Origin of the sequence: Veillonella sp. AS16, from assembly GCF_000517785.1 — a bacterium.
GTDB lineage: Bacteria > Bacillota > Negativicutes > Veillonellales > Veillonellaceae > Veillonella > Veillonella denticariosi.
On record NZ_AZYX01000019.1, the window covers coordinates 230,686 to 311,729 of the forward strand.

Annotated in this window: 73 protein-coding genes (1 of these 73 running past the window's edge); 29 read left to right on the top strand and 44 right to left on the bottom strand. The window is 43.0% G+C overall.

All coding sequences use genetic code 11. The features are described 5' to 3' along the window. The 8 genes from fucO to HMPREF1521_RS07120 form a co-directional block, all read right to left on the bottom strand. Positions 1–101 carry the start of a lactaldehyde reductase gene (fucO, locus tag HMPREF1521_RS07085; RefSeq protein ID WP_038117506.1) on the bottom strand. The gene continues 1,051 nt to the left of window position 1, outside the view, so 101 of the gene's 1,152 nt are visible here — the first part of the coding sequence; its start codon is at positions 99–101; its stop codon lies off the left edge, out of view. A gap of 123 nt (positions 102–224) precedes the next feature. After that, positions 225–1,376: a glycoside hydrolase family 3 N-terminal domain-containing protein gene (locus tag HMPREF1521_RS07090; protein WP_038117507.1), complete on the bottom strand. Its 1,152-nt coding sequence runs from the start codon at positions 1,374–1,376 to the stop codon at positions 225–227. Between the two features lie 239 nt (positions 1,377–1,615). Continuing rightward, on the bottom strand, positions 1,616–1,849 hold the full coding sequence (locus HMPREF1521_RS07095; RefSeq protein WP_038117509.1) for a (2Fe-2S)-binding protein: 234 nt from the start codon (positions 1,847–1,849) through the stop codon (positions 1,616–1,618). A gap of 198 nt (positions 1,850–2,047) precedes the next feature. Next, on the bottom strand, positions 2,048–2,680 hold the full coding sequence (locus HMPREF1521_RS07100) for a site-2 protease family protein (RefSeq protein WP_038117511.1): 633 nt from the start codon (positions 2,678–2,680) through the stop codon (positions 2,048–2,050). A 10-nt stretch (positions 2,681–2,690) separates the two neighbouring features. After that, a complete protein-coding gene (locus HMPREF1521_RS07105) occupies positions 2,691–3,461 on the bottom strand; it encodes a carboxymuconolactone decarboxylase family protein (protein WP_038117513.1) in 771 nt (256 codons plus the stop codon). Between the two features lie 214 nt (positions 3,462–3,675). Then, positions 3,676–4,074, bottom strand: a complete 399-nt coding sequence (locus HMPREF1521_RS07110; RefSeq protein ID WP_038117515.1) for a hypothetical protein — start codon at positions 4,072–4,074, stop codon at positions 3,676–3,678. A 110-nt stretch (positions 4,075–4,184) separates the two neighbouring features. After that, entirely contained in the window at positions 4,185–4,703 is a 519-nt protein-coding gene (locus HMPREF1521_RS07115) for a MarR family winged helix-turn-helix transcriptional regulator (protein ID WP_038117517.1), read from the bottom strand. 165 nt (positions 4,704–4,868) lie between these two features. Beyond that, the gene (locus HMPREF1521_RS07120) at positions 4,869–6,788 is read right to left on the bottom strand and encodes a cation-translocating P-type ATPase (protein WP_038117519.1); all 1,920 of its coding nucleotides are present in this window, start codon (positions 6,786–6,788) and stop codon (positions 4,869–4,871) included. Between the two features lie 463 nt (positions 6,789–7,251). Between HMPREF1521_RS07120 and glpT the strand changes: the two genes are divergently transcribed. After that, entirely contained in the window at positions 7,252–8,574 is a 1,323-nt protein-coding gene (gene glpT / locus HMPREF1521_RS07125) for a glycerol-3-phosphate transporter (RefSeq protein ID WP_038117521.1), read from the top strand. Positions 8,575–8,805: 231 nt separating this feature from the next. On the opposite strand, the gene HMPREF1521_RS07130 is transcribed toward glpT, so the two are convergent. The 11 genes from HMPREF1521_RS07130 to HMPREF1521_RS07180 all read right to left on the bottom strand — a co-directional run bounded on the left by HMPREF1521_RS07130 (position 8,806) and on the right by HMPREF1521_RS07180 (position 16,871). Then, entirely contained in the window at positions 8,806–9,579 is a 774-nt protein-coding gene (locus tag HMPREF1521_RS07130) for a membrane protein (RefSeq protein WP_038117522.1), read from the bottom strand. A gap of 684 nt (positions 9,580–10,263) precedes the next feature. Beyond that, positions 10,264–10,617, bottom strand: a complete 354-nt coding sequence (locus tag HMPREF1521_RS07135; protein ID WP_038117523.1) for a Spx/MgsR family RNA polymerase-binding regulatory protein — start codon at positions 10,615–10,617, stop codon at positions 10,264–10,266. A gap of 50 nt (positions 10,618–10,667) precedes the next feature. Then, positions 10,668–10,982 carry a HigA family addiction module antitoxin gene (locus tag HMPREF1521_RS07140; RefSeq protein ID WP_038117525.1) on the bottom strand — a complete coding sequence of 105 codons (315 nt, stop codon included), beginning with the start codon at positions 10,980–10,982 and terminating at the stop codon, positions 10,668–10,670. A gap of 11 nt (positions 10,983–10,993) precedes the next feature. Further along, the gene (locus HMPREF1521_RS07145; RefSeq protein WP_038117527.1) at positions 10,994–11,278 is read right to left on the bottom strand and encodes a type II toxin-antitoxin system RelE/ParE family toxin; all 285 of its coding nucleotides are present in this window, start codon (positions 11,276–11,278) and stop codon (positions 10,994–10,996) included. 511 nt (positions 11,279–11,789) lie between these two features. Beyond that, positions 11,790–12,506 (bottom strand): DUF554 domain-containing protein, encoded by a 717-nt coding sequence (locus HMPREF1521_RS07150; protein WP_038117529.1) that lies wholly within the window; start codon positions 12,504–12,506, stop codon positions 11,790–11,792. Positions 12,507–12,620: 114 nt separating this feature from the next. Continuing rightward, positions 12,621–13,223, bottom strand: coding sequence for a DNA-3-methyladenine glycosylase I (locus HMPREF1521_RS07155; protein WP_038117531.1), 603 nt, complete (start codon positions 13,221–13,223; stop codon positions 12,621–12,623). 122 nt (positions 13,224–13,345) lie between these two features. After that, entirely contained in the window at positions 13,346–13,783 is a 438-nt protein-coding gene (locus HMPREF1521_RS07160; RefSeq protein ID WP_038117532.1) for a hypothetical protein, read from the bottom strand. Between the two features lie 198 nt (positions 13,784–13,981). Beyond that, entirely contained in the window at positions 13,982–14,515 is a 534-nt protein-coding gene (locus tag HMPREF1521_RS07165) for a flavin reductase (RefSeq protein ID WP_038117533.1), read from the bottom strand. Positions 14,516–14,583: 68 nt separating this feature from the next. Further along, positions 14,584–14,970: a DUF805 domain-containing protein gene (locus HMPREF1521_RS07170; protein WP_051435773.1), complete on the bottom strand. Its 387-nt coding sequence runs from the start codon at positions 14,968–14,970 to the stop codon at positions 14,584–14,586. Positions 14,971–15,150: 180 nt separating this feature from the next. Then, a complete protein-coding gene (locus tag HMPREF1521_RS07175; protein WP_038117538.1) occupies positions 15,151–15,525 on the bottom strand; it encodes a hypothetical protein in 375 nt (124 codons plus the stop codon). 248 nt (positions 15,526–15,773) lie between these two features. Further along, the gene (locus tag HMPREF1521_RS07180) at positions 15,774–16,871 is read right to left on the bottom strand and encodes a metalloregulator ArsR/SmtB family transcription factor (RefSeq protein WP_038117540.1); all 1,098 of its coding nucleotides are present in this window, start codon (positions 16,869–16,871) and stop codon (positions 15,774–15,776) included. 103 nt (positions 16,872–16,974) lie between these two features. On the opposite strand from HMPREF1521_RS07180, the gene HMPREF1521_RS07185 reads away from it, so the two are divergent. Then, a complete protein-coding gene (locus HMPREF1521_RS07185) occupies positions 16,975–18,327 on the top strand; it encodes an MFS transporter (RefSeq protein WP_038117543.1) in 1,353 nt (450 codons plus the stop codon). Positions 18,328–18,841: 514 nt separating this feature from the next. Here HMPREF1521_RS07185 and HMPREF1521_RS07190 read toward each other — a convergent pair. The 4 genes from HMPREF1521_RS07190 to sfsA all read right to left on the bottom strand — a co-directional run bounded on the left by HMPREF1521_RS07190 (position 18,842) and on the right by sfsA (position 24,309). Next, the gene (locus HMPREF1521_RS07190) at positions 18,842–19,213 is read right to left on the bottom strand and encodes a hypothetical protein (protein ID WP_038117545.1); all 372 of its coding nucleotides are present in this window, start codon (positions 19,211–19,213) and stop codon (positions 18,842–18,844) included. 151 nt (positions 19,214–19,364) lie between these two features. Next, positions 19,365–21,836, bottom strand: coding sequence for a DNA gyrase subunit A (gene gyrA / locus HMPREF1521_RS07195; protein ID WP_038117547.1), 2,472 nt, complete (start codon positions 21,834–21,836; stop codon positions 19,365–19,367). A 106-nt stretch (positions 21,837–21,942) separates the two neighbouring features. Then, positions 21,943–22,758: a hypothetical protein gene (locus HMPREF1521_RS07200; protein ID WP_038117549.1), complete on the bottom strand. Its 816-nt coding sequence runs from the start codon at positions 22,756–22,758 to the stop codon at positions 21,943–21,945. 231 nt (positions 22,759–22,989) lie between these two features. After that, complete coding sequence (sfsA, locus tag HMPREF1521_RS07205; protein WP_038117551.1) at positions 22,990–24,309, bottom strand: DNA/RNA nuclease SfsA; 1,320 nt, start codon at positions 24,307–24,309, stop codon at positions 22,990–22,992. A 459-nt stretch (positions 24,310–24,768) separates the two neighbouring features. Here sfsA and HMPREF1521_RS07210 point away from each other — a divergent pair, with 459 nt between their 5' ends. From HMPREF1521_RS07210 to HMPREF1521_RS07220, 3 genes are all read left to right on the top strand, one after another. Then, entirely contained in the window at positions 24,769–25,725 is a 957-nt protein-coding gene (locus HMPREF1521_RS07210; protein WP_038117553.1) for a DUF1858 domain-containing protein, read from the top strand. A gap of 1 nt (position 25,726) precedes the next feature. Beyond that, on the top strand, positions 25,727–26,392 hold the full coding sequence (locus HMPREF1521_RS07215) for a hypothetical protein (RefSeq protein ID WP_038117554.1): 666 nt from the start codon (positions 25,727–25,729) through the stop codon (positions 26,390–26,392). Between the two features lie 289 nt (positions 26,393–26,681). Beyond that, positions 26,682–26,969: a cupin domain-containing protein gene (locus HMPREF1521_RS07220; RefSeq protein WP_038117557.1), complete on the top strand. Its 288-nt coding sequence runs from the start codon at positions 26,682–26,684 to the stop codon at positions 26,967–26,969. 210 nt (positions 26,970–27,179) lie between these two features. Here the strand turns inward: HMPREF1521_RS07220 and HMPREF1521_RS07225 are convergent, their stop codons facing one another. The 10 genes from HMPREF1521_RS07225 to HMPREF1521_RS07270 form a co-directional block, all read right to left on the bottom strand. Continuing rightward, on the bottom strand, positions 27,180–27,701 hold the full coding sequence (locus HMPREF1521_RS07225) for a nitroreductase family protein (protein WP_038117559.1): 522 nt from the start codon (positions 27,699–27,701) through the stop codon (positions 27,180–27,182). Between the two features lie 449 nt (positions 27,702–28,150). Next, positions 28,151–28,609, bottom strand: coding sequence for an OmpH family outer membrane protein (locus tag HMPREF1521_RS07230; RefSeq protein ID WP_038117561.1), 459 nt, complete (start codon positions 28,607–28,609; stop codon positions 28,151–28,153). Between the two features lie 147 nt (positions 28,610–28,756). Beyond that, positions 28,757–29,137 carry a GerW family sporulation protein gene (locus tag HMPREF1521_RS07235; protein WP_038117563.1) on the bottom strand — a complete coding sequence of 127 codons (381 nt, stop codon included), beginning with the start codon at positions 29,135–29,137 and terminating at the stop codon, positions 28,757–28,759. Between the two features lie 41 nt (positions 29,138–29,178). Beyond that, complete coding sequence (locus HMPREF1521_RS07240; protein WP_038117653.1) at positions 29,179–30,333, bottom strand: hypothetical protein; 1,155 nt, start codon at positions 30,331–30,333, stop codon at positions 29,179–29,181. A gap of 42 nt (positions 30,334–30,375) precedes the next feature. Further along, positions 30,376–30,954: a cob(I)yrinic acid a,c-diamide adenosyltransferase gene (locus tag HMPREF1521_RS07245; RefSeq protein ID WP_038117566.1), complete on the bottom strand. Its 579-nt coding sequence runs from the start codon at positions 30,952–30,954 to the stop codon at positions 30,376–30,378. Positions 30,955–31,182: 228 nt separating this feature from the next. Next, on the bottom strand, positions 31,183–32,139 hold the full coding sequence (locus tag HMPREF1521_RS07250; protein WP_038117568.1) for a M23 family metallopeptidase: 957 nt from the start codon (positions 32,137–32,139) through the stop codon (positions 31,183–31,185). Positions 32,140–32,148: 9 nt separating this feature from the next. Beyond that, positions 32,149–32,670, bottom strand: coding sequence for a DUF4446 family protein (locus tag HMPREF1521_RS07255; protein ID WP_038117570.1), 522 nt, complete (start codon positions 32,668–32,670; stop codon positions 32,149–32,151). Positions 32,671–32,763: 93 nt separating this feature from the next. Beyond that, entirely contained in the window at positions 32,764–33,984 is a 1,221-nt protein-coding gene (gene hydF, locus HMPREF1521_RS07260; RefSeq protein ID WP_038117572.1) for a [FeFe] hydrogenase H-cluster maturation GTPase HydF, read from the bottom strand. Positions 33,985–34,433: 449 nt separating this feature from the next. Further along, positions 34,434–35,366, bottom strand: coding sequence for a ParB/RepB/Spo0J family partition protein (locus HMPREF1521_RS07265; RefSeq protein WP_038117573.1), 933 nt, complete (start codon positions 35,364–35,366; stop codon positions 34,434–34,436). Next, positions 35,350–36,120, bottom strand: coding sequence for a ParA family protein (locus HMPREF1521_RS07270; RefSeq protein WP_038117574.1), 771 nt, complete (start codon positions 36,118–36,120; stop codon positions 35,350–35,352). Before HMPREF1521_RS07270 ends, HMPREF1521_RS07265 begins: the two co-directional genes overlap by 17 nt. A 796-nt stretch (positions 36,121–36,916) precedes the next feature. On the opposite strand from HMPREF1521_RS07270, the gene HMPREF1521_RS07275 reads away from it, so the two are divergent. The 3 genes from HMPREF1521_RS07275 to HMPREF1521_RS07285 all read left to right on the top strand — a co-directional run bounded on the left by HMPREF1521_RS07275 (position 36,917) and on the right by HMPREF1521_RS07285 (position 41,364). Then, positions 36,917–37,717 carry a vitamin B12 dependent-methionine synthase activation domain-containing protein gene (locus HMPREF1521_RS07275; protein WP_038117577.1) on the top strand — a complete coding sequence of 267 codons (801 nt, stop codon included), beginning with the start codon at positions 36,917–36,919 and terminating at the stop codon, positions 37,715–37,717. Positions 37,718–37,885: 168 nt separating this feature from the next. Next, the gene (locus HMPREF1521_RS07280; protein WP_038117579.1) at positions 37,886–40,318 is read left to right on the top strand and encodes a homocysteine S-methyltransferase family protein; all 2,433 of its coding nucleotides are present in this window, start codon (positions 37,886–37,888) and stop codon (positions 40,316–40,318) included. Between the two features lie 188 nt (positions 40,319–40,506). Next, positions 40,507–41,364 (top strand): methylenetetrahydrofolate reductase, encoded by an 858-nt coding sequence (locus HMPREF1521_RS07285; RefSeq protein WP_038117581.1) that lies wholly within the window; start codon positions 40,507–40,509, stop codon positions 41,362–41,364. Positions 41,365–41,499: 135 nt separating this feature from the next. On the opposite strand, the gene rsmG is transcribed toward HMPREF1521_RS07285, so the two are convergent. The 8 genes from rsmG to rpmH form a co-directional block, all read right to left on the bottom strand. Then, positions 41,500–42,249, bottom strand: coding sequence for a 16S rRNA (guanine(527)-N(7))-methyltransferase RsmG (gene rsmG / locus HMPREF1521_RS07290; protein ID WP_038117582.1), 750 nt, complete (start codon positions 42,247–42,249; stop codon positions 41,500–41,502). Between the two features lie 51 nt (positions 42,250–42,300). Continuing rightward, entirely contained in the window at positions 42,301–44,172 is a 1,872-nt protein-coding gene (gene mnmG / locus HMPREF1521_RS07295) for a tRNA uridine-5-carboxymethylaminomethyl(34) synthesis enzyme MnmG (RefSeq protein WP_038117584.1), read from the bottom strand. Positions 44,173–44,353: 181 nt separating this feature from the next. After that, a complete protein-coding gene (gene mnmE, locus HMPREF1521_RS07300) occupies positions 44,354–45,739 on the bottom strand; it encodes a tRNA uridine-5-carboxymethylaminomethyl(34) synthesis GTPase MnmE (protein WP_038117585.1) in 1,386 nt (461 codons plus the stop codon). Positions 45,740–46,044: 305 nt separating this feature from the next. Continuing rightward, a complete protein-coding gene (gene jag / locus HMPREF1521_RS07305; RefSeq protein ID WP_038117587.1) occupies positions 46,045–46,830 on the bottom strand; it encodes an RNA-binding cell elongation regulator Jag/EloR in 786 nt (261 codons plus the stop codon). A gap of 9 nt (positions 46,831–46,839) precedes the next feature. After that, positions 46,840–47,505: a YidC/Oxa1 family membrane protein insertase gene (locus HMPREF1521_RS07310; protein ID WP_038117589.1), complete on the bottom strand. Its 666-nt coding sequence runs from the start codon at positions 47,503–47,505 to the stop codon at positions 46,840–46,842. Positions 47,506–47,674: 169 nt separating this feature from the next. Further along, positions 47,675–47,896, bottom strand: coding sequence for a membrane protein insertion efficiency factor YidD (gene yidD, locus HMPREF1521_RS07315; RefSeq protein ID WP_038117590.1), 222 nt, complete (start codon positions 47,894–47,896; stop codon positions 47,675–47,677). Positions 47,897–47,945: 49 nt separating this feature from the next. Continuing rightward, positions 47,946–48,305, bottom strand: a complete 360-nt coding sequence (gene rnpA / locus HMPREF1521_RS07320; RefSeq protein WP_038117592.1) for a ribonuclease P protein component — start codon at positions 48,303–48,305, stop codon at positions 47,946–47,948. A gap of 80 nt (positions 48,306–48,385) precedes the next feature. After that, positions 48,386–48,520 carry a 50S ribosomal protein L34 gene (rpmH, locus tag HMPREF1521_RS08900; protein WP_004692946.1) on the bottom strand — a complete coding sequence of 45 codons (135 nt, stop codon included), beginning with the start codon at positions 48,518–48,520 and terminating at the stop codon, positions 48,386–48,388. Positions 48,521–49,954: 1,434 nt separating this feature from the next. On the opposite strand from rpmH, the gene dnaA reads away from it, so the two are divergent. From dnaA to HMPREF1521_RS07365, 9 genes are all read left to right on the top strand, one after another. Continuing rightward, entirely contained in the window at positions 49,955–51,517 is a 1,563-nt protein-coding gene (gene dnaA, locus HMPREF1521_RS07325) for a chromosomal replication initiator protein DnaA (RefSeq protein WP_038117594.1), read from the top strand. Positions 51,518–51,762: 245 nt separating this feature from the next. Then, positions 51,763–52,875 carry a DNA polymerase III subunit beta gene (dnaN, locus tag HMPREF1521_RS07330; protein WP_038117596.1) on the top strand — a complete coding sequence of 371 codons (1,113 nt, stop codon included), beginning with the start codon at positions 51,763–51,765 and terminating at the stop codon, positions 52,873–52,875. A 12-nt stretch (positions 52,876–52,887) separates the two neighbouring features. Further along, entirely contained in the window at positions 52,888–53,121 is a 234-nt protein-coding gene (locus HMPREF1521_RS07335) for an RNA-binding S4 domain-containing protein (RefSeq protein ID WP_038117597.1), read from the top strand. Between the two features lie 3 nt (positions 53,122–53,124). Then, positions 53,125–54,225, top strand: a complete 1,101-nt coding sequence (gene recF / locus HMPREF1521_RS07340) for a DNA replication/repair protein RecF (protein WP_038117598.1) — start codon at positions 53,125–53,127, stop codon at positions 54,223–54,225. Next, complete coding sequence (locus tag HMPREF1521_RS07345) at positions 54,212–55,114, top strand: DUF721 domain-containing protein (RefSeq protein ID WP_038117600.1); 903 nt, start codon at positions 54,212–54,214, stop codon at positions 55,112–55,114. Before recF ends, HMPREF1521_RS07345 begins: the two co-directional genes overlap by 14 nt. A 109-nt stretch (positions 55,115–55,223) precedes the next feature. Beyond that, entirely contained in the window at positions 55,224–55,472 is a 249-nt protein-coding gene (gene remB, locus HMPREF1521_RS07350) for an extracellular matrix regulator RemB (protein ID WP_038117601.1), read from the top strand. A gap of 54 nt (positions 55,473–55,526) precedes the next feature. Beyond that, entirely contained in the window at positions 55,527–57,428 is a 1,902-nt protein-coding gene (gene gyrB, locus HMPREF1521_RS07355; RefSeq protein ID WP_038117602.1) for a DNA topoisomerase (ATP-hydrolyzing) subunit B, read from the top strand. Between the two features lie 9 nt (positions 57,429–57,437). Next, positions 57,438–58,919, top strand: coding sequence for an amino acid permease (locus HMPREF1521_RS07360; protein WP_038117604.1), 1,482 nt, complete (start codon positions 57,438–57,440; stop codon positions 58,917–58,919). Between the two features lie 87 nt (positions 58,920–59,006). Beyond that, entirely contained in the window at positions 59,007–59,324 is a 318-nt protein-coding gene (locus HMPREF1521_RS07365; RefSeq protein WP_038117605.1) for a YbjQ family protein, read from the top strand. A 380-nt stretch (positions 59,325–59,704) separates the two neighbouring features. Here HMPREF1521_RS07365 and HMPREF1521_RS07370 read toward each other — a convergent pair whose 3' ends face one another. From HMPREF1521_RS07370 to HMPREF1521_RS07380, 3 genes are all read right to left on the bottom strand, one after another. After that, positions 59,705–62,767 (bottom strand): efflux RND transporter permease subunit, encoded by a 3,063-nt coding sequence (locus HMPREF1521_RS07370; RefSeq protein ID WP_038117607.1) that lies wholly within the window; start codon positions 62,765–62,767, stop codon positions 59,705–59,707. Next, entirely contained in the window at positions 62,764–63,828 is a 1,065-nt protein-coding gene (locus HMPREF1521_RS07375; protein WP_038117609.1) for an efflux RND transporter periplasmic adaptor subunit, read from the bottom strand. The genes HMPREF1521_RS07370 and HMPREF1521_RS07375 overlap by 4 nt, the downstream gene beginning before the upstream one ends. A 429-nt stretch (positions 63,829–64,257) precedes the next feature. Further along, complete coding sequence (locus tag HMPREF1521_RS07380) at positions 64,258–65,616, bottom strand: hemolysin family protein (protein WP_038117611.1); 1,359 nt, start codon at positions 65,614–65,616, stop codon at positions 64,258–64,260. Positions 65,617–65,810: 194 nt separating this feature from the next. On the opposite strand from HMPREF1521_RS07380, the gene HMPREF1521_RS07385 reads away from it, so the two are divergent. The 12 genes from HMPREF1521_RS07385 to HMPREF1521_RS08905 all read left to right on the top strand — a co-directional run. Further along, positions 65,811–66,413, top strand: coding sequence for a class I SAM-dependent methyltransferase (locus tag HMPREF1521_RS07385; RefSeq protein WP_038117612.1), 603 nt, complete (start codon positions 65,811–65,813; stop codon positions 66,411–66,413). A 330-nt stretch (positions 66,414–66,743) separates the two neighbouring features. After that, a complete protein-coding gene (locus HMPREF1521_RS07390) occupies positions 66,744–67,952 on the top strand; it encodes a hypothetical protein (RefSeq protein WP_038117613.1) in 1,209 nt (402 codons plus the stop codon). A 170-nt stretch (positions 67,953–68,122) separates the two neighbouring features. Continuing rightward, the gene (locus tag HMPREF1521_RS07395; RefSeq protein ID WP_038117614.1) at positions 68,123–70,060 is read left to right on the top strand and encodes an LTA synthase family protein; all 1,938 of its coding nucleotides are present in this window, start codon (positions 68,123–68,125) and stop codon (positions 70,058–70,060) included. A 54-nt stretch (positions 70,061–70,114) separates the two neighbouring features. Beyond that, positions 70,115–71,818 (top strand): PIG-L family deacetylase, encoded by a 1,704-nt coding sequence (locus tag HMPREF1521_RS07400; RefSeq protein ID WP_038117615.1) that lies wholly within the window; start codon positions 70,115–70,117, stop codon positions 71,816–71,818. Then, positions 71,818–72,801 (top strand): glycosyltransferase family 2 protein, encoded by a 984-nt coding sequence (locus HMPREF1521_RS08840; RefSeq protein WP_051435774.1) that lies wholly within the window; start codon positions 71,818–71,820, stop codon positions 72,799–72,801. The genes HMPREF1521_RS07400 and HMPREF1521_RS08840 overlap by 1 nt, the downstream gene beginning before the upstream one ends. A gap of 25 nt (positions 72,802–72,826) precedes the next feature. Beyond that, positions 72,827–73,582, top strand: coding sequence for a glycosyltransferase family 2 protein (locus tag HMPREF1521_RS07410; RefSeq protein ID WP_038117616.1), 756 nt, complete (start codon positions 72,827–72,829; stop codon positions 73,580–73,582). Between the two features lie 76 nt (positions 73,583–73,658). Beyond that, positions 73,659–75,680: an LTA synthase family protein gene (locus HMPREF1521_RS07415; RefSeq protein WP_038117617.1), complete on the top strand. Its 2,022-nt coding sequence runs from the start codon at positions 73,659–73,661 to the stop codon at positions 75,678–75,680. Between the two features lie 168 nt (positions 75,681–75,848). Beyond that, entirely contained in the window at positions 75,849–76,925 is a 1,077-nt protein-coding gene (locus tag HMPREF1521_RS07420) for a glycosyltransferase family 4 protein (RefSeq protein WP_038117619.1), read from the top strand. A 108-nt stretch (positions 76,926–77,033) separates the two neighbouring features. Next, a complete protein-coding gene (locus tag HMPREF1521_RS07425; protein WP_038117620.1) occupies positions 77,034–77,975 on the top strand; it encodes a DUF535 family protein in 942 nt (313 codons plus the stop codon). A 230-nt stretch (positions 77,976–78,205) separates the two neighbouring features. Next, complete coding sequence (locus HMPREF1521_RS07430) at positions 78,206–79,285, top strand: O-antigen ligase (RefSeq protein ID WP_232203202.1); 1,080 nt, start codon at positions 78,206–78,208, stop codon at positions 79,283–79,285. A gap of 164 nt (positions 79,286–79,449) precedes the next feature. Continuing rightward, entirely contained in the window at positions 79,450–80,877 is a 1,428-nt protein-coding gene (wbaP, locus tag HMPREF1521_RS07435) for an undecaprenyl-phosphate galactose phosphotransferase WbaP (protein WP_038117624.1), read from the top strand. Continuing rightward, positions 80,877–81,044, top strand: a 168-nt coding sequence (locus HMPREF1521_RS08905) for an NAD(P)-binding protein (RefSeq protein ID WP_156924917.1), incomplete at its 3' end; no start/stop codon positions are given. The genes wbaP and HMPREF1521_RS08905, both read left to right, overlap by 1 nt.

The following is an 81,044-nucleotide window of genomic DNA, read 5'->3' on the forward strand; positions in this document are numbered from 1 at the left end:
AGAGCCTTCTTAAAATGACGATTCCTAATTTCATTGACGATTTCCTGTATCGCGCCCTGACCGAAATAAGACGTACCGTTTAATATCATTCTCTGAGCCATATACATCACTCCTAACATATATAAAAACATAACCGACAGAGATTACTATACTTAGTAATTCTCCATCGGTTATGTAAACTCCTGTATATAATTATCATCACGTACTATAGATATGACACGAACTCATGCATCCCGACTCATTTTCATGAGCAGAATCCGTTTCACCGACGCATTGAGGCGTTCCTGCGAGATACGGCCGTCTTTGACGGCTTTCATCAGCCCATTATAGGCCTCCTGCATATGTTCGTATTCATGGCAGACCAGGAGTAAATCGCTGCCCGCCAAGATCGACTGTACCGCCATTTCCGAAAATGCATAATGTTTCGCCAATGCGCCCATATCCATATCGTCCGTAACGACGACGCCGTTATAACCAATGTCCTTGCGCAGCCAATTCGTAATAATCGTCTTCGATAAACTGGACGGATGATCGGGATCAATCTGCGGATACACTGCATGAGAAACCATAATCATGTATGTATTTGGTTTTGAATCTTTAATCAGCGATGCGAATACTCTTGTATCCTCTTGTGAAAGCACCTCTTTCGACACAGGCACTACACTGGTGTCCGCATGTAAATCCACATCCGTTTTGCCGATACCCGGAAAATGCTTATATGAATACCACAGCCCCGCCTCGTCATAAGCCTTTCCGATGGCGCCGGCATAGCGAATGACCTCGTCAGGATTCGTACTGAAAGAACGTCCATAGGTTAATCCCAAATCGGCATCCGGCGCAAAATTGATATTAAACCCTAAAGACTTAAGCTCTTCCCCTGACTGTTTCGCCAACGCCACCGTTTCAGAGATATCGCGCTGCCCCAGCTGTTCAGCAGGCGGTACCTTTACAAGCTTGTCCTCCATGCGCGCTACGGCGCCGCCCTCCTGGTCAATCCCGATAAACAGCGGTGTCAAACCACCATCCTTGGCGGTCTTCTTTATATCCGTAATAAGCGTTCGCACCTGCTCCTTGGACTCCATATTGCGGTCAAACAAAATAATACCGCCCACGCGATATTCGTTAATCATGAATTTCGCATCATCATTCAAGGTCGTGCCGTGAACGCCGATCATCAACAGCTGTCCCACCTTGTCCGCATCACTCATGGACGCCACCAGCTTGTCCACCTTTTCTTCCGGTGAAAGCTCGCTTTGAGCCACAGACTCATACGTCACGGATTCCGAAGTGTGACTAAACGGATTCAAACCGCAACCGCCTAATACAAGCGATATACAGACGGATAAACCAATCAATAAAGAACGAAATAAACTCATAAAGCCCCCCTTTTCTCAATATACTTATTGTCCTTTGAAACAGAAACCCTGTCAACTCCCTAAGGGACAAAGTTAGTAGCAAAAAAAATTGCTTGCTGAAAACGACTGCGCGCGAAGCAATACTCCTCCCCTAGGAAAAATGTTAATATGTAAAAATGGACTGTTCTAGGAAAACGACTTGGCGCTGCGAAGCAGGTGGCCTCCGGAGTCTTTCCTAAAACAGTCCATTTGCAAACCTATTAAATTTTTCCGCTTTCCCGCATTTCCGCCAGCAGTTTCACGATTCGCGGTCCGCACCCCTTGCCGCCGCATGCGCCGGTTCCTGCGCGCGTTACTTCTTTCACTTCCGGAAATGTATGAGCACCATTCAAAATGGCTTCTTTAATCGTTTTACGCGTAATACTACGACATGTGCACACCTTCGTGAGCTTGTCCAGAATTGCTTCCGGCACCGTATTTTCTTCAAAATTCATATGATTCCTCGTCTATTCACTTGAATACTTTCATTAACTATATCGAAATTTTACGATTTCTACAATCAGTATATCACAACTTTCAAACTATATCGATAGTTTTTAATATATCTAATGAAAAATACCTCTTGTGAAAGCTGATGTAACTGAGTTTTTCTGCTTTCACAAGAGGTATTTACAGATCAATAGCATATAAAGTTATAAAATAAAACCCACTATACGCACAAAGAGTTGAAAAATGGTTTGTTGTAAAGGGATAAAAATCGCCCTTGCAATAGGACTGTTCAAGAATAACACCAACAGAACCAGCCACACCATATTAAATTGGTAAATATTGAACTTCCATTCCCACGGCAATAAATTCGTGATGATATGACTGCCGTCGAGCGGCGGAATAGGCATCATGTTGAGTATAGCAAAGTTAATATTATACAGAACAATGAGCATTAATACGAGTTCTAACGACTGATTCTCAAGTAAACCATATTTATCGAGAATCCCCATAACAAGATAACCTATGAACGCCATGATAAGATTTGCCACCGGCCCTGCAATGGACACAAGGGTATCATCGGTACGCGGATCATTAAAGTTCATCGGATTAATCTGGACCGGCTTTGCCCAACCGAACCCGGCGATAAGTAATGCCAATGATCCTATCAAATCAAGATGGACTATAGGGTTTAGCGTCAATCGCCCCATGGCGCGTGGCGTAGGGTCCCCCAACATATCAGCTACCTTGGCGTGTGCATACTCATGCCCCGCAGCAGCAATAATCAGCGCCGGTATGGCCGCAAGAATCATTTCCAGACTAAAACCAGATAATAACATAAAATCTCCTTTATTGTTTCGCCTCCCATGCGGTAGCGCTTTCCTGGATGCAGCGCAACGCATTGAGCGTGCGAGGATAACCGATATACGGCACGCACTGGGATGCGATATTAATCAAATACTGTTTACTGTTGCCTACATTCAAATTACCTTGTATGTGGGCTTTGAGCTGCACTTCGCAGCCTCCCTGCGCGGAGAGGAAACAGAACGTAATCATCTCGCGATGGGCTACACTGAGGCCTTTACGAGTGTAATAATCGCCGAACATATTCGCCAACCACTTGTTGATATGTCGAATTTCTTCAGGGCCTTCCTGGTGGAGATTACGCACGCTTTCACCGAAAATTTCCACCTGTTTTTCAATGCCCTTTGCAAGACGAGAACCACGGGTAACGGTACTGCGTTCAGGATTCCGAATCGTTTCACCGCGGTAATCAAAAATCTTATTCGTCACCTTGAAAAACGGACGTACGCGACCGATACCGAGGTACGGCACCGCCTGATAAATGAGCTCCACCACTTCGTCCGGAATGAGTCCGAAGTTAAGTGCCGCAGGCAACATCAACGCATATTCATCTACGGCCTGGGCCCCTACCAATGTAGCGAGAATCGCCAAAAAGCGGTCCTTCGACGGTACATTGCGGTCCTCTTCGGTGATAACCTCATCGAAGGCAAAATTATCAAATAATACTTCAAATTCCGGATCAATATAACCGGCCGGGGCCGCAATATCAGGAAACATGCGCTCTGTATAGGCTTGAGCGAATTCAGATTTAGACATAGAATAACCTCCATTCACAATGGATACATATCACCACCGTAACGATAACCAATACAGTTCAATACCGAAAGAAAAGACGTTAATATTTCATATATTTTATCATTAAAATATACACATGAAAAGTAATAAAAGGTCTATAAATAAAAATGGTGAAAGCCCGATTAGGACTTTCACCAGCAATAGTTATGTAATTATTACGGCAAAATGCCCTTAATTATAAAGCAGGGAATTCAAAATTAGTGCCGTAAACTTGTTTCCAGGTAGCCAAGAACATATTGTATTCATTTGTACCCGGATTGATTTGGTAAACCTGTCCGTCCGGAGCATAGCGATATACGGTACGAAGGCTTGGATGAACGATGTATTTGAACAACGATGCTTCACCATATTGGTTATTATGCATATTTACAACATTAATACCGAATACATAGTTACGGCTGCCGTCGATACCTTTAAACTGCGATGCTTTATCAAAGTAATATGTTTCCGTACCATTAGCACTATTCGGAACTTCAGGATAATTATCCAACCCGTTCCAGTTTGCCGCATTTGCTACACCGCCGACCAATAATGTACCGGCTAAAACGAATGCACCTAATAAGTTTTTATTCATAATGCTCTCCTTCTGCCCACAGGCATATCAACTAATCGGCCTGTTTTCATAAGGCCTTAGCGCTGTACGCTATATACAGTATACCATATTTATGAAAGAAGAAATGAAATTCAGCCCTTCAAGCGATTGCCGGTTCCTTCATTCGCTTTATCGATGGCATCTAATAAACGATTTAATAAACCGCGTAATTGACGAGCTTCCTCTACATCAAAAATATGACCTGAAGCCTCCGCCAATCTCTGAGGTACATGGATGGCACTTTCACGTAATTTTTTACCGGAATCGGTAAGAATTACCATAACAACGCGTTCGTCCTGGCGGCTGCGCTTACGTTTCAAGAAATTCTTAGCTTCCAATTTTTTTAATAACGGTGTCAGTGTACCGGAATCAAGGCGTAATACTTTACCTAATTCCTTAACGGATAACTCCCCATACTGCCATAAAGCCATCATTACGATGTACTGAGTATATGTCAAATTCAACGGATCCAAATGTAAGCGATATGCGTTAACAATTTCCTTCGCCACTACATAAAGAGGGAAACTGATCTGATTTTCTAGTCGTAAGAAGTCATCCGCAGGGATATCTTCAACGTGTTCGTATCCTTCAAGTGTTCCAATTTCTGCCATCTTCTACCTCCATGTGCACACAATCTCTACAAACTAATTGTACACAATATGACGGCAAGCAGTCAACTTGAAAAGCAGTAATTTGAGCACTTTTTTTAGATTTGTCAATTAATTTATATATTTTTTCTGATTAATTAATAATCCACATGTCGATAAAGCTAGTACTTAATTAGATTCCAACACCTTATTACGCGCAGCTTTCACAAAGACGGAATCGTCGTCCGGAACGCTCGATTTATAAGCCCAGCTAAGCAATAGCGCAGAATTCGCCACTACGAGCAAACTGCCGCCGTTATGAATGAGCGCGCCCCACACGGGAGACAATGTGCCCATCATCGCCAGGATAATCGCTACAAAGTTCAGAATCAAGGAGAAGGACAGATTGATTTTAATTGTAGACATCATGCGTTTAGATAATGCCACGAGATGAGGCAATTCCCTGATGTTATCGTTAACAAGAACGATGTCCGCCGCCTCAACAGCGATATCACTGCCGATGCCGCCCATGGCGATGCCTACATCGGATTTTTTAAGGGCCGGCGCATCATTGACACCGTCCCCCACCATGGCCACGATGTTCCCCTCCCGTTGTAATTGAGCCACCGTATCCATTTTATCCTCCGGCAAGCAGTCGGCGATTACACGGGATACATTGAGTCGTTTAGCGATCGTTTTTGCCGTCGCCACATGATCACCGGTCAACAGAACCGGCATCACATCGAGTTCATGCAGGGACTCAACCACGGAGCGGCTTTCACGGCGGACGCGATCAGCTAACGCCACATAACCTGCCAAAGCACCGTCGATAGCTACATACACGATGGATGCGCCGTGATGTAAATACTCACGAACGGCATTTTTCACGGAATCCGCAATCGAAATATCGGCCAATGTCATCATCGCCTCGTTTCCGGCTAAAACGGATTGAGCTTGTACACTGGCTTCTAAACCTTTGCCTGGAATCACGCGGAAAGAATCTACCGCATCAAAGCGTTCACCATAGCGGGACGTGAAGCCGGACACGATGGCCTCGGATTTCCGCTCGACAGACGCCACCAGGCGGTACAGTTCGGTATCAGATATATCGCTGACGGTTTCAACGGCAATGACCTCCGGCGTACCGTTCGTCAAAGTCCCCGTCTTATCAAAGGTCATCGTATTTACCTTCGCCAGCTGCTCCATAATGCTGCCGCGACGCACGAGAAAACCGCGTTGACTGGCATTCGAAATGGCCGCCATAATCGCCGCCGGTGTCGCCAACACGAGGGCACAAGGGCAGAACACGACGAGAATCGTTACGGCGCGGATGATTTCGCCGGTCACAGCATACGTGCCGGCCGCCGCCAAGAGAGCAATCACCACAATCCATGTCGCCCAGCGGTCCGCAATGCTCACGATTTTCGCATTTCCCGGATCCGTAGACTTCACGAGCTTAATCATCCGTTGAATCGAACTGTCCTCGCCCTCTTTCGTAGCCGTCATATCAAAGGCGCCGAACTGATTCACCGTACCGGAGAAGACTTCGTCACCAACGGTCTTGTCCACCGGCATGGATTCGCCGGTCATAACGGATTGGTCGATAGCCGTATCACCGGTCACAATGGTGCCGTCTACAGGAATGACCTCGCCGGGCAACACGCGCACCACATCGCCTACGCTCACGATATCCGCAGGCATCACCTCTTCCTTACCGTTGCGGACAATACGCGCCGTCGTCGGCGTCAATTTTACGAGCCGTTCAATGCCCGCCTGCGCCTTGGAGACGGTAAACTCTTCTAGCATCGCCCCCAATTGCATGATGAAAGCGATCTCTGCCGCCGCAAATACTTCTCCGACCGCTACAGCCGCGATGAGCGCCAAGGATACGAGTAAATCCGCTTTCACATCGAAATCCTCATACATAGCCACCGCAGCGCCCCATACGATAGGTGCCCCGCAAAGGACGATGGTAAACCATGCCCAGTCGAACGGCACGCCCAACCGGATGCCCAATAAACTAAATACAACGCCGATTCCGCCGGCCACTAATGTGATCTTTTCGCGATTCAAATCGAACCACTCCGCTAATTTGCTCCACCGATTCATAATTACCTCCTGTGAAAGCTGACTATCATTGATATGTACACATTTACCGTGGTATACGTACATGCGTCCATGTATATAACCCTGTTTGTAAACAGATTCACTGATCCGTAAATCTATTTACATATGTCTCTATATACCCCCATGGGTATATCTTATGATTATGTTATACCCCTATGGGTATATTTGTGTCAATAACAAAATATGTACAGATATTCATATATGTTCACAAGACCATATAATTACTGCTTTGTTACAATGCATGCCATTTTTATAACTGTGTATTACACAAATGCATGAACGGTTATTCATATAACAAACATATGAATATCGCTGTATCTATGCAAAAATACCAACTGATACAACCTTTAATAACTATTTATCATAATTAAAAATTAAATATAGTCGACGTAATACCCTACATGGTATTATTACAAAAGACATGTTGTAGAAAGGATGTGTGACGATGTCGATTTTTTCTCCCGCTCCTCATATCGAACGTTTACCTGAGGCGCAAATTGATTCCACCTACAAACGACTTCGCAAAGAGGTCTTTGCCGGTACATTTATCGGGTATGCTACATTCTACCTGATTCGACAAAACTTCAGCCTTGCTGTGCCGTACATGATTGCCGAGTACGGTTACGCCAAAGCGGATCTCGGTGTTGTTATGACCGTCTTATCCGTAGCTTACGGTGTCAGTAAGTTTGTCATGGGTAATGCGTCTGACCGCTCTAACCCGAAGTATTTTTCAACGGTAGGTCTATTGCTGAGTGCATTAGTAATGCTATTGTTCGGTACCTTGCCGGGCGTTATGAGCAGCATTCCTATCATGTGTGTTCTCGCTTTCCTAAATGGCTGGTTCCAAGGCATGGGGTATCCTCCATATGCGAAAAATATGGTTACCTGGTTCTCCCGCTCCGAACGCGGCGTGTGGTGGTCCTGGTGGAACGTATCGCACAATCTCGGGGGCGGTATCATTGCACCTCTTGCCACATTAGGTATCTATCTGTTCGGCACATGGCATAGTATTTTCTTCTTCCCTGCTATTATTGCTATCATACTTGCGATTCTCACCTTTGTTTTGCTGAAAGATACCCCTCAATCCTGCGGTCTGCCGCCTATTGAGGAATACAAACACGAACCGGTTACCCACACTCATAAAGAGGACCATACGAAAAACACGTTTAAGGAAATTTTCTTTAAATATATTCTGCACAACAAATACTTATGGTACCTTGCTATTGCGAATATTTTCGTATACTTCATCCGCTACGGTGTAGTCAGCTGGGCTCCTACCTATTTAACTGCCGTGAAAGGCTTTACAAAGGAAGGTTCCCGTTGGGCCTACTTCCTCTATGAATGGGCCGGTATTCCGGGCATGCTCGTCAGCGGTTACCTGAGCGACCGTGTATTCCGCGGCCGTCGCGCTCCGGCTACGATCTGCTTTATGATTCTTGTTATCGTTGCCATTCTCGTATACTGGTTCAATCCGGCCGGTAATATCTTCATCGATAACTTGGCGCTCATCGCGATCGGCTTCCTTATCTACGGTCCGGTTATGATGATCGGCCTCCAGGCAGCCGACATGGTGCCACGCGAAGCAACGGGCGGCGCTACAGGCCTTACCGGCTTGCTTGGTTACCTCATCGGTTCCGCCGGTGCAGGCGCCTTCATGGGCCTCATGGTTGACCTCTATGGTTGGGACGGTGGATTTGTAGCACTCGTAAGTGCATGTATCCTCTCCATCGTATTCTTGCTTCTTACCCTTGGTGATAAAAGACAATAGTATAGATTACGGATCATAGACCATATACCATACCAATTACACTAACGATACTTTCACACAAAAAGGACTCCAAGACAGCTTTATCGAGCTGTTTTAGAGTCCTTTTTATTAGTAATTCCGAGCTTATTAGATAAAAATTTATAAAACAAAACGTATGGCAAATTTACGCCGTTGCAAATTTATGTCGTTATAAATTTATGGTGTTACAACTTATGACGATAGTCAATCTATTTATGCCACACATAAATATCCATCCAGTACTTTCAGATTATACACGAGACCAAGTCGTGCGAGCCCATGTAAAACGACAGCCAACACAGGTCCGATGAGGCCGAATACGCCGGCTCCGATGATTGCTATGTGGAATACTACGGATAGGATGAGCATACATAAATGGATTTGTTTGGCCCCCTTTGAAAGCGGCGCCGTCGGAGAGCTTTCATCAACAAGGGAGCCCATCATAAGAGACACGAGGATCAGTTCCAACGAACACGGGCAGAGTACCAGTAGCAACGTAACGGTATACATAAAATCGCGTGTTAATGCAAAAGCGCCCATGGAAAGCAGCATTACCGCCACAACGATGACTGACGAATATCGGTTAAGCCCTTGTCTAATCGCCACCAGCGGTGCCGGCATAACGGGCAGCATATCATCATCGAGCGTATAGTGGGCCTCACCCGTAATTAGTTGTTCCAGGAAGAAACCGGCCTGCACGACAAGGCCCACATAAGCGGCCGTGTGATAATCACCGATAGCAATGAGCGCCAACATGGCTACGACGATAAGGAAATTCGCATGAATTTCCAAATTATCCCATATGCTTTGCACGCTATTGATCAACAGCGGTAAACCGCAAATAAGAACGGTCACCCATGCCAGATCAATAATCGGACTCATGCGCTCCGTAATTATATCCAACATTATGAATACTGCACCAAGGGCCAATATGCTCCCCTGTGTGCGTAATGACCAGTGCGCTGATAACGCTTTTAGTATTTTCATAAAGACCTCTCTATGAATAGATACCGGCCACACTTAAGCCGGAAACTCACATATACTTTGAAATAGATGCTTCTAACAATTTGTTTTTAAATAGTGGTTTTAAACTGACTAATCATTTACCTTTGAAGTAGTTAATCATTTACCTTCTAAGTATTTAGCCATTTACCTTCTAAATAATTAGCGATTTACCCTCGAAATAATCAGCTATTCGCCAACGTACCCATAGGGGTATATCTACTGTGAATATTATACAAAACATCTCCATGAATGACAATACCTATCAAAATATAACCCCTAAAGTAACCTTGGCGCACGAAGTGTAGGGTCTTCAAATCCTCCCTTACGAGGCTTAGTTAAAGATCTAATTTTAACTCATCAAATGGAACGCCCCTATCTCTAAAAACGACTTGGCGGCGCAGCAGTGGCCTTGGAGTTCCCCTGCGAGGTCTAGTTAAAGATCTAATTAATCAGTAGCAGCTTAAATGCAGGAATGGACATAGCTCCTAAAGCGACTTTGGCGCACGAAGTGGGTGGCCTTCGGAATCCTCCCTTACGAGGCTTAGTTAAAGATCTAATTTTAACTCATCAAATAGAACGCCCCTATCTCTAAAAACGACTTGGCGGCGCAGCAGTGGCCTTGGAGGCTTTTAGAGATAGGGGCGTTCCTTCATATTTGATATAAAATTAGAGCTTTAACGCCTCTACCCATTCGGCCTCTTTAAACCCGACGAGTACGCGGTCGTCCAGCACCAAAATAGGACGTTTCACCAACATCCCGTTCGATGCCAACAAAGCAAGTTTTTCCTCTTCACTGAGATTTGGCAACTTATCCTTCAATTGCTGCTCACGATATATCATACCGGACGTGTTGAAGAATGCTTTCAAATCCTTTCCGGATTGAGGATACCATGCCGCAATTTCCTCAGCTGTCGGATTTTCCGATTTGATATCACGATCGGTATATTTAATATTGTGATCGTCTAAAAATTTCTTTGCTTTTTTACAAGTTGTACATTTCGGATATTCTACGAATAACATATGGTCTCCTTTCCTATACTCCTTCTTTTACCATAAGTGTAACAAACATATCAATTATCAACGGATTGATTAGCAACACATGTAATTTCTTTTAAATCTGCCTGAAGATTAACCATATCTTTCGCCTCAAGTAAGTCTAAATCCATTTGCATGCGAAGAAAAAAACCATTGGACATGCCAAAATATTTACATAATCTTAAATCTGTATCTGCTGTAATTTTACGCTTATTCTGCAAAATTTCTTGAATGCGAGACACAGGGACTTTAATATCCTTTGCCACACGATATGTACTAAGTCCTAATGGTCGCATAAACTCCTCCAATAAAACTTCACTCATCTTTGGCACGGGAATCAGTTCACTCATTCTAATCCTCCCTAATGATAATCTACAATTTCTACATCATGTAAGTTGCAATCCTCATCTATACGAAAGCAAATACGATACTGCTTGTTGATTCTAATACTACACTGACCCTCTCTATCACCATGTAAAGCCTCAAATCGATTGCCTGGCGGAACCATAAAATCTTCTAAACATCGACAGGCATGAAGAAACCGTAATTTTAACAAAGCCTTCCGCTGAATATGAATCGGCAGATGCCGAGAATAACTACGGTAAAAAATTTTCTCTGTTTCCTTATCCTTAAATCCGATAATCATAAACCGACTCTCCTTTATTATACCTGTAATACAGGTATAATTCAATATACTCTACCCGAATTGCAGGTATAAGAATGCTAATCTATGAATTATTTCTGTGAAAGTATGTCTAAAACCTGCTGATGTCACCAATGGTCACATCGTTCGCGGCCGAAAGATTCTCAAGGACACGACTGCCAATACTACAAAAGAGAAAACTACCGACAGCACATAGAAACATAAATTGACACCTCATTCTGAAGATAGCACGCTTACAACTAAAAATAATACATACAATATTTCTTTTGATAGTAATCTGCAGCATAAAAACTGAGTCAACAGAATGCTGAACTCAATCATAGTTGTATTAAATAGTAATCTACAGTATAAAAAATGAGTCCGCAGAATAGCGAACTCAGTCATGTATTGTATTAAATTATATATCCGGATGCCTGATAGATGATTCATCGGAAGAACCGAAAAATTATATAACAAAAATCCTGAAATAATGTATAGAGCCACCGCATAAGAATCAAAGGAAAAACGTCAGCCCCATAGCTACAAATATGGCCGGCAACAAATTGGCGATGCGTATTTTACCGGGCCAGATTAAATCGATGCCGACGCAGAAAATCAAAATCGATCCCACATAGGACAGATTATCGATAGCGCTTTGTGTCATGAGAGGCGCCGCAACGTGTGCCATAGCGGTAATGATCCATTGGGTCACGCCAACGGGAAAAAAGGAAAATAATGCGCCTTTACCCATAGATGACGCCATGACCATAACGATAATACCGTCGAGGATGCCTTTCAGCAGCAACGTCTGATAATTACCGGTAAGGCCGTCCTGAATAGAGCCGAGCACGCCCATGGCCCCCACGGTAAATGTAAGGGACGCCGTGATAAAAGCATGTGTAAATTGCGGATCTCCGGAATTGCCCGTACGGGCTTTCACCCAGTCACCGAGCATCGTAATGAGCCTGTTAAAATCTATAATTTCGCCGATAACGGCGCCCACCACCATGCTGATAATCATCAACAGCGGACCGGACGTCTGAATCGTACCGTTCACGATGACCAGCATAAACTGCATGGCCCCGCTCATACCGAGAAGCAGAACGATGATACCGCTCACCATCATGAGGGTCTGCTTCAAATTGTCCTTCATGGAACGCCGAAACGCGAGCCCGATGAGGCTCCCCGCAATAATAAGAGCCACGTTAATAACCGTCCCCAAACCAAACATACTGATTCCCTTTCCTGTGAAAGCCGCCCCTCTTAGTCGGACGGACTTTACTTATATGCATTTTCGCATTTAAAAATCAACTTATAGCCCGTAAACATTCACGCATAGAAGCCTCTACTCATCATCTGCCGGCAAATGCACTACGTCCGCATTCGCATTGATTTCGTGAAAGCACGGACAGTCTTTAGCATGGTCATTGATGAGGCCGGCCGCCTGCATATGAGAATAAATCGTTACAGGTCCGACAAACTTGAATCCCCGTTTCTTCAAGTCCTGACTGATCCGCGTGGACAAACCGTTCTTCGGCGGCACCTTTCCCTCCGGATGGCCGTCATAAATAATGGTCTTATGCCCTGTGAAAGCCCAGATATAATCGCAAAAAGAACCGAACTCTCGCTGAATCCCCTGAAAAGCACGCGCATTATTGATGATGGCCTCTATTTTACGGCGTGCCTTAATCATGCCTTCCACCTTAAGGATACGCTGCACATCATCCTCGGTGTAGCGAGCCACCTTATCGATATCAAAATGATCAAAGCAGGACCGTATAATCTCCCGTTTGTTTAAAATCGTAAGCCAGCTGAGCCCGCACTGCAGATTTTCAAGGCAAAGATGCTCAAACTGATGTTGATCATCATGAACAGGCCGTCCCCACTCATAATCGTGATATGCATGATACAACGGCGTCGTAGGCCATTCACAGATAAACTTTTCCATAGAAAACTCCCGGGAAAATACAAAACAGTCTCTAACCGAACACCATTTCAAATTACGAATAGATTGAAATACCTGACAGCTACTTTCACAATAAGAATTATCCTAAACGAATTGCACTATACCTACGCTAAGCCCTGTGCCCACAGCAATATATCATACATGAGGGCCATAACAAGCGCCATGATGAGATTGCCGCCGACATAAAACGGCACCAGATAATAGACGAACAGCAGCATTACGTGCAATGTTTTGCGAATCCACGAAACCGACGTGCTCTTATGAACCTTATTATCGATTAAATCATATACGCGGCAGGCGGACTCTATTAGCCGCTGCATCCAGGCCGGGATGCTTTTACCATCATTCAGCGCAGGGCAGTAAAGGAGCACAAGCGGCAGCACAATGGCATCCAGCGCCAACAACACGGCCAATGTGAGCGCAAAGAGATCAACATCGCCCTCCCACGTCAGAGGTCGAGCGATAAAATGAAGCCCCCACAAATAGGCTTTGTACACTATATACGGTTCTAACAGCCACAACAAAGGCTTCAATACACTCATGAGACTACCTACGCCAAACAGAATAATAAACGCATATGCACACGCTTCGGAGTGAACCGGCGATGACATACGCGCAACAGTTTATAATATAAAACTAATTATAACAGATTTGAGGCAAATTGTGAGGTATAGATTCATAAAAATCACATAAAATGTTGCTTTCAACATCATATTGAAAGCAACATTCTTACAAGGAGTCTATTCGACCACATCAATAATCTCGCCGATGTACATATAATGCGGTTCCCAACGATTGTGGCCCGCTTGCGTATACACAGGTGAATTAGCTGCATAAAACGCCTTCACATGATCTGCCAAATGAGCCTCATCAAATTGATGTTCATACAGTTTTCTGCATACGAATGTCAATTCCGCCTCCGCAAAGGTCACGTCATCCCCTATCTTCACAGGCGTCAAATCGGAATTAGCCACCTTATCCTCATTACGCCCCGAATGAGACCCCAAGTAACCAAGCGCCTGACGATAGCTGTCCGGAAAAAAGCTGACCGTAAATGTATCGTATTTAGCCATAAATTCCTGCGTATACCGTGCCGGATGAATATATACCGTCACCGTCGACATATCATCGTCATTAGGTCCCCAAATGTTGCCGAGACTGCCCCAGCTGACGGTACATGTATTAAAATCATCTAGCGTGCCGGCCGTTACAAGTGCCCAACGGTCTGCGAACATGGTAAAAGCTTTGTAATTACGAGATTCAAACGGTTTCATAGAGATACCCCCGTCATAACACTGACAATTTATTATCGAGCTATAATAGATTTGTTTTCAAAAATATACTAAAAAACTATCTTATTCTCCGGTTTATCTCCGTATTTATTTGTATTCTTATTCCCCGGGATAACCACTAACAGCAATTTAACAAACAGTAACACCAAACCTATATCCGGCGACCAAATGGCAACGATACTGGATAAGATATAAACAAATGCAAGAAATGTCGGTCCATTCACATCATGAATGCGTCGCGAGGCCACCGCTAATTCTCGAAGGATAGCAATAAACACAATCGGTCCGCCGATACAAATACCGACTGTGGAGAATTTAGTCAAGCCCAAAATATATCCACCCACAAAACCGATAACAAAGACGATTAATAAATTAACTAAAAAAGATCGACGATTCATCCGTCCGGATAAAGATAACAGTGCTTTCAATTGTTCCATATGTATCATCCTCTTTCTCATATCTATTCATGCAGACAATCATGACCATTTGTGAAAGAAAACGCACGCTCTCACTACAAGAACGTGCGTTGTTGAAATCATTTATTTTCGCGCAGGAAATAAGCTTTCACCTGATTCAATCAGTATATGAGCCTATCAGAATTCAGCGAGAGCCGATTATTATTTACCGCCCCAGATAAGTCGGTATACAGCATAAGCCGGTGTACCAGGAGTTACCTTATGAGCCTGTTTGTTGGTTTTTTCCTCTTTCACCACATATCCCTGAGGATTGTACAAAGTGACTTTAAGATCCTTTACTTCGCGTTTTTTATTATTGAATTCTTCAGTCACGATATAGTGATAACCTTCAGCATCCATCGCCTTGATATCCAATGTAGCTTTCTTATCATCCTTCTTAACGGAATCGTTATCGATAGACCATGTAATACCGTTATTATCAGTACCTACAGTATACCAGTTAGCCGCATCAACACTACCGATACCGCCGATTAATAAAGCCCCTGCTGCCAATACAGCTGCCAATGTTTTTTTCATATCAATACCTCTCATAAAAAATAAAATATAAAGATAGTATATAAGGAAAAAATAAATATTATATGAAAATTATCTCTATCAACCGGCATCAAAGTATTTCCGAAATATACAATCACTCCAGAATTAAATCGATAGAAATCTACTTATAAAAATCTTCCATCAATCTATTCAAATCAGTTTTTAACACTATTTGTCTCTGTGAAGTTAATTGACATATTAATGATATCAACATAGTAATTCATCTTCTCTCAATTTCGAAAGAAACGATAAAAATTCGGCATAAGTTGAGTAACTAACTCTGTCGGTTCATATAGAACAAACTTCTTCACTTTTCTTGCTTTCAGTAACTTTGCATCTTTTAAAATTTGTAAGTGTCTCGATACACTTGAATCAGTCATTAATAAAATTTGTGCTAAAGACTGCGTCGTACATGGTTTCTCCAAAACATAGTTCATAATTTGCAGCCGCACTGAATCGCTCAAGGCTTTAAAAATAGTAACTAATCCCTCCGGTGTGGAGTTATAGTAACTTGGTTGCTCCATAATATCATAAGTAATAGCAATTCCTTGATTAAAAGATTCAACAAACAGATGCGGCCAAATAAAATAGCTTGGTAACAGCATAATAGAGTCACTGTCCTTTAAATGAATCTCTTGGTCAAAAGGTTTAATAATGGATAAGGCATCTTTTTTCCAATGAATTCGATCAATTTGTAAATGATTAAACATCTCTATAAAACCTTTTTCCCTCAAAAATGAAGATTGCTTTTGTATTTCAATTAAAAGCTTTTGCTCAATTGATTTTTCTTTCCAAGTATCATCAAAAATTGATTTTCTATACCAATCAATAAAAGAAAAAAGCCTCCGGTAAACACTTGTAGCATTTCGCTTCAAATCTTTAAGCAATTGATCATTTTCATTTAAAGAAAAATCTTTCCACTCTAGTCCTTTTGCTAATGTTGGAATAAAGGCATTTTCTCTATCATCTATTATTCTCTCCAAATACTCAATTAATCGAATAGTCGGATAATTAACAAGAAATTCCTTTAAATTTTGTATTTCCTCTTCAATCGTTGTCATATGATAACGAAAATTACAAAGCAAAATAGGAGAGACCCCCAGTTCATAAAAAAGTTGGAAATAATGAAGATTCTCATAAAATTCTTCAGTAAGTTTATCTTGTATCTCAATCACCCAATCAATATTAGTTCCATGATGGCGCGGATTTAAAAGCACATGTAAACTTCTAAAAAGTTCATTTAAAGGGGAATACACAAATTGTATTCTTTGTATTAACGTTTCATTTGTTTCCAAAGCATAATCGCTAAACCGAATTGTAATAGCCATAAACATCCTCCTATACGATTCGATATTTTTTGAATCGTTTGATTATAGACTTTAGACTTATTATATTATACTTAAATAGTTTTAAAGAAAAGGAGAAATCTTTATGAATAAACAATTGCAAGATTTACTCATAACAATTGTTGCAGGTATGGGAATGTTATTATCCACTCTCGATACAGGAATTATCAATATAGCATTACCCTTTTTAAAAGAACAATTTCAAACTTCAACTGATATTGCAGCCTTCACAATAACCGGTTATACTTTAGCTTTAGCTATCTCTATCCTACCTTTAGGCGTATTAAGCGATAAATTTGGAAAATTAAAAATTTCGTATTTAGGATTCGTGCTTTTTGGTCTAAGTTCTCTATTTTGTGGCTTAATTAACAATATCAGTTTATTAATTATTGGACGAATTTTTCAAGGCATAGGAGCGGCTGCTTTACAAGCTACTTCTGCCGCACTAATTACAACTTTAGTTTCTGAAAAACGTAAAAATAGCTCTATTGGTATCCTCGGAATTATGATTGGTCTAGGCCCAATCCTAGGGCCCTCTTTAGGCGGGATCATACTTTCTTTAAGTTTCTGGCAACTTATTTTTTTGATAAATATTCCTTTTGTAATTCTCGGAATTGCATGTAATAATTTTCTTCTCAATAAACTCTCCGAAAAAAACAACAAACGGCAATTAGATATTCTTGGAATTACCATAAACGCTCTAATGTTAGTTTCACTCTTATTAGGATTATCTTTATTAAACAAATTACATCTATTTATAGTTGGTATAATCCTGATACTATCCAGCTTGTTGCTCGGAATTATATTTTACTATGTGGAACTTAATAACAAACATGCACTTATCGATATCAAAGGATTAAAAAATAATCCTCAAGTAATCTCTTACCTTCTTCAAACAGTTACCTTCGGCTTTGCCTCCGCAATGATATTTTTACTTCCCCCCTTCATTTTTGAACAATCATATCATCTAGAAGTTGGGCAAACTGGATTTCTTGTTTTAGGAGCTCCTACAGGGCTGGTGCTTTTTTCAAGAATATCCAGTAAAATCAATAACGGAGATAAAAATAAACTATTCAGCCATATTGGTCTAAGTATTATTATCATATCCTTGATTTTTCTTTTACTAATCAATCCTAACTGGCCTTATCAACTCTTAACATTAGGATTATTCATTTACGGTATTGGTGGTGGATACTTTCAACCGGCTAATATTGCCAGTATCATGCAAGCCAGTCCTATGGAAATCCAAGGAAGTACAGGAGCTTTGCAACGAATGCTGCAAAATATTGCGATTTCAATCGGTTCAGCTATTGGTGCAACTTGCTTAAATATTTGGTCAAATGATTTATTATTAGCAACTCGAATTGGTTGGGGAATTACACTAATTCTAGTTATCATAAGCTTAAAAGAAGTAATTAAATTTTTCCATCATAAATAATTAATTTATTCTAATCTAGAGGCTGTAATTAAAACTTAGTTCTAATTACAGCCTCTTTGTCATATTCATTCAACAACAAATCCTTCCTAAAAACGAAGGCGCACTCTCCTAGGAACGTTATGCCCTTGCCCTCTGAGGGAAAATTTAATCCAACACGCTTGAATATAGATATTCGCTCTGAATGCATAATGCCTGACAAGAAAAAGACACGAACCTCCTCTGAAAGCCGAACTTTATCCTCACTGTGGATTTTCCTTCACTGCTTCGCAGTTTGGTAAATCTTACGTTCGGAACTAAATGATGCTTGGCATCTATACGTCCCTATGGTCCTCTATCTGCTCAAGCCCTACTTAGCCGCACATGGCGGGTGACCTTGGAGGCTATTTCTATTATTGCAAGGCCCTCTGAAAATAAGCTAATACACAAAAGAATCCCCCTCCTAAAAACGACTTAGCGCACGTAGTGGGTGGCTTGCTGGAGTTTTTAGGAGGGGGATTCTTTGCTCACTAATAGATTATTTTCCCCAGAGGGCCTGCATAACTTCCGCCCCCATGGTATCCCCTTCAATTTTCATCGGTTTTTGTGCTTTTTTATTGGTCAATAGCGCAATCCCCGCATTGCTGTACACGGTTGATTCAAGTTCCGTCCACATTTTTGCATTGCGATCGATACGCACCGTATAAATGTAGGTAAAGCCTTCCACGTTATTGACCTTTACCAATACGGTCGCCATATCATCCGTTTTATACACGGACGCATTATCGATAAACCAGGTCGCATCATCAGCATCCGCATCAATATAATACCAGTCTGCCGCATTCGCCTGTCCGAAACCGCCAGCAAACATTACCCCTGCCATAACAATGGCAACTAACCATTTTTTCATATGTTACCCCTTAATGTACCCTTTACGACCAGAGGCGACCATCAACGATGGTCGCCCGCCAGTTTCTTACATGAATATACATACAGTATATGACGAATGTACATATACTTTCACAGAATACAATAGATGTACGAAACATCCCGATATTCTATTATAATTCTTCTTCGTTTTCGATTTCCCCTGCCGGAATAACAGCAATGCTCGCAACCTTATCGCCTTCGTCAAGGTTCTGCGTTTTCACGCCGGAAATAGCTTTGCCTTTCTTCACGGCAATATCGTTCATGTTGAAGCGGATAATCTTGCCCTGCTCGGAAATGAGCATCACTTCGTCATCATTATGAACGACCTCTACGGCCACTACGTCGCCGGTCTTGTTCGTGATTTTGAAGTTCTTAGAGCCCTTACCGCCGCGTTTCTGCAATGTGTACGCATCCGCGTCATTACGCTTGCCGAAGCCCTCTTCGGAGATGGTGAAAATCTGCACATCCCGTTCCTCCGTATCAAGAACGCCGGCACCGACAACTACATCGCCCGTATTGAGCTTAATACCGCGCACACCGTGAGCCGCCCGTTTCATGAGGCGCGCATCATTTTCGTTAAAGCGGATAGCGATACCGAGTTTCGTACCGATCAGAATATCTTGATTACCGGTCGTTACATTGACGGAAATCAAGCGATCTCCTTCGTCGAGATTAATCGCATTGAGACCCGAACGACGAATGTTACGGTATTCTTCGATAGCTGTACGTTTCACAACGCCGAGCTCCGTCACCATGAATAAGTTTACATCTTCCTGTATACGTTCAAGGTCGATCATGGTCGTAACCGATTCACCCACAGCGAGCGGCAATACATTGACCATCGCGGTTCCGCGGGAATTGCGGGAACCCGCTTCCGGCACTTCGTACGCCTTGAGGCGATATGTACGACCCGTAGATGTGAAGAATAACAAGGTATTATGCGTCCGCACATGCATAATCTGCGTTACATAATCATCTTCCTTCGTCTTCATGCCGATAACGCCGGCACCGCCTTTATGCTGGTTGCGATATACGTTCGCATTCATGCGCTTGATATACCCCTGTTTCGTCAAGGTAATAACCATTTCTTCGTCAGCGATGAGGTCCTCTACATCAAGGTCGGACGTATCGATCGTGATTTCAGAACGACGAGGATCGCCGTATTTCTTCTTCATATCGTCCAGTTCGTCCTTAACGATTTGACGTTGACGCGCTTCGCTGGCAAGAATGGCTTTCAAATCTTCGATCAATGCCAACAATTCCTTGTATTCGTCTTCGATTTTCTCGCGTTCCAAACCTGTTAAACGGCGTAAACGCATATCGAGGATGGCTACCGCCTGTTTTTCTGAAAGCCCGAATTTCTCCATCAATGCGTTACGTGCGATGTCGTCCGTTTGGGAACTGCGAATTGTCGCAATCACTTCATCGATGTGATCCAGTGCAATCAATAAGCCTTCCAAGATGTGAGCACGCGCTTCCGCTTTATTGAGTTCAAAGCGCGTACGGCGTACGATTACATCGAGGCGATGATCTAAGTAGTAGCCCAAGACTTCTTTCAAATTCAATACGCGAGGATGACCGTCCACGAGGGCGAGCATAATCACGCCGAATGTTTCCTGAAGTTGGGTATGTTTATACAATTTATTAAGCACGATATCCGGTTGCACATCGGCACGCAATTCGATAACGATACGCAAGCCTTGGCGGTCGGATTCGTCGCGCAATGCGGTGATACCGTCCACAACCTTGTCACGGCTGAGGTTCGCGATGCTTTCAATCACGCGAGCCTTGTTAACCTGATACGGAATTTCGGTAACCACAATTTTATGCTTACCCTTGGACATCTCTTCGATAGATGCACGAGCACGCATTTTCACGCTGCCGCGACCTGTGGCATACGCTTTTTTGATGCCTTCCCGGCCCAAAATGAGCGCCCCTGTCGGGAAGTCAGGCCCTTTGATGGCTTTCATCAATTCATCCACAGTCACATCCGGATTGTCGATGAGCATCGCAAGACCGTTGCACACCTCGTTAAGGTTATGCGGCGGAATATTTGTTGCCATCCCTACGGCGATACCGCTGGAACCGTTGATGAGAAGATTCGGAATCTTCGCCGGCAAAACAGTCGGTTCCTGCAAGCTTTCATCATAGTTCGGCATGAAATCAACGGTTTCCTTGTCGATATCGGCAAGCATTTCCGTCGTGATCCTCGCCATACGAACCTCGGTATAACGCATCGCAGCGGCACTATCACCGTCGATGGAACCGAAGTTACCGTGCCCATCCACCAATAGGTAGCGGGTGTTGAAATCCTGCGCCAAACGAACCGTCGCATCGTAAACGGAGCTATCACCATGTGGATGATACTTACCGAGTACGTCACCGACGATACGGGCGGATTTCTTGTACGGCTTGTTCGGCGTCATGCCTGTTTCGTGCATAGCGTACAAAATTCGACGATGCACCGGCTTCAAACCGTCGCGCACATCCGGAAGCGCACGCATAACGATTACGGACATAGCGTAATCGATGTACGCGTTCTTCATTTCTTTATCAATCTGAACGGGATGAATATTCCCGTGGGACCACTGTTGGTCTGCCACAATCTCACCTCATTTTACTAACACTGATACTGATTCATCATATAATTATAGCATTTTTCCTGATTTATCGCTATTGTTCTTATGAATTCCGTGAAAGTTTAGTTACCTAATTCACTCTATTCTTCGCATCGCTTATTCTACGATTAAAATATTCCCCTAATCCGCTCTCCAGCTTAGAGGTATCAAAAGAAGAACTACCGTAAACATTGAGCAACGTAGCACGCCAATCGTCTTTTCCCTTGAACCAGATACCCTCAATATAAACGGCTTTGGTCTTATCCTGTTCACCAATCGGCAGATAGTAAAAAGAAACCTTCCGCCCGAATAAAGGACGCAACAGCGCCTCATCATCATTCGGCTTATAGACTGCATAGATTTTCTTCAACATAGCGACCATGTCGGCACCTTTCACCGTGTGGTCTACAAAGATAAATTCACCTTCATCAAAGAGCGGTACTTCACTCATGCCGGTCTGTCGTTTTAATTTGGAACGTGTCAGCATCGCCTGCTCATCGACCGTAGCCGTTCGCATTCCATAATTTCGAGCTAATTCACTGATCTTACCGTTTAAATGAGTTAAATACGCCTCTGCATACGCAAAATCCGCATTCGTATTCCTCTGACCACCGGGGACCGGCAATGTCGGATATTTTACATCAGAGCGCACCGAAAAAGAGAACCCATTGTGTTCATCATAAAACACATACACATTCCGCTGAAAGGGCTTCTCTTTTTCCACCACAGACGACTGCAATACCAACTGAGGATTACAAACCTTAAATTCCTTCTCAATGCCGGCCTTTACATCATCCGGCGACGCAGGATCACCATTGGACGTCGTCCAGATGAAGTCGCAACCACTCAATAAAAAACTTGAAATACAAACTGCAACTAACAGCACATACCTAACACAAAACCGCATACATACACCTCCCTACACAACCAACTCTCCACTACTCTATTTCAAATGAAATATGCTGATGCACCTGTTTAAAGAACTAAATTATTATTGATGGGACATCTTTATAACTAAAGTTTTAAAAAGTGCCATTACCTATTGATGAACGACTTAGCTCGCTTTGGAGCGAAGAAATAGGTAATGGCACTTTTTAGCTAATTAAGCCATATAACTCCTGGGCCCCATCAATAATGATTAACCATTAACTAGTTCATCTAGCATATTCATCCGAAACTCCTCAATCACCTCCATGAACGCTTTATTATGTATTGGATTTTCGCTCATTCCGAACAAATGGCTGCTGCACTCACAGTCACTGCAGCCGAAATTCGGTACGTTCCATTCCGCAATAGCTCGCACCGCATCAGCCAGAGCACACTCTACGTCAATTTCGGGTTCACCCATAGTTGTACCCTTAATTATTCCCCTATCGATTACGCTCACATCGATTGTGCCCATAGCGGTGCTTTCCCGAACAGGCGAGTCGTCGTTAGCGAACTCACATTCACGCTGTGTCTGAGCACCGAGCGTCATAGCCTGCGGCTTCCCACTGGTTCGTATCGGCAATCCTGCAATCATTTCACAGTGCCCGCGGAAGTAATCTAGATGCCAGTGCATTTTCTTCCGTTTTCGTTTATGACGTTCAATACGTTTCGCCAAATTTGCCTTCGCGGAGCCGACGTACATATAGTACCCCTCCTTAAAATGCATCATTCCTTTTGAACCGATTTCAAGTTCCAAATCGCGATCCAGATGCATCACCATGACATACACACCGCTATCATGAGCTTCGCTTTCAAGAACCGCACCGGGATACGTACATTCACGGGCGACCGTCGGCATGGCAAAGGTGTCATCCCACGCTACGGCAACGGCTTTCCAGTCAAGATGCGGCGCCACCTCTTTAAAGGTCTGAGCAAACGCGAGATCCGTATGGTAATCCGGCAGGAACCACTGCGCTCTGTCCCATTGAACGAGAAACAGCACACCCATGTGATACCCTTCATCCTGTAATTCCTTTAAATGCAGCAAATGTTTGCGGCCGCGCTCGGTAATAGCATCCGGAAACATGGCGCCCGTCCTGGAAAACAATGTACAGGACTTGACCTCCAGCAGAAACTCCTCACCATGATCATTCGTTAAAAGCAAATCAAAACGCGATGACGTGCCGTGAACTTTCACGGTATATTCGCGGCGTACGACACGCCACTGTTCCCAGCCGGGGATGAGCCTGTTCTCAATGAGATGCTGCGCCACATCATTACTGTAATTGGTATCGAGCATGATGACCTGCCCGTCCCGTTCGATGCCGACCACGCGAAACTGTGTCTTCGCATCAGGCTTGCTGTGAGGCACCGCATACATGATGATACCGGGAAACAGCAATTCCCACATGCGCCCCGGATTCGGCAAATGAGCAGTCACAACCTCGCCGTCCAGTTCAATGTGAACGACGAAACGATTGGGCCGATCCACAAAACGTCCCTTTAATATAGTGTCATATAATACTTTCATATAACCTCATGTGCTATGTATATAAATCAACTGAATCCACATTTTAATGATATACTATAAGAAAACTATCTTTATTATACAGAATATGACGACGGGAATCTAATATGCCCATAATCCGATACGGCATCTGTCCGCACTGTATATCATTTAAATAGTGCATAGCTAGTATTAATAATTAGTATTGAAAGCTCTAAATTATGTAGCTAAGGTTACATTCATTATCATCGAAATGTATTATACTAAGGACCATAAGGCCAGTATTCCAAATACCCATGCTGACCTCTGCGCCGGGTTTTGATGAGGCATCGCCCAGTTGATCTCATTACGCTGTTCGTATGTAAGTGCGAAGCTTTCACAAAACCCTACGGCGTATATAGATAACATATAAAGAATTACATAGATTAACTAAGTAGTTTAGCCACAATCCTCCGCAGAGAGGGGCTCGAGAAAGGATTTATCATGGCACAAATCGCAGCAAATTTACAACGCATCAAAAACGGTCAACGCCGTTATGCAATTACACCGCGTATTCCGGCGGGGTTCATTCAACCGGATCAATTACAAAAATATATCGACGTAGCGAACAAATTCGGGGCCGTCCTCAAATTGACAGGCAGCCAACGCATTATGATTACGAATTTGAAAGCGGAAGACGTTGACCAGGCTTGGGAAATGCTCGGCATGGAACCGGCTTACACCGTGTCCAATCGCGTGCGCAGCGTCAAAATCTGTCCGGGCACAACGTTCTGTAAACGTGCCAAACAGGACAGCGTCCATCTCGGCATGCAGATTGAACGCAAATATCTATCCGAGGAAATGCCCAGCAAGATGAAAATCGGCGTTTCCGGTTGTCCGAATTCCTGTACTGAAAGCCGCATGAAAGACGTCGGCGTCATCGGTACCGTTGAAGGCTGGAATGTATACGCCGGCGGCAGCGGCGGTGCCCACCCTCGCATCGGCGACCTCATCGCGGAGGTGAAAACAGAAAAAGAAGCTCTTGCATTAGTTGACAGAATCATCGCATACTACAAAGAAAATGCACAAATTGAACGGATGGGCGAATTCATCGACCGCATCGGTTTAGAGGCTTTTAAAGCGGCCGTATTGGGCGACCTAGAAGGGGCTCCCGCTGAAAGCAAATCCGATGAGCCGGCTGTATTCTTACCGGGCCAGGGCAACGATCCTATCGTGGAACAGCCTCGCCTCGAAGCAGGCGCTCCGATTACGCCGGACACAATCATTCGCGACATCGTCGATACCTATCCGGTCGTTGTACCGGTATTACAAAGCATCGGCATGGGCTGCCTCGGCTGCCCGTCTTCTACGGCTGAACCATTGTGGCAGGCCGCAGAAATTCACGGTGTAAACGTATACGATTTAGTAGAAAAATTAGAAACTGCACGCAAAGGAGCTTAACATGTCCGCATTCTTAGGTCACATTCACTACTGGTTATACCGCAAAATTCAATTACTCGTGGAACGGGAAAACCTGATTCTGGAAAAAACATCCAAGGTTGTCGACGATTTGGCTGACGAACTGCACGCCATTTCCATCGACACCTACGGCGAACCTATCAATCCGAGTATTCCTCTCGAAAATATCATCGACCACGGCAATATCCACGGCTGGTTGTCCAATCAGATGAACATCGCCTCCGTTCGCGAAGCGGCTTTCATCAATGACCTGCTCGATACGAACTCCGGTGACGAAGCGGTTCACGTGGTGACGGCTATTCTGGATGCCTTCGCGGTGCAGGGCCAGGCATGCGGTATCGTCGCACAGGACAGCCTTGCGGAAAACACGGCGCCTGCGATTTACAACGCGCTGCAGAATTACTATGTAAACGGCATGCCTTGTGACGGTGGCGACCGGATCGTTGCTGACAGCGAAAACGAATTCACATGGGTCGGCGACCACAAGTTACAAGCGGGCTACTGGCGCACAGCGGGCATCGACCCTAAATTCATGGAACTGGCGTACCAGACATGGTTCGAGGCCTTTGTGAAAGCAATCGATCCTGCATTCGAACTCGTCACAACAGAGGAAAACGGTACCCGTTTATATTCCATTCGTAAAAAATAACAAAGCTATTTAGAATAAAATATATGTACTGATTAGCATAAAATATATGTACTGATTAGCATAAAATATATGAAAAGACGAGCGTAAACTTACGCTCGTCTTTTCATATAATAACCTTGTAAAATTTTTATGATTTTGAATTTTCTATATATTTCTACATAACTGTAGCTACAGACACATCATTGATAAGTAATTTCATTTATAATGTAATCATAAGGTAATTACACAATGTAAATTAAAAGTTAGCGTAAGCTTTCAAAATACAAAAACTGGAATTAGGAGGTCTATTATGGCAGGCACAGTAAATCAAGAATTAGGTTTATTATTTCAAGGTCCGAACTACGTCATCGTGAAAAAAGGCGGCAAAGCCGGTGAAAAAGTCGAAAAACACAACCATCCGGAAGCCAACGTCATATTCACGGTCGTAAAAGGCAAAGTACAGGTATTCCTCAACGAAACAGAAGAACACATCCTCGTACCGGGCCAAGTACTTGAATTCAACGGTGACAACTACATCCAGGCAACACTCGTGGAAGACAGCGAATTCGTGGTAAACCTCATCCATAAACCGGAATAACAAAATTAATGGCTATAAAATAGCTTTTATATAAATAATGGACGGTTGATACCGTCCAATCAATAAATGACCCCCTACGGTTAGACTAAGTAACATCTAACGTAGGGGGTTATTTATAACCATCCGCGATTTATATGATTAATCGTTCAGTACGTGACCGTTCGATTTATTCAGTATATAACTAACCCGTTCGGCAATGATATAAACCGCTTAAAACGAATTATACGTCGTTAAATCATTGATATCAAAACGCGTCGTATGCCCCGGAGCAGGAACACTGTCAGCATGAGGGTAACCAATCGGAATAACAGCCACAGGAATGATATTGTCCGGCAAGGAAAACAACTCACGGACCTTATCCGGATCAAAATAAGCCACCCAGGTGCTGCCCAAACCTAAATCCGCCACCTCGAGTATAATATGAGTCGCCACAATACTTGCATCTACGACCCCCATATCCTCATTATCAAAAGAGCGTTTCCAACTGGCCTTGTTATCATAGCAGACAATAATCGCTAACGGTGCGTTAAAGTGACACGGCGTACAATCCTTCAACCGATTTAGACTATCCGCCGAATCGAGCACAAGAAGCCTCTGCGGCTGATTATTATGAGCCGTAGGCGCCAATCTGGCAACCTCTAAAAGCGAACCAACCTTCTCCTGCTCCACCTTTTTAGAATCAAACTTCCGAACAGAATACCGATTTGCTGCTAACGATTTAAAACCTTCCATTGAGCCTCACTCCTTTTCTGTATAAAACACCTAAAAAACTCTATACCCAACACCTGAAAATAATAACTCAGCTAGATAAAAAAGACCCCAAAAACCGACTTAACAGCCCCGTGGTAAAGTAAATCAACTTTACTCCGCCCTCTAACGCCTTAAAAGAATAATCTATATAAAAGACAATCCCCCTTCGGAAAACGAACTTTATCCTCACTATGGATTCTTCTACGAAGAATCTTACGTTCGGAACTAAGTGATGCTTGGCATCTATACGTCCCTACGGTCCTCTATCTGCTCAAGCCCTACTTAACCGCACGCTGGTGGGTGGCCCTTTCCTCTATACCCAACGCCTTAAAATAATAACTCAGCTAGATAAAAAAGACCCCAAAACCGACTTAGCGCGCAACGCGGTGGCTTCGGAGGCTTTTTGGGGTCTTTTTTATCCTATAAACGAATTATTTTTTAAGGCGTTTAATTACTTCATCGGTAATATTTTCAATTTTGCTGTCTTTATCAGCCGCACGGATTGTGTATGGATCATCCAATACTACATCCATATGTTTTTCAACGCGGATTGTTTCTACTGCGTTGTGAATGGACTGCATCATAGGTTCAGCAATTTTATTGATTTCTTCGTTTTCCTTTTGAAGCAATGGAGCTACGGATTTATTGAATTCAGCTTCAGCTTGTGCTTTATCCTGAATTTTTTCAATTTCAGCAACTTTCTTCTCAATTTGTGGACGGTATTGAGCATCTACCTGTTGCATTTTCATATCCAAAGCGCCATAACCGGGATAGCTGTTAACTACTTGACTCATATTCACCAAGCCGATATTAGCCGCACTTGCTACAGCTGCAGTAGCGGAAAGAGCGCCAACAATAGCCAGAGTTGTTAATTTCTTAGTTACGTTCATCTAAAATCCTCCTCAACAGTAAAGTCTCATCACACTATCGACTAGTGCACTGTTTAACTATATCAAATCTCGGAAACTTTCACAAGACTCTATCATATAGAATAATAAGGGCCCATGAACTCATCGTGAACCCTTATAAATCAAGTTCTATTGCGCTTCATCATTCAAGTAAATATACTTGTCGGATTTGAGCTTGGACACGAGATCAGGCACCAAGCCGATAAGACGATCAAAGCTGCTGCTATACGGATTCCCTTTGATGTTAAACAACTCGATGCGATCCCCCTTGATAACGAGAATGGCGCTCGGTTCCATGCGCGCACCGCCGCCACCGCCGCCGGATTCCTGACTTTTATTGGCAACATTATGATTTGTACCGGTCCCGAAACCGAAGGTTACGTCCACGAACGGCACCAATGTAGTATCGCCGATCTGCACCGCTTCACCGACAACGGTTTCCACCTTGATCATATTTTTGAATTTCTCAAATAGGACTTCCAAATTCTCTTTTACATTACTGTTCTCCATCACAGTACCTCCGCTATTTCATCAGGTTACTATCGTGAAAGCTACAACGCCTGCTGCGCCTTCAGCTTTTCTAATTCTTTTGATTCCTTGCGCTTCGTCCAGAATACGCGTATGCTTTCACCAAGCAGATCACGTACAGGTTTTGAAAGCATAAATCGCGTTCCATGCCACGCCAGAACCCCTAGCATAATGCGCCCTTTAATATGTACGCTGCCGGCACAGGTGAGATTTACATAATCCAGCTCGATATGTTCGGCCTGTTCAGGCCAAATACTGTACAGCATGGACGCTATTATCCCCATTCGATACGGATTTCCCAGTCCGAAACGGCCCTCAACCTCTATATCCCTAGGTTTCGAATGATTATAACACCGCTTCGATACGAGAAACAGCTGACGCCATAATTCCGTATTAGTCACATGTTTCATGAACCAGAATGTAGGAATTTTTGATTTGAACGATGCCACCGGATCATCAGGATCAGGCTTTTTAAAGCGTGCCTTCACCGTCGTTTTCAAATCTTTCACCTTGGTGAATACCTTTTCCTTCACGGATCCGTCACTGTTGAAAGTAACGCGACTCACCACTTCATCATCGGCTTTTATATGTAACGTCGTCGGATCCTGTTGAATCGTATCATATCGGTCTGCACGCGCCTGAGCACCGGACCCTTCAACGGATTTCTTGACAGGCTCCGCCCTCTCAATACGAGTCTGAACCGGTTCTTTTACCTCATCATCAGATTCAGTTTCTATATCGCCTGTATCATCAAATTCTTTTGATGGACCTTGGCCGCTGTCTAAATCATCAAAACTCGTTCCGGACGAGCTTGCCGATGAGCCCTGCCCTTTTCCGTTCATAGCCTTCGCAAAGGCCGCTTCCGGACTCATATCGACATCATCCATGGCCTTATGATATTCCTCGTCCACACGATTTTCAAGCCATTCTTCGTAATCTTTCACAGGCCCGATTTTCAATACGCCCAGGAAATACAGTTCCTTGAAAAACGGTTTATCCTGCAGATATGCTAAATGCAAGGAAAATACGCGCCACAGCCATCTGATACGCAGTTCCCCGCGGTACGGTGTGCGGCCGTTGATATCGATGCTATATGTGATTGGTGTCAGTAGGATAATCAAGATAAGCGCTATAATGATAGCCACAATACTGAGGACTACAATAGCCACTGTACTCAACCACATCACCTCCTTAGGTGCTCATATGATGGTGAAAGTCTGCTAATTTTCAATCCCCTTTCGGGCCATCACACCTTGCAAGTAATAATGCTTAATTTCCTTCATTTCCGTAACAAGATCGGCCTCATCAATGAGTTCCTGAGGGGCCCCGCGACCGGTAAATACAAGTTCCGTTTCAGGATTACGGGCATCCAATAGAGCCTTCGTCTTTTCCCATGTAATAAGTTCGAAAAACAGAGCCATATTATATTCGTCGAGAATGACCAGGTCATAATCGCCGCCGGAAATGGCTTTCAGTGCTCGCTCATAGCCCTTTTCGATAAGAGCCACATAATCCTTCGGAGGATTACCGGACTCAAAAACGACTACCTCATCGCCCCATTTAGCGAGCTCATCCTTGCTCTTCATACCTTCCTTAATAATAAAGAACGGCTTGCCCACCGTCTCCAACGTCAGATTCTCTAAAGATGGCAATATATTATGTTCACTATATACTTTAGATTTCATAAACTGTAAAAAGAGGACTTTCTTGCTAGCGCCGATGGCACGGATAGCCAAACCGATAGCTGCGGTCGTTTTACCCTTACCTTCACCGGTATAAACTTGTACATAGGCCTTCATAGATATACCTCCGTTCATTTACTCTTATTTTACAATATATACGTGGGTTAGTAAACCGGAATAGCCCCTTAAAAGCCTCGGAACGTCAAGGAGTAATTCATTTTAAGACAGCGGTTTACCCATGCATATGATTGTGTGAAGATACGCGGTATTATAATACAAAAGGACCTGCATCATAATGACGCAGGTCCTTTCAAATTCATTTAAATTTAATTAAATATTAAATTCTCAGTTACTGATAGGCAGGAATACCATCGGATCCACCGGTGCACCGTTTAAGCGTACTTCATAATGGACGTGAGCACCTGTACTTTTACCGGTGCTGCCCATCAACGCGATAGTCTGTCCCTGTTTTACAGTCATCCCAGGAGTGACAAGCACAGCACTGTTATGTCCGTAACGGGTCACAAATCCGTTGCCGTGGTCGATTTCAACGAGGTTACCGTACCCGCCGCTCGTATAACCCGCAATGGTAACGACACCACCTGCGGTAGCCACGATTTGACTGCCGTAATCATCAGCGATGTCGATGCCTTCGTGGAATGCACCGATAGCGCCCGTCACAGGATCGACACGACTGCCGAATGGCGACGTAATAACGCCCTTACTAGGCCAAATGCTCGGAGTTGTACTGTTAGCAGCACCGCCGGATCCGGCAGAGTAGTTGATTTGTTGCAACGCCATCAAGTCCTGAGCGCCACCGTCACGAAGAATATTACGCATCGTATAGAAGCTGACCAACAGTTTTTGCGCTTCTTTATCCATTTTAGATAATTGTGCCGATAGTTGTGCCGCCGTTAACGTAGTCGGTTGCTCCGTATCAGCGGCTTCCGGTTTTGGGTCGCTGCCGTCCCCTCCCCCTTGTGCGGGAGTGCCCGATTCAGCGCCTTTCAGCATCTGCTTGTTCTCTTCACTGATTTGATTTAAGTTCTGAATCTTCTTATCCAAAACCTCTGTTTTCTGCTGTAATAGTTTTAGTTGTTCCGATTGCAATTGAGTTTGTTGACGTAATTGCACCACCTCAGCCTGGCGCACGATGCCCCAGATACCGAGTGCTAATGCCAACAGGATAACTGCGGAGCCGATAGCCGCCACAAGTTTTGCCTGCTTTACAGTCAATGTCAATGTGCAGTTTTCTCCATTTCTTTCAATTCTGTTCGAAATGAATACTGGTAATTTCAACATAAACCTTCCCTATTTTGAAACGATGGCACTCGTTAACGCTTCCGCGTTCGTACGTTCACCCAACGCTTCGTTCAAACTTTCTAATTCCTCCTGTGAAAGATTGACGAGACTTTTACCTTTCACAATCGGTTTACTAAAGATACGAGACTCGCTGCGGCCGTAAATACTGGAAATACAGATGCCGTTATTATTGCCGTCAAGCAACGTAAGGGCAAAAGACAAATCATTGCCGATATTTTCAAAGGCATTATATTTGATAAAGCCGATTTTCTGTATCGTATTGCTCTGAATGTTACGGATGTTGGCCTGCTCGCTGAGCATGGATTCAAGCCCCTTCGCGGCATCGCGAATTTCGCTGACCTCAACAGATAATTTACGTTCCAAACTGACACCGTTCTCGCCTTTCATAAAGAAATCGTATTTCTTTTTCAGACTGTTCAAACGGATGTGCAAGGTCACACAATATGCAAGCAATGCTATCACGAGGATAATCATTACCGCACCAATCCACGGTTGAATCGATTCGAACATGTATATTCCTTCCTATCCAATCATCAAACCATCAACAGTTTATTATATCATTTCATTTGTGAAAGTAAAATGACTGTACACAATGTAATAATTTTACATCTTAATTTCATTCATAAATGGGCTTATAGCCCGTTCCAGTATACCATGCAACGACGCGATCAGTACACCGTAATTTACGATAGGTGTGCCCTGTACTACGGCGCAGTCAATACGACGTAACACTTCACGACGGGTCAACATACAGGCACCGCAGTGAATGATGAGGTCATATCTCGATACATCCTTCGGAAAGGCTCCGCCGCTGGTAAATTCCAGATCTAAACCCTTATAACCCTTCTTTTCCAGCCACATCGGGATTTTAACAGTTCCTATGTCATCACACTGACGTCGATGCGTGCAACCTTCACTGATAAGCACCTTGGAACCGGGTTTTAAATTATGTATAGCCTCTACACCGGCCACCAAATCCTGTAATTTTCCCTTAAACCGTGCCATCAAGATAGAAAAAGAAGTCAACGGTATAGTTTGTGGCGTTAACTCATCCACCCGCTCAAAAGCCTGGGAGTCACAAATCACAAGTTTTGGCGACTTCTTCAGAGAACTGAACATAGCCGGTAATTCTTCCATCTGACATACCAAGGCAAGACCTTTATGATCTAAGATTTCGCGTATAACCTGTACTTGTGGCAGGATAAGACGCCCCTTAGGCGCCGCACTATCGATAGGACACACGAGAACAATCGTATCCCCGATTTCCACAAGGCCCTCTAATAATGTTTGCTCCCCCTCTACATCAAGAGGTGTAAGGCCTCCCAGTAAATCGAGCAACTCCGGACGTCTAGCAGTCTCTGTAAAGTCAGCCGAGGCGATTACGGTCGCCCATTCCTCCAAAGAAACATGCTTTTTAGCATAACTTTCACCGGAAACACCGTCAATCTCATTGATAAAAACCGCTACCGGTACATGTTGCTGCTTTAATAGCCCCAGCCAGTGCATATCATCGGACGTCGGAGTTTCATCGGTGCGCAGTACATAGACAGCAAGATTGATTTTCTTAACAATTTCTTCCGTTTTTTCGATACGTAAAGACCCCAACTGAGATGTATCATCTACACCGGCCGTATCGGTAATCACCACAGGGCCTAACGGCAAAATTTCCATGGCCTTGCTTACCGGATCCGTCGTCGTCCCCGCCACATCGGATACGAGAGATACCGGCTGGTCGGTCAACATATTAATCAGTGTAGACTTGCCCGCATTACAACGACCGAAGAAGCCGATATGTATGCGATTTGCCTTAGGTGTTTGTTCCATAATTCATCCTTAATTATCAATTACGATTATATGTATATATGTACCTCCCCTCCCCATCAGGGGAGGGAAAACTATACCATAAAATATTTATATCCATTCTTTAATAAATATTCACCCTAATAAATATTCTGATGATTCATAAATATTCAATCTATCCATTCAATTCATACAATTCAATATATATCCCCCTCGACTGCCCTACCCTAAACTGAAAAATCAGGATATTCACCGTACAAACACAATGAAAGCGCAGCCAGCAGACTACGCTTTCATTGCGATTAAAGAGAATGTTTATAGTAAACTGCAACTCTACGCTATAGCGATTAACTACATCATATACCATGGATTAAAAGATGTTGGCACGCTATACCATGAATTGCAATTATACCCAATTATATATAGATTATTACTTTTCAATTTATAACTATTTATTACTTTTCGATTTATAACTATACTCTGAACTCCATCGTAACCGAATCATTATCATCTTGTTCATGACCATCCATATATGCGATGAGTCGTTCCAATTCAGCTTCCGATGTGAAAGCAATCTCAATCTTACCCTGTACCTTTTTACCGGCTCTGAATTTAATATTTACAGGAGAGCCGAGACTGAGTTTCAAGCGTTCTACCAACGCACGAACTTCAGCTGTATCTTGCGGTTTACCGGCTTTTTTGCGAACAGGCTTATTCTGCATCGCTTTTACTAATTGCTCCGCTTCACGAGCACTGAGATCTTCTTCTTTAATACGCTCAGCCGCTTCCATCTGTTGCGCCGCACTACGAAGAGCCAACAACGGACGAGCCTGACCGACGGTCAAGTCCCCTTCTATCAAGTCTTTTTGTACAGAATCACAAAGTTTTAATAAGCGAACCATATTTGCAATGTAGGAACGACTACGACCTAAGCGTGCAGAAATCATCTCCTGCGTCTGTTTATATACATTCATTAAGCCTTGGTATGCCAAGGCTTCCTCAATAGGATCCAACCCTTCACGCTGCAAGTTTTCTACAAGCGCAACCTCTGTCATTTCCTCGGTATTATATTTCTTTACCACCACAGGAACTGTTTTTAGACCCGCCATGATAGCAGCCCGATAACGACGTTCGCCGGCGACAATTTGATATTTATTTTTTTGTTTACGAACTACAATCGGTTGAAAAATGCCAAGATTCTTAATAGACTCCGCCAAGGTGGCTAAACTATCTTCATCAAAATTTTTACGAGGTTGATCCACATTAGGGACTACTTCAGAAATCGGTAACTCATGAATCTCCTTCTCCCCTAGCGCAGCCTCTACGGATTCCATTCCTATTAAGCTGTCTATGCCTTTACCAAGGCCTAACCCTTTAGCTTTTTTACTCTTAGTCTCTCTTGGCATCTTTAATAACCTCTTTCGCCAACTTACTATACACTACTGCCCCTTTTGACTTCGGATCATAAATAATAATCGGTTCCCCATAACTAGGCGCTTCGCTTAAACGTACATTACGAGGGATAATCGTTTTATACACCTTAGACCCAAAGAACTTTTTCACTTCATCCGCTACTTGAATGGAAAGATTAGTACGGCCATCAAACATTGTCAACAATACGCCTTCGATAACTAAATCCTTATTCGAAGTCTGTTGTACAATGGTAATGGTTTTTACCAGCTGACTGACCCCTTCCAGTGCGTAGAATTCGCTTTGAATTGGAATCAATACACTGTCTGCCGCTGTAAATGCATTTAACGTCAATAACCCCAAAGACGGCGGGCAATCGATAATAATAAAATCATATTCATCACGAACAGGTGTCAAAGCCTTTTTCAACATTGTTTCACGTGAAACAACGGAAACAAGTTCCACTTCCGCTCCAGCTAATTGAATCGTAGCAGGCGCAATATAAAGCTGTTTAATCATAGTCGGCTGAATAATTGACGTAATACTTTCACCATCAATCAATACATCGTGAACACATAGCTCCAAATCATTCTTTTCTATACCTAAACCGGAACTCGCATTTCCCTGTGGATCTAAGTCCACAAGCAGCACTTTTTTACCTTCATCAGCTAAACAAGCGCTCAAATTCACCGATGTCGTAGTCTTTCCAACCCCACCTTTTTGATTAGTAATTGCTATAACCTTACCCACCTGATTCACCTCGCATTATCGTTTAATATATTTCTTTTTCATTATAACATATATTTACGAAAATAATGATAATATCCTTATAATTAATTTTATATTCAAGATTAAACCCGAGATTTATATTTATTTACGAACACAATTTATATCTATATTACTGACACAATTTATATTACGGAAACAATTTATACCTATACCATACCTATATTACAAACATAGTTCATATCATTAGAGTTATGGATTTGTACCCCATAACAAAACGATTCCAAGATATGTATTATGAATATATTAATTTTAAACTCAAATATATAGCAAGCATTACTTATTGTATTCTCAAATAGTGAATCTGTACCTTATATCTATAATCTACAGAGTAATTTCTGTAATCTATATGGTAATCCATATATAGCCCATATAGTAATCCATATAGTATCCATATGATAGAAGTAACATCTGTAACATCTGTAATCCATACAATAAAGTCAAGATTTCATAGAATATATAAGATGCTATAAGAAACTATATAATAACCTCCGCAATCTGTACAACAGCTTATTTAACATATAATATAAATATAACTCACTACAGGTGTAAATGTTTCACGTGAAACATTTACAATCAATATGTTCACCGCTATAGTTTCAGGCTATGTCAACAAAGCACTAAATTATATAAGAATATAGGCGACATATGCTTTGACAGGCATTTGCTTTTCTTTATATACTAATTAATAGATTACAAATACTTAAACCTACATCAATTTATTTGTAGGTTTATATTTAATAAAAAAGGAGGCGTTTCTATGCCCATATATAACGGAATGCTTCCTGCTATTGATAAAGCAGAAGTAAAACGATACGCAGGACTGCGTCATGCGGAAGACTTTCCGGAAAATTATGTAAACGAAGCATGTAAAGAGATCCAATTACTTGCTACACCTAAAGGTGTATACCAGGAATACGATTATGATGCAGAAACATGTACAATTTTAAGTAATCCGCCATTAAAAATCGTCGGCTCCGTCATTGAAAAACATCTGGAAAAGTCTACAAAAGTCTATGTATTAGGCGTTACCGTAGGAGAAGATGTGGAAATCCGCAGTGAACAACTCTTTAAGCAAGGTAATTACACGGTAGGGCTGTTACTTGATGCAGCCGCAACAACGGCGGTTGAGCAGGTAGCCGATCAGGTCAATGAAGTGATTAATACGATTGCTAAAAAGCAAGGATATAAGCCTACATGGCGTTTCAGCCCCGGTTATGGTAACTGGCCCTTAGAAATACAAACGGAACTGGCAAATATAATCAAAACGGAGCAAATCGGATTACAGGTAACAGAAAACTTTCTGTTATTTCCAAGAAAATCTGTAACAGCTATCATAGGACTTATGCCGGCTAATGAAGATATTAACACAAAACGCGGTTGTACCTCATGTTCACAAAAAGACTGTGCCTCCCGCAAGCTACCGGAGAAAGTAACTAAAACGGTCAAAGAAACCGGAGTTAATACGGTAAATAACACTAATAATACACCTTGTAAAAAGCGTGTAATTACGGCTGATATATCAGGTATTACCATGAAAGGACAACCGGAAAGCAAATAAATCATCATAAATGTTTCACGTGAAACATTTACTTTATAATTTATATAAAGATACTCTATAATAAACATACTTTATATGAATCACTATAAAATGCTGATAGAACTAGAACGCTTATCAATATAGGATGATATAAATATTAAATTTAGGATAATACAAAGGAAGCAACATATGTATATATTTGACGGTGCCATGGGCACAATGCTACAAGCCGCAGGCTTGGAAGAGGGGTATTGTCCCGAATTATTCAACATAGAAAAGCCGGATGTGGTAAAGAACATTCACATGCAATACCTGCAACATGGCAGTGATATTATTACAACAAATACATTCGGCGCCTGTGGTCTAAAGCTGGAAGACTACGAGTTACAAGATCGTGTAAAAGAAATAAATATAGCCGCTGTAAAGGTGGCAAGAGAGGCCATAGCGGAATGCAAGCCGAGTGCTCGCGTAGCCGGTTCAATGGGGCCTACAGGACGTTTTCTACAACCTTTAGGTAATATGAGCTTTGACTCTATTTATGATACGTATAGAGAACAGGCCGAGGCCTTAATTGAAGGCGGAGCCAATTTTATCATCATAGAAACAATCATCGATATACAGGAAATGCGTGCCGCCTTATTGGCATCCTTGGATGCTCGGGAAGCAATGGGGAAGACAAAGGAAGATGTTCAAATCATCTGTCAGTTTTCTTTCAGCGAAGACGGACGTACCATTACGGGGACACCGCCGGAGGTGGCGACCACCATTGTCGAATCTATCGGTGCAGATATAGTAGGTATCAACTGTTCTCTAGGCCCGGAACAGATTAAACCGCTCATAGAAAAGATAGCAAGCGTCACTAATTTACCGATTATCTGTCAACCAAATGCAGGTATGCCGCAACTTATCAATAAAAAAACCGTATTTCCTCTCACAGCGGAGGAGATGGGACCGTTAATGTTACCCATTGTAGATGCAGGTGCCACCTATGTGGGCGGTTGCTGCGGCACTACACCGGCGCATATCAAATGCATTGCTGAGAACGTAGCGACACATACACCAAAAGAACGGGCTCATATAGAACCTAAAACAATCATCACAAGCCGCACTAAATTATTGGAACTGGGACATCATGTAAAACCGCTCATCATCGGTGAGCGTATCAATCCAACAGGTCGTAAGGTTCTCGCACAGGAACTTCGCGACGGATCCTTCATACGCGTAAAACGCGATGCTCTTGATCAGGTAGAGGCCGGTGCTAATATTCTCGACATCAATATGGGCGTAGCCGGTATGGATCAGACACCGTTGATGGAAAAGGCGATTTTCGAACTGTCCATGCTGGTTGAGACACCCTTATCCATTGATACATTAGATCCTGCTGCGATGGAAGTCGCCCTTAAAAATTATCCGGGGCGCGCTCTTATCAACTCCGTAAATGGGGAGGAGGAGTCCATCACTCACGTTATGCCGTTGGCAAAACGATATGGCGCAGCACTACTATGCTTGCCGCTCTCCAGCGGTGACCTTCCTGAAAGGGCGGAGGATCGTGTTGCTTTAGCTGAAAGCATCGTTAATCGTGCCTATGAGTACGGTTTACAGAAACATGACCTATTGCTGGACCCTTTGGTACTGACACTTGCCAGCGGCGAAGACAGCGCACGCCAGACCTTACGTACATTACAGCTATACAAAGAGAAATTCGGTTTCCCGACGGTGATGGGTTTATCCAACATTTCCTTCGGTATGCCGCAACGACCATATTTAAACGGTCAATTCTTAACGATGGCCCTCGCATCCGGTTTGACGACACCGATTATGAATCCGTTGAACTATCCTGCAAAAAAAGCCTTCGTATCCAGCTGCACTCTGCTCGGATGGGATCCGGGCTCCGCGGAGTTTATCAAGGAATACGGCTACGAAGACGAAGCGAGTGCGCCGGGCAATACAGCACCAAAAGGACCTGAAAAGAAAAGCTTTGACAGCAATGATCCGTTGGCCAATATCCGTGCCTGTGTAGAGCAGGGGGAGAAGGAGGCCATCATAGACCTCGTAAAGAAAGCCCTAGCTGACGGCATCGATCCGTTGGACATCACAAAGAAAGGCTTATCCGAAGCGATGAACGTCGTAGGCGATAAATTCGGTTCAGGCAAACTGTTCCTGCCACAAGTTATGCTCGCTGCGGAAACGATGCAGGCCGCTTTCAACACGATCAAAGAAATCATTCCGGCCAGTGAAAGTCTCGATAAAGGTACCGTCGTGGTAGCAACCGTAAAAGGGGATATCCACGACTTGGGCAAGAATATCGTTGCGGCACTGCTCGAAAATAACGGCTACAAGATTGTCGACCTCGGAAAAGACGTAGATCCGGAGGAAATCGTGCAAGCCATCAAGGATAATAAGGCGGCCCTCGTCGGCATCTGTTCCCTGATGACCACCACGATGCCGCAAATCGACAACACCATCGCCGCCATCCGCGCAGCCGGCCTTAAAACCAAGGTCATGGTGGGGGGCGCCGTCGTTTCTCAAGACTATGCGGACCAAGCGGGCGCAGATATCTATGCAAAGGACGGTATCGCAGCCGTTAACCAGGCTAACGACTTTTTTGAAACATTGAAATAATTCATTATATTATTAATTTTTATATAATAATTAGAATTATTTATATAACTAAAACAATTTATATAAACAATGTAATCTATTTCATTACAATAAACCATAACACTGAATTACTGAATTACACCGATTATGGTGAAAGCTTTCGTATGCTTTCACCATAACCATAATATACTTAATAAAAGAGGTACATAATGACATTACGGGAAAAACATAAGAACGGTCAGTTCACCATCACCGTCGAGCTGGATCCGCCGAAGAGCAGTTCCGCTCAAAAGGTATTCGACCAGGCGGCGCGATTAAAAGGCAAGGTTGACGCCATCAACATCGCGGACAGTCCGATGTCCAAAATGCGCATGAGTCCTATTTCCTTATCGTATCTGTTGCAACATCACGAAGGAATCGAAACGATTTTTCACTTAACATGTCGCGACCGCAATATTATCGGCTTGCAATCTGAATTATTAGGTGCCGCAGCCCTTGGCGTGCACAATATTTTAACCCTAACCGGCGACAAACCTGACAACGGGGACCATCCGTTCGCCAAGGCCGTTTTTGAAGTGGATTCCATGGGTTTACTCGATATTTCCAAAACCTTGAATTCCGGTAAAGATATGGCCGGCAACGATTTGGATGAACCGACGAGTTTCTATATCGGTACCACCGGCAATCCCGGCGCTGAAGATCTTGAAATCGAACGTCAGAAATTGGCCGCTAAAATTGAACATGGCGCAAACTTCGTACAAACACAACCGATTTACGATTTGGAGCAGGCAAAACGCTATATCGATGCCATGTCCGGATTCAACATTCCCATCATGCTCGGCTTGATTCCTCTTAAAAGCTTCAAAATGGCCACATATCTTCATGAAAAGGTACCCGGCATCAGCTTGGCACAGGAGATCCTGAACCGCGTAGAGAAGGGCGGTAAGGAAGCCGGAACCGAGATTGCCATCGAAACATTGGAAGAAATTAAAAAAATCGCCTCCGGCGTGCATATTATGCCTCTCAACGACATAGACACTACGTTACACATAATAGACCACGTATAGGCTAAATTTTTGAATTTTCTGTTTTAAATAAAAAGGCACAATCACCACGTATGAATCTCTTCCCTTGTCAGATTAATCAATCTAACGATAGGGGAGGGGACTCAATACCGGGGATTGTGCCTTTTATGTAGTTATTTATAACGGTCTTTCTTTAATATCCTTAGGCTTACGAGGGTATTTTTTCGGCGTAGGGCCGATTTTTTTTATATATAACACAGCTCGTTTATCCGAGATGGTCGGCAATGTGATAGGGCGGACCTCTGAAAGCTCGGCGCCCAATATAGAAAGTGCTTTTTCGGATTCACCGATTTCCTCCTCATATGCGGCGCCTTTAAGGGCGATGACAGAGCCGCCTACTTTCACATAGGGAACGGTCCACTCGAGAAGTACCGGCAATCTTGCCACCGCACGAGACGTAACAAAATCAAAGCTTTCACGGTAATCCTGATGACTCAAATCCTCAGCACGGCCATGCAACGTCGTGCAATTATCGAGATGAAGCGCATCGATGACGGACTCGAGAAAGGTAAGCCGTTTTTTCAAGGAGTCGAAGAGGGTGATGCGCAAGGTCCTGTCATAAATAGCCAGCGGAATGCCGGGAAACCCGGCACCGGAGCCGACATCGATAATAGAGGAGCCGGACGGAATGAGTTTTTTATCGTAACAGGAAAGGGAGTCGATCATGTGTTTCACAACGACCTCCTGCATGTCCGTAATCGCCGTCAAATTCAGATATTTATTGGTTTCAATGAGCATCGTATAATACGTATAAAAATCCTTCGCCCGGTCCGCCGTACAAGGCAGACCGAAAATCTCCATCTGCTCCAGCATATATGCTACAAAATCGGTCTCTGCAGCGATAGGAACCATATATTTTTCTTTCATAATTTCTGTAAGCCTTTAACGTATAAATTTAATATGTCCATATACTGCCGATTACCTGCTTCGGTTATATTGTTCCAATTGAATCAACAGCACCGACACGTCAGCCGGAGAAACGCCGGAGATGCGGCTCGCCTGGCCGATGGAGTGGGGACGGATTTTGTTAAGCTTTTGTTGGGCCTCAAGAGAAATACCTTTAATTTGAGTGTAATCCCATTCTTTCGGCAGAATTTTTTCTTCTAGTTTACGAACTTTATCCACCTGATCCATCTGCTTTTTGATATATCCTTCATAGGTGATGGAAATATCGATTTCTTCCTCCACATCGGGATTGAAACGCTTGAGGCAGAACGCATCAGCAACGACACCGTAGGATAATTCATTACGCTTCACCAAATCGTAAGCACGAATACCCGTCTTAATCGGTGCTGTTCCCATAGACGCAAGCAGTTCCTGGGTTTCCTTCGACGGATTGACCGGCGTTGTCCGCAGCAATTCCATGCCTTCTTCGATAGCAACCTTTTTAGCGAGGAATTTAGCCCAACGATCATCTTTCACAAGGCCGATGGCGCGACCTTTTTCAGTGAGGCGCAAGTCCGCATTGTCCTGACGCAACAGTAAACGATATTCGCTGCGACTCGTCATCATGCGATACGGCTCATTCGTTCCCTTCGTCACAAGATCATCGATGAGAACGCCGATGTACGCTTCGGAACGGGCCAGGATGAAAGGATCCTTGCCATCAATCCACAATGCCGCATTAATGCCCGCCATAAGGCCTTGAGCCGCCGCCTCTTCATAGCCGGATGTACCGTTCGCCTGACCGGCGGAGTAAAGGCCCTCGATATGTTTAACCTGCAAAGCCGGCGTCAACTGTAACGGATTCAGGCAGTCATATTCAATAGCATACGCCGGACGCATGATTTCTACATTTTCAAGGCCGGGAATGGTCCTCAAAAATGCATACTGCACATCCATAGGGAGGGATGTACTCATACCTTGCACATACATTTCATTTGTGTTGCTGCCTTCCGGTTCTACGAACAGCTGATGACGTTCCTTATCCGCAAAGCGCACCACCTTATCCTCGATGGAAGGGCAATACCGGGGGCCTACGCCTTCAATTTTACCGCTGTACATCGGGGCGCGATGAATATTGCTTTTAATAATGTCGTGTGTTTCCTTATTCGTATAGGTCAACCAGCACACACGTTCATTGCGATCCGTCCATTCATTCATGAAAGAAAACGAATGATGGTGCACATCGCCTTCCTGAACGGCCATATTATCCAAATTAAGGGTTCTTTTATCCACACGTGCCGGCGTACCCGTTTTAAACCGCATCAGTTCAATACCGTTATCGAGTAAAGACCGGGAAAACGACTCCGCCGTCCGCTGTCCGTTTGGACCGCCCGTATAGGATGTATCGCCGATGAGAATTTTTCCCTTCAGATACGTACCCGTACAGAGTATGACGGCCTTAGCGCCGTAAAACTCGCCCAATTCCGTCACGATGCCCGTTACCTTACCGTTTTCAACGGCGAGTTCGGTCACCATGATCTGTTTCACATTAAGATTTTCCGTATTTTCCACGGTTTCTTTCATCAAGTGCTGATATTTAATCTTGTCAGATTGGCAGCGGAGAGAATGAACCGCAGGACCTTTCCCCATGTTGAGCATACGCATTTGAATAGCCGTCGCGTCCGCATTGATACCCATTTGACCGCCCAATGCATCGACTTCATAAACGAGATGACTTTTTCCGGGTCCGCCCACGGCGGGATTGCACGGCATGAGCGCAATATTATCCAAACTGATGGTCGCCATCAATGTGCGATGACCCATGCGAGCGCAGGCGAGAGCCGCCTCACAACCGGCATGACCGCCGCCGATGACGATGACATCGTAATTATCCACTGTATACATATATATTCCTTACTATATTTATAAATTATTAATACTTATTTATTCAGTTTTTCCAAAATGCAGGCTAATCATGGGGCATTTTAAAAATCAGGTTAATCGTTCAAATTCTCTATGTCCAGGTCACTCTCTGGGCACTTCGAAAAATTGCACGCTCCCACCAAAGTGAAACTTGGGATTAGCCCTACTTTCCTAAACAGAATCGGCTGAACAGTTCGTCGATCATGGATTCACGGATGGTATCACCCGTGATGTCGCCCAGTAATTCCCAGGCGCTGCGCAGGTCCGTCGCCACGAAATCAACGGGCATCCCCGCATCGATAGAGGAGAGGGCCTGCTCGATTTGTCCCTTTGCCTGTTCCATGAGGCTGATATGCCGCACATTGCTGATCATCGCGCTGTTATCCTGTTTCACGCGACCGCCGTACACGAGCTCCTGCACCCATTTAGCGAGAACTTGTGATCCTTCACCGCCTTTGGCGCTGATGCGCTCTATAGCCGTGAAAGTTCCGTATCGCTGAATATCTTCATCCGTAACGATATGTCCGAGGTCCGACTTATTAAGGAGTACAATGGTATTCAAACCGCTGACAGAGGTCAGAATTTCGATTTCTTCCGCCGTCAACGGAGTAGATCCGTCGATGACACAAAGGATGATATCCGCTTTATTGATATAGTCGCGAGCGCGCTCAACACCGAGGGCCTCTACGGTATCCTGTGTGTCACGGATACCCGCCGTATCGATGAGGCGCAGAGAAATACCTTCCACAGTCATATATTCTTCAATGCTGTCCCGCGTCGTACCCGGAATATCCGTCACGATAGCCCGATTTTCCCGCAAAAGTGCATTCATGAGACTCGATTTTCCCGCATTCGGTCTGCCCACGATAACGGTAGTAATGCCGTCGCGAATGAGGCGTCCCGTATTCGCCGTCGCCAATAAATCGTCCATGGATTGTAAAATCGGCACCAACCGTTCACGCACTTCCCGGGATGTAACATCTTCAATATCTTCCTCGGGATAATCGATGGTCACCTCTAAATGAGCAATCATGGCGATAAGCTGCTCTCTAATATCTTTCACAAAGGTCGATACGGTCCCATCCAGCTGCGATACGGCGAGGGAGAGGGAGTCCTCCGTTTTCGCCTCGATAATATCGATGATGGCCTCCGCCTGCGTCAAATCGATGCGGCCGTTCATAAAGGCGCGCTTCGTAAATTCACCGGCCTCCGCCATGCGCACATCATGATTTACCAACAGCTTTAAAATCTGTCGAACCGGCACGATACCGCCATGACATTGAATTTCCACCACGTCTTCCGCCGTGTATGAATGCGGCCCTTTCATCAATAGAACCAGCACCTCGTCGATGGTCTTATCCGTCACCGGATCTACAATCGTTCCATATTGAATTGTCCGGTTCTGACGCTCCATCAATGGCACAGTGCCGGCGCTTTTAAACAGGCTGTTCACGATAGAAAAGCTATCCTTGCCGCTGACCCGAATGATACCGACCCCACCGATACCGGGCGGCGTGGCGATAGCCGCAATTGTATCATCTATGTACATAATGATCTCCATATGTTGATGATGTTATGGCCCCGCGTTTCATAACCGTACGAGCTCATCATCATGTTGTATAAATATCTAGACATTTCTCATAACAGAATGCCCCATAATCACTTCTTCGCACGTGAAAGTTAAACTAAACCAACCTTCGTAGCGAAGATTACCTTAGGTTAGCTTTCACCATAACCTAAATACTACAGGCGATAACAGCCTTCCGAAAGACTCCAAAGCAAGTCGTTTTCTGAAGGCTGTCATCACTATATATCTTATTTTATTTTTGTACGTAACTTATTTTTATACGCAATTTATTTTTTGTACGCAATCACGACATGACGGAACGGTTCGTCCCCTTCACTGTTCGTTATGATGTGCTGATCGCCTTGTAACGCGGTGTGAATAATCTTACGCTCAAAAGCATTCATCGGTTCCAGAGACACCTTTTGACGGTTTCGTTTTACCTTCGAAGCCAATCGTTTCGCAAGATTTACCAATGTTTCTTCACGACGGGAGCGGTAATTTTCCACATCCACCACGATGTGACAATGGCCCGACACATCTTTATGTGCCACAAGATTCGTCAAGTATTGAATGGCATCCAATGTTTGACCGTGTTTACCGATCAAGATACCCAGTTCTTCACCGTGTACTTGGAATGTGATCTTATCCGGAGTCATCATTTTTTCAATGACCACGGTAAGCCCCATTTGCGTGAACATATCGTCAAGAAATTGTTTACCCTTTTCGGCGATAACTTGTTGTTCCTCTTTGGATAACTCTTTTTTAGCCTCTTTCGCTTCGCCGGAGTTTTCCACAACATCCGCTACATCGGCCTCATCGGTAGCCACAGGTTCTGCAGCAACAGCCACGGATTCCTCATTGGCGACGATACTTTCATCAGAACCGGCGGATTTAGACATAGCGGTAAAAAATAATCGAACGACAGCCGGTTTACGGCCGATGCCCAAAAAACCGTTTGTCGGTTGTTCCAGGACCTTGGTTTCCACCAATTCCTGACCTTCAGTGGTTAATTGAGCTACGCCCTTGGCAATGGCATCTTCAACTGTTTTGGCAGATACATCGATAAATTCCATAATAGCCTCCTACTTAGCGTTCAAATTTTTGTAAATGAAATGCTGTTGAATCAATTGGAATACATTCGATACAACCCAGTAGATAACGAGACCGGATGGGAAGCTGAGGGAAATGTAACCAATGAACAAAGGCATGAAGATTTGCATAATCTTCTGTTGTTGCGCAGCGGCACCGGTAGCGCCTGTGCCCGTTTGACGAGACATAATCCATGTGGACACCGCACTCAACACCGGTAAGATGTAGTACGGGTCAGTTTCGCCAAGGCTAGGAAGCCATAAGAACTGTACGAAGTTCGGATCATACGGATAATCCTTCAACGCCCAGTAAATAGCGATCAAGAACGGCATCTGTACCAATAGAGGCAAGCAGCCGGCCAACGGATTTACGCCCATTTCCTTGTACATTGCGCCCATTTCGGCTTGCAGCTTTGCAGGGTCGTTCTTATATTTATCCTGCAATGCTTTCATACGAGGCTGCAAATCCTGCATCGCCTTCATAGATTTGATTTGTTTAACAGTGAGTGGTGCCAAAATCGCTTTAATGAAAATCGTTAAAAGGATAATAGCCACACCGTAGCTTGGGTATCCTGCCATTTGAGTCAATTGGAACGCATAGGTTACCAATGTGCTCATTAAATCGATGACAGGTTGGAATGCACTACTTAAAAATTCCATTATTTCTCCTTTTTCTTACAGTCAGACCGGCCTTTGCGCATCTATATATCGTTATGGTATGGTCTAAATTTCATCCATACAGATGCTCGGGTATTTCCAAAATTGTGCCGGATAGGTCATGGTGAAAGTTGCTTTCACAAAACACATCGTCCGTATCATCCTGAATCGATTACGGAACCGGATCGTAGCCGCCCTTGTGAAAGGGGTGACATCGCAATATGCGTTTCAATCCTAACCAGCTACCCTTCAAAGGACCGTATTTTTCAATCGCCTGTAAAGTATATGCGGAACATGTCGGATAATATCGGCAGCATCCCGGTTTTAAAGGGGACAGGGCTATCTGATAAAACCTGATCAAAAGACGTAAAAATATCGTTATACAGTGTTTCATAGAAACCTCCATATACACAAAAAGGACCTAAGCGCCTTCACTTGTGGTCCTATTTTTCACCTTGCACTAACAACTTGCTCTTGCGCAAGAGGTACAAAATTTCCTTTTCCGCTTTTTCATAGGTAGCGTCTTTCAGAGGTCCACGTCCGACAATTACGATATGGTATCCTTCGCGTATACTGTGTTGATTGAGGCGGTATACCTCTTTCATGAGGCGTCTGGCCCGATTGCGCTCCACAGCGCAACCAACCTTTTTACCTGTTACAAAACCGATACGCGTCGGTTGCGTTGCGACGGGCATACGATAGAGTACACACATGCGTCCTACTTCATATTTGCCGTATTTATAAACAAGGCGATATTCATTATTTTTCGTGATACGTCTTGTTTTATGAAGGCAATAATCCATATGCATTGTCCTTTAAGTCCTAAGAATAGAAAAACTTGGCAGCAGCGCCAAGTTTTTTCTCCTGCCTAACAGCTATTATATTATGCAGATAAGCGTTTTCTGCCTTTTGCGCGTCTTCTTTTCAAAACGAGACGGCCTCCAATAGTTTTCATGCGTTCACGGAAACCATGAGTACGTTTTCTCCAAAGAGTATTTGGTTGGTAAGTACGTTTCATTAGTAAAACACCTCCTCGTCCTTGTATTGTTTTACTTATACCATAACAGGGTAATTATAGAGGTAAAACGTAAATTTGTCAATATAATAAAGGCATTCTGCCGTGAGTTCTTATATTTTTGAAAATAATTCTACTACACATTTATCCTGTAATTGATGTTACGTTTCTAGGGGGAGGAATATAGGGCTCCTTCATCGCTCCATACTAATCGTAAAGTCGCTCAAAAGGACCCTATATTCCATCCCTAAGTAAATCCTTATATCATCTTCAATACCGCTACACAATGTAAACGTAACATCAATTTATCAGCATACAAGAACTCACAATCTAAATTTTTTATATCAGACAAATTTACGTTTTACTCTCTATTTGGAAAAGAGAGGAATAGATGTGGTTTTCTCCCTCCATACTAATCGTAAGTCGGTCAAAAATCCACATCTATTCCTGCTCATAAAACATACTAATGACTACTATTACACCTACCACCAGTATAAAAAGTAGTATCAGTTTTTACATCAAATCAATTAAAGTCTTTCAGAATACGAATTATAGATTTAACAAATTTTACCTTTTAACCTCTTAGGGGGAAATAGAGAAAAATTGATGTTACGTTTCCAGGGGGAGGAATATAGGGCTCCTTCATCGCTCCATACTAATCGTAAAGTCGCTCAAAAGGAACCTATATTCCATACCAAGATAAATTCTAATGTCACCTTCAACACCACTACACGATGTAAACGTAACATCAATTTATCAGCATACAAGAACTCACAATCTCAATCTTTTTATATTTTGGCAAATTTACATTTTGATCTCTATTTATGGGAAGAGGAAAGAAAGGGCCTTCCCCTTATAAAAAAAGACAATTTGTCATTTTATCGGGTATTTTTTTATATCTGTAGGTAGAATACAATAGGTTCATGAATTACTTTTTCACTTATTTGTTTTGTATTCATCAAATTAGATCGTTGGAGGAGGGGAATGGAGACTGCTTTTAGAGCGACTTGAGCAGGATGGAATGATAAAAGCAGTCTCCATTCCTCCCCCCCAAAAGTAATTGATGAACCCACATACAACGTAAGTAATCCATATGCCCGATACGATACCTACAGATATAAAAAAGTTATCCACAGTTTAAATGACAAAATGCTCTTTTTTTGATACAATCGAATCATAAATTAGAAAAAATCACAGTATATTGTAAAGTTTACATGGGTAACCCTCAAGGTTATCCACATTTTTTGTCTTTTAATTCACATGTTACATAAGTTCAGGTTTTATATAGCTAAATCGGCTATATATTTTCACTTATTCACAAGTAATCCACAACTTATACACAGAAATGGAACAGTTTTCCACAGTTTTCACAATAGTTATACACATTTTTTCTAAACTATACACATTATTACCGTAGTTATACACATGAGGAACAATATGCAATCAATTGATTTGAATAATATATGGGAACATATATTGCAGGAGGCGAAAAAAAGCATGCCTGACGCTCTCTACATGCGCGTCACGTCATCCCTGATTCCCATGTCCATCGATAATCATTCCATACATATCGGCGTTATGCAGAGTTTTATAAAAAACTTGATTGATCAGCAGCCCGTCATCAGTAATGCATTGCAAAATGCGATTACCACCGTGCTCGGATCCCATCATGATATGGTTTTATTTGACTTTAACCAACAAGATGCGGGTACTGAAAGCACCATGCAGGACACATTCGATGATGCACCTGTCGTGGCACCGCCTATGCCGTTGCCGCCTCTCGATGACAAGCCGTATCAGGAGGAATTTTACACGCCAGTCTATCAGGAGCCTGTTTATATTGAACGCGCTCCTTCGCCTGTGGATATTCCCGATGAACCCATGATAGCGCCTAAAAAGGTATCCGAATCGGTTCCCACCTTGCAGTCGGATAATGTACCGGTCGATTTATCCTTATCAAATCTGAATCCGGCGTACCGCTTCGATAATTACGTTACGGGCAATGCCAACCGCATTCCGTTCGGAGCCGCACAAAATGTGGCGGAATTTCCCGGAGGCGATTATAATCCGCTTTTTATCTACGGACCGTCGGGACTCGGTAAAACTCATTTGATGCACGCCATCGGCAATGCTATCAAGGAAAATCATCCGCACATGAAGGTCATGTCCATTACGAGCGAGAACTTTATGAATATATTCGTCGAAACATTGCAGCGCAACCAGGGCAAACTGTTCCGCAATACATTCCGCAATATCGACGTTCTCATGATTGACGATATTCAGTTTCTTGAAAGCCGTGAAAGCACGAAAACCGAGCTGTTCAATACATTTAATGAATTATTAAATAATAATAAGCAGATCGTCCTCACATCGGATACGATGCCGAATGATATGGAACAATTTGAGGACCGCCTCAGATCCCGATTCCAGGCCGGCTACATCGCCACCATGGAAAATCCGGATTTGGAGACGCGCATCGCTATCTTTAAATCATTATTAGAGAGGGAATATCACAAAAACAAGATCATTCGCATCGATAACGATTCCATCAACTATGTGGCGCTTCAGTTCAGCGAAAACGTCCGCGTCCTGCAGGGGGCTTTCAACAAGCTCATCGGCACCGCATCTATCGACCACCGCATGGAATCCATCGATCTGGAATACACTAAACAGGCTTTAGCGGGCCTCGTTCACTCGGAAGAAGTGAACCTCGTTAACATAGAAACCATTCAGAATTTCATCAGTTCCTATTTCAATATAAAAAAACAGGATTTACTGGGAAAAAAACGAAAAGCTCAGTTCGCATTTCCCCGACAAATCGCCATGTATCTGTGCCGCGATATGATCAATGAAAGCTATCCGCAGATTGCAGCGGCTTTCTCGCGCGACCACACGACAATTCTTCACGCCTATGAAAAAATAACGAAAGAAATCGAAAAAAACGAAGAAACAAAGCTGATGATCGCAGAAATCAAACAGAAATTAACAACCTGTGGATAAGTATGTGGATATAATGTGCACAACATTGTGGATATCACAAAATTGCGTATTTTCTGTGAATATGTGGATAACCGGGTACAACCTGTCAACAGGGTTATGCACAAGCCAAATGATATACCGTCACTGGCGTGGTCGTACTTTTACACATATAAACAGCATCCTACTACTACTTCTACTAAACTAACAAACAAATCAGAAAACCAGTAGAAACAGATCTACCGTAGAATATATATAAGGAGAACATTATGCATATTAAATTTCCGAAGGTAAATCTTCAAAAAGCAATCAACGTATTACAGAAGGTATCTCAGAATAAAACAAATTCAAACTTACCGGGTGCTATTTATATGACAACCAAAAACGGACAAGTGGAACTACAGGGTAATGACTTTGAACTAGGCATCCGTTTAAGCATCGAAGGCGACATTTTAGAACCTGGAACAATGGTTGTAGGATCCAGATACTTTCAAGAATTAATCCGTAAATTACCGGGTGATACGATTGAACTCTATAAACCGGAAGATAGAAATTCATTAACAATCACATCGGGTTCCTCCGAATTCAACCTCGTTACACTTCATTCTGATGATTTTTCACTGGTAGAGCAAATTCACGATCAGGATCACCTCAACATCGACAGCTTTGCCATGAAAGAACTCATCGATTTAACAAATTATGCGGCGGCTACCGATGAGGACCGACCTGTATTTACAGGGGCTCTTCTGGAAGTAAAGGAATCGGAAGTCACCATGGTGGCCACCGATACACATCGCATGGCGGTTAAGAAAATCACCATTGAAGAACCTGCGACGACTCCGATGCGTGCCATCATTCCTACAAAAACATTGGCCGAAGTATCCCGCTTATTGCCGACGGATAATCCGGCTGTGATCAATATCATCTGGAATCGTACGCAGATTGCTTTCAATTTTGAATCGATTTATATTATTTCCCGTTTGATTGAAGGCACATATCCTGAATATGAAAAGGTAATTCCGTCCCAGTTTGATTCCAGCGCCGTCATCGACAGCAAGGAATTTGCCGGTGCCGTAGATCGCGTATCGTTGTTGGCAAAGGATATCAGCTATAATGTCATCCGCTATGACTGGTCTGAAAATAAGGTAACCTTATCCACACAGAATTCCGAAATCGGTATGGCTAAAGAGGATGTGCCTGTGGAATTTAAGGGGGTGCCGTTTACCATTTCTTTCAACGGTCGCTATATTGCAGATATTTTGCGTCACAGTTCGGGCGAAAATATTCATCTGTATCTGAAACAGAACGGACCTGTTGTGATTCGTCAGGATAATAATCCTAATTATACCTATGTCGTAACGCCTGTTCGTACGAATTCGTAATAGGAGGGCCTTATGAAAGAACAACGTCAGGTTCCTATTCATACTGAATATATTCAAATCGATCAGCTGTTAAAATTGGAAGGCGTCATCGAAACGGGCGGTCAGATTAAATCGTTTATCGATGATAAAGCCCTCACATTGAACGGTCAGATCGTTACGGAAAAGCGCAAGAAATGCCGTATCGGTGATATCATAACCTGTGAAGGTATCGATGTGGATTTCGTTGTTACCAAAGAGGAGGCATAATCGGTGAGAATTGACTCACTGCAATTATTCCAGTTTCGCAACTACAGGGATATTCAGATTCAGTTCAACTCGGAAATCATCGTCCTGTACGGTACAAACGGGTCGGGGAAGACGAATATCCTCGAGTCCATTTACGTGGGAACTATCGGCAAGAGCCATCGCACGAACGATACATCGGATATGTTGTTATTCAACGCGGATGAAGCGGGCCTTGTCGTGAAGTTCGAGAAAAAGGATACGCCTCAGAAGGTAAATATCAAGTTGTTCCGTCAAGGGGCAAAGGATATCCGGTTGAATGATACGAATATTTCTCAAAAGGAACTCATCGGTACATTGAATACGGTTATCTTCTGTCCCGAGGACTTACAGCTCATCAAGGGTAGTCCGTCGGGGCGTCGTCGATTTTTCGATATGGAAATTTCTCAGACAAGCGCTACTTACTATCATCAGCTCATACAATATAATCGGTTGCTGCAGCAACGCAATGCGCTGTTAAAAGAATATCGCGGCAAGCAGAGCATACCTCTCGATGAATGGGATTTACAGCTGGCGGATATGGCGAGTTTTATCGTAAAAAAACGCCTTGAAAGTCTTAAAAAAATCAATCTTCTCATTGATCTTATGAACCGTAAGCTCACGGGAGGTCTTGAAAATCTCACCATCGGCTATGAACAGTCATATATAGAGGACGGTTCTTTGGAGTACACGAAGGAAGGCTTTTATGAGCGCATCAAGGCGGCTTTGCCGCTGGATCGTCATCGACTTACGACCAGCGTCGGACCTCATCGCGATGATCTGAGATTTTTCTCGGACGGCATGGATCTTAAAAAATTCGGATCCCAGGGACAGCAGCGGACGGCCGTATTGTCTCTCAAATTGAGTGAACTGGAATTCATCAAATCCGAGGTGGGCGAATATCCGGTGCTTCTATTGGACGATGTCTTGAGTGAATTGGACGAGTCGAGACGGGCGAATTTATTGCAGTTTATTCACAAACGAATTCAAACATTTATTACTACGACGGATATTCATGACTTTCAGGATTTGAAATCCGTTCAATTTATTCATTGTGAAGGGGGACAGATTCAGTATGGAAAGCCTTGATTTATGTTTGCCTATGGCTTTGAGTGAACTGAATTTGCTGGAACAGTATAAATTGAACACCCTCGTGCATCATTGGCATGATGTGGTGGGGGCCGTTATCGCCTCTCATGCGAAGATTGTGGATATCAAGCCGCCCCTCATCATAATCAGTGCGGATACGTCTATGTGGATGCAGGAACTACAGATGCAGAAACGGCGCATCATCGAGGAAATCAACAACTATTACGGTCGTGAAATCATTGCGGATATCCGATTTATCATGCGTCGTCAGAGTTATGTGAAAGCGGAGAAACATAAGGGATTGTCCATTCCGGATATGCCTGTTCCGGACAAGAATATAGATTTTGACAGCATCGTACTTTCAGAGGACGATGTGAAAGCTATCGACCGATCTTTAGATAAAACGGATAATGAAAAATTAAAATCGGCTTTCAGAAAGATACAAATTACGCGGCGCAAGAAGGAAATTTATTTGGAGCGCTGCGGATATCATCGCTGTCATCGATGCGGTATGCATATGCAATCGAAAAAAGATGTATGTCCCACCTGCGAATATGAGATGCATCGGGAACATATCAAGGCAATTAAGGCCGTGATTCGAAAATATCCGTACATAAAATACAGTGATTGTCAGGCCTTTATTGAATGTACATTTATTCATTTTGCAGAAGCGATGAGGGAATGCATATACTTTTATTTGGATAAAATCTATAAGGGGTCGATCAATCGTCGCCACATGTATATGGCGGCCATGCTTATTACCCATAAAAAGCAGGATGAGCTGACGGAGCAGCATGTCATTAATCTGTGTAATAAATATCGATCCAAATTCCTTGCGGAAGAGGAGCAACGTAAAATTGATGCGTTGAACGGGGTTCTTGAAAAATAAATGTATATTTGAAAATTTGATAAGCATAAAAATAAATTATATTTCAGTTATAGAATATATATCTGGTGGATGCTTTTAATTTGTGCAATAAAATCAATAAGGAGTTTCTATGTACGTTCATATCGGTGATACCGTAGCGGTACCTATAGAATCCATCATCACCATGGTTCATGCAAAGGGCGGAAAATCTCATAAAAGTCCTATTCATCATTATGAATCGATGGAATATATCGCCATGGTGCCGGACGAAAAAATAAAGACATATGTGGTGACAGATGACTGCATATACGCATCCGGTATCAGTATTAAGACATTAATGAGACGAATTGATGAATTTTATAGTATAATAAACAGATAAGTTAAATTTCCTTACCCGTTGTGGGTTAGGGTTTTGTTAGGAGGAGTTTGTTTCATGCCTGAACAAAATTATGGGGCCCAGAATATTCAAGTATTAGAAGGTCTTGATGCGGTTCGTAAACGCCCGGGGATGTATATCGGCAGTACGTCTGTACGCGGCTTACATCATCTCGTATATGAAGTAGTGGATAACTCTGTGGATGAAGCGCTCGCAGGTTATGCGACGCATATCGAAGTATCTATCAATCCTGATAACAGTGTTACCGTAGTGGATGACGGTCGCGGTATTCCTACGGGAATGCACGAATCCGGTATGTCCGCCGTGGAATTGGTGTTAACCAAATTACATGCAGGCGGTAAATTCGGCGGCGGCGGATATAAAGTATCCGGCGGTCTGCACGGCGTAGGTATTTCCGTTGTTAACGCATTGAGTGAATGGACGAAGGTGCAGGTATCTCAAAACGGTATCATTCAGGAGATTACCTTCGCTCGCGGTCATAAAACATCGGAACTTACTGAAATCGGCAAGTCTGAAAGCACGGGTACTACCGTTATATTCAAACCTGATGCTGAAATCTTTGAAACTACTGAATTCAATTTCGATACATTGAAAATACGCCTTCAGGAATTGGCGTTCCTCAATAAAGGTCTTCGCATCACATTGAGCGATTTGCGCCAGGATGAACCGCGTGTGGAAAGCTTTCACTATGAAGGCGGTTTGAGTTCTTTCATAGCGTTCCTGAATGAAAATAAGGAAGTCGTAAATCCGACTGTAATCGATATCGAAAATACAAAGGATGATGTGGTTGTGGATGTAGCTCTTCAATATAATGACAGCTACAGCGAAAACATTTTGTCTTTCGTAAATAACATCAATACCGTGGATGGAGGTACACATCTATCCGGTTTCCGCTCCGCTTTGACGCGTACATTGAACGATTACGGTCGTAAGGCTGGCTTGATCAAGGAAAATGAATCCAATCTGTCCGGCGAAGACGTGCGCGAAGGTTTGACCGCCGTTGTTTCCGTGAAAGTACTGGAACCTCAATTTGAAGGTCAGACGAAAACAAAGCTCGGTAACAGTGAAGTTAAGGGTATTACCGATGTCATCGTGTCGGACGGACTCAAAACATTCTTTGAGGAACATCCTCAGGATGCGAAGAAAATCATCGAAAAGGCGACAATGGCGAGCCGTGCTCGTGAGGCTGCCCGTAAAGCCCGCGATTTAACGCGCCGTAAAAATGCTCTTGAAGTATCAAGCCTGCCCGGTAAATTGGCTGATTGTTCCGAAAAGGATACATCCATGACGGAAATTTATCTCGTCGAAGGTGATTCTGCGGGCGGTAGTGCTAAACAGGGCCGCGATCGCCGTTATCAGGCGATTTTGCCGTTGCGCGGTAAAATTCTTAACGTAGAAAAGGCGCACCTTGATAAAATCCTGGCAAATAATGAAATTCGATCTATGATTACCGCTTTCGGTACAGGCATCGGCGAGGAATTCGATATTACGAAATCCCGTTATAACAAGATTATCATCATGACGGATGCGGACGTCGACGGCGCTCATATCCGTACTCTGTTGTTGACATTCTTCTACCGCTATATGAAACCGCTGGTGGAGGAAGGTCACATTTATATCGCTCAACCGCCTCTTTATCAGATCAAGAAGGGCAAATCCCACTGGTATGTATATTCCGATGCGGAAATGACCGCTAAACTTGATGAAATAGGCCGTGACGGCATTACGATTCAACGATACAAAGGTTTGGGGGAAATGAATCCTGAACAATTATGGGAAACGACGATGAACCCTGAAAATCGCACGATTTTACAAGTCAGTCTTGAAGATTCCATCGAAGCGGATAAAATTTTTACCGTATTGATGGGCGATAAGGTGGAACCGCGTCGTAAATTTATTGAAGATAATGCTAAGTACGTGCGTAATCTCGATTTATAAGGAGTACACATGTCTGATAATCAACATAATAACGTAGAGTATACGTCTAATACACAACAACATTTAAAACGCTCCCTCAAAGCGCGTCATATGAATATGATCGCCTTGGGCGGGGCTATCGGTACCGGTCTTTTCGTGGCCGGCGGTGAGGTGGTCAGTACCGCCGGACCTGGTGGTGCTCTTGTGGCTTATGGTCTCATCGGGATTATGGTGTACTTTCTGATGACATCTTTAGGTGAGATGGCTACGTACCTGCCGATTCCCGGTTCGTTCGGAACCTATGCAAAACGCTATGTAGATCCTGCATTCGGCTTTGCGTTGGGGTGGAACTACTGGTTTAACTGGGCTATTACGCTGGCTGCGGAGGTGCTCGCAGGGGCGCTCATCATGAAATATTGGTTTCCTGATGTGCCGGCTATCGTGTGGTCCGCGCTGTTCCTTTTCATTTTATTCGGGCTTAACTATTTGTCCACCCGTTCCTTTGGTGAAAGCGAGTATGTGTTCTCCAGCATCAAGGTTATTACGGTATTCGTATTCCTGTTTTGCGGCTTTATGCTGATCCTCGGTATCGGCGGTACATCGCCGGGGTTCACAAACTGGACAGTCGGTGAAGCGCCGTTCGTAGGCGGTTGGGAAGCGATTCTCGCGATCTTCATGGTAGCGGGTTTCTCATTCCAGGGTACGGAGCTCATCGGCGTAGCGGCCGGTGAAGCGGAAGAACCGGAAAAAAATGTGCCGAAGGCGATTAATTCCATCTTCTGGCGTATTTTATTGTTCTATATCGGTGCTTTCACAGTTATCGGTTTTCTCATTCCTTATACGGATCCGAATTTATTGAATTCCAGCATTGAAAATGTGTCCATCAGTCCGTTTACCTTGGTATTCGACCGCTTCGGATTCGCCTTTGCGGCGAGCTTTATCAATGCCATCATTTTGACGGCCGTATTGAGTGCGGGCAATTCCGGTCTTTATTCTTCGACCCGTATGCTCTATGCATTGGCGAAGGAAGGTCAGGCGCCTAAGATATTCGCTAAATTGAATAAACGCGGCGTGCCTGTTCCGGCGTTGGTGTTAACGACGGCCATCGGTTTGTTTGCATTCCTTACGAGCTTCATCGGTGAAGGTACGGCATATACCTGGATTGTTAATATCTCCGGTCTATGCGGTTTTATCGCCTGGGTCGGTATTGCGGTGGCGCACTATCGTTTCCGCCGTGCTTTCAAGGCACAGGGCAGAGACCTCAGCGAATTGCCGTATAAAGCATCTTTCTTCCCGTTCGGTCCGATTTTGGCGCTCATTCTTTGTATTATCATCATCTGCGGTCAAAATTACACGGCTTTCACAGGCGAGACAATCGACTGGTACGGTGTATCCGTCGCCTACATCGGCCTGCCTGTATTCTTCGCTGTGTACCTAGGCTATAAATATACGAAGAAAACGAAGCTGGTGCCGTTAAAAGAAGTGAACCTGAATCGGGATTTCGAACGATAGAGATTCCGGTGTATCCACAGTTTCGTTGATGGTATAGATTTTATTGATATGGACGGACCTGTTTGTATCGGCAGTAAGGAGCCAATCATGATTATTACAACAACAATGCACATTGAAAATTATTCTATAAAAGAATATAAAGGCATCGTATTCGGTGAAGTCGTAGAGGGTCGTAATTTCGTAAAAGATTTTATGTCCGGCATCCGTGACATCGTCGGCGGACGCAGCGGCAGCTATGAAGAATCCTTGATGAAAGCACGTCAGGCCGCACTCGACGAAATGGCGAGCCGCGCTCAGAAAATCGGCGCTAATGCGATTATCGGCGTATCCTTTCAATACAGCACAGTAGGCGAAACAAACGGCATGCTTATGATTACATGCAACGGAACGGCTGTAGTGATCTGATTTGAATCGGATAACTTAATAAGACATAAAAGGGACTGTAATAGAATGCGGTAAGACGGCATTTATATTACAGTTCTTTTTCGTTTATCCGTCATAAAATATATGCGGTACAAAATAGAATACATCGATTTATCAAGGCACAAAATCCAATAAATCTATAGGATAATGTATATTGTAATATTGAGCGGGCCAAAGATATTATTTTGAAATATAATATGTTGATTATATGAGATATGTAATGTAAAAAGAAAGCTATATCATCAGCGAGCGACTTACGTAGAATGGAGCGAGAGGGTGATATAGCTTTCTTTTTGTTGTTAATTATAAAAATATAGTAATAAAATAGGCCCGCTCTATATTAATAGAACGAGCCTATAGATTTATTCTATTTTGTACCAAGTTGCATACATCACAGGCAGTACGATGAGTGTCAGTACTGTTGCGACGAGCAGGCCGCCGCTGAAGGCGATGGCAAGAGGGCTCCAGAAAACGGACCCCATGAGGGGAATCATGCCCATGATAGCCGCAATGGCGGTGAGCATGATAGGGCGGAACCGAAGTGTTGCGGAGCTGATGATTGCTTCACGCGGTTCCTGTCCTTCTGCTTTGTGAATCTCGATTTGATCGAGCAGGATGATGGAGTTCCGAATGATCATGCCCGACAGCGCGATGATGCCCAGAATGGCCATAAAGCCGAGCGGTGTTCTCGTAATGTTGAGGGCCACTACGACGCCGATGAGTCCGAGCGGAGCCGTTAATAGAGCCATGAACATGAGCGGAATTCTCTTCAATTGGAACATGAGAATCGTCATGATCACAAAAAGCATGATTGGCATCGGTACCAGTAATTTGTCTACCGCCGTAACGCTCTTTTCCGCGGAGCCGTCGAGGTCGATGGAATACCCTGCAGGCAAGCTGTCACGAATATCCTTTAATTGCTTATAGATTTCATTCGTTTTCGCATTGCCGAGAACGCCTTCTTTCACATTGGCGTGTACGCTGATGGTCGGCATCATGTTGCGATGCCAGATGATACCGTCCTCCTGGGTCATCGTAATCGTTGCGATTTGGCTGAGCGGTACGTAATTACCGCTTCCCGTTTGAATAGGCAATGATGAAAGAGCACTTAAATTGTGCTGTGCATTGTCACCTAATCGGAATGTAATCGGAATTGTTTGATTACCTTCATAATATTCACCGGACTTCGTACCCGATAATAAGCTTTGCAGATGCAAGGATACGGAATAGCTGTCGATGCCGAGCAGACGCGCCTTATTCGGATCGATATGCACGTTGGCGACCGGCTCCGTATCGGGCCAGTCGAAGGCTATATTATGTAAATCCTTGTCCTCCTGCATCCGTGCTTTCACGGTATTGGCGATTTCTTTCACCTTGGCCTGATCGGGTCCGGATACGCGCAGCATGACCGGATATTTCGATGGCGGGCCGATTTGCAGGAATTGTGTATTTACGAGGGCTGACGGGAATTGTTCGTTCAGATATGAGGTCAACTCGCTGTATAATTTATCCCGGTCCTCTAAGGATTTCGTGACGATCACATATTGGAGAAAATTATTCCGTTGCAGTTCAGGTTCCAATGTGAGCACGAATCGAGGGGATCCTTGGCCCACGTAGGATGCGAATGTCGAAATATGTTCATTATCCTGCAAATGCTTGTCGATGATTTTCGCCTGGCTCGCCGTGTATTCGATGGACGAACTCTGCGGGAACTGCATGGATACGACGATTTCATTCCGCGTGGAGGACGGGAAAAATTCCTGTTTGATGAGAGGGAATGAAACGAGTGAAAGTATGAAAGCAATCAACGTAATGCCGAGGACCGCCTTGTGATGGTCGAGGGACCAATGGAGGAGTCGTTCGAATTTATCGTTGAAGGTGATTTTCATCTTGTGCATGATATGGTCGCGTCTGGACCATTCCGACTCAGGCTTCGGCGCCTTTGTTTCGATGATTTTATATCCCAGTACAGGACTTACGAGAACGGAGGCGAACCAGGATAGAATAAGCGCCATGAAGACTACGATGGACAGGGATTTCGTGAATTCCGCCACCATCCCCTGTGCAAGGGCTAACGGCAAGAAGCCGGCACATGTAATGAGCGTCCCCGACAGCATAGGAAATGCCGTCGACTGGTATGCGAAGGTGGCCGCCTTGAAGTGACCCCAACCCTCTTCGAGCTTAACGTTCATCATTTCCACGACGATGATCGCATCGTCCACGAGAAGCCCCAGAGCCAGGATGAGGGCGCCGAGACTTACTTTGTGTAAGTAGATGCCGTTTTCATACATCAGGATGAACGTGGTGGACACGACAACCGGAATGGTGAGGGCCACGACGATGCCCGTACGAAGTCCCAGGGACGCAAAGCTGACGAGCAGTACGATGGCGATGGCTTCGAATAGAGATTGCGAGAAATCGCCGATGGATTCCTTCACGATGTGTGGCTGATTCGATACCTGATCGAGTTCGAGACCGGCAGGAATGGTTTTCTTCAGTTCAGCCAATTTTTTATCGATGGCTTCGCCGAATTCGATGTTGTTCGCCCCTGCATCCATGGAGATGGCGATACCGATGGCCGGTTTGCCTTCGTAGTAGAACTGCGGATCGCTCGGGTCCTGATAGGTCATGGTCACGTCCGCCATATCGCCGAGACGCAATGTCTGATTATTGACGCGTATCGGCATGTCCCGTACCGCCTGCGGACTGTCGAAGAGACCGTTTATGCGAAGGTACACATTATTCGTATCCGTCGTAATCGTACCGGCCGGAACCATCATGCTCTGCTGTTTCAGGGCGGTCAAAAATTGCTGTGTGCTCACCTGATAGGATGCGAGCTTATCCTTGTTGATGGTGACGTTCAACGTCTGTTGCTGTACGCCGATGAGGCTGATTTTCTTTACATTCGGCACGGATAACAGCTGACGTTTCAGATCTTCCGCCTGTTTACGTTTTTCTTCGTACGAATATTCGTCACCGCTGATGGCGTAGATGATGCCGTAAACATCATCGAAGCGGTCATTGATGGTCGGACCCTGTACGCCTGCCGGCAATGACTTCCATTCGTCGTTGATCATGTTGCGCGCTTCTTCCCAGGCGGGACGAATCTGATTGGACGGTAAATCTTCTTTCAGATTGATATAGATGACGGATTTGCTGCCGTCCGTGAAAGATTTCGTATAGTCCAGTCCCGGTAAATCGCGCAGTTTTTCCTCCAATTTATCCGTTACCTGATCGGACATCTCCTGCGGGGAAGCCCCCGGCCAGGCGACGCCGACCACCATGGTGCGCATCGTAAAGTCCGGATCCTCCATGCGTCCCATATGGGTGAATGAGAAGACACCGAATGTGAGTAATACAGCCATGAAGTAATAGATGATGGATTTATGTTTTAAGGCCCATTCGGCTAGATTAAATTTCTTCATTGACTAACCGCCGTCCCTTCTTGTAATTGCTGAGTACCGGCGGTGATGACGATGTCGCCCTTCGAGAGGCCCGATGTGACGATAACCGAATTCGAACCGAATTCACCGGTTTTAATCGGTACGAGATGAGCCTTATTGTCCCGTATGATATATACCGCATTATTGCCGGACGAATCTTTTACCAACGCCGTCAAAGGAATGGTTAGATGCGTTGAATCCGCGGATGTCAGATTTGCGTTGATCGTCATGCCCAGCTGTACCGAGTCCGGAGGATTCTGCAAGGAAATTTTTACCGTATAGGTTCGCGCTACAGGATCCGGAACAGGAGAAATTTCGCGAACGACGCCCTGTACTTTTACGTCAGGAAGCGCCCAGAATGTAATCGTTGCAGGACTGCCCACGTGGACGGTGTTGAGTTCCTGTTCAGGAATGGAGATGACCGCCTCCGGCTCATGACCGGCCGCCAATATGCCCACCTGTTGGCCCGCTGCTACGACCTGACCCGGTTCGATGGTGAGGCTCGTGATGATGCCCGTATCGGGGGCGATCAAGTTAGTATAGCTGTCCTGATTGCTGCTCAAGTTGAGGCTGGCTTGCGCCTGTTGTAGTTGAGCCGCCGAGGCGTTTAACTGATTTTCCGCCTGATCCAGCTGCAATTTGCTGATCGCCTGCTGGGCGTACAGTTCGCGGTATCGCTTTGCATTTGTATTCGCCAGGTCATAAGCCGATTGAGCCGCTTTTACGGCGCCCTCCGCATTTTGTACCTGCGATGCCGTATCGGCGCCGTTGATCTGAGCGATGACCTGACCGGCCTCTACCTGATCGCCTACGCTGGCAAATTTGTTGATAACGCGCCCTCCGATCTGAAAGGCCAGATTGGTTTCCGTCCGATTGTGAACGGTACCGGAATATCCGGCGCCGGTAGTGCCGCTTTCTTCGCCGATGGTAATGGTGCGGACCTTTAGACTCGCTTCATCTGTCTGTTTTTCTGAGCCGCAACCGCTGATGAGGGTCGCCCCTATCATGATGGCGGCTATCATTGACATGACTCTTTGATTCATAGAATCTCTCCTTTATCCCGTCTATAGCTATTTCATGTGAAAGTATCATTATATTAGCCCTTAGTATTTTCAGAAATAGTATTTCCCGAAATCAGTAGTACGTTTATACATTCTATAAGGAGTACATATGATAATGTATTTCATCGTTAAGTACCAGAATAGCTGAAATAGGTACAGATTTTATATTTTATACAATTAAATAATACTATATATAGTGGAAAAATTCCAGTAAGTGTAAAGGAATTCTATAACTATAATTGTATTTATAACTAAACTGATGTGTAAATTATATGTTGAGTTACGATTGGAAGTTGAAATAGCCTCTAATATTATAGGTGGCATAAAATTAATTAATTTAAAAATACCCTCTAAAGATAGAAAATAAACTCTAACTTTAGAGGGTATCGAATCGTTATAAGGATTATCTGATTATTCTTCTGTCTGTTCCACAACGGGTTCTTCATAGGTGACGAGGATCTTGTCGATCCGCGTATTATCCATGTCGATGACTTCAAAGGTGTAGCCGTTCCATTTGACCTTGTCCAGTTCCTTCGGAATGCGTCCGAACAGAACATTCAAGAGACCGCCCATGGTTTTGTACAAATCTTTTTCCTCGCCCGGTAATTCCGTGTCGATGTGAAAGAATTCTTTGAATTCGTCCACGTCGAGCAGGCCGTCTATGAGCCATGTACCGTCTTCGCGCTCGATGATGCGGTTTTCCTCTTCCTTGATTTCCTCCTCGCCGGACGGCATGAGGCCTACGATTTCCTCCATGATGTCGTGCAGTGTGACGAGACCGCTGAAGCCGCCGTATTCATCGAGAACGATGGTTTCGTGAACGCCTTCCGTGCGGAGCAGTTTAAGCAACTTCATGAGCGTAATGGATTCCGGTACGAGTAGCGGTTCTTTCAGACATGATTTAATGATATCGTGAATTGAAATGGAATCGTTAGGTCGCTGCATGATCTGTACCAACACGTCCGATACGGTTACGAGACCTTTCAGTTCATCCAAAGAGTCGGTACCGACGGGGATGCGATATTGGTTCGCGTTTTTGAGGACCTCCATGATTTCATCATCCGTGCCGTTCAGGTCAATCCATTTGAGCTGTGTGCGCGGCGTCATGATATCGCCGGCGTTCATATCGGCCAGGTGAAAGATGTTTTCTACGAGAATCGGTTCCTCTTCTTCATAAGCCCCCATGGCGACGCCTTCGGTGAGCATCTTGTTGATTTCGGATTCCGTTACAGGCGCCTCTTCTTTCACGGTGACGCCCAGTACTTTCAACAAAAATTCCGTCGAGATGCCGAGAAAGCTGACGATTGGTTTCAGTGCCACGGACAGCCAGTAAATCGGTTTCGCCACGATGACGGCGATGGATTCGGGGCTGTTTAAAGCGAGTCGTTTCGGTACCAGTTCGCCGATCACAAGTGACAGGTAGGTGATGATCGCTACGATGATGAAGGAGCTGATCGATGCGGCATAGTCCGCGATGGCCGGTATGGAATTTTTCAGTAATTCCTCTAGCGGTCCCGAGAAGGTGGCGCCCGAATACAGACCGGTCAGGATGCCGACGAGGGTGATGCCGATTTGAATGGTGGAAAACATTTCGTTCGGGCTCTCCGACAATTCAAAGGCCTTTTTGGCACGCTCGTTACCGGCCTCCGCCATTTCTTCCAGGCGGCGCTTTTTGGCGTTGACGATGGCCAGCTCGGTCATGGAAAACAAGCCGTTCGCGATGATTAATACGATGATAATTATAAAATCTAAGGTCAGATCACTGTCCATTTGGGACTCCTTTTGTATGATTCAAATCGAAATAATACCTTTAGTATATCATATAAGTATAGATAGATGTTTATATAATGGTAAAAGCACCCCTTAGAGGTGCCTTTGTATCTATATGAATCTAAAGAGATTATCCATAAAATAGTTTTTATAAAACCAAAAATATAGGATAATATTACAAAAGGAGTATATCTATGTCAACATCTGAACAGGAATGGGAACAATTACTCGCTATTAAAACCTCCGGCCGCGATGACAGCCGGTCCGACGGCGAGCATCATCCCTATGAGGCGACGGATTACTGTGTTCTCGAACGGCTTGCGAACAGCGGTTATATCCGTAAAAAACATACATTGATCGACTACGGCAGCGGCAAGGGTCGGGTCGGTATCTTCATGGCTTATCAGACGGGGTGCCGATCCATCGGCATCGAATACGATGAACGTCTGTACCTTAAGGCGTTGAAAAATTCTGAAAGTCCGGCGGCTCGAAATCGCGTGTCTTTTGTCCTCGGTGATGCGGCCACCTATGAGTTGCCTGATGTAGCGGACTGCTGCTTTTTCTTTAATCCCTTTGCGCTGCATACGATTAAGCGCGTGTTATGTAATATCTTTGATTCCGTATATCATCATCCACGTAACATTCAGCTATTCTTTTACTATGTAAATGAAGAGGTGGAGAACTTTTTGAATAATCATGTGCGATTGGAGAAGGAAGCATCCATCGACTGCAGCGATCTGTTTCAGGAACCGGACGAAAAGGAAAAGATACTCGTCTATAGGGTGAATTTATTTTAATAGGACTGCGTAAACTTAAATACTATATTATGTAAGGATTATGTAAGGCTAAAGACTGTATGATTACACAAGTTTAATGGATATAGATTTTATAAATTAACTGCATTTATGAATACCTCGGCGCGACCATGATACATTGACTTTCACAGGCAACTGGAAATCATGTCGCGGCCGGGGTTTTATTCATTTTATAGAGGAAAAACCGCGTAAATTCTGCTATAATACTATATTAGAGATTATAAAATTGATTTAGATTTTCAATGTTCTGTACATTAATTCGTATGCATTATTGAAATGTGTAAGACTGAATATAGAGCAGAGGAGGTACCTATGGAACTCATCACTACGACATTGATTGAACGAATTCGCAAGGCGCTGATCAAACGCTATGACAGAGATCAGCAGATTCAGCAGATGATTGAGGAAATCGGTACTGAAGAAGGGCTCAACGAAACCGAATTGGCTATCGTATATCAGGCTTATCTGGAGGTTAAGGAGCGCGTTTATTATACGTCCACCTTGGTTGATCTGTGGAATCAGATCGATGAGGTGCAGAACCGGATGGCGCTGCTTCACACGTACGAATCGCTGGAACAGGATCTGTTCGGTGATGTCGTGGGACATGCTTACGATGATGGCGGCGTAGCTCATGGTATCGGCAAAGGCGTCAATAATCATCACGATGCGTACGCTATGGAAGAGGTGCAGCTCGAGGATGTGCCGCTTCAACATGATACGACGGTGGGCGTGAATCACATCAAATTGAATGAACTTCATGCGATGGGCGGTTTGTTTACAGGTGCCGGTGAAAGTATCGAAAAAAACGCCGATATGGATGATTTGGATGAAGCATCCATAGAGCATATGCACGCGGAGCCGTTGCAAGGTGTGGAATCGTTGGAGACAAAACATGTACATGATTCTGCGGATGCTTTCAAAGAAAACAAATCCTCTCTATCAGAGCATAAAAAATCAAATTTCGATGACGAAGATAGTTCTAATTTCGATGACGAAGATAATACTAATACATTTGATGCAGATGGATCATATGATGGGAATAGCGATTTTAAGAAAACCGATTCGGAAGACGAGTCAGATGATGATGTATCCATTGATCCTTTCACGGCGGTAAATGCCCTGTTGTTCGGTAAATCCGATATGGATAGAAAGAAGGGTCAAAAGAAGCTGGAAAAGCTCATCAAAAAACAGTTGAAGCGTGTTGATAAAGAATGGGCCCGCATTAACGGTACTGACGGAAAATTCAAGAAATCGAAGGATAAAAAAGAAAAAGATAAGAAAGATAAAAAGAATAAAGATAAAAAAGACAAGTTGAAAAAGTCCAAGGATGAGAAGTCCAAGGATAAAAAGGACAAGAAAGATAAGTCGAAGAAGGACAAATCTAAAAAATCCAAAGACAAAAAATTCACATTCAAAGACGATATATTTAAGTCCAAAGACAAAAAATCCAAGGATGAAAAATTCAAGTCTAAGGGTGACAAGGATAAATCTAAGAAGGACGGTAAGGGCGAAAAAAAGTAAAAGCGATAGTTTCGCGGTCTTTGAATACTAAAACGACAGGTGCCGGAACTATCGACCGCGGCTGCGGAAAATGTAAGCGGTGCAGGGGGAATAAGTGTAAGAAGTACCCCCTATGATGCATGATTATAGAGTTTGATGAGTTGAGATACGAGTAATAGAAAGGTTACGATATGAGCCGATGGCAGAGATTATTTCAGGGTATAGCGGATGAGATCAAGATTTTTATATTCTTCTCCCTATTGTTAACCGTATTTAGAATCGTATTTCTCATTAAATTTCAGTCACAGCTGGCGACGGTATCGATGCATGATGTGCTGATGTCGTTGTGGCTCGGATTTCGGTTGAGTCTGAAGACGGTGGGCGCCCTTTGTTTATTGAGCTTTGTGGTGGGCACTTTGGTGCACACCTTTGTACCGAAATGGCCGTCATTAAAAATCAAGAAAATCATTTCTTCTATCGCCGTCGTTTTACTGACATTACTATTTTTTGGGCGAATTCCGTTTTATACAATCTTTAATTCATCTTACAATGCTATGCTCATTAACGGCAAGAATGATGATGCGTATGCCATCATTAATACGGCTGTTAATGAATATCACGCTATTCCGTACCTCATCGGTGCCCTCATTGTAAGCGGTATTTTATGCCGGTTATTGAATCGGGTGTTGCGTCCCGTTACGATACAGTGGATTCCGAAAACAAAGATTTCACAATATCTGACGGGAATAGGACTTTTCCTCGTTTTCGGACTTGTATTTCTGACGTTTCGATTCGGCGGGGCTTTCAGCTATACGAAATCCATTAACTGGGAAAGTGCGGCGCGCCTCAATTCCAATTTGTTGAATGAAACGATTCTCGACGATGTACAGGCGCTGTATCGTGTTAAAAGTATCGCTAAACGAACGGCGGAGCTTGAGGTCATCAACTTGATGCCGGCGGAGCTGAATGAAAAAATCAAGGCCATCGGCGGAAAGCCGGACGGCAGTACATTTGATGCGGCTTTCACAAAAACGGTGACTCAGCAGCGATTACAGGAACAGCCGCGTTCGATTAACGTCATTCTCGGTGAATCCTATGGATTATGGCCGTTTTTGCCTGAATATAACGAACCGGGCGCATATCTGGTCGAACAGGGCAGAAAATATGCGGCCAGTCCTCAGGCGATGAGTACACATCTGGCGTTGGCTCAGGGAACGGGCACGATGCCGGCCATTAACGGACTGTTGACGGGGATGCCCGACACGGGATTGTATCCGAACTATGAAAATCAAAGCTTTGTGCAGTCTTACGGTCTCGGTATCGGTCCTGTCATGAAGAAACTGGGATACAAGACGGTGTTCTGGTACGGCGGATTCAGCACGTGGCAGAACGTGAAGAATTTTGTTTTATCCCAAGGTTTTGATGAATTCCACGATGCGTCCGAGATCCCTAGCGATGAAGGAAATGCGTGGGGCGTGGCGGATAAATACCTGTTTAAGGCTATTTCCGACTATATGGATCAGCACCGGGGCGAAAAAATCATCAATGTCATCATGACCACGTCGAATCATCCGCCATATAATGTGGATGTGGCAAAGGAAGGCTTCGATGTCAATAAGGTTAAGGGTCATTTGCCGGATTCCATCGCTGAAACGGATAAACAGTTAAATGAAATGGGTCATATCTGGTACGCCGATCATGTGATGGGCGAATTTATCAATCGCGAAGAGCAGCAGGATCCGACGGCGCTGTTCGTCATCACCGGCGATCATAGCGAGCGTTTTAACTTTGCTCATGATGTGGGACCGAATGTGGCGTCTACGATACCGATTATTTTTTACGGTCGCGGCATTCATAAAGACTGGCTTGCACCGAATGTGTTCGGCATGAGCATCCAGATTATTCCGACACTGGCTGAGCTCGCAGGTCGTAAAGGACAGACTTATGAAGCGATGGTGCCGAGCCTGTTCAGTCAGGAACAGTTTGTCTTTAATCATCGTCTATGGCTTGATAATAACGGTAAGGTATCGGAACAAAACTCACAGATGCCGGCGGCATACGGAGATGTGATCAGGACTATGCGGGAACTGGCGGCATGGAGAATCAAGCACGGGAATAGCATTGAGTAAAATAGTATATATTTTGTTTAGTACTTAATCGATACTAGCTGAAAGGGTATTGATATGGAGCAATCTAGTTTTACATATCGTCAATGGGTAGGTGGTAATACATTAATGGTCATCGTTCCTCATGAAGACGATGAAATGAATATGGCCGGTGCTACTATATATGGTGCTAAACAAGAGGGGTTACGGGTTATTATTGTTTTTATAACGAATGGTGATTATGAATATAGAAGTTCGATTCGTTTTAATGATACATACAGAATGGCCCGGGAAATGGGGATTCCTCAGGAGGATATTATATTTTTAGGATTTCCTGATCATGTAATGAATGATATATCTAATCCAAGTCACTTATATGCTGATGGATTCGGTATAACGTATACACATGGTGATGGGATAGTTCAGGATTTTTCTACCCAATATGAGGGAGAACCGAAATCGTATACTTATGAATCTCTCATTCAGGTGATATATGATGTTATTGTGGCGAATACACCTCATATGATTATCGCTACCGATTATGATACTCATAGAGATCATCGACTATGTTCATTGGCTGTCGATAAGGCAGTATCATTATTAGTAACAGAACAGTCCGAATATAAACCTAAGCTGTTGAAAGCATTCGCTTATGCGACGGGCTATGAAACGATAGATGATTATTATAATAATCATCTGATATCGACAGTAGTTAATAAAAAAGCGATAAATTCTGTCGGTAATAGTACAGGTAATCCTACTTTAGTGTGGAATCATCGATTACGGATTCCTGTACCGTATGATTGTAGGGATATGAATCTGGTGGATAACCCAATATTTAAAGGAATGGCCGCTCATGCAAGTCAGGAAGGTTATAAACGTGGCTCAAGATTGATCAATGGCGATCAGGTATTTTGGGAGCGATTTGTGTATAATTTGGCAAGGGAGGCCGTTGTTACCGTATCTTCCGGGGACGGTACGTATATAAATGACGGTATATGGTTTTATCAAGAACATTTGAATAATGAGATTGTAGATACCTCAAAGTTTATGTGGATGCCGTCAGATTCCCAACCGACGGTACGTTTTACGTTTTCTACGTCTAAAACAATAGTGTATATTGTTTTATATACGAGTGATGTACTTCGGAATTATGAGTCTGAATCCGATTTTAATACGAGATCCATTCAGGAAGTGCTTATCAGGACAGAGGACAGATCTGATAGTTTTTGTAGTGATGATGTGGAATATTGTGATGGAATCATACGTATTATATTTAATCAACCTGTTCATACGACATGGTTAGAATTAAAGATAACTAAATATGTAGATACGTTTTCGGGACTTTCAGAAATTGAATTACATGAATCGGTTCCTATAGATACGTATTGTCATATCTTGGGAAATAATCAATTTATGTATGACTGGGTTATTTTTCCAGGTGAAAGTATACCGCATATTGATTTATATACGGACGGTTTTACATCACGAAATCGGATACAGAAGGATTATACCTGGTTTATAAATGGTCAATTGACATCGCAGATGGATATGCAACACGTATTGAGGAATGTGTTGCGACAAGGGCCTGTTTTATTACGGGTAGAGCATAATCGTCAACCTATATGGTGTGAAATAACCATGCGAAAGGGAACGTGTATAGAATTGATGAGAAAAAAATGGTCAAATCTGGTTAATCGGTATCGGTATTTACGTGTGAAGAGATATTATAAAAGCTTATATAGAGATGCACAATCGTATAAATATAAGGAAGGAATGTAATGAACGGGTTACCTCTTGTTTCTATTATTATCCCTGTATATAAGGCGGAAGATTATATAAGTAAATGTATTGAAAGTTTGCAACAACAAACCTATCCTAATATAGAAATCATATTAATTGAAGATGCTTCACCAGATAGTAGTGGTCGCATTTGTGATAATTATGCAAAAGAGGATTGTCGAATTAAGGTCATACATCATGAACATAATCAGGGTGTCAGTTGTACACGTAATGACGGTCTTACTGTTGCAGAAGGTGCTTATATAGGATTCGTTGATGGAGACGATTATGTGAGTCATACCTATGTGGAAGATTGTGTACAGGCGATTCAAACTCATAATGCGGATGCAGTTATTTTTAATATTTCTATTGTAAAAGGCGGACGTATCAATCCTGTATCCATGAATCCTTCCTTGTTGAAGGATAGAGATACGGTATACAGAGCATTGATTGAAGATACTATCCCTAATTATTTATGTAATAAATTTTTTAAACGTTTTGTCTGGGAATCCGTACGGTTACAGGAAAATACGGATTTTGAAGATCTATTAATTATGCCGTTAGTATTTAAGAATATAACATCTGTATATTATCTGAATAAGTCATTATATTTTTATAATTGCGATAATGAGAATTCAATTACCAGTAATTGGAGCTCTAAATCAAAATATGGATTATTTTGTTCTTACTTATATAGACAGCCATTGGCGGATGAAATTGGACTGCACAGTTTTTCTGAATATTGCAGATATCGGGCTATTCGTAGTGCTGTAAGTGGTATTGGTTTAGATTTTGCCAGACCCGAGTTGCATACGGAGCAGATTTATCATATGATGAACTATTTGCGGCACGAGGAACTGGCACAGGACAGACCGTTTATAGGTTTTAAGTATAGGTTACTATTATACGGCGCATTACATGCACCGTGGATTTCCAAGTTATACGGACATGCCATGTATATATTGGAATCTATCAAGAAGTAAGGGTATTTTATTAAGGGTTATAGTTATGAATACTGTTACAGCAATTATTTTGGCTCGTAATGAAGAACAACATATCGCAGAATGTATTAAGAGTGTCCAATTCGCAGATGAAATATTGGTTATTGATGATGGAAGTACGGATTGTACCGTTTCGTTGGCTACGGATTTAGGGGCGACAGTTATATGCCATTCATTGAACGGCGACTGGTCTCAACAACGGCGCTTCGGTATTTCTCAAGCGCATGGTAACTGGATTCTGTTTATTGATTCTGATGAACGGGTATCACCGGAGTTGGCAGCTGATATTCGAAAAGCAGTGCAGGGGGAACTACGAGCGTATTGGTTGAGGCGATTCAATTTGTTTCATCATAATAAGGCGACTCATGGTGTGGTGAGACCGGATAAAGTATTACGCTTGATGCCTAGAGATGGTGCTACGGTGGAGGGGGCTGTTCACGAAACTTTTATCAGTCCTTATCCTCAAAGTATATTAAGCGGTAAATTATATCATTATACGTATGATAATTGGCATCAGTTTTTTGATAAATTTAATAAATATACAACAGCGGCAGCTAATAAGTATAAAGAACAGGGAAAATCTTGTAATTTTTTGGGAGATATTATAGTACGACCTATGTGGGCCTTTTTTAAGATATATATTTTACAGCGTGGTATTTTAGATGGAAAAATCGGATTTTTATTATCTGTGTATCATATGATGTATACTATGACAAAATATGTAAAACTATATTATTTAAATAAATTTAATGGACAATTATAAGTAGTATTTTAATATGTCGTAATTAAAAATACTAAGGGGGAGATATTGTTCTTGTAATATAAGTGGTAAAGATCAAATGAGTGAACAATTTTTTCTATCCTTACAACAGAATATAAAGTTAATGTTATGGGCACCTATATTAAGTACTTTATTTCGATTAATTTTTATGATTGTTTATAATCCATATCCTTCCTGGAAAGGTCGTTGGAAATCGGTTCTCGGTGCTATTCGTTATGGTTTTTGGTGGGGAATGGATTTTGATGCTTATGTATTTTTAATTCCTTTAATTTGTATTACGATTCCTGCCTTGTGGTTTGATGTGTATCATCAAGTTGAGGATACTGTGCGATTAGTAGGATTAACTATATATTCCTGCATATTATATGCTGCTTTTGCAGGCAAAATGATTTTTTACAAACATTTTCATGATATCTATAATTATATGGTTCATTATGGGAGACATGCGGAAAAACATAATCTGATCGATGTGTTTTTTAATCAGGACAGAGGGGCCTTAGTGTTGTTAGGATTTATTCCCGTGGCGGTTATATCCTGGTATATGGGATATTTATTTCTTTCATTGCCATCTGTTTCGTATCCTCATTTACATGATACCTGGATGGTTATTGTTTGGAATCTATTTCTAGTTATTGCATCGGTACTTGGTTTTTATTGGTTCCGCTATGGCGGTACATTGTCTCATGATGATAAACCTGAATGGGATACGATTCCTACGGTTGTAAAAGAGGATATATTTTTTGCTCGTGCTACAGTACCTGATTTATGTGCACTAGAAACGGTTTATAAACGACCTCTTCGTGATGAATATAAAGCATCGGATGAGGATATTCGTGATGCTATTGATCGCATTGTGCCTGGTGAATTCAAAAATAGATGGCAAGATTTGCCGACACCTTTACATGCTTTCAAACGTATTGCAAAGGGGTCACACATCGCGAAACCGAAACATATATTCTTTATTGTTGGTGAAAGTATTCCTCAGTGGTCTATTGATGAGCCTTACAAGGATCTCAATATATGTCCCGGTTTATGGCGTTTTAAAGATGACCCCACAACTGTACAGGTTGAGAATTTTTTACCGGCTGGTAATGTATCACGTCCGTCCATTGTAAGTTTGTTATCAGGAGTGTATGATGCAGGAATGGAAATCAATGAACGGGAAGCTTTTTGGCGGGGACCACTACCTACGTCCTTGGCAAATCAGATGAAGCGGTTAGGGTACCGTACGATTTACTGGTATGGCGGTAATGCATCATATGGCAATTTTAATCACTTCGGAGAGGCGCAAGGTTTTGATCGTGTTGAGAGTGCATCTATATTTTGCGGCCCTGATGCACCTAAAACATGGGTTGGTGTATATGATCATGTTTTTTTAGAATCTGTAGCGAAACAAATTAAGTCTATCGATGAACCGACATTTCATTTTATCTATACGACATCAAATCATGGGCCTTATAAAATAGAGGATTCCTTATTGGATTATAATCCTCAACAGGTTATGCCGAATGTAGGGGCCGATTTAAGGTCTGATAAGAAACGCAATAAAGAATTGGCCACATATCGATATAGTGATAAGGCTATATTTCATTTTGTGGACGTTATGAAAAAAGCGTATCCAGACAGTTTATTTGTTGTTACCGGCGATCATTCAAATTTATTCGGGGCGTTAAATAATACATCATTGATTCAACGAGACTATACATTGAGGGATACATTCTGTACGGTAGGATTGTTACAACATCCTTCTTTCAAAAAGAATGTAATCACGGCGTCTGTGGGTACCCATATGAGTCTCATGCCGACGATTATTGAAGCCGTGGCACCGGCCGGATTTGAATACTACTCCATTGTCCCGTCATTGTTTGAAGAACAACCGCAGCCCCTTGTAACACCGTATCAATGGATTACAGCAGATATGATGGGGGATGTGCGCATGGATTACGGTGAAAGTAATATACCTACGCATAAACCGGTACGGCCTATACGACCTGTTGATAATCATGCTGATGATGCCCGTGATTGGACGCTATTGACTATGTGGCTCATTAATCATGAAGACAGTTTATTTGAGTCATAATAGTATTGATAATGATATTGATAGCAAGTTTATTGATGCACTTCGTACTGGTATTTAATAATATATCTGATAAGATTTGAATAGCTATCTAATATGTTTTAAGATATATTTAATATGTATCAATAGATGATGTATTTGTGTTTTTAGTTTGTATTCAGGGAGAAATTTATGTCGATTTTAAATGTTGTAGGCGCTAAGCTCTGGGGCGGTGGTGAACAATATGTATATGATATTTGCCAACAATTACAACAACGACATAGATCTTCGTATATTTTAGTGGATCAATCAAATCTAGATATGCAATCCCGTTATGCTCAAGTTGGGTATGTGATGACTGCAAATTTATATACATTTAAAGGTTTTTTATCTTTGAATACCGTTGTTAAACAGGTAAAAGATAATAATATAGACACTATCATATGTCATTCGGGTAAGTACATCCTGTTCTGTATTGCGTTGAAACGGCTTACAGGGGCTAAGCTAGTATTTATTAAGCATAATTTGGTGTCAGGTAAATCCGATATATATCATAGATGGATTAATGCACAGGTAGATGCGTTTGTCTGTGTATCAAAACTTGTTTATGATGAACTTATGACGCCGGTTATTAAGGATACCGACAAGTATCATATTGTTTATAATGGTATTAATCCTGATCGTTTTTCGGGTATGGCACCATTTGAAAGTCATTTACATAGACCGATTGAAACATTTGGATTTGTTGGTCGGATTACAGAACATAAAGGTCTATATGTATTATTGGATGCGATGAAACATATTCATGGACAGAATCCGAAGAGTACCCTTATCATTTGCGGTGACGGTACGGATAAACAGATTAAACACATGTTGTCGTACATCAGAAAAAGCGGGATGGACAGATACGTTCAGTATGTGGGATTTAAGTCGGATATGGTGCCTGTATATGAACAGATGGATTGTCTTGTACTGCCTACTATAACTCGTGAAGCGTTCGGTCTTGTTATATGTGAAGCTATGTATTGCGGTGTACCGGTGATTTCCAGCGGTAGCGGAGCACAGAGAGAAATGATAGAACATGGAGAATCAGGGTATATTGTTGATCCGTTAGATGTAGATGCTTTAATTCATTGTATGAACTATGTAATGAAGCATACAGAATATCAGTCCCGAATTATAATTAAGGCTCGTCATACGGTAGAAACGAAATTTACCATATCTCGTGTAGTGGATGAATTATTAAGTATTATTGATGATATACATTAGGATATTTAGTATGATTGATTGTAATTCATATATAATATAATCTATAAGTTATAAGAAAATAATTTGATAGATAATGTGAATGATAAATTATATCTGTAGGAGTGTAATATGTTTTCATATATACAGACACAATGGCAGCGAGGTCGTAAGATTTATGATAATCATAGTTGGAGGGAAACCAGACGTACATTCCTTCATACGATGCGTTCGATTCGTAATAAACGAGAAATAAACATTCTTGAAGAGTATTTCTCAAAGTATGAGCCGGATCCGACACTATTGAAGCATCAAGTTGGTTTATTTGAGCTTATGACACGATTTTTCCTGTTTAAAAGTTCTACTCCGCAGGAGCGTTTGCAGGCTGTCATCGACCATTTTGATTACATAAAATCCATATTTACAGATGAGGCCATTCGTGAAATGTACTCTGTGGATAAAGATAATTTTTATGATGATGTAAGCCGTATGAAACGGGGCTTTGTCGTATGGGAGTCGGAAGACCCCGATATGGAGGCGCGCTTATATTATGGTGCAGGGCAGCGAAAAGAAGGGCTTTTGACGTTATTGCTTACACTGGAGCACCAAGGGATATATCATGCTAACTTTAGGTTCGGTAAGGGCTTTGGCGGGGAGCCCGCGATGTGGATCGGTACTGTTCAGGGATATAAAGATGGGCTTGATAATGCTAAGATTGTAACGAAAAAGATGTTCGGTTATCGTCCTAAGAATTTTATTATGTTCTTGTTGCGCCATATTGCAAATATATGTAAGGTACAGTCTATTTATGCAGTTTCGGATGAAGGTTTTTACGCTAATACGCACTTGGTACGGGGGCATCGTGCGAAGGTGGCGAAGTTGGATCCGTTATGGCAGGAATCGGGGGGACAGATTTGTGATGATGAGCGCTTTTACAAAATTCCTTTAGAGGAATATAGAAAGCCTATTGAAGAGATTAAGTCCCAAAAGCGCAGTCAATATCGTAAGAGATATGAATTACTCGATCAGTATGAACGGGAAATACAACAACATATGGAGAGTATAGTAAAATAAATATATGATTACATGGAGATGGTAATTATTATGATAGTATATAGCTGAAAGATTAATTGCCATAATGGGACATAAAGGGTGTTAGTATGAAATCTTGGGTTTTGAATAATTATGAAATAGTATTGACCGCACTGATTTCAATCATGATCTGTACGACGCGGTCATCTATGGCATTTGGAAATTTTATATATAGTCTGATTCTACTGATGACGGTGATAACATGGATATATATGAGACGTGATATATCTGTATCACTTGTTATACGGCAATATGCATGGGCTTATGCGGGGATGATTCTATGCGTGCTGCCGTCCGTTTTGATGAATGATCATATGGAAATCACAATTAAATATTTTTTTAATATATGGATCTGGAAAGCCTTTATATTAGTACCGATTTTTTTATTTATAAAAGATAAACGCAAATTATATGCATTATTAATGGTATTTTTTATATATATGGCCATTGATTCACTATCCGCTTTTGGACAATATTATATGGAATATAATACTCATGACGGACGCTCGGGCGGTGTCTTTAGAGGATCCGTCATGGGCCTAGCCATGTTATTGACCTTTGCATTTCCTCTTACCATGATTGTTCTGTTTGATAAACAAATGCCGTGGTATGTGCGTGTATCCGCTATATTTTCATCATTATCGATAGTGTTCGGTATGTGGGGAAATCAAAGCCGAGGTTCATGGTTATTTAACGGTTTTAACGGGATACTAATTACTCTTAGATATTGTCTGGTCAATGTGAAGTATATTTTGTTGCTTATTATTATGATTGTGGGAATCGGATACACTTTCAGTCAGCATCAGGATTATGTAGATCGTTTTAAGAGCACTTTCAATACGACTACGGATGGTTCAAATTTAGGGCGTCTGTATGTATGGGAATCGGATAAGAAAATTATTAAAGATCATTTTCTTATCGGTGTGGGTCCCGGATTGTGGCAACAAATATATCGTGAACGATATAAGTTGACCGAGGAGACGCAAGATTTGGCCCACTCTCATAATAATATGTTGCAGATTATGACGGAATCCGGAATATTGGGATTATTTGGATTTCTGGGTTTTTCATGGTTTGTTATTTATCGTTCATTAAAAAATTATATACGTCATATAAATCCTTATGATCTATCGATTATTATAGGATTTATCAGTTACTTATTTCTGTTCGGATCTATAGATTATACATGGGGTAACTCTTCAGGGATTCGTATATTCTGGGTGGTCATGGGACTTATGGTTCAACTGAGTATACAGGCTAAATCAGAATATCTTGAAAATAATAAAAATTAAATATAAAACGTAGATAAAATCTATATTCTTCATGGTTTTATGCCACTAAATATGGTACAATGTGAATAATTGTTAGTATATTCTGGTTGTAAAGAAAGAAGGTTGTTTTCTTACTGAGTGTTAGTGGAGAAAACAGCCTTTTATTATTATCTGAGGTTTTATAAATGGGGAATTATAAAAACTATCACCTAGTAATCAGCAAATTTATATTGGCCTGTTTTGATTATATAGGCATCGTATTGGGGATTTTGAGTGCGTATTATCTGCGCCTGTCGTTTACATACATACCGCTTCAATCTAATTTTAAGATGGAAGATATCTATGTATATGCTGTTATTCCTGCTATATTTCTCTTTGTTTTGCTGTTGAATAACGCATATTCCGTTGCTGCACCGTATTGGGATACAATTAAGGCTATTTTTCGCAGTATCACTATCAGCGTTGTGGTGTCTATCGTGCTGATGTATACGGGGCATGTTACAAATGATGTATCAAGATTATTTGTAGGGTTTGCCTATATATGTATCTTATTGTTTGTATATCTTTTCAGATTTTTTATCGGCAAAGCATTATCCTATTTGGGGTATCTAAATATTCCCGTGTTACTGGTCGGTGCCGGTAAGACGGCGGAGCTCGTGAAAAAGGCTTTCGATCGTATGCCGATTTCAACGTATAAGATTATCGGCTTTGTAGACGATAATCCGAAATCCGCCAGTATAGCGGCGGAGTATGAATGTCTCGGCACATTCGATGATGTAGAAGATGTTATTAAAGATACGGGGGTTCAAACGGTTCTCATCTGTGCTCCCGGTCTCGAGTCAAAGAAACTGGTATCTTTGGTCAATCGGCTACAATTACTCGTTAAACGTGTGGCCTTCGTACCGGAGCTGTTCGGCTTGCCGGCCAGCAATATTTCGGCTCGCGGTATGATGGAGGAACAGGCTGTCGTATTGCGTGTGCAGAACAATTTGGCTCGCAAATCCAACCGCATTATGAAACGCATCTTTGACATCATGGCCACCGTGTGCGGCGGCATCCTGATCCTGCCGATTATCGCTGTCGTGGCGGTGCTGATTTATCTCGATTCTCCGGGACCTATCGTGTTCGGCCATAAACGGGTCGGTCAGGGGGGCAAGGAATTTTTCTGCTATAAATTCAGATCTATGGTTCCCAATGCGCAGGAAGCGTTGGCAATCTATTTAAAAGAACATCCGGAAGCCCGTGAAGAATGGGAACGGGACTTCAAGTTAAAGGATGATCCGCGCGTTACGAAAATCGGTAAATTTCTGCGCAAGACCAGCCTCGATGAACTGCCGCAGCTATGGAATGTTCTCATGGGCGATATGAGCCTTGTAGGACCGCGTCCTATCGTTCGAGATGAAATCGTAAAATACGGCGACTATATCAATGATTTTTATCTTGTGCCACCGGGAATTACCGGCGTGTGGCAGGTCAGTGGTCGCAGTGATACCACCTATGAAGAACGGGTTCTCATGGATTCCTGGTATGTACATAACTGGTCCGTGTGGATTGATGTTGTATATTTGATAAAAACGGTATTGGCCGTTGTGAAGGGAAAGGGAGCGTATTAATGACATACGATTATTTAGTTGTAGGGGCCGGTCCGTTCGGTGCCGTATTTGCTCATGAGGCGCATAAGCGCGGTAAATCTGTTCTCGTCATCGATCGACGTCATCATGTGGCGGGTAATTTATATTGTGAAAGCAAGGATGACATCAATATTCATGTATATGGTGCT

Coding starts and splice junctions, on each gene's coding strand:
- HMPREF1521_RS07090 (WP_038117507.1), bottom strand. CDS start 1,376: ATGAGTTTATTTCGTTCTTTATTGATTGGTTTATCCGTCTGTATATCG.
- HMPREF1521_RS07095 (WP_038117509.1), bottom strand. CDS start 1,849: ATGAATTTTGAAGAAAATACGGTGCCGGAAGCAATTCTGGACAAGCTC.
- HMPREF1521_RS07100 (WP_038117511.1), bottom strand. CDS start 2,680: ATGTTATTATCTGGTTTTAGTCTGGAAATGATTCTTGCGGCCATACCG.
- HMPREF1521_RS07105 (WP_038117513.1), bottom strand. CDS start 3,461: ATGTCTAAATCTGAATTCGCTCAAGCCTATACAGAGCGCATGTTTCCT.
- HMPREF1521_RS07110 (WP_038117515.1), bottom strand. CDS start 4,074: ATGAATAAAAACTTATTAGGTGCATTCGTTTTAGCCGGTACATTATTG.
- HMPREF1521_RS07115 (WP_038117517.1), bottom strand. CDS start 4,703: ATGGCAGAAATTGGAACACTTGAAGGATACGAACACGTTGAAGATATC.
- HMPREF1521_RS07120 (WP_038117519.1), bottom strand. CDS start 6,788: ATGAATCGGTGGAGCAAATTAGCGGAGTGGTTCGATTTGAATCGCGAA.
- glpT (WP_038117521.1), top strand. CDS start 7,252: ATGTCGATTTTTTCTCCCGCTCCTCATATCGAACGTTTACCTGAGGCG.
- HMPREF1521_RS07130 (WP_038117522.1), bottom strand. CDS start 9,579: ATGAAAATACTAAAAGCGTTATCAGCGCACTGGTCATTACGCACACAG.
- HMPREF1521_RS07135 (WP_038117523.1), bottom strand. CDS start 10,617: ATGTTATTCGTAGAATATCCGAAATGTACAACTTGTAAAAAAGCAAAG.
- HMPREF1521_RS07140 (WP_038117525.1), bottom strand. CDS start 10,982: ATGAGTGAACTGATTCCCGTGCCAAAGATGAGTGAAGTTTTATTGGAG.
- HMPREF1521_RS07145 (WP_038117527.1), bottom strand. CDS start 11,278: ATGATTATCGGATTTAAGGATAAGGAAACAGAGAAAATTTTTTACCGT.
- HMPREF1521_RS07150 (WP_038117529.1), bottom strand. CDS start 12,506: ATGTTTGGTTTGGGGACGGTTATTAACGTGGCTCTTATTATTGCGGGG.
- HMPREF1521_RS07155 (WP_038117531.1), bottom strand. CDS start 13,223: ATGGAAAAGTTTATCTGTGAATGGCCTACGACGCCGTTGTATCATGCA.
- HMPREF1521_RS07160 (WP_038117532.1), bottom strand. CDS start 13,783: ATGAGTGTATTGAAGCCTTTGTTGTGGCTGTTAGAACCGTATATAGTG.
- HMPREF1521_RS07165 (WP_038117533.1), bottom strand. CDS start 14,515: ATGAAACCGTTTGAATCTCGTAATTACAAAGCTTTTACCATGTTCGCA.
- HMPREF1521_RS07170 (WP_051435773.1), bottom strand. CDS start 14,970: ATGGAACAATTGAAAGCACTGTTATCTTTATCCGGACGGATGAATCGT.
- HMPREF1521_RS07175 (WP_038117538.1), bottom strand. CDS start 15,525: ATGAAAAAAACATTGGCAGCTGTATTGGCAGCAGGGGCTTTATTAATC.
- HMPREF1521_RS07180 (WP_038117540.1), bottom strand. CDS start 16,871: ATGGCTATTACAATTCGGTTTAGCGATTATGCTTTGGAAACAAATGAA.
- HMPREF1521_RS07185 (WP_038117543.1), top strand. CDS start 16,975: ATGAATAAACAATTGCAAGATTTACTCATAACAATTGTTGCAGGTATG.
- HMPREF1521_RS07190 (WP_038117545.1), bottom strand. CDS start 19,213: ATGAAAAAATGGTTAGTTGCCATTGTTATGGCAGGGGTAATGTTTGCT.
- HMPREF1521_RS07200 (WP_038117549.1), bottom strand. CDS start 22,758: ATGCGGTTTTGTGTTAGGTATGTGCTGTTAGTTGCAGTTTGTATTTCA.
- sfsA (WP_038117551.1), bottom strand. CDS start 24,309: ATGAAAGTATTATATGACACTATATTAAAGGGACGTTTTGTGGATCGG.
- HMPREF1521_RS07210 (WP_038117553.1), top strand. CDS start 24,769: ATGGCACAAATCGCAGCAAATTTACAACGCATCAAAAACGGTCAACGC.
- HMPREF1521_RS07215 (WP_038117554.1), top strand. CDS start 25,727: ATGTCCGCATTCTTAGGTCACATTCACTACTGGTTATACCGCAAAATT.
- HMPREF1521_RS07220 (WP_038117557.1), top strand. CDS start 26,682: ATGGCAGGCACAGTAAATCAAGAATTAGGTTTATTATTTCAAGGTCCG.
- HMPREF1521_RS07225 (WP_038117559.1), bottom strand. CDS start 27,701: ATGGAAGGTTTTAAATCGTTAGCAGCAAATCGGTATTCTGTTCGGAAG.
- HMPREF1521_RS07230 (WP_038117561.1), bottom strand. CDS start 28,609: ATGAACGTAACTAAGAAATTAACAACTCTGGCTATTGTTGGCGCTCTT.
- HMPREF1521_RS07235 (WP_038117563.1), bottom strand. CDS start 29,137: ATGGAGAACAGTAATGTAAAAGAGAATTTGGAAGTCCTATTTGAGAAA.
- HMPREF1521_RS07245 (WP_038117566.1), bottom strand. CDS start 30,954: ATGAAGGCCTATGTACAAGTTTATACCGGTGAAGGTAAGGGTAAAACG.
- HMPREF1521_RS07250 (WP_038117568.1), bottom strand. CDS start 32,139: ATGTTGAAATTACCAGTATTCATTTCGAACAGAATTGAAAGAAATGGA.
- HMPREF1521_RS07255 (WP_038117570.1), bottom strand. CDS start 32,670: ATGTTCGAATCGATTCAACCGTGGATTGGTGCGGTAATGATTATCCTC.
- hydF (WP_038117572.1), bottom strand. CDS start 33,984: ATGGAACAAACACCTAAGGCAAATCGCATACATATCGGCTTCTTCGGT.
- HMPREF1521_RS07265 (WP_038117573.1), bottom strand. CDS start 35,366: ATGCCAAGAGAGACTAAGAGTAAAAAAGCTAAAGGGTTAGGCCTTGGT.
- HMPREF1521_RS07275 (WP_038117577.1), top strand. CDS start 36,917: ATGCCCATATATAACGGAATGCTTCCTGCTATTGATAAAGCAGAAGTA.
- HMPREF1521_RS07280 (WP_038117579.1), top strand. CDS start 37,886: ATGTATATATTTGACGGTGCCATGGGCACAATGCTACAAGCCGCAGGC.
- HMPREF1521_RS07285 (WP_038117581.1), top strand. CDS start 40,507: ATGACATTACGGGAAAAACATAAGAACGGTCAGTTCACCATCACCGTC.
- rsmG (WP_038117582.1), bottom strand. CDS start 42,249: ATGAAAGAAAAATATATGGTTCCTATCGCTGCAGAGACCGATTTTGTA.
- mnmG (WP_038117584.1), bottom strand. CDS start 44,172: ATGTATACAGTGGATAATTACGATGTCATCGTCATCGGCGGCGGTCAT.
- mnmE (WP_038117585.1), bottom strand. CDS start 45,739: ATGTACATAGATGATACAATTGCGGCTATCGCCACGCCGCCCGGTATC.
- jag (WP_038117587.1), bottom strand. CDS start 46,830: ATGGAATTTATCGATGTATCTGCCAAAACAGTTGAAGATGCCATTGCC.
- HMPREF1521_RS07310 (WP_038117589.1), bottom strand. CDS start 47,505: ATGGAATTTTTAAGTAGTGCATTCCAACCTGTCATCGATTTAATGAGC.
- yidD (WP_038117590.1), bottom strand. CDS start 47,896: ATGAAACACTGTATAACGATATTTTTACGTCTTTTGATCAGGTTTTAT.
- rnpA (WP_038117592.1), bottom strand. CDS start 48,305: ATGGATTATTGCCTTCATAAAACAAGACGTATCACGAAAAATAATGAA.
- rpmH (WP_004692946.1), bottom strand. CDS start 48,520: ATGAAACGTACTTACCAACCAAATACTCTTTGGAGAAAACGTACTCAT.
- dnaA (WP_038117594.1), top strand. CDS start 49,955: ATGCAATCAATTGATTTGAATAATATATGGGAACATATATTGCAGGAG.
- dnaN (WP_038117596.1), top strand. CDS start 51,763: ATGCATATTAAATTTCCGAAGGTAAATCTTCAAAAAGCAATCAACGTA.
- HMPREF1521_RS07335 (WP_038117597.1), top strand. CDS start 52,888: ATGAAAGAACAACGTCAGGTTCCTATTCATACTGAATATATTCAAATC.
- HMPREF1521_RS07345 (WP_038117600.1), top strand. CDS start 54,212: ATGGAAAGCCTTGATTTATGTTTGCCTATGGCTTTGAGTGAACTGAAT.
- remB (WP_038117601.1), top strand. CDS start 55,224: ATGTACGTTCATATCGGTGATACCGTAGCGGTACCTATAGAATCCATC.
- gyrB (WP_038117602.1), top strand. CDS start 55,527: ATGCCTGAACAAAATTATGGGGCCCAGAATATTCAAGTATTAGAAGGT.
- HMPREF1521_RS07360 (WP_038117604.1), top strand. CDS start 57,438: ATGTCTGATAATCAACATAATAACGTAGAGTATACGTCTAATACACAA.
- HMPREF1521_RS07365 (WP_038117605.1), top strand. CDS start 59,007: ATGATTATTACAACAACAATGCACATTGAAAATTATTCTATAAAAGAA.
- HMPREF1521_RS07370 (WP_038117607.1), bottom strand. CDS start 62,767: ATGAAGAAATTTAATCTAGCCGAATGGGCCTTAAAACATAAATCCATC.
- HMPREF1521_RS07375 (WP_038117609.1), bottom strand. CDS start 63,828: ATGAATCAAAGAGTCATGTCAATGATAGCCGCCATCATGATAGGGGCG.
- HMPREF1521_RS07380 (WP_038117611.1), bottom strand. CDS start 65,616: ATGGACAGTGATCTGACCTTAGATTTTATAATTATCATCGTATTAATC.
- HMPREF1521_RS07385 (WP_038117612.1), top strand. CDS start 65,811: ATGTCAACATCTGAACAGGAATGGGAACAATTACTCGCTATTAAAACC.
- HMPREF1521_RS07390 (WP_038117613.1), top strand. CDS start 66,744: ATGGAACTCATCACTACGACATTGATTGAACGAATTCGCAAGGCGCTG.
- HMPREF1521_RS07395 (WP_038117614.1), top strand. CDS start 68,123: ATGAGCCGATGGCAGAGATTATTTCAGGGTATAGCGGATGAGATCAAG.
- HMPREF1521_RS07400 (WP_038117615.1), top strand. CDS start 70,115: ATGGAGCAATCTAGTTTTACATATCGTCAATGGGTAGGTGGTAATACA.
- HMPREF1521_RS08840 (WP_051435774.1), top strand. CDS start 71,818: ATGAACGGGTTACCTCTTGTTTCTATTATTATCCCTGTATATAAGGCG.
- HMPREF1521_RS07410 (WP_038117616.1), top strand. CDS start 72,827: ATGAATACTGTTACAGCAATTATTTTGGCTCGTAATGAAGAACAACAT.
- HMPREF1521_RS07415 (WP_038117617.1), top strand. CDS start 73,659: ATGAGTGAACAATTTTTTCTATCCTTACAACAGAATATAAAGTTAATG.
- HMPREF1521_RS07420 (WP_038117619.1), top strand. CDS start 75,849: ATGTCGATTTTAAATGTTGTAGGCGCTAAGCTCTGGGGCGGTGGTGAA.
- HMPREF1521_RS07425 (WP_038117620.1), top strand. CDS start 77,034: ATGTTTTCATATATACAGACACAATGGCAGCGAGGTCGTAAGATTTAT.
- HMPREF1521_RS07430 (WP_232203202.1), top strand. CDS start 78,206: ATGAGACGTGATATATCTGTATCACTTGTTATACGGCAATATGCATGG.
- wbaP (WP_038117624.1), top strand. CDS start 79,450: ATGGGGAATTATAAAAACTATCACCTAGTAATCAGCAAATTTATATTG.